The 111,168-nt window shown below is 68.8% G+C and carries 116 protein-coding genes, 1 tRNA gene and 2 pseudogenes (1 of these 119 running past the window's edge); 67 read left to right on the plus strand and 52 right to left on the minus strand.

Features of this window, described 5'->3' with window-relative positions:
* Positions 1-68 precede the first annotated feature (68 nt).
* Together C8D87_RS29595 and C8D87_RS29600 are read left to right on the plus strand one after the other, a co-directional pair.
* Complete coding sequence (locus C8D87_RS29595; protein WP_109640630.1) at positions 69-533, plus strand: peroxiredoxin; 465 nt, start codon at positions 69-71, stop codon at positions 531-533.
* A gap of 38 nt (positions 534-571) precedes the next feature.
* Positions 572-643, plus strand: a tRNA-Val gene (locus tag C8D87_RS29600).
* 221 nt (positions 644-864) lie between these two features.
* Here C8D87_RS29600 and C8D87_RS46235 read toward each other — a convergent pair.
* On the minus strand, positions 865-1,305 hold the full coding sequence (locus tag C8D87_RS46235) for a hypothetical protein (protein ID WP_170155240.1): 441 nt from the start codon (positions 1,303-1,305) through the stop codon (positions 865-867).
* 202 nt (positions 1,306-1,507) lie between these two features.
* Between C8D87_RS46235 and C8D87_RS29615 the strand changes: the two genes are divergently transcribed.
* The 5 genes from C8D87_RS29615 (at position 1,508) to C8D87_RS29635 (ending at position 5,084) form a co-directional block, all read left to right on the plus strand.
* A complete protein-coding gene (locus C8D87_RS29615; RefSeq protein WP_112229152.1) occupies positions 1,508-1,879 on the plus strand; it encodes a hypothetical protein in 372 nt (123 codons plus the stop codon).
* A gap of 79 nt (positions 1,880-1,958) precedes the next feature.
* The gene (locus tag C8D87_RS29620) at positions 1,959-3,158 is read left to right on the plus strand and encodes a cytochrome P450 (RefSeq protein WP_112229153.1); all 1,200 of its coding nucleotides are present in this window, start codon (positions 1,959-1,961) and stop codon (positions 3,156-3,158) included.
* Positions 3,159-3,173: 15 nt separating this feature from the next.
* Positions 3,174-3,668 carry a GNAT family N-acetyltransferase gene (locus C8D87_RS29625; protein ID WP_170166626.1) on the plus strand — a complete coding sequence of 165 codons (495 nt, stop codon included), beginning with the start codon at positions 3,174-3,176 and terminating at the stop codon, positions 3,666-3,668.
* An 87-nt stretch (positions 3,669-3,755) separates the two neighbouring features.
* Entirely contained in the window at positions 3,756-4,049 is a 294-nt protein-coding gene (locus C8D87_RS29630) for a hypothetical protein (RefSeq protein WP_112229155.1), read from the plus strand.
* Between the two features lie 9 nt (positions 4,050-4,058).
* A complete protein-coding gene (locus C8D87_RS29635; protein WP_112229156.1) occupies positions 4,059-5,084 on the plus strand; it encodes a saccharopine dehydrogenase family protein in 1,026 nt (341 codons plus the stop codon).
* Positions 5,085-5,230: 146 nt separating this feature from the next.
* Here the strand turns inward: C8D87_RS29635 and lipA are convergent, their stop codons facing one another.
* The 3 genes from lipA to C8D87_RS29650 all read right to left on the minus strand — a co-directional run bounded on the left by lipA (position 5,231) and on the right by C8D87_RS29650 (position 7,518).
* Positions 5,231-6,232: a lipoyl synthase gene (gene lipA / locus C8D87_RS29640; RefSeq protein ID WP_112229334.1), complete on the minus strand. Its 1,002-nt coding sequence runs from the start codon at positions 6,230-6,232 to the stop codon at positions 5,231-5,233.
* A gap of 90 nt (positions 6,233-6,322) precedes the next feature.
* The gene (locus C8D87_RS29645) at positions 6,323-7,213 is read right to left on the minus strand and encodes an oxidoreductase (RefSeq protein ID WP_112229157.1); all 891 of its coding nucleotides are present in this window, start codon (positions 7,211-7,213) and stop codon (positions 6,323-6,325) included.
* Positions 7,210-7,518, minus strand: coding sequence for a hypothetical protein (locus C8D87_RS29650; protein WP_109640622.1), 309 nt, complete (start codon positions 7,516-7,518; stop codon positions 7,210-7,212). Before C8D87_RS29650 ends, C8D87_RS29645 begins: the two co-directional genes overlap by 4 nt.
* Before the next feature lie 89 nt (positions 7,519-7,607).
* On the opposite strand from C8D87_RS29650, the gene C8D87_RS29655 reads away from it, so the two are divergent.
* The 3 genes from C8D87_RS29655 (at position 7,608) to C8D87_RS29665 (ending at position 9,810) form a co-directional block, all read left to right on the plus strand.
* A complete protein-coding gene (locus C8D87_RS29655) occupies positions 7,608-8,198 on the plus strand; it encodes a TetR/AcrR family transcriptional regulator (protein ID WP_109640621.1) in 591 nt (196 codons plus the stop codon).
* Between the two features lie 66 nt (positions 8,199-8,264).
* Positions 8,265-8,945 carry an SDR family NAD(P)-dependent oxidoreductase gene (locus tag C8D87_RS29660; protein WP_146771904.1) on the plus strand — a complete coding sequence of 227 codons (681 nt, stop codon included), beginning with the start codon at positions 8,265-8,267 and terminating at the stop codon, positions 8,943-8,945.
* A gap of 259 nt (positions 8,946-9,204) precedes the next feature.
* Complete coding sequence (locus tag C8D87_RS29665; RefSeq protein WP_109640619.1) at positions 9,205-9,810, plus strand: response regulator transcription factor; 606 nt, start codon at positions 9,205-9,207, stop codon at positions 9,808-9,810.
* 167 nt (positions 9,811-9,977) lie between these two features.
* On the opposite strand, the gene C8D87_RS29670 is transcribed toward C8D87_RS29665, so the two are convergent.
* Complete coding sequence (locus C8D87_RS29670) at positions 9,978-11,072, minus strand: sensor histidine kinase (RefSeq protein ID WP_112229159.1); 1,095 nt, start codon at positions 11,070-11,072, stop codon at positions 9,978-9,980.
* Positions 11,073-11,475: 403 nt separating this feature from the next.
* On the opposite strand from C8D87_RS29670, the gene C8D87_RS29675 reads away from it, so the two are divergent.
* The 3 genes and pseudogenes from C8D87_RS29675 (at position 11,476) to C8D87_RS29685 (ending at position 14,280) form a co-directional block, all read left to right on the plus strand.
* On the plus strand, positions 11,476-12,291 hold the full coding sequence (locus tag C8D87_RS29675) for an AfsR/SARP family transcriptional regulator (RefSeq protein ID WP_109640617.1): 816 nt from the start codon (positions 11,476-11,478) through the stop codon (positions 12,289-12,291).
* Positions 12,292-12,310: 19 nt separating this feature from the next.
* Positions 12,311-14,026 (plus strand): annotated as a pseudogene (locus tag C8D87_RS29680) (acetolactate synthase large subunit); the annotation flags it as partial.
* Positions 14,026-14,280: an ACT domain-containing protein gene (locus C8D87_RS29685; protein WP_112229161.1), complete on the plus strand. Its 255-nt coding sequence runs from the start codon at positions 14,026-14,028 to the stop codon at positions 14,278-14,280. The pseudogene C8D87_RS29680 and the gene C8D87_RS29685, both read left to right, overlap by 1 nt.
* Before the next feature lie 53 nt (positions 14,281-14,333).
* On the opposite strand, the gene C8D87_RS29690 is transcribed toward C8D87_RS29685, so the two are convergent.
* Positions 14,334-14,816: an SRPBCC domain-containing protein gene (locus C8D87_RS29690; protein WP_109640614.1), complete on the minus strand. Its 483-nt coding sequence runs from the start codon at positions 14,814-14,816 to the stop codon at positions 14,334-14,336.
* A 159-nt stretch (positions 14,817-14,975) separates the two neighbouring features.
* On the opposite strand from C8D87_RS29690, the gene C8D87_RS29695 reads away from it, so the two are divergent.
* From C8D87_RS29695 to C8D87_RS29710, 4 genes are all read left to right on the plus strand, one after another.
* Complete coding sequence (locus C8D87_RS29695; RefSeq protein WP_215732525.1) at positions 14,976-15,413, plus strand: nuclear transport factor 2 family protein; 438 nt, start codon at positions 14,976-14,978, stop codon at positions 15,411-15,413.
* Positions 15,414-15,499: 86 nt separating this feature from the next.
* On the plus strand, positions 15,500-16,522 hold the full coding sequence (locus tag C8D87_RS29700; protein WP_112229163.1) for an MDR family NADP-dependent oxidoreductase: 1,023 nt from the start codon (positions 15,500-15,502) through the stop codon (positions 16,520-16,522).
* Positions 16,523-16,542: 20 nt separating this feature from the next.
* Positions 16,543-17,961, plus strand: coding sequence for an alpha/beta fold hydrolase (locus C8D87_RS29705; protein WP_215732526.1), 1,419 nt, complete (start codon positions 16,543-16,545; stop codon positions 17,959-17,961).
* An 88-nt stretch (positions 17,962-18,049) separates the two neighbouring features.
* Complete coding sequence (locus tag C8D87_RS29710) at positions 18,050-19,192, plus strand: winged helix DNA-binding domain-containing protein (RefSeq protein WP_112229336.1); 1,143 nt, start codon at positions 18,050-18,052, stop codon at positions 19,190-19,192.
* A 59-nt stretch (positions 19,193-19,251) separates the two neighbouring features.
* On the opposite strand, the gene C8D87_RS29715 is transcribed toward C8D87_RS29710, so the two are convergent.
* On the minus strand, positions 19,252-19,713 hold the full coding sequence (locus C8D87_RS29715; RefSeq protein WP_170166627.1) for a hypothetical protein: 462 nt from the start codon (positions 19,711-19,713) through the stop codon (positions 19,252-19,254).
* A gap of 291 nt (positions 19,714-20,004) precedes the next feature.
* Here C8D87_RS29715 and C8D87_RS29720 point away from each other — a divergent pair, with 291 nt between their 5' ends.
* Positions 20,005-21,387, plus strand: a complete 1,383-nt coding sequence (locus C8D87_RS29720) for an MFS transporter (RefSeq protein ID WP_170155237.1) — start codon at positions 20,005-20,007, stop codon at positions 21,385-21,387.
* A gap of 55 nt (positions 21,388-21,442) precedes the next feature.
* Here the strand turns inward: C8D87_RS29720 and C8D87_RS29725 are convergent, their stop codons facing one another.
* Positions 21,443-22,564 carry an epoxide hydrolase family protein gene (locus C8D87_RS29725; RefSeq protein ID WP_112229166.1) on the minus strand — a complete coding sequence of 374 codons (1,122 nt, stop codon included), beginning with the start codon at positions 22,562-22,564 and terminating at the stop codon, positions 21,443-21,445.
* Between the two features lie 143 nt (positions 22,565-22,707).
* Here C8D87_RS29725 and C8D87_RS29730 point away from each other — a divergent pair, with 143 nt between their 5' ends.
* The 4 genes from C8D87_RS29730 (at position 22,708) to C8D87_RS29745 (ending at position 26,398) form a co-directional block, all read left to right on the plus strand.
* Positions 22,708-23,940: a cytochrome P450 gene (locus C8D87_RS29730; RefSeq protein ID WP_109640608.1), complete on the plus strand. Its 1,233-nt coding sequence runs from the start codon at positions 22,708-22,710 to the stop codon at positions 23,938-23,940.
* Between the two features lie 122 nt (positions 23,941-24,062).
* Positions 24,063-24,386, plus strand: a complete 324-nt coding sequence (locus tag C8D87_RS29735) for a 2Fe-2S iron-sulfur cluster-binding protein (protein WP_109640607.1) — start codon at positions 24,063-24,065, stop codon at positions 24,384-24,386.
* 13 nt (positions 24,387-24,399) lie between these two features.
* Positions 24,400-25,179 (plus strand): SDR family NAD(P)-dependent oxidoreductase, encoded by a 780-nt coding sequence (locus C8D87_RS29740; RefSeq protein WP_112229167.1) that lies wholly within the window; start codon positions 24,400-24,402, stop codon positions 25,177-25,179.
* A 1-nt stretch (position 25,180) separates the two neighbouring features.
* Positions 25,181-26,398: an NAD(P)/FAD-dependent oxidoreductase gene (locus tag C8D87_RS29745; RefSeq protein ID WP_112229168.1), complete on the plus strand. Its 1,218-nt coding sequence runs from the start codon at positions 25,181-25,183 to the stop codon at positions 26,396-26,398.
* Between the two features lie 28 nt (positions 26,399-26,426).
* Here C8D87_RS29745 and C8D87_RS29750 read toward each other — a convergent pair whose 3' ends face one another.
* A complete protein-coding gene (locus C8D87_RS29750) occupies positions 26,427-27,032 on the minus strand; it encodes a response regulator transcription factor (protein ID WP_112229169.1) in 606 nt (201 codons plus the stop codon).
* 127 nt (positions 27,033-27,159) lie between these two features.
* Between C8D87_RS29750 and C8D87_RS29755 the strand changes: the two genes are divergently transcribed.
* Positions 27,160-28,167 (plus strand): ketoacyl-ACP synthase III family protein, encoded by a 1,008-nt coding sequence (locus C8D87_RS29755; RefSeq protein ID WP_215732527.1) that lies wholly within the window; start codon positions 27,160-27,162, stop codon positions 28,165-28,167.
* 50 nt (positions 28,168-28,217) lie between these two features.
* Here the strand turns inward: C8D87_RS29755 and C8D87_RS29760 are convergent, their stop codons facing one another.
* From C8D87_RS29760 to C8D87_RS46240, 4 genes are all read right to left on the minus strand, one after another.
* Positions 28,218-30,476, minus strand: a complete 2,259-nt coding sequence (locus C8D87_RS29760) for a sensor histidine kinase (protein WP_146771906.1) — start codon at positions 30,474-30,476, stop codon at positions 28,218-28,220.
* 99 nt (positions 30,477-30,575) lie between these two features.
* The gene (locus tag C8D87_RS29765; RefSeq protein ID WP_112229171.1) at positions 30,576-31,241 is read right to left on the minus strand and encodes a hypothetical protein; all 666 of its coding nucleotides are present in this window, start codon (positions 31,239-31,241) and stop codon (positions 30,576-30,578) included.
* Entirely contained in the window at positions 31,238-33,499 is a 2,262-nt protein-coding gene (locus tag C8D87_RS29770; protein WP_112229172.1) for a TOMM precursor leader peptide-binding protein, read from the minus strand. Before C8D87_RS29770 ends, C8D87_RS29765 begins: the two co-directional genes overlap by 4 nt.
* Positions 33,496-33,636, minus strand: coding sequence for a hypothetical protein (locus C8D87_RS46240; protein WP_170166628.1), 141 nt, complete (start codon positions 33,634-33,636; stop codon positions 33,496-33,498). The genes C8D87_RS29770 and C8D87_RS46240 overlap by 4 nt, the downstream gene beginning before the upstream one ends.
* A 256-nt stretch (positions 33,637-33,892) precedes the next feature.
* Here C8D87_RS46240 and C8D87_RS29780 point away from each other — a divergent pair, with 256 nt between their 5' ends.
* The 8 genes from C8D87_RS29780 (at position 33,893) to C8D87_RS29815 (ending at position 40,454) form a co-directional block, all read left to right on the plus strand.
* A complete protein-coding gene (locus tag C8D87_RS29780) occupies positions 33,893-34,702 on the plus strand; it encodes an AfsR/SARP family transcriptional regulator (protein ID WP_112229174.1) in 810 nt (269 codons plus the stop codon).
* A 157-nt stretch (positions 34,703-34,859) separates the two neighbouring features.
* Complete coding sequence (locus tag C8D87_RS29785) at positions 34,860-35,111, plus strand: acyl carrier protein (protein ID WP_109640597.1); 252 nt, start codon at positions 34,860-34,862, stop codon at positions 35,109-35,111.
* Positions 35,112-35,138: 27 nt separating this feature from the next.
* The gene (locus tag C8D87_RS29790; RefSeq protein ID WP_112229175.1) at positions 35,139-36,074 is read left to right on the plus strand and encodes an aromatase/cyclase; all 936 of its coding nucleotides are present in this window, start codon (positions 35,139-35,141) and stop codon (positions 36,072-36,074) included.
* A gap of 11 nt (positions 36,075-36,085) precedes the next feature.
* Positions 36,086-36,271 (plus strand): hypothetical protein, encoded by a 186-nt coding sequence (locus C8D87_RS29795; protein WP_109640595.1) that lies wholly within the window; start codon positions 36,086-36,088, stop codon positions 36,269-36,271.
* Positions 36,272-36,994, plus strand: coding sequence for a beta/alpha barrel domain-containing protein (locus C8D87_RS29800; protein ID WP_112229176.1), 723 nt, complete (start codon positions 36,272-36,274; stop codon positions 36,992-36,994).
* Positions 36,991-38,259: a beta-ketoacyl-[acyl-carrier-protein] synthase family protein gene (locus C8D87_RS29805; RefSeq protein WP_109640593.1), complete on the plus strand. Its 1,269-nt coding sequence runs from the start codon at positions 36,991-36,993 to the stop codon at positions 38,257-38,259. Before C8D87_RS29800 ends, C8D87_RS29805 begins: the two co-directional genes overlap by 4 nt.
* The gene (locus tag C8D87_RS29810) at positions 38,256-39,470 is read left to right on the plus strand and encodes a ketosynthase chain-length factor (protein WP_112229177.1); all 1,215 of its coding nucleotides are present in this window, start codon (positions 38,256-38,258) and stop codon (positions 39,468-39,470) included. Before C8D87_RS29805 ends, C8D87_RS29810 begins: the two co-directional genes overlap by 4 nt.
* A 66-nt stretch (positions 39,471-39,536) precedes the next feature.
* On the plus strand, positions 39,537-40,454 hold the full coding sequence (locus tag C8D87_RS29815) for an acyltransferase domain-containing protein (RefSeq protein ID WP_146771907.1): 918 nt from the start codon (positions 39,537-39,539) through the stop codon (positions 40,452-40,454).
* Between the two features lie 136 nt (positions 40,455-40,590).
* Here C8D87_RS29815 and C8D87_RS29820 read toward each other — a convergent pair whose 3' ends face one another.
* Positions 40,591-41,385, minus strand: a complete 795-nt coding sequence (locus C8D87_RS29820; RefSeq protein WP_112229179.1) for a cyclase family protein — start codon at positions 41,383-41,385, stop codon at positions 40,591-40,593.
* A 90-nt stretch (positions 41,386-41,475) separates the two neighbouring features.
* Here C8D87_RS29820 and C8D87_RS29825 point away from each other — a divergent pair, with 90 nt between their 5' ends.
* From C8D87_RS29825 to C8D87_RS29835, 3 genes and pseudogenes are all read left to right on the plus strand, one after another.
* Positions 41,476-41,766: an antibiotic biosynthesis monooxygenase family protein gene (locus C8D87_RS29825; RefSeq protein WP_112229180.1), complete on the plus strand. Its 291-nt coding sequence runs from the start codon at positions 41,476-41,478 to the stop codon at positions 41,764-41,766.
* The gene (locus tag C8D87_RS29830) at positions 41,763-42,755 is read left to right on the plus strand and encodes a CaiB/BaiF CoA transferase family protein (protein ID WP_112229181.1); all 993 of its coding nucleotides are present in this window, start codon (positions 41,763-41,765) and stop codon (positions 42,753-42,755) included. The genes C8D87_RS29825 and C8D87_RS29830 overlap by 4 nt, the downstream gene beginning before the upstream one ends.
* A 56-nt stretch (positions 42,756-42,811) precedes the next feature.
* Positions 42,812-43,659: pseudogene (locus C8D87_RS29835) on the plus strand (LLM class F420-dependent oxidoreductase).
* Between the two features lie 81 nt (positions 43,660-43,740).
* On the opposite strand, the gene C8D87_RS29840 reads toward C8D87_RS29835, so the two are convergent.
* The 6 genes from C8D87_RS29840 to lpdA form a co-directional block, all read right to left on the minus strand.
* Positions 43,741-44,238: a hypothetical protein gene (locus C8D87_RS29840; protein WP_146771908.1), complete on the minus strand. Its 498-nt coding sequence runs from the start codon at positions 44,236-44,238 to the stop codon at positions 43,741-43,743.
* Between the two features lie 55 nt (positions 44,239-44,293).
* Positions 44,294-45,022: a lipoyl(octanoyl) transferase LipB gene (lipB, locus tag C8D87_RS29845; RefSeq protein WP_109640585.1), complete on the minus strand. Its 729-nt coding sequence runs from the start codon at positions 45,020-45,022 to the stop codon at positions 44,294-44,296.
* Positions 44,979-45,557 (minus strand): phosphatase PAP2 family protein, encoded by a 579-nt coding sequence (locus C8D87_RS29850; RefSeq protein WP_112229183.1) that lies wholly within the window; start codon positions 45,555-45,557, stop codon positions 44,979-44,981. The genes lipB and C8D87_RS29850 overlap by 44 nt, the downstream gene beginning before the upstream one ends.
* Positions 45,554-46,444, minus strand: a complete 891-nt coding sequence (locus tag C8D87_RS29855) for a TIGR01777 family oxidoreductase (protein WP_112229184.1) — start codon at positions 46,442-46,444, stop codon at positions 45,554-45,556. Before C8D87_RS29855 ends, C8D87_RS29850 begins: the two co-directional genes overlap by 4 nt.
* A gap of 167 nt (positions 46,445-46,611) precedes the next feature.
* Positions 46,612-48,339, minus strand: a complete 1,728-nt coding sequence (sucB, locus tag C8D87_RS29860; RefSeq protein WP_112229185.1) for a 2-oxoglutarate dehydrogenase, E2 component, dihydrolipoamide succinyltransferase — start codon at positions 48,337-48,339, stop codon at positions 46,612-46,614.
* A gap of 50 nt (positions 48,340-48,389) precedes the next feature.
* Positions 48,390-49,778, minus strand: coding sequence for a dihydrolipoyl dehydrogenase (gene lpdA, locus C8D87_RS29865; protein ID WP_233440115.1), 1,389 nt, complete (start codon positions 49,776-49,778; stop codon positions 48,390-48,392).
* 179 nt (positions 49,779-49,957) lie between these two features.
* Between lpdA and C8D87_RS29870 the strand changes: the two genes are divergently transcribed.
* Positions 49,958-50,284: an oxidoreductase gene (locus tag C8D87_RS29870; RefSeq protein WP_109640581.1), complete on the plus strand. Its 327-nt coding sequence runs from the start codon at positions 49,958-49,960 to the stop codon at positions 50,282-50,284.
* Here the strand turns inward: C8D87_RS29870 and C8D87_RS29875 are convergent.
* On the minus strand, positions 50,281-50,745 hold the full coding sequence (locus C8D87_RS29875) for an OsmC family protein (RefSeq protein WP_109640580.1): 465 nt from the start codon (positions 50,743-50,745) through the stop codon (positions 50,281-50,283). The genes C8D87_RS29870 and C8D87_RS29875 overlap by 4 nt on opposite strands.
* A gap of 386 nt (positions 50,746-51,131) precedes the next feature.
* Positions 51,132-52,604, minus strand: coding sequence for a leucyl aminopeptidase (locus tag C8D87_RS29880; protein WP_112229186.1), 1,473 nt, complete (start codon positions 52,602-52,604; stop codon positions 51,132-51,134).
* Between the two features lie 202 nt (positions 52,605-52,806).
* On the opposite strand from C8D87_RS29880, the gene C8D87_RS29885 reads away from it, so the two are divergent.
* Positions 52,807-54,057, plus strand: coding sequence for an APC family permease (locus C8D87_RS29885; protein ID WP_170166629.1), 1,251 nt, complete (start codon positions 52,807-52,809; stop codon positions 54,055-54,057).
* Here the strand turns inward: C8D87_RS29885 and C8D87_RS45340 are convergent.
* A complete protein-coding gene (locus tag C8D87_RS45340; protein WP_146231792.1) occupies positions 53,972-54,250 on the minus strand; it encodes a hypothetical protein in 279 nt (92 codons plus the stop codon). The genes C8D87_RS29885 and C8D87_RS45340 overlap by 86 nt on opposite strands.
* A 92-nt stretch (positions 54,251-54,342) precedes the next feature.
* Between C8D87_RS45340 and C8D87_RS29890 the strand changes: the two genes are divergently transcribed.
* Positions 54,343-55,431: a branched-chain amino acid aminotransferase gene (locus C8D87_RS29890; protein WP_109640577.1), complete on the plus strand. Its 1,089-nt coding sequence runs from the start codon at positions 54,343-54,345 to the stop codon at positions 55,429-55,431.
* Here C8D87_RS29890 and cobS read toward each other — a convergent pair.
* Genes cobS through cobU form a run of 3 tightly spaced genes read right to left on the minus strand, consistent with a single transcriptional unit; the run spans position 55,428 to position 57,738 of the window.
* On the minus strand, positions 55,428-56,129 hold the full coding sequence (gene cobS / locus C8D87_RS29895; RefSeq protein WP_109640576.1) for an adenosylcobinamide-GDP ribazoletransferase: 702 nt from the start codon (positions 56,127-56,129) through the stop codon (positions 55,428-55,430). The genes C8D87_RS29890 and cobS overlap by 4 nt on opposite strands.
* Positions 56,126-57,169, minus strand: coding sequence for a nicotinate-nucleotide--dimethylbenzimidazole phosphoribosyltransferase (gene cobT / locus C8D87_RS29900; protein WP_112229188.1), 1,044 nt, complete (start codon positions 57,167-57,169; stop codon positions 56,126-56,128). The genes cobS and cobT overlap by 4 nt, the downstream gene beginning before the upstream one ends.
* A gap of 29 nt (positions 57,170-57,198) precedes the next feature.
* On the minus strand, positions 57,199-57,738 hold the full coding sequence (gene cobU / locus C8D87_RS29905; RefSeq protein ID WP_112229189.1) for a bifunctional adenosylcobinamide kinase/adenosylcobinamide-phosphate guanylyltransferase: 540 nt from the start codon (positions 57,736-57,738) through the stop codon (positions 57,199-57,201).
* A gap of 17 nt (positions 57,739-57,755) precedes the next feature.
* Between cobU and C8D87_RS29910 the strand changes: the two genes are divergently transcribed.
* A complete protein-coding gene (locus tag C8D87_RS29910; RefSeq protein ID WP_112229190.1) occupies positions 57,756-57,956 on the plus strand; it encodes a hypothetical protein in 201 nt (66 codons plus the stop codon).
* Positions 57,957-57,958: 2 nt separating this feature from the next.
* Here C8D87_RS29910 and C8D87_RS29915 read toward each other — a convergent pair whose 3' ends face one another.
* The 3 genes from C8D87_RS29915 to C8D87_RS29925 are packed head-to-tail and all read right to left on the minus strand — an operon-like array spanning position 57,959 to position 60,247.
* Complete coding sequence (locus C8D87_RS29915) at positions 57,959-58,945, minus strand: aldo/keto reductase family protein (protein ID WP_112229191.1); 987 nt, start codon at positions 58,943-58,945, stop codon at positions 57,959-57,961.
* A gap of 33 nt (positions 58,946-58,978) precedes the next feature.
* Positions 58,979-59,611 (minus strand): class I SAM-dependent methyltransferase, encoded by a 633-nt coding sequence (locus tag C8D87_RS29920; RefSeq protein ID WP_112229192.1) that lies wholly within the window; start codon positions 59,609-59,611, stop codon positions 58,979-58,981.
* Complete coding sequence (locus tag C8D87_RS29925; protein ID WP_112229193.1) at positions 59,612-60,247, minus strand: DUF3043 domain-containing protein; 636 nt, start codon at positions 60,245-60,247, stop codon at positions 59,612-59,614. It abuts the gene before it with no gap.
* A 42-nt stretch (positions 60,248-60,289) separates the two neighbouring features.
* On the opposite strand from C8D87_RS29925, the gene C8D87_RS29930 reads away from it, so the two are divergent.
* Both C8D87_RS29930 and C8D87_RS29935 read left to right on the plus strand, forming a co-directional pair.
* A complete protein-coding gene (locus C8D87_RS29930) occupies positions 60,290-61,333 on the plus strand; it encodes a glycerate kinase family protein (RefSeq protein WP_112229194.1) in 1,044 nt (347 codons plus the stop codon).
* A 173-nt stretch (positions 61,334-61,506) separates the two neighbouring features.
* Positions 61,507-61,875, plus strand: coding sequence for a HesB/IscA family protein (locus C8D87_RS29935; RefSeq protein ID WP_109640568.1), 369 nt, complete (start codon positions 61,507-61,509; stop codon positions 61,873-61,875).
* Between the two features lie 100 nt (positions 61,876-61,975).
* On the opposite strand, the gene C8D87_RS46245 is transcribed toward C8D87_RS29935, so the two are convergent.
* The gene (locus C8D87_RS46245) at positions 61,976-62,149 is read right to left on the minus strand and encodes a hypothetical protein (RefSeq protein WP_170166621.1); all 174 of its coding nucleotides are present in this window, start codon (positions 62,147-62,149) and stop codon (positions 61,976-61,978) included.
* 159 nt (positions 62,150-62,308) lie between these two features.
* Here C8D87_RS46245 and C8D87_RS29940 point away from each other — a divergent pair, with 159 nt between their 5' ends.
* On the plus strand, positions 62,309-63,241 hold the full coding sequence (locus C8D87_RS29940; RefSeq protein WP_109640670.1) for a carbohydrate kinase family protein: 933 nt from the start codon (positions 62,309-62,311) through the stop codon (positions 63,239-63,241).
* Positions 63,242-63,248: 7 nt separating this feature from the next.
* Positions 63,249-64,013, plus strand: coding sequence for a class I SAM-dependent methyltransferase (locus tag C8D87_RS29945; protein WP_112229195.1), 765 nt, complete (start codon positions 63,249-63,251; stop codon positions 64,011-64,013).
* A 32-nt stretch (positions 64,014-64,045) separates the two neighbouring features.
* Here the strand turns inward: C8D87_RS29945 and asnB are convergent, their stop codons facing one another.
* On the minus strand, positions 64,046-65,974 hold the full coding sequence (gene asnB / locus C8D87_RS29950; protein WP_112229196.1) for an asparagine synthase (glutamine-hydrolyzing): 1,929 nt from the start codon (positions 65,972-65,974) through the stop codon (positions 64,046-64,048).
* Positions 65,975-66,142: 168 nt separating this feature from the next.
* Here asnB and ctaC point away from each other — a divergent pair, with 168 nt between their 5' ends.
* A complete protein-coding gene (gene ctaC / locus C8D87_RS29955) occupies positions 66,143-67,075 on the plus strand; it encodes an aa3-type cytochrome oxidase subunit II (RefSeq protein WP_233440114.1) in 933 nt (310 codons plus the stop codon).
* A gap of 14 nt (positions 67,076-67,089) precedes the next feature.
* A complete protein-coding gene (locus C8D87_RS29960) occupies positions 67,090-67,506 on the plus strand; it encodes a cytochrome c oxidase subunit 4 (RefSeq protein WP_109640565.1) in 417 nt (138 codons plus the stop codon).
* A gap of 291 nt (positions 67,507-67,797) precedes the next feature.
* Here C8D87_RS29960 and C8D87_RS29965 read toward each other — a convergent pair whose 3' ends face one another.
* The 4 genes from C8D87_RS29965 to C8D87_RS29980 all read right to left on the minus strand — a co-directional run bounded on the left by C8D87_RS29965 (position 67,798) and on the right by C8D87_RS29980 (position 70,542).
* Positions 67,798-68,481: a lysophospholipid acyltransferase family protein gene (locus C8D87_RS29965; RefSeq protein ID WP_112229197.1), complete on the minus strand. Its 684-nt coding sequence runs from the start codon at positions 68,479-68,481 to the stop codon at positions 67,798-67,800.
* Positions 68,482-68,616: 135 nt separating this feature from the next.
* Positions 68,617-69,657 (minus strand): anthranilate phosphoribosyltransferase, encoded by a 1,041-nt coding sequence (gene trpD / locus C8D87_RS29970; RefSeq protein WP_112229198.1) that lies wholly within the window; start codon positions 69,655-69,657, stop codon positions 68,617-68,619.
* 7 nt (positions 69,658-69,664) lie between these two features.
* Complete coding sequence (locus C8D87_RS29975; RefSeq protein WP_109640562.1) at positions 69,665-70,075, minus strand: hypothetical protein; 411 nt, start codon at positions 70,073-70,075, stop codon at positions 69,665-69,667.
* A 77-nt stretch (positions 70,076-70,152) separates the two neighbouring features.
* A complete protein-coding gene (locus C8D87_RS29980) occupies positions 70,153-70,542 on the minus strand; it encodes a hypothetical protein (RefSeq protein WP_112229199.1) in 390 nt (129 codons plus the stop codon).
* 93 nt (positions 70,543-70,635) lie between these two features.
* Here C8D87_RS29980 and ctaE point away from each other — a divergent pair, with 93 nt between their 5' ends.
* The 4 genes from ctaE to qcrB are packed head-to-tail and all read left to right on the plus strand — an operon-like array spanning position 70,636 to position 74,894.
* Positions 70,636-71,244 carry an aa3-type cytochrome oxidase subunit III gene (gene ctaE, locus C8D87_RS29985; protein ID WP_109640560.1) on the plus strand — a complete coding sequence of 203 codons (609 nt, stop codon included), beginning with the start codon at positions 70,636-70,638 and terminating at the stop codon, positions 71,242-71,244.
* Positions 71,245-71,296: 52 nt separating this feature from the next.
* Entirely contained in the window at positions 71,297-72,109 is an 813-nt protein-coding gene (gene qcrC / locus C8D87_RS29990; RefSeq protein WP_112229200.1) for a cytochrome bc1 complex diheme cytochrome c subunit, read from the plus strand.
* Positions 72,106-73,233, plus strand: coding sequence for a cytochrome bc1 complex Rieske iron-sulfur subunit (gene qcrA, locus C8D87_RS29995; RefSeq protein WP_112229201.1), 1,128 nt, complete (start codon positions 72,106-72,108; stop codon positions 73,231-73,233). Before qcrC ends, qcrA begins: the two co-directional genes overlap by 4 nt.
* Positions 73,230-74,894, plus strand: coding sequence for a cytochrome bc1 complex cytochrome b subunit (qcrB, locus tag C8D87_RS30000; RefSeq protein WP_109640557.1), 1,665 nt, complete (start codon positions 73,230-73,232; stop codon positions 74,892-74,894). The genes qcrA and qcrB overlap by 4 nt, the downstream gene beginning before the upstream one ends.
* Before the next feature lie 75 nt (positions 74,895-74,969).
* On the opposite strand, the gene C8D87_RS30005 is transcribed toward qcrB, so the two are convergent.
* The 3 genes from C8D87_RS30005 to C8D87_RS30015 form a co-directional block, all read right to left on the minus strand.
* Entirely contained in the window at positions 74,970-75,257 is a 288-nt protein-coding gene (locus C8D87_RS30005) for an Lrp/AsnC family transcriptional regulator (RefSeq protein WP_045309335.1), read from the minus strand.
* 65 nt (positions 75,258-75,322) lie between these two features.
* Complete coding sequence (locus C8D87_RS30010) at positions 75,323-75,691, minus strand: VOC family protein (RefSeq protein ID WP_112229202.1); 369 nt, start codon at positions 75,689-75,691, stop codon at positions 75,323-75,325.
* Between the two features lie 140 nt (positions 75,692-75,831).
* Positions 75,832-77,532: a DEDD exonuclease domain-containing protein gene (locus C8D87_RS30015; RefSeq protein ID WP_233442356.1), complete on the minus strand. Its 1,701-nt coding sequence runs from the start codon at positions 77,530-77,532 to the stop codon at positions 75,832-75,834.
* Between the two features lie 186 nt (positions 77,533-77,718).
* Here C8D87_RS30015 and C8D87_RS30020 point away from each other — a divergent pair, with 186 nt between their 5' ends.
* From C8D87_RS30020 to C8D87_RS30035, 4 genes are all read left to right on the plus strand, one after another.
* Complete coding sequence (locus C8D87_RS30020; RefSeq protein ID WP_112229204.1) at positions 77,719-79,062, plus strand: NYN domain-containing protein; 1,344 nt, start codon at positions 77,719-77,721, stop codon at positions 79,060-79,062.
* Between the two features lie 65 nt (positions 79,063-79,127).
* On the plus strand, positions 79,128-80,132 hold the full coding sequence (locus C8D87_RS48720) for a C40 family peptidase (protein ID WP_109640554.1): 1,005 nt from the start codon (positions 79,128-79,130) through the stop codon (positions 80,130-80,132).
* A gap of 10 nt (positions 80,133-80,142) precedes the next feature.
* Complete coding sequence (locus C8D87_RS30030) at positions 80,143-80,910, plus strand: hypothetical protein (RefSeq protein ID WP_112229205.1); 768 nt, start codon at positions 80,143-80,145, stop codon at positions 80,908-80,910.
* Between the two features lie 10 nt (positions 80,911-80,920).
* Positions 80,921-82,024: a glycosyltransferase family 4 protein gene (locus tag C8D87_RS30035; RefSeq protein ID WP_109640668.1), complete on the plus strand. Its 1,104-nt coding sequence runs from the start codon at positions 80,921-80,923 to the stop codon at positions 82,022-82,024.
* Here the strand turns inward: C8D87_RS30035 and C8D87_RS30040 are convergent.
* Together C8D87_RS30040 and C8D87_RS30045 are read right to left on the minus strand one after the other, a co-directional pair.
* Complete coding sequence (locus C8D87_RS30040) at positions 82,014-84,878, minus strand: AfsR/SARP family transcriptional regulator (protein ID WP_112229206.1); 2,865 nt, start codon at positions 84,876-84,878, stop codon at positions 82,014-82,016. The two genes, C8D87_RS30035 and C8D87_RS30040, sit on opposite strands and share 11 nt — an antisense overlap.
* A 245-nt stretch (positions 84,879-85,123) precedes the next feature.
* The gene (locus C8D87_RS30045; RefSeq protein WP_109640551.1) at positions 85,124-86,920 is read right to left on the minus strand and encodes an AMP-dependent synthetase/ligase; all 1,797 of its coding nucleotides are present in this window, start codon (positions 86,918-86,920) and stop codon (positions 85,124-85,126) included.
* 98 nt (positions 86,921-87,018) lie between these two features.
* Between C8D87_RS30045 and C8D87_RS30050 the strand changes: the two genes are divergently transcribed.
* Genes C8D87_RS30050 through C8D87_RS30075 form a run of 6 tightly spaced genes read left to right on the plus strand, consistent with a single transcriptional unit; the run spans position 87,019 to position 91,237 of the window.
* The gene (locus C8D87_RS30050; RefSeq protein ID WP_109640550.1) at positions 87,019-87,399 is read left to right on the plus strand and encodes a polyketide cyclase / dehydrase and lipid transport; all 381 of its coding nucleotides are present in this window, start codon (positions 87,019-87,021) and stop codon (positions 87,397-87,399) included.
* A 39-nt stretch (positions 87,400-87,438) separates the two neighbouring features.
* The gene (locus tag C8D87_RS30055; protein WP_215732528.1) at positions 87,439-88,227 is read left to right on the plus strand and encodes a metallophosphoesterase family protein; all 789 of its coding nucleotides are present in this window, start codon (positions 87,439-87,441) and stop codon (positions 88,225-88,227) included.
* A gap of 23 nt (positions 88,228-88,250) precedes the next feature.
* Positions 88,251-88,691: an SRPBCC family protein gene (locus C8D87_RS30060; RefSeq protein ID WP_109640549.1), complete on the plus strand. Its 441-nt coding sequence runs from the start codon at positions 88,251-88,253 to the stop codon at positions 88,689-88,691.
* Positions 88,688-89,896 carry an ArsA family ATPase gene (locus C8D87_RS30065; RefSeq protein WP_109640548.1) on the plus strand — a complete coding sequence of 403 codons (1,209 nt, stop codon included), beginning with the start codon at positions 88,688-88,690 and terminating at the stop codon, positions 89,894-89,896. Before C8D87_RS30060 ends, C8D87_RS30065 begins: the two co-directional genes overlap by 4 nt.
* Positions 89,897-89,909: 13 nt before the next feature.
* The gene (locus tag C8D87_RS30070) at positions 89,910-90,266 is read left to right on the plus strand and encodes a hypothetical protein (RefSeq protein ID WP_112229208.1); all 357 of its coding nucleotides are present in this window, start codon (positions 89,910-89,912) and stop codon (positions 90,264-90,266) included.
* A gap of 14 nt (positions 90,267-90,280) precedes the next feature.
* Entirely contained in the window at positions 90,281-91,237 is a 957-nt protein-coding gene (locus tag C8D87_RS30075) for an ROK family glucokinase (RefSeq protein WP_112229338.1), read from the plus strand.
* Positions 91,238-91,598: 361 nt separating this feature from the next.
* Here the strand turns inward: C8D87_RS30075 and C8D87_RS48725 are convergent, their stop codons facing one another.
* Both C8D87_RS48725 and C8D87_RS30080 read right to left on the minus strand, forming a co-directional pair.
* Entirely contained in the window at positions 91,599-91,730 is a 132-nt protein-coding gene (locus C8D87_RS48725; protein ID WP_267899893.1) for a hypothetical protein, read from the minus strand.
* A 66-nt stretch (positions 91,731-91,796) separates the two neighbouring features.
* Complete coding sequence (locus C8D87_RS30080; RefSeq protein ID WP_112229339.1) at positions 91,797-92,252, minus strand: hypothetical protein; 456 nt, start codon at positions 92,250-92,252, stop codon at positions 91,797-91,799.
* Positions 92,253-92,444: 192 nt separating this feature from the next.
* Here C8D87_RS30080 and C8D87_RS30085 point away from each other — a divergent pair, with 192 nt between their 5' ends.
* The 3 genes from C8D87_RS30085 (at position 92,445) to C8D87_RS30095 (ending at position 94,819) form a co-directional block, all read left to right on the plus strand.
* Positions 92,445-93,179, plus strand: coding sequence for a lysophospholipid acyltransferase family protein (locus C8D87_RS30085; RefSeq protein WP_112229209.1), 735 nt, complete (start codon positions 92,445-92,447; stop codon positions 93,177-93,179).
* A gap of 22 nt (positions 93,180-93,201) precedes the next feature.
* Complete coding sequence (locus C8D87_RS30090; protein ID WP_109640545.1) at positions 93,202-93,714, plus strand: polyadenylate-specific 3'-exoribonuclease AS; 513 nt, start codon at positions 93,202-93,204, stop codon at positions 93,712-93,714.
* A 76-nt stretch (positions 93,715-93,790) separates the two neighbouring features.
* Complete coding sequence (locus C8D87_RS30095; protein WP_109640664.1) at positions 93,791-94,819, plus strand: 6-phosphofructokinase; 1,029 nt, start codon at positions 93,791-93,793, stop codon at positions 94,817-94,819.
* 117 nt (positions 94,820-94,936) lie between these two features.
* On the opposite strand, the gene C8D87_RS30100 is transcribed toward C8D87_RS30095, so the two are convergent.
* A complete protein-coding gene (locus C8D87_RS30100) occupies positions 94,937-95,944 on the minus strand; it encodes a DUF2891 domain-containing protein (RefSeq protein ID WP_112229210.1) in 1,008 nt (335 codons plus the stop codon).
* 164 nt (positions 95,945-96,108) lie between these two features.
* Between C8D87_RS30100 and C8D87_RS30105 the strand changes: the two genes are divergently transcribed.
* Positions 96,109-97,497 (plus strand): class II 3-deoxy-7-phosphoheptulonate synthase, encoded by a 1,389-nt coding sequence (locus C8D87_RS30105; protein ID WP_109640543.1) that lies wholly within the window; start codon positions 96,109-96,111, stop codon positions 97,495-97,497.
* Positions 97,498-97,569: 72 nt separating this feature from the next.
* On the opposite strand, the gene pknB is transcribed toward C8D87_RS30105, so the two are convergent.
* Positions 97,570-99,579 carry a Stk1 family PASTA domain-containing Ser/Thr kinase gene (gene pknB / locus C8D87_RS30110; protein ID WP_112229211.1) on the minus strand — a complete coding sequence of 670 codons (2,010 nt, stop codon included), beginning with the start codon at positions 99,577-99,579 and terminating at the stop codon, positions 97,570-97,572.
* 77 nt (positions 99,580-99,656) lie between these two features.
* Here pknB and C8D87_RS30115 point away from each other — a divergent pair, with 77 nt between their 5' ends.
* Entirely contained in the window at positions 99,657-100,022 is a 366-nt protein-coding gene (locus C8D87_RS30115) for an Rv2175c family DNA-binding protein (protein ID WP_233442358.1), read from the plus strand.
* A 69-nt stretch (positions 100,023-100,091) separates the two neighbouring features.
* Positions 100,092-100,490: a hypothetical protein gene (locus tag C8D87_RS30120; RefSeq protein WP_109640541.1), complete on the plus strand. Its 399-nt coding sequence runs from the start codon at positions 100,092-100,094 to the stop codon at positions 100,488-100,490.
* A gap of 8 nt (positions 100,491-100,498) precedes the next feature.
* On the opposite strand, the gene C8D87_RS30125 is transcribed toward C8D87_RS30120, so the two are convergent.
* From C8D87_RS30125 to C8D87_RS30135, 3 genes are all read right to left on the minus strand, one after another.
* Positions 100,499-101,359 carry a phytoene/squalene synthase family protein gene (locus tag C8D87_RS30125; RefSeq protein ID WP_112229212.1) on the minus strand — a complete coding sequence of 287 codons (861 nt, stop codon included), beginning with the start codon at positions 101,357-101,359 and terminating at the stop codon, positions 100,499-100,501.
* On the minus strand, positions 101,356-102,870 hold the full coding sequence (mptB, locus tag C8D87_RS30130) for a polyprenol phosphomannose-dependent alpha 1,6 mannosyltransferase MptB (protein ID WP_170166630.1): 1,515 nt from the start codon (positions 102,868-102,870) through the stop codon (positions 101,356-101,358). Before mptB ends, C8D87_RS30125 begins: the two co-directional genes overlap by 4 nt.
* A 104-nt stretch (positions 102,871-102,974) precedes the next feature.
* Entirely contained in the window at positions 102,975-104,042 is a 1,068-nt protein-coding gene (locus tag C8D87_RS30135; RefSeq protein WP_411711470.1) for a polyprenyl synthetase family protein, read from the minus strand.
* Positions 104,043-104,146: 104 nt separating this feature from the next.
* On the opposite strand from C8D87_RS30135, the gene metF reads away from it, so the two are divergent.
* Positions 104,147-105,040 (plus strand): methylenetetrahydrofolate reductase [NAD(P)H], encoded by an 894-nt coding sequence (gene metF / locus C8D87_RS30140; RefSeq protein ID WP_112229213.1) that lies wholly within the window; start codon positions 104,147-104,149, stop codon positions 105,038-105,040.
* Here metF and C8D87_RS30145 read toward each other — a convergent pair.
* The gene (locus tag C8D87_RS30145; RefSeq protein ID WP_109640661.1) at positions 105,037-105,690 is read right to left on the minus strand and encodes a DUF3153 domain-containing protein; all 654 of its coding nucleotides are present in this window, start codon (positions 105,688-105,690) and stop codon (positions 105,037-105,039) included. The genes metF and C8D87_RS30145 overlap by 4 nt on opposite strands.
* 106 nt (positions 105,691-105,796) lie before the next feature.
* Here C8D87_RS30145 and C8D87_RS30150 point away from each other — a divergent pair, with 106 nt between their 5' ends.
* Positions 105,797-107,449, plus strand: a complete 1,653-nt coding sequence (locus tag C8D87_RS30150) for a DUF885 domain-containing protein (protein WP_112229214.1) — start codon at positions 105,797-105,799, stop codon at positions 107,447-107,449.
* Between the two features lie 118 nt (positions 107,450-107,567).
* Here C8D87_RS30150 and C8D87_RS30155 read toward each other — a convergent pair whose 3' ends face one another.
* Together C8D87_RS30155 and C8D87_RS30160 are read right to left on the minus strand one after the other, a co-directional pair.
* Positions 107,568-107,975, minus strand: coding sequence for a hypothetical protein (locus tag C8D87_RS30155; RefSeq protein ID WP_112229215.1), 408 nt, complete (start codon positions 107,973-107,975; stop codon positions 107,568-107,570).
* A 63-nt stretch (positions 107,976-108,038) separates the two neighbouring features.
* Positions 108,039-108,533, minus strand: coding sequence for a VOC family protein (locus C8D87_RS30160; RefSeq protein WP_112229216.1), 495 nt, complete (start codon positions 108,531-108,533; stop codon positions 108,039-108,041).
* Positions 108,534-108,557: 24 nt separating this feature from the next.
* On the opposite strand from C8D87_RS30160, the gene C8D87_RS30165 reads away from it, so the two are divergent.
* The gene (locus C8D87_RS30165; protein ID WP_112229217.1) at positions 108,558-110,123 is read left to right on the plus strand and encodes an alkaline phosphatase D family protein; all 1,566 of its coding nucleotides are present in this window, start codon (positions 108,558-108,560) and stop codon (positions 110,121-110,123) included.
* Here C8D87_RS30165 and C8D87_RS30170 read toward each other — a convergent pair.
* Together C8D87_RS30170 and C8D87_RS30175 are read right to left on the minus strand one after the other, a co-directional pair.
* On the minus strand, positions 110,100-110,846 hold the full coding sequence (locus tag C8D87_RS30170; protein WP_233440111.1) for a maleylpyruvate isomerase N-terminal domain-containing protein: 747 nt from the start codon (positions 110,844-110,846) through the stop codon (positions 110,100-110,102). The genes C8D87_RS30165 and C8D87_RS30170 overlap by 24 nt on opposite strands.
* Positions 110,843-111,168, minus strand: partial view of an SAV_6107 family HEPN domain-containing protein gene (locus tag C8D87_RS30175; RefSeq protein WP_109640533.1) — the 3' portion only. It continues 79 nt past the right edge of the window; 326 of the gene's 405 nt are visible here — the last part of the coding sequence; the start codon falls outside the window, past its right edge; it ends in the stop codon at positions 110,843-110,845. The genes C8D87_RS30170 and C8D87_RS30175 overlap by 4 nt, the downstream gene beginning before the upstream one ends.

A 111,168-nucleotide genomic window follows, 5' to 3' on the forward strand; every position in this document is an offset into this window, starting at 1 on the left:
GCTGACATAGGGTTGATCCACGGGCGCTGTGACGCCCGTGGTTCGTCTTCGTCAACCGGAGGGTTTTCATGGCGGTGGAGGTTGGTTCGGAAGCCCCGGACTTCACGCTCAACGACTACAACAAGCAGCCTGTGACGCTGTCGTCGTTCCGCGGCGCGAAGAACGTGCTCCTGGTCTTCTACCCGTTCGCGTTCAGCGGCATCTGCAACGGCGAGCTCTGCCAGCTGCGCGACGAACTGGCGACCTACGAGGACGAGAACGTCCAGGTGCTGGGCGTGTCCGTGGACTCCCCGTTCGCGCTGAAGGCGTGGGCGAACCAGGAGGGCTACCAGTTCCCCCTGCTGTCCGACTTCTGGCCGCACGGTGCCGTCGCCCAGTCCTACGGTGTGTTCAACGACACCGTGGGCATGGCGCTGCGGGGGACGTTCCTGATCGACGTGGATGGCGTCGTGCGCTTCGCCGAGGTCAACGCGCCTGGTGAAGCCCGGGATCAGGACGCCTGGAAGAAGGCCGTAGCCTCCCTCAAGGCATGATGTAGCTGTACCCCCAGTACTCTCGAGTGCTGGGGTTGGGGCGTGTAGCTCAGCGGAAGAGCACTCGGTTTACACCCGAGCGGTCGCAGGTTCGATCCCTGTCGCGCCCACGGCCGAAGGCTGACCCTGCTCGCGCTGCGCGCTTCGCCGGGTCGGCCGTGGCTTGTCTTCTGGGGGACGACCTCCGGACCCCCGCGTGTTCGGGCGCTGGGCGCCCGAACGATGTGCATGCGGTCCCGTCAGGCCCATTCCGCTCTGAGCGAGGTGGTCGGCGGAAAGCGCCGACCACCTCGCTCCATTGTGTTTTCGGGGGTGCAACCCCCGTGCGTGGTCAGTAGCCGCGAGCCGTGAGGAACCACAGGACGCCCGCGCCCAGCAACAGCACCAGCACGATCGAGCCCCAGATCCACCGCGTTCGCACGGTCTCTCGATGCAGTTGCTCGTACCACTGCCGCTGTGCCTCGCGGCCTTCTTCCGTGTTCCTGAGCCACTCGGGCCGCAGCACGGCCGTGTCGTCGGCGATCGCGTCGGCGACCCGCTGCACGTCGTCGGCGTGGTACTCGATCCAGGTGTTGGTGCCGTAGGTGCCCGTCGCAGATGCTTGCAGGGTACGGACGTCGTTCGCCTCGACGACCGCGCCGATGTGGCCGACGACCGGCCAGGCGGCCGCGACCTCGCCGTAGCTGAGGTAGCCGTCACGAGCGTAGTAGCGGCCACGGCGCCGTTGTGTGATCAACTCCGCCACCGGCACGGGAGCAGGGATGTCCGTCACGGCGAGGCACCTCCAACCACGCTGGAAGAAACCACCTTTCCGTGCGGCCGCCGCTGCCGCAAGGTCCGTGACGTTCATCGGCGATCACGACGAGTGGTCGTCCGGACACCGGTCACGATCTGGAACGGGACGCGGTGGTGCCGTATTTTGTACGGGTTGTCGGGGACGTTTGGGCCCGCCTCCCTCCTAAGGACGACTACCTGTGAAGCGCAAGGGCAAGGTCGCGAAGCCCGTCCCGGCCACCGTCACGCAGGAGCAGATCAAGCTGCTCGCGTTGGTGGAGCAAGGTGGTGTGCATCGCGGTGCCACCAGCTGGTACCTCGAGCACCGGCCGGCCAAGCACTGGGACGCCGAGGATCTGGAGATCCTGCAGCTGCGTCACTGGATCACGTGGGAGAGGCCGGACCGGGCCATGGACCACGGGATGGCGGCGCCCGTCGACATCACGCAGGAAGGCCGGGCGGCGCTGCAGCACCACCTGCCCGGATGGGTGCTGGGGCGCAAGGCCATCGCCGCGCCGCCGCCCCGCCTGCCCGCGGTGGAGACGATCAAGGTGCTCGACGCGCTCCGGTGATCGGAACGGGCGGTGGACATCTCGCTCCGGCACGGTAGAAACGGTGGCGAGACACTCTTCCGGGGGAGCGAAGCCGATCATGCCGAACCTGTTGACCGGTGGCGATTTGCGCGCACGCGAGCACCATCGGATCGAGGACGACGCACGGGCAGCAGGGCCGCTGCACGACGCGACACGGCCCGACGGCGTGCGGGTGAAGGTGGTGACGGTCGGGCTCGAGCTGACCCGCAAGCTGCTCGCCGACAAGCGGCTGTCCAAGGACAGTGAGGCTCTTCAGAAAGAGATCAGGCGCCAGCTGGCCGCGCTCGGCAGCACCCAGACCGAGCTCGCCGGCCTCTTCGGGCCGAGCATGCTCAACAGTGACAACCCGAAGCACGCCCGGCTGCGCGGGCTCGCGGTCAAGGCGTTCAACGCAGAGGCGGTGCAGCAGCTGGCACCCCGCATCGGCGAGATCACCGCGGAGCTGATCGACAGGTTGCCCGTCGGTGAGGAGATCGACCTCGTCGCCGCGCTGGCCGTGCCGATGCCGTTGCACATCATCGGCGAAGTGCTCGGCGTTCCGGAGAACGACCGCGCCCACGTCCGCACGTTGATCCAGACGATGATGTCGATGGACCCAGACGTCTCGCAGCCCGCGAGCGACGCGCTGGGCGGCTACTTCCACGGCCTGCTCACCGGCGACGAGCTCGACGCGAGCTCGCTGTTCGGAGCGTTGGTAGCAGCCGAAGACGAAGGTGATCGCCTCACCCACGACGAGCTCATGGCGATGGCGTTCCTTCTCGTCGTGGCGGGCCACGAGACCACGGCTGGTCTCATCACGAACGTCGTGCACGACGCGCTGGACAACGGCCTGTGGGAGAAGATCGCCGCCGACCCCGGCCTGGTGCCGGTGCTCGTCGAGGAGACGCTGCGGCACAACTCCCCGGTCCGCAACGCCACGCACCGCATCACGACAGAGCCTGTCGAGATCGGCGGTGCCGAGGTGCCGGAGAACACCCTGCTGCTGATCAACCTCGGCTCCGCGGGACGCTGTCCTGCGGCGCACGAGGACGCCGCGCGGTACCGCGTCGACCGCTCCACGACGGGACACGTGGCGTTCGGCCACGGACCGCACTTCTGCCTCGGCTCGGGGCTTGCCCGCCTGGAGACCGAGATCGTCGTGCGTGAGCTCGCCAGCCGGTTCCCGCGCACCACCTACTCGGGCGACGAGCAGCCCGCGGTGACGGACAACGACATCATGGCCAGCTCGAAAACCCTTCCCGTCGTGCTGCGGCCCTGACCTACGCTGGCCCGCGTGGAGATCATCCAAGGGGGCCCTGAACACGTCGACACGGCCGCGCTCATCTGGGCGCACGCGGTGACCGTCCGGGACGACTACGACGAGGTTCCGTCCCTCGAGGAGGCGCGTCCCGGCATCGAGAACGCCCTGGCGAACGAGCCGTCGCTGTTGCTGCTGGCGTTCGAAGGCGGTGAGGCGGTGGGCTTTCTGGCCGGCGGTCCACAGCAGACAGGCACACAAGGGACCGCGTACATCAACTACGTCGGCGTGCACCCCGACGCGTGGGGGAAGGGTGTCGGCGAGAGGTTGTTGCGCGCACTGCCCGATGCGTTGATCGAGCGCGGGTACACCGACGCGGAGCTGTTGGTCTACGTCGACAACCTGCGTGGCGTACGCCTCTACGAACGCCTCGGATGGACCAAGATCGGCGACCCGGCGCCGCATCCGCGCAACGGCCGGGTGGAGCAGCGGTACTCGTTCTCCGTCGCATCGCGCCCGACCGGGGTGTGAGAGCACTCAGCCGGGGATTAGGGGATCAACCCCAATGCGTCTGACCAGGGCTATCCATGAGTCCATTTGAGACGTAACTTTTGTTTCATGTCAGTGCGCACGTTCGCCGTCGTGGTCGGTCTCGCCTTCTTGCTCGGCGGGGGTGCGATCCTGTTCGTGATGCTGGCCGTCGAGGCGCCCAGCGGGTCGCTCATCCCGTGCGGCAACGGCCTCGGCCTCGGTTTCGACGAGAACGCGGCCGCCGCGGTCAGTCCGGCCTATGTGGACATCTGCGCCGATTTGAGGCAACGCAGGCTGCTCTGGGCGTTGCCGGTGATCGGGGTGGGCGCACTACTGCTGATCGGCTCTTTGGTCGCTTCACGCAACGCTACTCGCCGGTAAGGTCGCGGCATGACGTGGATGGTCTACGGCGCCAACGGCTACACCGGACGTCTCATCGCGGAACTCGCGGTCAAGCGAGGGGAACGGCCGATCCTCGCGGGCCGCTCGAGCGAGAAGGTCGAGCCGATCGCCGGCGCGCTGGGACTCGAGCACCGCGCGTTCGACCTCAGCCAGGCGAGGGCTCATCTGGAGGACGTCGACGCCGTCGTGCACTGTGCGGGCCCGTTCGCCCACACCTCGGCCGCGATGGTCGAAGCCTGCCTGAAGACCGGCACGCACTACCTCGACATCACCGGCGAGATCGACGTCTTCGAGTCCATCGGGCGGAGGGACGTCGACGCGCGCAGGGCCGGCATCGTGCTGCTCCCCGGCGCCGGTTTCGACGTGGTCCCCACGGACTGCCTCGCCGCGATCCTGAAGAACGCCCTGCCGACCGCCACCCACCTCGATCTGGCGTTCGTCGTCGGGGGAGGAGCGAGCGCGGGCACGACCAAGACCTCCGTCGAGGCCGCCGCCGTCGGCGGGCGCGTCCGCGAGAACGGCGAGCTGACGAGCGTGCGCATCGGACACCGCCGCCGTACCGCCTACTTCCGCTCCGGACCGCGCGAGGTCGGCAGCATCCCGTGGGGCGACGTCAGCACGGCCTACCGCTCGACCGGCATCCCGAACATCACGACGTTCACCACCGTGCCCGGCCTGCTCGGACGGCTTCAGCAGGTCTTCGCCCCCGTGCTGCGGACGTCGCTCGTGCAGAGCGTCGCGAAGACCGTCGCCGGCAAGGTCAAGGGCCCCGACGAGCGCAAGCGCGCCAACACCAGGGCCGAGGTGTTCGGCGAGGCGTGGGACGCCAAGACCAAGGTCGAGTGCGCCATCACCACCCCCAACGCCTACAGCCTCACCGCCGACTCCGTGCTCCGCGCCATCGGCAAGATCAACGGCGTCGCGCCCGGCTCGCACACTCCGTCGAGCGCGTTCGGCGCCGACTTCATCCGCGAGCTGGACGGCGTCGTCGTCGGCGAGGTCCGCTCCAGCTAGCCTCGCCGTTCCCGCAGGTCAGGCACACTAATATATTGGTTGTGCAAAAGACGTTTGCGGACGTCCGCAAACGTCTTTTGCATGAGCACGAAAAACAGCAGCTCACCCGAGGTGGGTGAGCTGCTGATATATCGGTTGGCTCGCCGTCAGCGCGGGGCGAGCAGGCTGGTGATCTCCTGCGACGCGGAGACCGTCAGCAGGTGCTGGAGGTTCTCCGGCAGGGCCTCGCCGCGCTTCTGCTTCGCCTCGGCGTAGAGGCGGCCGGCGCGGTAGGAGGAGCGGACCAGGGGGCCCGCCATGACGCCGAGGAAGCCGATCTTCTCGGCCATCTCCTTGTGCTCGACGAACTCCTCGGGCTTCACCCAGCGCTCGACCGGGTGGTGCCGCGGCGACGGGCGCAGGTACTGGGTGATCGTGATGATGTCGCAGCCCGCGTCGTAGAGGTCGTTGAGCGCCTCGGTGACCTCCTCGGGGGTCTCGCCCATGCCGAGGATCAGGTTCGACTTGGTGACCAGGCCGAACTCGCGTGCCTTGGTGATCACCTCGAGGGAGCGCTCGTAGCGGAACGCCGGGCGGATGCGCTTGAAGATCCGCGGCACCGTCTCCAGGTTGTGCGCGAGCACCTCCGGGCGGGACCCGAAGACCTCGGCCAGCTGCTCGGGGACCGCGTTGAAGTCCGGGATCAGCAGCTCGACGCCGGTGCCCGGGTTCATCTCGTGGATCTGGCGGACGGTCTCGGCGTAGAGCCACGCGCCGCCGTCGGCCAGGTCGTCGCGGGCGACGCCGGTGACCGTGGAGTAGCGCAGACCCATCGCCTGGACCGACTCGGCGACGCGGCGGGGTTCGTCGCGGTCGAGGTCGGCGGGCTTGCCCGTGTCGATCTGGCAGAAGTCGCAGCGCCTGGTGCACTGCTCGCCGCCGATCAGGAACGTGGCCTCGCGGTCTTCCCAGCACTCGTAGATGTTGGGACAGCCGGCCTCTTCGCAGACCGTGTGCAGGCCCTCGCGCTTGACCAGACCCTTGAGCTCCCGGTACTCGGGGCCCATCTTCGCCCGCGTCTTGATCCACGAGGGCTTCTTCTCGATCGGCGTCTGGCTGTTGCGGACCTCGAGCCGCAGCAGCTTCCGACCCTCTGGTACCACAGTCACCACCTCACCCTACGCTGCGGCCCCGCGTGTCCGGCGTCACGCACGGCCCACCAGAGGGCAGATGCCAGAACCTGGGTTTCCGGTCGAGCGCTACGGCAGATCCGGGGTGATGCCGGTCAGCTTGGTGGTGAGTTCCCACAGGCGGTTCGCGGCCAGGTCGTCACGGGCGGCGGCGGTCATCCGCGCGACGGTGGGGTGGCCGCGCATGCCGTTGAAGCCGTCCGGGCCGTAGTACTGGCCGCCGCGCGCCTCTGGTGACGTTGCCGCGTAGAGCTGCGGCAGCGCGCCCATCTCGACCGACTGCGAGAACAGGTGGCTGATCTTGCCGCCGATCCGCATGACCAACGACTTGTGCGCGTCAGCCATGTTGTTGGTCAGCTCGGTGGCCGTCATGCCGGGGTGCGCCGCAATCGACGTCACGTCCGGAGAGCGGCGGTCCAGCTCCCGTGCGAAGAGGATGTTGGCCAGCTTGGACTGGCTGTAGGAGCCGCGAAGGCTGTACGAGCGGCGTTCCCAGTTCGGGTCGTCGAAGTCCATGTGGCCGTACTGGTGCATGAGCGATGACACGGTGACGACGCGCGCGCCTGCACGTTGCTTCAACGCCGGCAGCAGCAGCCACGTCAGGGCGGCGTGGCCCAGGTGGTTCGTGCCGAACTGGCGCTCGAAGCCGTCCGCGGTCTGGCCGTACGGCACGGCCATGATGCCCGCGTTGTTGATCAGAACGTCGAGCGACTCGACCTTCTCGGCGGCCGAACGAACGGAGCCGAGGTGGGCCAGGTCGAGCTCGAGGACCTGTGCGGAACCGCGCACCGTTCGCCGTGCCGCCTCACCTCGCTGGACGGAGCGACAGCCCATGATCACGTGGGCACCCTTGGTCGCGAGCACCTGTGCGGTGCGCAGGCCGAGACCGGAGTTCGCACCCGTCACCAGGACGGTGCGGCCGGTCTGGTCGGGGATGTCGGCTTCGGTCCAACGACTCATGGAGTCATTCCTACCGCCCGGTAACTGCCGAGCGAAAGGTGTGCGTCGAGGACCGCTCGCAACACCGGCTCGTCCGCGGCCAGTTCGGCGGTGACGCGGTGCTCGTCGACCGGGCCGTCCAGTGCGGCCGCCTCCATGCGGGCGGTCAGCTTGTTCTGCCAGCGGTGGTCGAGCGCCAGCAGCAGTTCGTGCAGTGAGGAGAAGACGTCCGGATCCACGATCAGCGGTGCGGACGGGTCGCGCCGGGCGTCGCGCAGCACGGCGTCGAGTGCGTCACGGCGGCGGTAGTGGTCTGCCCAGCCCATGTCTCGTACCCCCGGTCTCTCGCATACTCCTGGTATGACACGACCATACCACCGGTACGTACCGTCGGTATGTGAGATACGTTTCGCCCGTGCGAACACGACGGGCCGAGTACTCGGAGTCGACCAGGCAGGCGCTCGTCGACAGCGCGGTCGACCTGTTCACCAAGCGCGGGTACGCCGGTACGTCCCTCGACGAGGTCGTCAAACGCGCCCGCGTGACGAAAGGCGCGCTGTATCACCACTTCAGCGGCAAGCAGGCGTTGTTCGAGGCGGCTTTCGCGCAGGTCGAGACGCAGGCGATCGAATCGCTCACCGCGGTGGTCACGGCTGACGGTGACGCGTGGGAGACCGCGGTCGCCGGTCTGCGCGCGTACGTTCGCAAGTGCCTGGATCCCGAGTACCAGCGGATCATCATCCACGAGGCGCCGGTGGTGATGGGCTGGGAACGCTGGCGTGAGGCGGAAGAGCACTTCAGCTTCGGTTTGCTCCGCACGGCCGTGCAGTTGCTCGTCGACGCGGGGGAGATCGAGGAAGCACCCGTGGAGATCATGGCCCGGCTGCTGTTCGGCGCGTTGTCCGCGGGTGCCAGCACGATCGCGAGCTCGTCCGATCCCAAGCGCACCGGGCGCGAGGTCGAACGCGCGATCCTCCGCGTTCTCGAGGGTTTGCGCAAGAAGTAGTCGAGTTCGGCCCTAGTGGCCGGGCGCAACGTCGATCACCACGCGGACAACGAGGTGGTCAGCATCATGATCGAACCGGTCAACACGCGCCTGGGACTCGACGGAAAGATCGCTCTGGTCACGTCGGGAACGCACGGGCTCGGTCTCGCCATCGCGAGCAAGCTCTGCGACAACGGCGCGCACGTCATCCTCACGACAACAGACGACGACGTCGACATCGAGCGCGCCAAGATCGTGCTCGCGGGCAAACCCGGCTCGGTGACGGTCACCCAGCTGAACATCCACGACGAGCATTCGGTGCGTCTCCTCTTCGACAGGGTCAAGGAGGAGCGCGGGCGGCTGGACATATTCGTGCACCACGCCGTGTCGCCGGACCTCACGCCGTTGCTCAACATCGTCGAGCCGCTCGCCAAAGTGTTCGTCGACGGTGGCCGTGTGGTCATCGCCGGCTACACCGTGACCCCGGTGCACGGCGTGATCCGCACGCTGGCGCTCGAGATGGCCTGGTACCGAGTGGCGGTCAACGCCGTTGTCACCACAGTCGTCGACAACGGCCCCATGAACATCGACCCGGACCTGGTCGACCGGCTCGCGATCAAGAGCCCGTCCGGGCGCGTCACCCTGCCCGGGGACATCGCCAACGCCGTCGCCCTGCTCTGCACCGACGAGGCCGCGTGGGTCCAGGGTCAGGTGATCACCGTCGACGGCGGGCTCGAACTGCTGGAGCGGTGGGGCGAGACCCGTTGAACCGCTATTCGGACCGAATCGCCGTCGGGCTCTGAAGTCGGGTCGCACTCGCATTTCGCTCGAGCCGTACCGGTTTTCGGTTCGGTTGCTGATGCAACTTGTGAGCATGCGGTCACTCGGCGTTACCTGCCGATTACCTTCATTAATTGGTCATAGCGCATTCGGAGTAACGCTCGGCGCGGTCGGCCTCAATGCTTGTCCTGACTGGTCACGAGTGTAAAACTCAAAATGGTGACCTGGGGGCAAGCAAGGGGGTCGGATGATCAGAGTGCTACTCGCCGAGGACGTGCAAATGGTCCGCGGTGCTTTGGTCGCCTTGTTGAATCTTGAACCTGATATTGAGGTCGTCGCCTCCGTGGCGTCGGGTGACGAAATCATCTCCGCGGTCGAGAAGAACAAGCCGGACGTAGCCGTCCTCGACATCGACCTGCCCGGGATGGATGGTCTTTCCGCCGCAACCGTGATCCACGGCACCGTCCCCGATACCCGGACGCTCATTCTCACCAGCCTGGGACGGCCGGGCACTCTCCGGCGCGCGTTGAACGCCCGCGTCAACGGCTTCATCCTCAAGGACGCCCCGGTCGGTGAGCTCGCCGACGCCATTCGTGGCGTTTCGGTCGGGCGGCGGGTGATCGACTCCCAGCTCGCCCTCTCGGCGTGGGACACCGACGAGTGCCCGCTGACGCCGCGTGAGCTGGAGGTGCTGCGGCTCGCCTCCGACGGTGCGGACGCGATGGAGATCGCCACAACGCTCTTCCTGTCGGTCGGCACCGTCCGCAACTACCTGACGGCGGCGACGGCCAAGCTCGACGCCCGCAACCGCGTCGACGCGGTCCGCATCGCCCGCAAGTCCGGCTGGTTCTAGGGCGGCGCCGGCACCTGCTTCACCGCCGCGCTCCAGATCTTTGCAATGGGACTTTTGACGACGCCGTCAAAAGTCCCATTGCTAAGGCGCTGGTGAGCGGGTTGCGGAGAGATCGTTTTGCGTGATGGCGGGCAATATATTGGTTGGCAAGGTCCGGGATGGGCGCGTCAGGCGGATGCTTGGTCGTCCTGCTGCGGGGAGTTGGCAGAGGTCACGGCCGGGATCGCGGCGTGGACGTGGAACGAGCCGTCGCCGATGTGCCTGGCGCTGAAGGTGCCACCCGCGGCTCTGACGCGTTCGGCCTGGTTGCGGACGCCGTTGCAGTCGGCGGAGGCGGCGCGGTCGGCGGCGCCGTCGTTGATCACGTCGAGGAGCACGGTGCTGCCGCGCTGGCGGACGCCGATGGTGCAGGTCTGGGCGTCACTGTGGCGCAGGACGTTGGTGACGGCCTCGCAGAGGACGGCGGCGAGGACGGTTTCCACCGGCTCGGGGAGCGGATCGTGGTCCAGTTCGACGCGGACGTCGATGTTGGAGGCGGTCAGCATCGTCTTCGCCGAGGCGGACGTGTCGGCCAGCGAGACGGGTCGGTAGGCGCGGGCCATGGAGCGCACGTCGGCGAGGGCGTGGTGAGTGATATCCAATATATCGCTTAGGTGCTCCCGCATGTGTTCCCAGCCGTTGCCGGAGCGGTCGGCGACGATCCGGTGGGCGAGCTCGCTCTTGAGCTTGATGGCGCTGAGGCTGTAGCCGAGCAGGTCGTGCAGGTCGCGGGCGACACGGACGCGTTCGGCGGCCACCGCCGTGTCCACGCCGGCCACGTCGGCCGCGGGGCGAGGTTCGGCTTTGGCGGGTGCGAGCAGCGGGGTGGCGAAACCGGAGGCCAGACCGGCCAGGAGCAGCGCCATGGCGGCGGTGGCCGTCATGGCCTCGCCGTGCGTGGTCTGAGCCAGGGCGGTCGCCACCACGGTCGTCACGAAGACCGCCCAGCCGAGCAGCGGGGGCAGGACCATCAGGGCGTTGCCCGCTACGAGGCCTGCGACGCCCGCCCAGGAATGGCCGAAGAGGACGTAGGGCAGCACCAGGAGGGCCGCCTGGGCGGCCAGGACGAGGTGGCGCGTGGCGGTCGACAGCTGGCGAAAATAGGTCACTTGCAGCAGGGCAAGTAGAGCGAAATCAATCGCCGACACCGCCAATTCAGTGATCCCGTCGACGAGTAGTAGCGCGCGGGTCAGGTCGGTCAGGCAGACCGCGACGATGATCACGCGGTATCTCGGTATCGCAGCCGATGCATTCACCTTGTCCCCCCAACAGTCTGGGGGCAAACCGCTGGCCCCCTTGTACTTGCGGCGCGCGCCCGATCCGAATACTAAACAGGCGAAGGCTGTTCGACTTGCTGATCTGTATCGGTTCAGAACGGTCGACCACATTGATCGGCGACTCAATTTCGTGCGAAGAGTCGAACATCTTTCGCGCAAGTAACCGTGTGTGGTTGATTGATTACTCAATGGATATGTTTGGGTTCGTTTGAACCTATGAATTTCTCACCTCCGGCGCAGTAGACCGCCATCTCGGAGTCATGCCTGGATACGTGGCGTTCGATAGCCCGGCTCAGGTGAACTTGATGGCACAAGCAAGTCAACCGCCGCCAATCAGGGGGAGGCTCCAATGGAGATCAAGGTTCTCGGACCGCTGGAGGCACGGGAGAACGGCATCTCGATCGCGCCGAGCGCGGTGAAGCCACGTCAGGTGCTGTCGCTGCTGGGCCTGCAGGCCGGGCACGTCGTCACGGTCCCGACGCTGATCGAAGAACTGTGGGGGATGACACCGCCACGCAGCGCGCTCACCACCCTGCAGACCTACGTGCTGCAAGTGCGTCGCCGCATCGAGGCGGCCATGCCCGGCGATGGCCCGGGCATCGCCAAGAGCGTGCTGGTGACCCGCTACGGCGGCTACATGCTGGACGTGCCGCCGGAGAGCGTGGACGTGCGCAGTTACGAGAGGCTCGCGAGCGCGGGACAGCGCGCGTTCGAGGTCGGTGACCTCGAGTCCGCCTCACGCCTGCTCCGCAGTGCCGCCGAGGTGTGGCGCGGGCCGGCGCTGGTGGACGTGCAGATCGGTGTCCGGCTCGGCATGGAGGTCACCCGGCTGCAGGAGAGCAGGCTCGGCGTGCTGGAGACCCGCATCGAAGCCGACCTGCAGCTCGGCAAGCACCAGTCGCTGCTGAGCGAGCTTTCCGTGCTGACCGCGCAGCACCCGATGCACGAGAACCTGTGCGCCCAGTACATGCTCGCGCTCTACCGGGCGGGCCGGCAGTGGAAGTCGCTGGAGGCGTACAAGTCGCTGCGGGACACCTTGATCGAGGAGCTGGGGCTTGAGCCGTCCGAAAGGCTGCGTCAGTTGCAGCGGGCGATCCTGAGCTCCGAGCCGTCGCTCGACGAGCCGCTGTCCCCTCGCCAGCTGGAGCGCCAGCTCGCAGGCTGAACCCCTTCCGGGAGCTCACATCGTGGATACCACAGGCGCAGGTGCGTTGATCAGGGCGCTCGAGGACGTCGGCTGCGAGGTGATCTTCGGGATGCCCGGCGGGGCGATCCTGCCCGCCTACGACCCGCTGCTCGACTCGGTGAAGATCCGGCACGTGCTGGTGCGTCACGAGCAGGGTGCCGGGCACGCCGCGCAGGGGTACGCGCAGGCGACGGGCCGGGTGGGCGTCTGCATGGCGACGTCGGGACCGGGGGCGACGAACCTCGTCACGCCGCTCGCGGACGCCTACATGGACTCGGTGCCGATCGTGGCGGTGACCGGCCAGGTCGCCCGCTCGGTGATCGGTACCGATGCCTTCCAGGAAGCGGACATCCGCAGCATCACGCTGCCGATCACGAAGCACAGCTTCCAGGTGACGGACCCCGCGGACATTCCCGCGGTGATCGCCGAGGCGTTCGCGATCGCGGCCTCCGGCAGGCCGGGGCCGGTGCTGGTCGACCTGCCCAAGGACGTGCAGTCGGCACCGGCGACCTACGTGCCGGCACCCCCTGCGACCCGCGGCCGTCCCGCCGTGTCACCGGTGCAGGTGCGCAAGGCCGCTCAGCTCATCGCGACCTCGCACCGGCCGGTGTTCTACGTCGGCGGCGGCGTGATCCGCTCCGGTGCGGCTCAGGCCTTGTTCCGGCTGGCCACCCGCACCGGGATTCCGGTGGTGACCACGCTCATGGCCCGCGGCGCCTTTCCCGACTCGCATCCGCAGCACCTGGGGATGCCCGGCATGCACGGCACCGTGCCCGCCGTCGCCGCGTTGCAGCGGGCCGACCTGCTGATCGCGCTGGGAACCCGGTTCGACGACCGCGTCACGGGGTCGCTGCCCCACTTCGCGCCGAGCGCCGCGGTGGTGCACGCCGACATCGACCCGGCGGAGATCTCCAAGAACCGCCGCGCCGACGTGCCGATCGTCGGCGACTGTCAGGACGTGATCGCCGCGTTGAACGCCGTGGTGAGCAGAACCCCCGATCTCACCTCGTGGTGGGACTACCTCAATGGGCTGCGGTCGACCTACCCGATCGGTTACGACTGGCCCGCGGACGGCGCGCTCGCCCCGCAGTACGTGATCGAACGGCTGAGCACGCTCGCCGGCCCGGAGGCGATCTACACGTCGGGCGTCGGCCAGCACCAGATGTGGGCAGCGCAGTACGTGAAGTACGAACGCCCCGCCTCGTTCATCAACTCCGGTGGCCTGGGCACCATGGGTTTCGCGGTCCCGGCGGCGATGGGTGCGCAGGTCGGCGCACCGGACCGCACGGTGTGGGCGATCGACGGCGACGGTTGCTTCCAGATGACCAACCAGGAGCTCGCGACCTGTGCCATCGAGGGCATCCCGATCAAGGTCGCGATCATCAACAACGGCAACCTCGGCATGGTCCGGCAGTGGCAGACCCTGTTCTACGGCGGGCGCTACTCCAACACGCGGCTCAACACCCACAACCGCGTGCCTGACTTCGTGAAGCTCGCGGACGCGCTGGGCTGCGCCGGACTGAGGTGCTCGGAGAAGTCCGAAGTGGACGGCGTGATCACCGAGGCGATGGCGGTGCGCGACCGCCCGGTGGTGGTCGACTTCGTGGTGGGGCAGGACGCCCAGGTGTGGCCGATGGTGGCCGCGGGAACCGGCAACGACGAGATCATGGCCGCGAGGGGCATCAGGCCCCTGTTCGACGAGGAAGCTGAGTGATGACAAGACATTCGCTCTCCATGTTGCTGCGCAACGAGCAGGGCGTCCTCGCACGCGTCGTGGTGCTGTTCTCGAGCCGTGGTGTCGACGTCGAACGGCTGAGCCTGCGCCCCGCCGGTGAGCTCTTCCGCCTCGACGTCGAGGTCGCGCTCCTGCCGGGGCGTTCGCTCGCCCAGCTGGTCGAACAGCTGCGCAGGCTCGTCGACGTCCGCGAGATCCGGCACGTGGACGAGGAACTCGAACTCGGTGCCTGACCAGACGAAAAGGGCCGCCCCGGCGTGCCGGGGCGGCCCTTTTCGCGGCGTGATCAGGCTGCTTTGGGGACGTGCTTGGCCACAACGGCCGCGTACTGCTCCAGCGTCTCGCCCGGCGAAGGACCGTCGAGCGCGGCGTGGATGCTCTCCGCGATGTCACCGTGGCGGTGCAGGTCGGCGTGCGTCAGAGTCATGGTCGTCGTGGTCGGACCGCTGGCCACGAAGTCCACCTTGATGAACGAGGCCTTCTCGTCGTCGAAGATCGGCCGCCACTGGGGGCCGACCCGCCACGTCATCACGAGCCGGTTCGGCGGGTCCCACTCGGTGATGGTGCCCCAGGCGATCTCCTCGCCGTCCGCACCGCGCTCGAAGTAGCGGCCGCCGACGAACGGCTCGATCGTGATCGCCTGCCGCTGCTTGACGAACACGTGCGATTCCGGCCACCACTCCAACGGCCGTTCCACGAAGATCGCGAACGCCTGCTCGATGGTCGCCTCGACCGTCACCGACTTGGCGACGTCGGGAACTGAGGCCATAGTGGCCCTCCTCGCGAGTTGGTAAGGATGCTGTCACCTCACCCTGGCGAGCACTTCTCGACGCCGGATGGAAGCGGGGTCGAACCAGGGCGGCTCAACCGGATGTCCAGCGGGGCGACGCATATTCGCCGTAGCGAAGCCGGCAGACGAGGAGTTGTCGTGTCCAGTGTCAGTGTTGAGGTCCACATCGAGGTCCAGACGTTCTACGCACAGCAGATGCGGCTGCTCGACGCGTTGGACATCGAGGGCTACGTCCAGACGTTCACCGAGGACGGCATCACCGACCACGCCCACCGCGGCGAGAAGGTCGAGGGCCGTGCCGCCATGATCGCCGGCGCCAACGCCGCCCTGCCCCGCTACCAGGGCGTGGCCGTGCGGCACTGGAACGACCACTACCTGATCGAAGAAGCCGGCGAGAACACGCTGAACGTCACCTACTGCTCGCTCGTGACGCGGACCGATGCCGAGGGCAAGGTCACGTTCGAGCCGACGTTCTTCATCGAGGACGTCCTGGTGCGCGTCGACGGCCGGCTCTACACCAAGTCGCGGACCGTTCATCGCGACGGACAGGCGAAGCCGGTCGCACGGGCTTCCTGACCTCGCGGAGCGCCTGGCTCCACCGCGGCTCTAGGGCGGTGTCCGAGGCTGTTCTCAAATCGATTCCGAGTACGGAGGTCCCCCTCATGGCTACCACGGCGATTCCCGCCAAGGCACGGGAAGTGCGTCTCGCCTCCCACGTGACGGACGTCGTGTCCGAGGCCAACTTCGACGTCGTCGAGGTCGATGTCCGCCAGCCCGGTGAGGGCGAGGTCGTCGTCCGCTACGACTACCTGCAGGTCACTGCGGTGATGCAGGATCTGATGCGCGAGGACGCGGACCTGCCGATGCCCACCTACAAGGTCGGCGAGACGCTGTGGGGCTTCGCCGTCGGCAAGGTCGTCGCGTCGAACAGCCCGGACCTCGCGGTCGGAGACAGCGTCGAGGGCATGAACGGCTGGCAGGAGTACGCGGTCGGCCCCGCCCAGTCGTTCTGGAAGCTCGACCCCAACCTGTACCCGACGCCCGAGCACTACCTGACGCAGGGCCCGACCGCCTACCACGGCATCGTGGACATCGCCCAGGTGCGCGAAGGAGACACGGTGTTCGTCTCCGGTGCGGCCGGTGGTGTCGGCTCGCTCGCCGGGCAGATCGCGAAGTGCCTCGGCGCCAAGCGCGTCATCGGGTCCGCGGGAAGCCAGAAGAAGATCGACTACCTGGTGAACGAGCTCGGCTTCGACGCCGCCTTCAACTACAAGAAGGGCAAGGTCGTCGACAACCTGCGCAAGCTGGCACCGGACGGCATCGACGTCTTCTTCGACGTCGTCGGTGGCGAGCAGTTCGAGGCGGCGGTCCAGGCGGCGGCGCAGGACGCGCGGTTCGCCCTGTGCGGTGCGCTGTCCGGCCAGGTCGGCGACAGCGACGGCGCGTTCCCGCGCCTGGACATCATGACCGCGATCGTGCGGCAGATCCAGATCCGGCCGTTCGCGACCTACCACACCCCCGAGCAGATCTGGGCGTGGCAGCAGAACTTCAGCACGTGGCTGAAGGAGGGCAAGTTCGTCTTCCCGCACACGATTGTCGACGGTGGCCTGAAGAAGGCACCGAAAGCACTGCTCGATCTGTTGCGGGGCAAGCACTTCGGCAATGTTCTCGTGAAGCTCACCTGACAGGTCAAGGGGAACTCATCGTGACGACGTCCTTACCCGGATGGTCGGCGGCGGATGCGGACGGCGTGCAGCACGCCGTCGTCGAGGTGCCGCTCGACTACTCCGATCCGGCGGGTGAGCGGATCTCGTTGAAGCTCACCCGCATTCCGGCGACCGATCCGGCGCGGCGGCGCGGCGTGCTGCTGGCCATCAACGGCGGACCGGGGGGAGACGACGGTCTCGGTGCCCGGATGCCGGTCGAGCTGAAGCGCACCACCTCGTTGAACGAGGTGTACGACCTCGTCGGGTTCGACCCGCGCGGTACGGGCGACTCCACGTTCCTCGGCGCAGAGGCGAGCCCGACGACCGCGGTCTTCGACTCGAGGCCACCGGACGAGCAGTTCCCGTTGATCGCAGCCGACATGAAGGAACGGGAGGAGGGCTGCAGCCGTGCGGGCGGCACCCTCCGCCCGCACGTCAGCACCCGCAATCTCGCGCGTGACATCGAGTTCATCCGCCGGCTGCTGGGTGAGGAGAAGATCAACTACCTGGGGTACGCGTACGGCACGATGGTCGGCGCGGTGTACGGCACGATGTTCCCGGATCATCTGGACCGCAGTGTGCTGGACTCGTGCAAGCACCCCGTGTGGGACTGGCGCACGCAGTTCAAGTCGCAGGGGGCCGCGATCCGGTACAGCGTCGACGCGTGGGCGCGGTGGGCCGGCGAACGCGAGAGCCGGTACGGACTCGGCGCCGGCGCGAGCGACGTGGTCGGCTCGGTCGAGGACGTCGCGGCAGGACTCGCCGCGCTTGCGCCGAGCCCGCTGTTGCGCACCCTTTTCGACCAGCGGATCGGCGTGCTGGCACCGCGGCGGCCGGAGTGGGACCAGCTCGCCCGCCTGGTGGTCGATCTGCGCAAGGCGGTGTCGCACGGAGATTCGGCGGCGGCCGAGGCACTGCTCTCAGGCCAGAGCGTGTGGCGCCCCGGTTCCACGATGGGAGGTCTGCGCGAGGCGGTGCTCGAGGCGGTGACGCTGGAGACCGAGTGGCCGACGGACCTCGAGGTCTACTACGCGGACATGCGCGAGTTCCGGGAGAAGTACCCCTACGGGTTCGGCGTGATGCGCGCGCAGCCGTGGGTCGGGACGTTCGCGACGTTCAAGCACGCCGAGCCGCCTACGACGGTGGCCCGCACCGGATACCCGATGGGCCTTGTCGTGCAGACTGACAGCGACCCGTGGAGCTGTTACGAGGGCGGTGTCGCGATGGCGAAGCGCCTGGGACACCGCCTGATCACCGTGACGGACTCGGGCGGCCACGAGACGTTCGCCTTCGCCGGGAACACCGTGGTCGACCATCTCGTGACCCGCTATCTGGTCGATGGCGTGCTTCCGGAAGAGGACGTGACGTGCGCGGGTGACCCGCGTCCCGAGGTACCCGCAGACGATGCGGTGCGGTGAAGTCTTCCTTCCCCTGCGGGCGGGCCGTCGAGTGGACGGTCCGCCCGCAGACGTGTCCAGCTGAGAGCGAGGAACCGAAGTGGAGCGGATGTCGTGGCACGAGGCGTGCGCGCGCAGACTCGTCCGGCACTCGCTGACGAAGCCGAGCTCCGAGGGTGGCATCGCTGCCGTCGTGAGCGACGTGTGCGGGATTCACGCACAGGTGATGTCCGCGGCCGAGGTGTCGATCGGGCTGCGCGTTGCCAAGGTGTCCCGTGTGGACGTCCGCAACGCCTTGTGGGAAAGCCGTGAGCTGGTCAAGACGTTCGGTCCACGGGGGACGGTGCACCTGCTCGCGACCGCGGACCTGCCGATGTGGATCGGGGCGGTCAACGCGATTCCGCCGCAACCGCCGCGGCTCGCGGTGTCCGCCAGGATGACGCCGGACCAGCTGGACGAGGTGGTCGGCGTGATCGGCCACGCGGTGCGTGACGCCGAGCTGACCGTCGACGAGTTCGACGAGCGGGTGATCGCGGAAACCGGGCCGTGGGCTGGTGATCTCGTCGTGCCGGGGTTCACCGGGATGTGGCCGCGCTGGCGGACGGCACTGCAGGTGGCGGCGAACCGCGGTGTGTTGTGCTTCGGTCCGGACAACGCACGCAGGACGACGTACACCTCACCGGCGCGCTGGTTGCCGGGCTTCACGCCGATGCCGGCCGAGGACGCCGTGGCGCGACTGGTGCTGAAGTACCTGCGCGCTTACGGACCCGCTACACCGCAGCAGTTCGCGCAGTGGCTGACGGCACCGAAGAAGTGGGCGAGCGAGGTGTTCGCGGCGCTGGGTGATCGGCTGCGTCCGGTCGAGCTCGACGGTGTGCGGGCCTGGCTGGCCGCGGACGACGACCTGGAGGTCGGGAAACGGCCACGCGGACTGCGGTTGTTGCCCTACTTCGACGTGTACGTCATCGGCAGTTACCCGCGCGAGGCGGTGTTTCCCGGCCGTGCCTTCGAACGGGCGTTGTCCCGGGGACAGGCCGGTCCGGTGCCGGTGGTGCTGATCGACGGCGTGGTGGCCGGCGTGTGGCATCAGAAGCGGTCCGGTAAGCGCATCGACGTGAAGGTGGAACCGTTCCGCGCGTTGAGCGTGAAGCACCGCACGGAACTCGACCGTCAGGTCACGCGCGCCGCGGACGTCCAGGAAGGCGTGGCGTCGCTGGAAATCGGGACGGTGGACGCTGGAAAGCACCTGTGAGAGACCCTGTTCCACATGTTGTGCCCCGCCGCCGCGGAACAGGGTCCCCCTTGGTCACATCAGATGCGAGCCGCGGTGATCTTCGCCTGGGCGGTGGTGATGAAGTTGCCGTTGACGTCGTAGATCGTCGACACGCCCGAGCTGGACAGGGTCTTGCCCGAGATGGAGCCGGACTGGTTCACGTCGACCGAACCGGTCGGCGTGCCGGCGCTGTCGTAGAGGTACTCCCGCACGGTGAACTTGAAGGTGTTGGTGCCCGTGGACTTCCACGTGCCGGTGCCCTCGCCGTGGCCGCCACTGCCGCCACCGGAACGCAGGCACACGGAGCCGGAGGACGAGAAGTTGAGGCTGATGGGACCGCTGCCGCCCTGGTGCTGCACGGTTCCATGCCAGGAACCGACCACGGGGTGGGCTTTGATGAACACCTGGCTGTCGGTCACCGTTTCCGCTCCGGCCGCTGTTGTGCTCGCCAGTGCGGCACCGCTCAACGCGAGAGCCGTCGCCGAGGCGAACACGGCCAAGTTCCTGACAATACGGGGCATCTGAATCAGTCCTTTGCAGATCGATGGCGATCGAAGGCAGCGTGGCCGCCACACCTTCAAACGCAGTCGAGAACGACTACAGGGCGCGATCGCCTGCAGGCGTGGACTCAAGCGCGGTCCGATCGCGGGTGTACCGCGTGGCGGGACGCTGGGTCCCTTGGGCAGTGCGCACATCCACCCACGCGCGCACTCGGCGTTAACCAGCGAAGGAGCCAACCCATGTCGAATGCCAACCACGGGCGAACAGGCCTCGTGCTACTCGCCTGTTGCGTGGGGCAGCTGTTGGTGGTGCTCGACGGCACCATCATGAACGTCGCCCTGCCGTCCATCGAGTCCGCGCTGAGCTTTGACGCCAACAGCCTGCAGTGGGTCATCAACGCGTACCTGATTCCAACTGCCGGTCTGCTGCTCCTCGCCGGGCGGATGGCGGACCTGTTCTCCCGCCGCGGCTTCTTCCTCGCCGGCATCGCGCTGTTCACCGTCGCGAGCCTCGCCGGTGGTTTCGCCCAGGACGCGACACAGCTCATCATCGCCCGCGCGGGCCAAGGTGTCGGGGTGGCACTGATGTCACCTGCGACGCTGACGGTGCTGGGCACCACGTTCACCGAACCCGCCCAGCGCGCCAAGGCGTTCGGACTGTGGGGTGCCGCGGGCGGCAGCGGTGGCGCGATCGGCGTGCTGGCCGGCGGCGTCGTCACCGAATGGTTGTCGTGGCGCTGGGTGATGCTGCTGAACGTGCCGGTCGGCATCGCGCTGTTCATCGTCGCCGCGATCTCCATCACCCCGTCCGCCGTGCAGGCCGGGCCGCGCAAGCTCGACATCCTCGGTGCCGTGTCGGTGACGATCGGCATCGCCGCGTTGGTGTTCGGCATCGCGCAGGGTGAGCGCGAAGGCTGGGGTTCCCCGGTGAGCCTCATCTCGTTCGCGGTCGCCGTGGTGGGCATCGCCGTCTTCCTGTACGACCAGGCGAAGATCGCGAGTGCGCCACTCGTCCCGTTGAACGTGTTCCGCAACCGGTCGATCGTCGCCGCGAACATCTCGATGTTCTGCGTGGGTGCTGCGATGGCGTCGACGTTCTACTTCCTGACGCTGCTGATGCAGTTCGTTCTCGGGTACAGCCCGCTGGTCACCGGCCTGTCGTACCTGCCGCTGTCGGTCGCGATCTTCCTTGGCGCCGGCATGGTCGCACCGCAGACGAGCAAGCTGGGCGGCCGGTTCACGTTGCTGAGCGGCCTCGTCGCCGGTGTGATCGGCCTCGGCTGGCTGTCCTTCGTCGACAGCCGCGCGACGTTCGTCGCCGACCTGCTCGGTCCGAGCCTGCTGTTCGGTGTAGGCGTCGGCATGGTGCTCGGCACAGTGGCGAACCTCGCCACCGCAGCGCTGCCGTCGAGCCAGCAGGGACTCGCGTCCGGGCTGCTCACGACCGGCCAGGCCCTCGGTGGTGCGGCTGGTCTCGCCGTGCTCGTGGCGGTTGCCAACTTCAGCGGTGGCGAGTCGCGCGTCCCTGAGCAGATGGCATCCGGGTACGCGAACGCGTTCCTCGGCACCGCCGTCCTGCTCGTGATCGCGGCGCTCGCCGCGGCCGCGATGCCGAAGGTGTCGCGAGACGCGTCGGACGAGTCGGCGCCGGAGCCTGTCGTGGCGCACATCTGAGACACAGCTACGAGAGGGGGAGCTTCCACAGCGGAAGCTCCCCCTCTCCCGCGGTTCAGCCGAGCACGCGCAGAAACGCACGGAGCTCGGCGGCGAGTTCCACCGGGCGTTCCAGAGCGGGGAAGTGGCCCCCCTCCGGCAGGTCGCGCCAGTACCGCAGATCGGTGAAGCGGGTGCGGGCCCACGCCCTCGGCAGCCATGCGTCGTTCGGGAACACCGACGCCCCGGTCGGCACGTTCGTGGGGTTCATCGGCTCGGTGTCGAAGCTCTCCCAGAACAACCGGGCCGACGAGACGCCGGTGCCGGTGAACCAGTAGGTGGACACGATGTCGAGCAGCTTGTCCCTCGGCACCGCCTGTTCGAGGTCGTTGTCGTGTCCCGCCCATTCCCAGAAGCGGTCGACGATCCAGGCCAGCAACGCCGCCGGGGAGTCGGTGAGGCCGTAGCCGAGTGCCTGGGGGCGGCTGGACTGGATCGCGGCGTAGCCGGAGCGGTTCTTGCCGAAGCCCCGCATCCGCGCCATGGCTCGCTGGTCGCGTTCGTCGAGCTCCACCTGTTCCTGCGGCGGCCGGGCGAGCGGCATCGTGAGGTGAATGCCCGCGAGGTGTTCGGGATCGACGGTGCCGAGCGCGGCCGACACCCAGGACCCCCAGTCGCCGCCGTGTGCGACGTAGCGCTCGTAGCCCAGCCGCGACATGAGCTCGGCCCACGCTTCGGCGATGTGCTGCACCGTCCACCCGGTCGTCGCGGGCTTGTCGCTGAAACCGTGTCCTGGCAGCGAAGGACACACGACGTCGAACGCGTCGGCGGGGTCTTCCGGATCCGTCAGGAGATCGATGATGTCGAGGAACTCCACCGGCGCACTGGGCCAGCCGTGCGTCAGCAGCAGCGGTGTCGCCGACGGGTGCGGCGAACGCACGTGCAGGAAGTGGATGCCGACGTCGTCGATCGTGGTGCGGAACTGCGGCAGCGAGTTCAGTTTTCGTTCCACCACGCGCCAGTCGTACGTCTTCGCCCAGTGGCCGGCGAGTTCGGTGAGGTACGCCACCGGTGGTCCCTGGGACCAGTCGCCGACGGTCTCGGCGTCCGGCCAGCGCGTGCGCGCCAACCGTTCTCTCAGGTCGTCCAACGCGGACGGTGGGACGTCGATCGTGTAGGGCTCGATCTTCCGGCTCACCTGCTCACCTCCAGGTGCAGTGACTGGGTCGCGGGCCACGCTAGGGCGTCACGCTCGACACATCCTTGAGTCCACAATGGACCTTTGAGTGACGCTCCAGCCGACGGTGACACCCTCACGGCAGTCGACCAGGAGGACTCGTCATGACCACAAGTGCCGTCGAACCCGGCAGCGCCCAAACTGAGGAGACGTTCCCGTACCAGAGGCAGTGCCCGTTCACGCCTCCGAAACAGTACGACGACATGATCGACGAAGACGTCGTCCAGGTCACGCTGACGGGCTCAGGGCTGCGGATCTGGACGATCAGCGGCTACCACACGATCAAGAAGATCCTGACCGACCCGAGGATCAGCGCTTCGCGCAAGCACGACAACTTCCCGTTCTACTTCGTCGCGCCGCCGGAGTTCCGCACCGAGACGTCGTTCATCGGCTACGACAACCCGGAGCACACCCGGACCCGGCGCAAGGCGGCCGTGACGTTCACCAACCGTCAGGTGAAGCGCCTTCGCCCGCGGATCCAGGAGATCGTCGACGAGTACATCGACAAGATCCTGACGATGACGCCGCCGATCGACTTCCACCGCGAGTTCTCGCTCGCCGTGCCGATGACGGTGATCTGCGAGCTGCTCGGCATCCCGCAGGACGAGCACGACTTCTTCATCAACCACGGCACGTGTCTGCTCGGCGGCCACTCGACGCCCGAGCAGCGTCAGGCCGCCATCGTCGAGGTGAACGCCTACGTCGACAAGCTGATCACGTTGAAGGAGAAGGAACCCGGCGACGATCTGCTCAGCCGCGCGATGGCCGAGTACGCCGCGTCCGGCGAGGAGTACACCCGCCGCGACCTGTTCAACATGATCCGCCTGCTGATGAACGGCGGCCACGAGACGACCGCCTCGATGCTCTCGCTCGGCACCGCCTGCCTGCTGGAGAACCCCGACCAGCTGCAGCTGCTGCTCGACGACCCGCAGGGCATGATCGAGCCGGCGGTCGAGGAGCTCGTCCGCATCGCCACCATCGGCGACACCGCGATTCCGCGCGTCGCCCTGGAGGACATCGAGATCGGCGGCAAGACGATCAAGGCGGGCGACGGCATCCTCTGCCTGGCGCTGGCAGGCAACCGCGATCCGGAGATCTTCCCGGAGCCGGAGAAGGTGATCCTCGCCCGCGGGACCCGCAAGCACCTCGGGTTCGGGCACGGGCTGCACCACTGCATCGGCGCCGACCTCGCGCGCCTTGAGATGGAACTGGTGTGGACGACGCTGTTCCAGCGGATCCCCTCGTTGCGGCTGGCCAAGCCGTTCCTGGAGATCCCGCGCAAGGAAGGCGCCGTGATCTACGGCCTGTGGGAGCTTCCGGTCACCTGGGACGCGTGACGTTCGGGCGAAGGGCCTCGATCCGGGGCCCTTTCCGCTCAAGGTGGCCTCCACCACACGAAAAGCACACCAGGGCAAGGTGGACAACGTCCGGCGAGCCGCAGATCCGTGGGAGAACTGCCATGCCAAAGATCACCTATGTAACGCACGACGGCATCGAGACCGTTGTCGACGTCGCCGTCAACGAGACCGTGATGCGCGGCGGAGTTCTCAACGGCATCAAGGGAATCGTGGCGCAGTGCGGCGGTGGCGCCTCCTGCGGCACGTGCCACGTGTACGTCGATCCCGAGAACACGAAGCCGCTCGCCGAGATGCACCAGGTCGAGGACGAGCTGTTGTACTTCACGGCCTGCGAGCGCAAGGAGAACAGCAGGCTGAGCTGCCAGCTGCCCGTGACCGAGGAGCTCGACGGACTCGTCGTGCACCTTCCTGAGAAGCAACTCTGAGGAGAGAAGACGCATGAGCAAGCGACGGGTAGCCCTGGTCACGGGCGCCACGAGTGGTATCGGTCTCGAGGTCGCCCGCAGTCTCGGCAAGCAGGGGCACGCGGTGTTCGTCGTGGCCCGCACGGCCGAGAACGTGAACACCACGGTGAAGCAGCTGCGCGAAGAAGGGCACGAGGCGGACGGCGCTGCCGCCGACGTGACGTCCACCGAGGACATCCGCTCCGCCGTCCAGAAGGCGGTCGACACGTTCGGTCCCGTCGAGATCCTCGTGAACAACGCGGGTCGCGGTGGCGGTGGCATCACCGCCGAGCTGGACGAGAACCTCTGGCTGGACGTCATCGACACCAACCTCAACGGTGTCTTCCGCTTCACCAAAGAGGTTCTGAGCACCGGCAGGATGGTCGAGCAGTCCTGGGGCCGGATCATCAACATCGCCTCCACCGGCGGCAAGCAGGGCGTGGTGTTCGCCGCGCCCTACTCGGCGTCCAAGCACGGCGTCGTCGGCTTCACCAAGGCCGTCGGCATCGAGCTCGCGAAGTCCGGCATCACCGTCAACGCGGTGTGCCCCGGCTACGTCGAGACGCCCATGGCCGGCCGCGTCCGCCAGGGCTACGCGAACCACTGGGGCATCAGCGAGGAAGAGGTCCTCGAGAAGTTCAACGCCAAGATCCCGCTGGGTCGGTACAGCACGCCGGAAGAGGTCGCCGGTCTCGTGACGTACCTGACCACGGACACCGCGTCCTCGATCACCGCGCAGGCGCTCAACGTCTGCGGCGGGCTGGGCAACTACTGACATGCGCGGCGAGTCGGTAGTCGTCGTCGGGGCCGGGCAGGCGGGCTGCCAGGTCGCGGTGTCCCTGCGAGAACAGGGACACCGCGGCTCCATCACCCTCGTGGGTGACGAGCAGGCCGCGCCGTACCAGCGGCCACCGCTCACGAAGGCCTACCTGGCGGGGGAGACCGACCTCGCCGGGCTGGTGCTGCGGCAGGACTCCTACTACGCGGACCACGGCATCCAGGTCGTGACCGGTGAACGGGTCATCGGTGTCGACCGGTCGGCGCGGGTCGTGGTGCTGGGCTGTGCCCGCACCATCGGCTACGACCACCTCGTGTTCGCGACCGGCGCACGGCCCAGGCCACTGCCCGTTCCCGGTGCCGAGCACGTGCTGAACCTGCGCACGGTGGCCGACGCGGACGTGATCAGGCAGAAGCTCGAAGGCAGGACCGGACTGGACGTCGTCGTCATCGGCGGCGGGTTCATCGGCCTCGAGTTCGCCGCCGTGGTCCGGAAACTGCGCCACGAGGTGACCGTCGTCGAGACCCAGCCGCGGGTGATGCAGCGGGCCGTCTCCGAGGCGACCGCGCGGCACCTGACCAACCGCCACCGCCGTGAGGGCGTCCAGGTGCTGACCGGCACCGGCGTCGCCGCCGTCCGGGAGGGCTTCGTCGAGCTGACCGACGGCACGGTGCTGGTGGCGGACCTGGTGGTCGCGGGCATCGGCGTCATCCCGAACGCGGAGATCGCGCAACGGTCGGGACTCGCGTGCGACGACGGCATCGTGGTCGACGCCCACCTGCGCACGGTCGACCCGCGGGTGCACGCGATCGGTGACTGCGCGCGGTTCGCCCGCCCGCTCTCCGGTGGCCTGGTCCGCCTGGAGTCGGTGCAGAACGCCGTGGACCAGGCCGGTTGCGTGGCCGCGGCCATCCTGGGAAGTGCCGAGCCCTACACCGCGCTGCCGTGGTTCTGGAGCGACCAGTACGACGTGAAGCTGCAGATCGCCGGCCTCACCGACGGCCACGACCGCACGGTCACCGTCGGTGACCCCGCGCAGGGCAAGTTCTCGGTGTTCTGCTTCCGCGGTGACCGGCTGCTCGGTGTCGAGGCGTACAACCGCCCGGTCGACTTCCTCATGGCACGCCGCCTGATGGACTCCGGCGCCACGCTCACCCCGGAGATCGTCGGGAGGCCCGGCTTCGACCTCCGCCTGAGCCTGCAGCAAGCGGCCTAGCCCGATGCGCGCGCCAGCCGCGGAGCGGTCAGATCCAGCCCGCTTCCTCCGCGATGCGGATGGCGTCCACCTTGTTGCGCCCGTTGAGCTTGGTCATGATCGTCGTCAGGTAGTTGCGCACCGTGCCCGCCGACAGCGACAGCGCCGTCGCGATGTCGGCCGGGTCCGCGCCGTCGGCCGCCAGCCGGAGCACCTCGAGCTCGCGGTCGGTGAGCGGGCACTCGCCCCGGTCCCATGCGGCCAGGGCGAGCTGGCTGTCCACGACCCGTTCGCCGGCGGCGACCCGGCGGATCGCGTCGGCGAGCTCGGTCGGCGGCGCGTCCTTCAGCAGGAACCCGTCCACGCGCGCGGCAAGCGCCTTCCGCAGCGTTCCCGGCCTGCCGAGCGACGTCAGCATCAACGTCCTGACGTTTGGCATCGTTTCGCGAATCGTCATGGCGGCGGTCAAACCGTCGAGGATCGGCAGATCGATGTCGATCACGCAGACATCGGGCTTGTGCTGACGGGCGCCCGGCACGATCTTGTCCCCGGTGCTGACCTCGGCGACCACCTCGATGTCCGGTTCGAGGTTGAGCAGCGCGATGAGAGCACCGCGCACCATGTGCATGTCCTCAGCCAGCAGAACCCTGATCATCGCGCTCCTCCGCGCGCCACCTTATCTCTCGCAGTTCATGTCGCGCTCCACGCCACATCGAGGCGTGCCCACAACGGTGATTTGCGTCGTGCGCGTCGACACGCGCGCTGAAGGAGGTTGGACCGCGGTGCGAGTTGAGGATGTTTTCGTCAGGGGCAACGGTGTGCGCCTGCCCGCGACACTGACGGTCGCGGACGCGATCTCGTCGGGGGAGTGCGAGCCGAAACTGGTGGCACGAACGGACGTCGTGTCGGTCGCCGTGTCCCCGGACGAGTCGGCCGCGGAGATGGCGGTGGCCGCGGCCAGGATCGCATTGGAACACGCGGGGTCCGCCTCGGACGACGTCGAGCTGATCCTGCACGCCACCACCTACCACCAGGGCCAGGACCTGTGGCCGGTCGGTTCGTACATCCAGCGCGAGACCGTGCGGAACTCCTGTCTGGCGCTGGAGATCCGGCAGATGTCCAACGGCGGCATGGCCGCGCTGGACCTCGCGGTGGCCTATCTGGCCTCCAGGCCCGGCAAGGACGCGTTGCTGACCACGGCCGACCGCTTCTGCCTGCCCGGCATCGACCGGTGGCGCACCGATCCCGGCACGCCCTACGGCGACGGGGCTTCCGCCATCGTGCTGTCCCGCCGCGGCGGGTACGCGAAACTGCTTTCATTGGCCATCAACGCGGATTCCGATCTGGAACCGCTGCACCGCGGTGACGTGCCGATGGGTCTTGCGCCGTTCTCGCACCGCATGCCCGTGGACTTCGAGGACGCCAAGCAGGCGTTCAGCCGCCAGTTCGGGCTGTCCTACGGCATCAACAAGGCCAACGCCGGTCAGGCCGCCGCCGTCGAGGAGGCACTCGCCGACGCGGACATGAAGATCGGTGACGCCGACTGGGTGATCCTGCCGCACTTCGGCCGGCGTCGCCTGGACGTGAACTACCTGCGGCCGTACGACATCGAGCCGCGGCGCACCACGTGGGAGTGGAGCCGCACCGTCGGCCACCTCGGCGCGGGGGACCAGTTCGCGAGCCTCGGCCACCTGGTCGACGAGGGTCTGGCCCTCCCGGGGCAGCGGATCGTGATGTTCGGCGTCGGCGCCGGGTACAGCTGGGGCTGCGCCGTGCTGGAGATGGTCTGACAGAGCCACGAAGGCCGTGTGGGGGACTTCCCTCACACGGCCTTTTTCGTTCAGCTCAACGGGATCTCGGCACGCAGGCGGAACGTGTGCTCCGGCGTGAGACCGGCGTGCAGGTCGCCGCCGAGCGCGCGGACGCGCGTGGTGAGGTTGCCGATTCCGCTGCCGTCCCTGGACTTTCGCTCCGACGTGGAAATCCCGTCGTTGACGATGTCCATCGTGACCCGTTCCGGCGAGCTGCACAGCACGATCTCGCAGCGCTCGGCCTTGCTGTGCCGCAACAGGTTCGTCACGCCCTCGCGCAGCACGGTCGCGAGCGTCACCGTCACGTCCTTGGGCAGCTCGTCGCACGGGTCGATCCGCACGGTGACGTCGATGTCGGCCGCGGACAGCAGCGCCTGCGCCGACTGGGTCTCCTCGTCGAACGACAGCTCCCGGTAGCTCAACGCGACCGACCGCACGTCCGCCAGCGCCTGCCGGGAGATCTCCAGCACCTCGGTGAGCTCCTGCCGCGCCCGATCGGGGTCGATCGTGACCAGCCGGTGCGTGAGCTCGCTCTTCAGCGTGATCGCCGACAGGCTGTAGCCGAGCAGGTCGTGCAGATCGCGCGCGAACCGCAGCCGCTCCTGCGTCACCGCCGCCGTCGCCAGCTCCTCGCGGGCCTCGTGCAGCTCGTTGACCATCGACTGCAACCGGGTCAACGCGTAGAGCACGAGGCCGTGGTTCATCGTGGCCATGAGGCCGTACGCGATGTCCACCGGTCCGTGGCCGAACACGTGGTAGAGAACGCCCTGTGCGGCCACCACGGTGAAGAAGCCGATCCAGCCGCCGACGCGGGGCACCAGCAGCGCCACCGACCCGGCGAGGAAACCGGGCACGGCGAGGTACGGATCGCTGTACAGCAGCTGGGGCGCGTACACGCAGACGGCCATGGCCGCGAGCACCCCGGCCGCACGCGGCGGCGGCAGCGAGACGTGCTGACGGCTCACCAGGCCCAGCACCAGCGCCGCGGTGCCGACGATGCCGGCCAGCGCGACCGCGACCCCGGTCGCGCCGACGCGGGTGTACTCGTATCCGGCGACCAGCATCGACATCGCGACGTAGCCGATCACCACGACCGTGAGCAGCACCTGCGCGAACCGTGTCGCCATCGCGGGACCGGCCGGGCGTTCCCGCGCCGCCGGCTCCTCCTCCGCCGGTTCGGCCGGCACCTCCGCGTGCAACCGGAAGGTGCCGTCGGGAGACGTCTGGGCCAGCAGTGAGCCACCGATGGCCGTGGTCCGGATGTCGAGGTTGCTCAGGCCGCTGCCGCGGTCGGCGCCGGCTTCGACCGGCCCGCCGTCGTTGACCACGTCGAGCGACACGAGGCGGTCCATGCCCGAGATGCTGATCGTGCACCGGGTGGCCTGGCTGTGGCGCAGCAGGTTCGTGACGCCCTCGCGCAGCACTGTCGCGAGCACCGTGCGGGACCGCGGGGAGAGGTCGGCGTGGTCGCCCGCCTCGATCGTGGTCTCGACGCCCGCCGCGGTCAGCACGGACCGCGCCGACTCGATCTCGTCGGTCAGCGACAGCTCCCGGTAGCTCGACGCCACCGCACGAACGTCGGTCAACGCCTCGCGCGCGATGCTGAGGATCTCGGCCAGCTCCTTCAGCGCGCGCTCGGTGTGCTCACCGACCAGCCTGCGGGCCAGCTCGACCTTCAGCGTGATCGCGGACAGGCTGAAGCCGAGCAGGTCGTGCAGGTCGCGGGCGAACCGCAGGCGTTCCTGCGACACCGCCAGCCCGGCGAGCTCGGAGCGGACCGTCTCCAGCTGCTTCACCAGCGGCGGCAACCGCGAGAGGCCGTACACGACCAGGCCGGAGGCCAGCGGCGACACCGTGTAGTAGACCAGTTGGGGGAGTGCGTCGACGTACGCGGACTTGATCACGCTGTTGCTCAGCGCCACCGCACCGAAGACCACCCATCTCACCCGGCCGGACAGCACCAGCAGCGCACTGCCGGCGAGGAAACCGGGCATCCCGGACCACGCGTTCGCGAAGAACGGGTACGGCACGTAGATCAACGCCGCCATCGCGCCCAGCGCCAGGTACGCCTTGGCCGATCGGAGGTTCGCGCTCGGTCTCGAGAAGACTCGCAGCTGCAGGTACCCGATGGCGAGCAGACAGGCGAGAGACGCGGCGATCCGCGCGGGCGTCGCCCCGGCCTGCAGCACGTAGAAGAAGGCGTTGCCGAGGTAGTTGGCGAACACCACGCTGATCACGACGTACGCCAGACGACGGGATACGGACGAGCGTTCCAGTCGTGACGTCACAGCAGCTCCCACGCGAGGATCCGGACGCGGCCATGATACGGGCGCTGCCCGTTTTCTCCCGTGCTTCGCGCTTCGCGATCGGGGCAACATGACGGCGGCTCAGCGCCTCGCCGGTACCACGAGCTGGGCGCCCGCGAGATAGGCGACGACGTCGGCGACGAGGGACTGCTCGACCTGCAGCGCTTCGGCCACCTGCGCGATCGTGGTCTCGGCCGCCAGCAGCGTCTTCGCGATCTCCGTCGCGGGCGCGCTGTGCAGGATCACCTGGTACTGCGAGCCGGGGCTCGCCAGCGCCTGGTCACCGTTGAGCCGCTCGATCTCGGTGCCCCCGCGCATCGTGACGGTCTCGTCGTCGCCGATGTGTGGCAGCGTGAACACCGCGTCACCGGTCACCGCCACGACCGACAGGATCGGGCCGGCGCCGTCGTTCAGCCCGAGCGACGGCACGACACAGCCGCCGAGCTGGTCGAGCGTGTTCTTGAGCTTGCGCCAGACCAGGCACGGCCCGCCGCCGTTCTTCCACCGCACGAAGTTCTCGTGGAGCACGGAGATGTTCTCCAGCGCGACGGGCCCGAGGGACATCCGGTGCAGAGCCTCGCGCACCAGCGGGCTGGTGTCGGCGAGCTCGATCGCACCCCAGCGCCCGTGCACGGTGAGGTGCTCGGCTCCCTCGTCGACGAAGGCGTCCTCGATCAACGACCACAGCGGGCGACCCGCGGGGACGTGCGACTGGGTGGGCACCACGGGCGCCTCCGCTCGGGTCACATGAACAGTGGGATCGGGTTGAGCTCGTCGTAGTGGCGGGGTCGTGGCAGTCGTCCCAGTTGTACGGGCACGTCGTAGAGGCGTCCTTGAGCGAACCTCGACCAGAAGTGCCGCAGTCCCGGCACCACGACCCGCACGACCGCAAGCCCGATGTCGGGACGGGTCTGGTCGAGCACGAGCAGCTCCATTCCCCGTTCCTCCAGGGTGGCCTCGATGACGCGGATGTCGTCGGCGAGGTCGGGATGGTGCGTGTAGCCGTGGTGCGACGCGTCGCGCACCGGCTCGGCCGGGTCGGGTGCCAGCCACGGCTGCTCGGAGAGCCGCGTGCGTTCGAACCACGTCCGCGTGTCGATGTCGAACGCGCCGAGATCGACGGGCTCGCACACCATCGGCATGCACTGGTTCAGCTCGGTGAGCGCGCGACGGGCGGCCAGCCGCGGGTCCAGGTGGGCACCACAGCCGAGCATGATGTCCTCGCGCGGGCCGTCGACCCGGCGGGACACCGCGACCATCACGGGTACGCCCAGGTCCGCCGTGACGTCGAGCAGCCACACCTCGCGGCCGAGGCTCGCGTGCACCTCGCGGCAGTCGTCGATCCAGCGGTCGTGGAACGAGTCCAGGTTCACGCCGGGCACGGGAGTGCGGTTGTACCACCAGATGGCGACCGCGTCGCGTTCGACGAGTTCCAGAAGCCCTTGCAGCACCGCGTCTTCCAGGCTGCTGCCGGCGGCGCAGCCGTTGGAGTTCGACGTGACACTCGGCGGACAGGGGGCGCCGAAGTAGAGCATGCCGGTGGGCAGGAACTTGTGGCGTCGTTCGGTGAGGGACCACAACGGGGTCCAGTCCATCACCTCGTCGTCGTCGAACGGGGTGGTGACGTGCTGGAACCTGGAGTGACTCGCGTTCCACACGTCGCGGTTCTCGTACTGCCGCGGGTGGTAGTGCTGCACGGTGTCGGGGTGGATGGCCAGGTCGCCGAGCGACCGGTAGCTGCCGCTCACCCGTGCCTCGTCGCCGCAGAACGCGCCACTGCGCCGTTCCACGGCTTCGCAGAGCGCACCGACCTCGGCGTCGAGCGGCGTCACGCCCTTGCCGCCGGTGTCCGCGCGCAGCGACGAGCGAAGTGCCTCGATCCCGTCGCCCGCGGCCGCGATGTTCGCGCCGGACCAGAAGGAGTTGAAGAACGCGGGACCGGTGTTGTTGCGGCGGATCTCCCGCACGATCCCGGTGACCGGGCCGACGAGGTGCCGATAGGTGTCGAGCACCTCCTGCGGCGATGACGACCGGTGGCCACCGCCGTCGCAGGAACGCTTGAGCCTGCTCGTCAGGTCAACCCGCTCGAACGCCCTGCTCGCGACGATCCCGGGGTCGCCGCAGCCGGGACATTGCGGTCGCGCCCGGACGTCGTGGTGCGCGACCCGCATGGTCAGGCTGTCGTAGCTCCAGATCGCCCGCTGCGTGTTGTGCCGGAGACCGGCGAGCCACTTGGCGGCCTCGACCGACGCGATCTCCAGCGCGGTCGCGGTGAGCGACGGCAGCCCGATCGCGGCCCGAGGTGCCGGACCGCGCTGTCCGCAACGCGCGCGGACGTGGGCTTCCGCCGACCGGTTCGCCGACAGCCGGGTGGCGAGGCACCGCCAGCAAGGCCCGTCGCCCGGCGTGAAGAAGGGACCCACGCACACCTGTGCCCCGATCGGCTTGACCAGCAGCCACGGGGTGCCGGTCGAGCGGTGTGCGGCGTCGATGTCGCGGAGCTCGGGCGCCAGGTAGTCCGCACACGCCACGATCGTGAGGTCACCACTCCCCGAGGTGACCGTCAGTCCGTTGCGCCGCAAGGCTTCCGCGAGCGGGTCGCGATCGGTGCCGCCGATCGCGACGATGGAGACGGGCGACGCCGTTGTCGCCGCCACCGCTTCCGCTGGGTCTAGACCCGCCGCGTCCCAGTACGCGAGTGAGGCCTCGGTGCCGGCCGAACCGTCCTCCTCACCCCGCCTGCCGATCAGTCCCGCGGCGGTGAGCCGTGCCAGCATGCGGCCGACCTCGTCCGCGGTCAGCCCGGCGGGGGCGTCGCGCAGCAGCCCGGCGAGGTCGCGGGTGCCGTCGAGCAGCAACGCCAGCGATTCGACGTGGCTGCCCTGGATCGCCGTGACACCGGCTTCCGCGAAGAGGTAGACGGCCTCGCCCTGCACGACCTGCGGCCGGAGGTGACGTTTGAACCCGATGCGTTGCTCGCCAGGTTCAGCCAGCTCGCTTCTCATGCCGCGAGAACCTCGTCGAACGCCACGAGCGGCCTGCCCGGCGCGGTGTGCGTCCAGGCGATGAAGAGGTCCATCGAGGCCTCACGGTCGAATTCGTAGATCTTCATGTCGTCAATGGCGCCGTCGGCGTTGCTCATGGCGGTGACGGAAGCCAGGTGATCCAGAGGGAAGGTGGGGTGCATGTTTGCGACTCCGATGCATGGGACCAATGTGGTGCGTCAATCGTGCCTACCGGCCGTAATGGGCCGGTAGTTACGCGTTAATGCGCCCTGGTATGAAGTTTTCACACCCGCGCACAGGGAGAACTCATCCGAGATCGAGGACCGGTGCACTAACGCGACGCCGTTGGGCCGAGCAGACTAATCAGGTGCTCGGAGAAGGAGGAGGGGCGCGATGCAGATCCAGGTCCTGGGGCCGGTCGAGGCCAAGGTGAACGGTCGCTCGGTGACGCCCACGGCGGCCAAGCCGCGTCAGATACTGGCGCTGCTTGCACTGCACTCCGGATCGGTGGTGTCCGTACCGACGCTGATCGAGGAGCTGTGGGGCGACCGCCCGCCCCGGAGCGCGCGCACCACGTTGCAGACCTACATCTTGCAGCTGCGCAAACTGATCGGGGACGCGCTGGCGGTGTCCGGCGAGAGCGGCGCGAAGGAAGTGCTCGTCACCCGCTACGGCGGCTATTTGCTCGACGTGCCACCGGAGTCCGTCGACGTGCACGAGTTCGACCGGCTCGCCCGCGCCGGTCATCAGGCCCACGACGTCGAGGACCACGCGTCGGCCGCGCGGTTGCTGCGGCAGGCGCTGGAGATGTGGCGCGGTCCCGCCGTCGTGGACGTGCGGCCGGGAATGCCGCTGGGCATCGAGGTCGTGCGGCTGGAGGAGGCACGGCTCGGCGCGCTCGAAGCCCGCATCGACGCGGAGCTGCGGATGGGCAGGCACAAGGCGTTGCTCAGCGAGCTCTCCGTGCTGACGGTGCAGAACCCGTTGAACGAGAACCTGTGTGCGCAGTACATGATCGCGCTGTTCCGCGCCGGCAGGCAGTGGCAGGCGCTGGACGCCTTCAAGGCGTTGCGCAACACACTGGTCGAGGAGCTCGGCGTGGAGCCGTCGGCGAGGTTGCAGGCGCTGCAGCACGCGATCCTCACTTCCGATCCGCGCCTCGACAGCGCCGAAACCCGGCAGCTGCAGAGGCTGCTCGCCTGAGTCCGGCTCCAGCGGCCCCCGTCACACTGTGGCGGGGGCCGTTTTCGTTGTCCTGCAACGCTTTCTTCCAGGACGTCTCCAGTGGCACCCCACCGCGCGCTGGCAACCTCACTGAAGGGCGCGCGGAAATCGCCCGGTGGAGGAAAGGAAAATAGCCGTGAGCGCACTGACCATCGAGGGCCTCAAGGAGATCCTCAACGAGGCCGCGGGCGAGGACGACTCGTTCAAGCCGGGCCAGGACATTCTCGACGTGCCGTTCCTCGAGCTGGGCTTCGACTCGCTCGCCCTGCTGGAGACGGTCGCGCTGATCAAGCGGAAGCACGGGGTCGCGATCGCCGACGACGAGATGGCGTACCTGGAGACGCCGCGTCAGTTGCTGGACAAGGTCAACGGACAGATCGCGGCCTGACGCCGGCGAATCGGAACGGAGACGAACATGACGCACACCACCACGCACACGGTCATGATCGGTGCTCCCGCCAAGGTGGTCTACGACCTGGTCGCGGACGTGACGACCTGGCCGTACACCTTCGGACCCACGGTGCACGCCGAGGTGTTCGAACGGGACGGATCCACCGAACGGCTGCGGCTGCACGCGTTCGCCAACGGTGACGTGCGCACGTGGACGTCCCGTCGCGAGCTCGATCCGGCGAACCTGCACGTCAAGTTCGAGCAGGAGCGTTCGGCCGCGCCCGTCAAGACGATGGGTGGGGAGTGGCGGATCGTCCCGATCGCCGACTCGGCGACTCGGGTCGATCTGCTGCACCACTTCACCGCCGCCCAGCCGGAGGCGGTCGACCTCATCCTGAACGCGGTCAACAACAACAGCGACGCCGAGCTCGCGGCGCTCAAGCGCGCCGCCGAGTACGGCGACGACTACGACAAGCTGGTGCTGTCGTTCTCCGACAGCATCACGATCCACGCGGGCCGCAAGGACGTCTTCGACTTCCTGTACCGGTCGGACCTGTGGCCGCAGCGGCTGCCGCACGTCGCCCGGCTGGACCTGAAGGAAGCTGTCACCGGCGTGCAGTCCATGGAGATGGACACGCGCAGCCCGGACGGGTCGATCCACACCACGCACTCGGTGCGGGTCTGCTTCCCGTACGACAGCATCGTCTACAAGCAGACGGCCACGCCGCCGATCATGGCGGCGCACGTCGGCCGGTGGACGCTCAGGGCCATCGGCGACGGTATCGAGGCCGGCATCGAGGCGACCTCGCACCACACGGTCGTCATCCGGCCGGAGGTCGTGACGGAGGTGCTGGGGCCGGACGGCACGCTCGAGCGCGCTCGCGAGCTCATCCGTCACGCGCTGGGAACCAACAGCCTCACGACGCTCCGGCACGCGAAGGAATTCGCCGAGAACGGATGAGGTGACGCGCGATGGGGTTGGGTGGCGCGGAACTGCTCACCGCCGCGGCACGTGCCGCGAGCCGCAACGGGCTCTACGTCGTGTCGATGTACCTGGAGAAGGCGGCGATCGAACATCAGCGCAAGGGATGTCCGTCCGAAGTGGCGCCCTGTGCTTACGAGATCGAGGCTTCCCGCGTACTGCTGTCGGGGTTCTAGATGGAGCACTACGACATCTCGCTGCGTCGCACCGGACTGTCCATCTCGGACAGACTGGTCGCGGCGCGGCGCCTCGACACGCCGGGACTCACGTTCGTCGACGGAGGCCGGCCGGGGCGGTTCTACCGCCGTGCCGCGGTCGAGCTCCGGTTGCGGGCCACCACCCTCGTCGTGTCCGGTGGTGCGGAAGACCTCACCGCACTGCTCGCCGCGGAAACCGCCGCGGTGGCAATGGTTGTGCAAGGGCACGGCTTCTTCCCGGATTCGGTTTCCGGGTTGCGAGAGGCCGTGCGTCAACTCGTGCGCGCCCAACGGCGAGTGATCGTCGAGGCGCGGGACTTCTTCGACGGCTGGCTGGCCGATCCCGAGCACGCGCTCGAGGTCGTGCTGACGGCCGCGGAGGCTGGGGCGGAAACCGTGTTGCTGCACGACACAGCGGGCAGGCTGTGGCCGGACCAGATCGGCGAGATCGTCGAGACGGTCGCGGAAACCGGTGTGCCCCTAGGTTTTGGTTGCCATGGCGGCGACTTCGTGGCGAAGCAGCAGTTCGCCGCGGAGGCGGGGGCGGGCCTCTTGCAGCGGTCCTACGCCGTTGTTCGAGGTGGCCTCGATCGGGCCGTTTCACCATCGGTTCATTCGGCAGAAACAGGTATCGCTCCTGTGCCCTGTCCGAGATTGGAGCAGACCGTGTCCGCACAGAAGGCGATTGGAGGTGTCCGATGAGTCGTCGCGCCGTCATCACCGGGGTGGGCGTGGTAGCACCTGGTGGCATCGGAACGAAGGCGTATTGGAAACTGCTGTCCGAAGGGCGTACGGCGACTCGCATCATCACGCACTTCGACGCGTCTCCGTACCGCTCCCGCATGGCGGGTGAAGCAGATTTCGACCCCGTGCGCGAAGGCCTGTCGCCGCAGGAGATCCGCAGGCTCGACCGCGCCGCGCAGTTCGCGGTCGTCGCGGGCCGCGAGGCGATGGCCGACTCGGGCATCGAGTTCGACCAGCTCGACCCCGGCCGCATCGGTGTCTCGCTCGGCACCGCGGTCGGCTGCACGACCTCGCTGGAGCGCGAGTTCATCGTCGGCTCCGACCGGGGCAAGTACTGGGAGGTCGACCAGTCCTACGCCGTGCCGCACCTCTACGACTACTTCACGCCGTCCTCGATGGCGACGGAGCTGGCGTGGACGGTCGGCGCGGAGGGACCGGTCTCCGTGGTCTCCACGGGCTGCACGTCCGGTCTGGACTCGGTCGGCTACGCGGCCGAGCTGATCATGGAGGGCTCCGCGGACGTCGTCGTCACCGGCGGCACCGAGGCTCCGCTCTCCCCGATCACCGTGGTGTGCTTCGACGTCATCCGCGCGTCGAGCACCCGCAACGACGATCCCACCACGGCGTGCCGCCCGTTCGACAAGACACGTGACGGCCTGGTGCTGGGCGAGGGTTCCGCGATCATCGTGCTCGAGGAGCTGGAGCACGCCCGCGCTCGCGGTGCCCACATCTACGGAGAGGTCGCCGGGTTCGCCTCGCGGTGCAACGCCTACCACATGACGGGCCTGCACCCCGAGGGCATCGAGATGTCCGACGCCATCAACATCGCGTTGAAGCAGGCGCGTTCGGACGCCACCGACGTCGGCTACATCAACGCGCACGGCTCGGGCACCAAGCAGAACGACCTGCACGAGACGGCGGCGTTCAAGCGTTCGTTGGGCGCGCATGCGTACAAGACGCCGGTGTCGGGCTTCAAGTCGATGATCGGGCACTCGCTGGGCGCGATCGGTTCGCTGGAGATCGTCGGCTCGCTGCTGGCGTTCGAGGAGAACCTCATCCCGCCGACGGCGAACCTGCACGAGCCGGACCCAGAGTGCGACCTGGACTACGTGCCGCTGGTCGCGCGCGAGGCGAAGGTCAACACGGTCCTGACCGTGGGCAGTGGTTTCGGTGGATTCCAGAGCGCCATGGTGCTCAAGAAGGTGGAAGGGGCAGGCCGGTGACTCGGGCGGTGGTGACGGGAATCGGCATCGCGTCGCCGAACGGGCTGGGGCCGACCGCGTACTGGCGGGCGACCCTGCACGGGGAGGCGGCGATCAAGCCGATCACCCGGTTCGACAGTGCCAACTACTGGGCGAAGATCGCCGGCGAGGTGCCGGGCTTCGAGGCAGGCCGGCACCTGCAGGGCCGGTTGCTGCCGCAGACGGACCACATGACGCGGTTGACGCTGGTGGGCACTGACTGGGCGTTGCGCGGCGCGGGCGTGCAGCCCAACGACATCCCTGACACCGACATCGCGGTGATCACCGCGGCGACGGCGGGCGGGTACGAGTTCGGTCAGCGGGAGCTGCAGAAGCTGTGGCACCAGGGCCCGGAGTACGTCTCGGCGTACCAGTCGTTCGCGTGGTTCTACGCGGTCAACACGGGCCAGATCTCCATCCGCCACGGCACACGCGGTCCCGGCGCGGTGGTGGTGTCCGAGCAGGCCGGTGGCATCGACTCCATCGGGCACGCCCGTCGCCAGCTGCGCAAGGGAGTGAAGCTGGCGCTCACGGGTGGCATGGACTCGTCCCTGTGCCCGTGGGCGTGGGTGGCGCACCAGGCGTCGGGTTGCCTGTCGCGCAACAACAACCCTCGCCGCGCCTATCTGCCGTTCGACCGCGACGCCTCCGGGTACGTCGCCGGTGAGGGCGGCGCGATCATGGTGGTCGAGACGCCGGAGTCGGCGGCCGAACGTCCCGGCACCCGGATCTACGGTGAGATCGTCGGGTATGCCGCGACGTTCGACTCGCGGATGCCGTCGCGGGAGCCGGGGCTGAAGCGGGCCGCCGAGCTGGCGTTGCGCGACGCCGGCATGGACGCCTCCGAGATCGACGTGGTGTTCGCCGACGCGGCGGGCATTCCCGAGCTCGACAAGGCCGAGGCCGAGGCGATCAAGGGGATCTTCGGGCCGTTCGGTGTGCCGGTGACGGCGCCGAAGACCATGACCGGCCGGCTGTTCGCCGGCGGCGGGTCGCTGGACGTGGCGTCGGCGATCCTCTCCATCTACTGGAGCGCGATCCCACCGACCGTCAACGTCGAGAACCCCGTGCCGGAGTACGAGCTGGACCTCGTGATGAACGAGGCGCGGCACGGCAAGGTGAAGGCCGCGCTGGTGCTCGGGCGTGGCAAGGGCGGGTTCAACTCCGCCATGGTGGTTCGCGAGTACAGGTGATGTCACTCGTTGCTCAGGGGTCGCGAGATTTCCTTCGCGGCCCCTGAGCCGTTTCTGGAGGCTTTCGTGGATGTAGCACTGATGTTTCCCGGGCAGGGGTCGCAGTACCCGCGGATGGCGGCGTCCCTGTACGGCACGGATACCGTGTTCACCTCGGTCATCGACGAGGTGTTCGAGCTCTTCGGCGAGGTTGGTGCGGTTGCTTGTGAGGACTGGCTTTCCGGTGCTGACATCGACCACGTGTCGCGTGCTCAGCCGTTGTTGTTCGCGGTCGACTACGCGTTGGGGCGCACCGTCTTGTCATGGGGTGTTCAGCCTGTCGCGTTGATCGGGCACTCGGCGGGGGAGGTCGTCGCGGCGACTCTCGCCGGGGTCTTCTCGTTGGAGGAGGCCGTTTCCCTGGTGCGGGACCGGGTGTTGTCGGCCGTGCCGATTCCGTCCGGTGGCATGCTGGCCGTCGCGGGTTCCGAAGCCGACCTGGTGCCCTACCTGGAAGGCGATGTCGCGATCGCGGCGGTGAACTCGGCTCGGCAGACGATGCTGGCCGGGTCGGACGAGCCACTCGCTCGGGTGCGGCTGCGGCTGGAGGCGGACGAGTACATCGTCGTGACGGTGCCGGCGTCGACACCGTTCCACAGCCCGGCCATGCAGCCCGCAGTGGATGAGGCCCTGGCTTCGTGGAGCGCGTCGCCCTCCGCGCCCTCCCTGCCGGTGTACTCCGGCTACACGGGCAAGCTGATGACCGCCGAGGACGCGTTGTCGGCGCGGTTCTGGACTCGGCAGCTGACCGATGCCGTCTACTTCGGACCAGCGTTGAACGAGCTGCTGGCGATGTACGACGTCCTGCTGGTGGAAGCCGGACCCGGCCAGACGCTGACGTCGTTCGCGCGCCGCACGAAAGCCGTGCGGACGGGTGTTTCCCAGGTGTTGCCGTTGCTGGACGCCTCGGATTCCGTCGAGGCTGCTCGTTCGCGTCTGGTGTGAGACGTATAAAAGGGCCGCCCTCTGCTGGAGGGCGGCCCTTTGGCTGGCAACTAGTCGATGCCGCGGATGATGTGGTCTTCGGTTTCAGGTGGCCGCATTTCGTTGTTCTCCATGCTTTTACGGTAATTCTGGTGATTCAGCTCTCACTCGAGAGATGGTCGTCGAGCAGTGCGACCGCACGCGTCCAGCCCGCGCCGGCGCCCTTGATCTTGACCGGGAACGCGACGACCGTGAACCCGAAGTCCGGCAACGCTTCCAGGTTCGAGAGGCGTTCGATCTGGCAGTACTCGCGGTCGCGGCCGGCGAAGTGCGCTGGCCACAGCACGCTCTCGTCCTTGGTCGCGAGGTAGCGCTTGACGATGTCCGGGAAAGGCGCGTCGAGACTGAACGCGTCGGTCGCGATCACCTTGACCCCCAGGTCCAGCAACAGGTTCGTGGCGGGACCGTCGAGCCCGGTGTAGTCGGTGAAGTACGTCTGGGTGCCCGCGTGCTGGGCGGCGCCGGTGTCGAGGATGACGATGTCCATCGGCTTCGGCGTGTAGCCGATGCGGGCGAACTCCTTCTCCAGCACGTCTGGGCCGATGACGCCGGTGCCGTGGCCGCGGACGTCGAGCTTCACGCCGGGGTTGTGGAACCACTCCAGCGGCATCTCGTCGATGTGGCGGGGGATTCCGTTGCCGTACGTGGTCTTCGAGCCGTAGTGGGAGGGCGCGTCGACGTGCGTGCCGGTGTGGGAGGTGAGGCTGATCCGGTCCAGCGTCAGGAACTCCGAGTCCCGCAGCACGGACACGTCGAACTCGATGCCCAGCCGCGCCTTGAGCTGCTCGGCCATGTGCTGGGCACCCTGGGCGGCCGTGAGCACCTCGTGCGTCACCGGGTCCGCTTCGTACGCGGATGCGTCAATGTGGGAAGACAGATCGATGATGCGCATGCTCAGCAGCGTGGCGGGTGTTCCTTGAGCACGTCTCAAGACGCGGTGTGCATGGTTCTCCTGGAGCTGACACCGGTTTTGGGGAGAGTCATGATCACCTTCGTCAACCGTTTCACGCTGACCGGCGACCCCGAGGAGTTCGAGAAGGCCTTCGACGAGACGGCGGCGTTCCTGCGGGAGCAGCCGGGCCTGATCAAGTACACGCTGTCGCGCCAGCTGGACGACCCGGCGTCGTACGTGAACATCGCGTTGTGGGAGAGCGCTGACGCGCTGCGTGCCGCGCTGGGGCACCCGGACTTCGGCGGCCACGCCAAGGCGATGCGCGGCCTGGCCGAGTCGCAGGGGGCGGTCTTCACCCCGCGCCTGTCCTTCGAAGCCTGATGGGACCTTTGCGGGGCTTGAAGGTCGTCGAGTTCGGAGGCATCGGTCCGGGCCCGCACGGCGCGATGCTGCTCGCGGACCTCGGCGCGGAGGTCGTGCGCGTCGAGCGTCCGTCCGGCGGCCTGTCCGTGGTGCCGGACGCCTCCCGCGACTTCCTGTTGCGCGGCAGGCGTTCGGTGTCCGCGGACCTGAAGTCCGCCGAGGGCCGTGCCTCGGTGCTGTCGCTGATCTCGGCCGCCGACGTGGTGATCGAGGGGTTCCGGCCCGGCGTGCTGGAACGGCTCGGGCTGGGCCCGTCCGACTGCCTGGCGGTCAATCCTGGTCTGGTCTACGCGCGGATGACCGGCTGGGGCCAGTCCGGCCCGCTGGCCGACCGGGCCGGCCACGACATCAACTACCTGTCGCTGACCGGTGTCCTGCACGCGATCGGCAAACCGCCGCTGAACCTCGTCGGTGACTTCGGCGGTGGGTCGCTGTACCTGGTGGTGGGCGTGCTGGCGGCGTTGTGGGAACGGCAGCGCACCGGCCGAGGCCAGGTCGTCGACGCGGCGATCGTCGACGGCGTGGCCTCGCTCGCCCAGATGATCTGGTCGATGAAGGCGCAGTCGGTGTGGGAGGACGCGCCCGACTCGAACCTGCTCGACGGCGGCTGCCCGTTCTACGCGCTGTACGAGTGCGCTGACGGACGTTCCGTCGCCGTGGGTTCGCTGGAACCGCAGTTCTACGGGTTGCTGCTGGCCGGTCTGGGCTTGTCCTCCGACGACCTTCCGCCGCAGCTGGACCGCGACGGCTGGCCGTTGCTGCGCAAGACGTTCGCCGAGGCGTTCCTGACCAGGACCCGCGACGAGTGGGCAGAGGTGTTCGGTGACACCGACGCCTGCGTGACCCCGGTGCTGACACTGGAAGAAGCCGCTGCGCACCCGCACCTGGTGGCGCGCGGAGTGTTCACTTCGGACGGTGCCGCCGCGCCCGCACCCAGGTTCGCCTGACCGTCGTCTCAACTGGCAGCGTGCGGGACATCGTTCGCACGACCGAGTTGTTTGTCGTGGAACCGCGCATCTTCACCGAGCCCCAGCAGGAGGCGAGCTACGACGACCTGCTCCGCGCGGCCAGGACGGCGGAGGACGCCGGCTACGGCGCCTTCTTCCGCTCCGACCACTACCTCAAGATGGGCTCGGTCGACGGGCTGCCCGGCCCGACGGACCCGTGGATCACGTTCGCGGGTCTGGCCCGCGACACCAGCACGATCCGCCTGGGCACGCTGATGACCGCCGCGACGTTCCGCTACCCCGGCCCGCTCGCCATCAGCGTTGCCCAGGTCGACCAGATGTCCGGCGGCCGCGTGGAGTTCGGCATCGGCGCCGGCTGGTACGAGGCGGAACACATCGCCTACGGCATCCCGTTCCCGACGCTCGGCGCCCGCTTCGAACGCTACGAGGAACAGCTCGCCATCATCACCGGCCTCTGGGAAACCCCGGTCGATGGCACCTTCTCCTTCGAGGGCAAGCACTACAACCTCACCGACGCCCCGGCTCTCTCCAAGCCCGCGCAGGACCGCATCCCGGTCGTCATCGGTGGCATGGGCGCGCGCCGCACCCCGGCACTGGCCGCGAGCTACGCCACCGAGTTCAACCTCCGTTCGTGGGCATCGACGCCGCCCTCGAGCAGTACGCCCGTGTCGACGCCGCGTGCGCCGAAATCGGCCGCGACCCCCGCGAGGTGTCCGAGCTCAAGGAGAACGGCCTCTGCGGAACCCCGGCCGAGGTTGTCGACCGCATCGGCACGTGGCGCGAGCAGACCGGCATCCAGCGCGTCTACCTGCAGATGCTGGACCTGTCCGACCTCGACCACATCATCGAGGTCGCTGCCGACGTGGCTCCGCAGTTGTCCTGATATCCCGTATATCAGCAAGGCTCATATCTCATATCCGATATATCGCACATCGGATATGGGATATGTCCCCGTGACCCTCGCTCAGGCGAGCGCGCGGCGAACCTCGTCCGGCATCGGCATGGCATACCGTCCGAACCGCCGCCGATATCCGATGTACCGCAGCTGCAGCGCGGGGTCGTCGAGATAGCGGCGTTCCAGCCCGTTCTTCCCGAGCACCAGCCTCAGCCCGCGACCGAGCATCGACGGCGAGTCCAGCCCGAAGCGGTCGCGCAGCACGTCGGCGGCAGCGTGGTCGCCGAACTCCAGCGCGGCCCGTCGCACGGACTCGACCGGCACCATCAGGTACGGCTCGTCGGCGCGAACGCCGTCGCGATGTGCGATGCCCAACGCACTGAGCGCCTTCTGATGCGCGCCGCCGTCGAGCCCGAGGTAGTACTGCTCCCAGTCGCCGACCTGGATCTCGCCGCTCCACGTGCGCGCCGGTGCGGCCACCGCCGCCGCACCGCCGTACGGGAGACCTGATGACGCGAGCGCCGTGACACCGGCAGCCGTGAACAACTGGCGTCGAGAAAGTCTCACGACGCACCCTCCTCCGGAAAACCCCCTGGGAAACCCGCGGTTCCCCGCCGCGGGGCTACGGAATGCTAGCGAAGGTGATCCCCGGCGCGACGGGGCCAGAGCGGGTCAAAGTGCGGTCCGTCAGGGGGAGGGTTCCGTCCAGTGCCGCGAGCACAGCGTCACGTGCCATCGGCAGCACCTCGGCCACAGTGACGTCTCGGTCCAGCTCGTGCGAGAGCGAAGCGACGCCCGCGTCCTTGATGCCGCACGGGATGATGTCGCCGAACGCGTCGAGGCTCGCGTTGCAGTTGATCTCGAAGCCGTGCATGGTCACGCCGCGCTGCACGCGGATGCCGATCGCGGCGACCTTGCGCTCCGGGCCGCGGTCGTCGGCCGGGATCCACACGCCGCTGCGGCCCTCGACCCGGCCGGTGTGCACGCCGAGCTGGTCGCACACGTCGATCAGGCCCTGCTCGATGCGCCGCACGTACTCCACGACGTCCATCGGCTCGATCAGCCTGACGATCGGATAGCCGACCAGCTGACCAGGACCGTGCCAGGTGATCTTGCCGCCGCGGTCGACGTCGATGACCGGGGTGTCGCCGCCGCGCGGGCGCTCCTCGTCCAGAGTGCGTCGGCCGCACGTGTAGACGGGCGGGTGCTCGAGCAGGAGCAGCGTGTCCTCAGCGGTGCCGCCTGCGCGCTTCTCCGCGATCTCCTTCTGGAGGTCCCACGCCGCCATGTAGTCGATGAGGCCCAGCTCACGGACGACGACGGGGTCTGACGAGGTGCGGCACGAGTTCACGACCCGACGTTACCAACCCCAGAGCCAGCGCTGCCACGAGTCCAACACCCGTCACACCCAGCACCGCGCCGATGACATCGGTGACCCAGTGCATCTCCAGCACGACCCTGGCGAACCCGGCCACGAGCACCGCCAGAACGGCCCACAACACGCCACGGTGCAGCAGCACGATCATCGTGAACGCCACCGAGGCGACTGCCACGGTGTGCCCGCTCGGATAGCTCGGCAGGTGGTACTCCACAGGCCGCACCCGGTCGAACAGCCACCGCACCAACACCGTCGCGCAACACAGCCCGTGCAACGCCAACGCCTTCCACAACCGCAGATCACGCCGCCGCCACGCCAGCACGAACAACACCGCCGCGAACGACCACCCGATCGTCGGCCCGAGCACCAGGCTCACGACGTACGCCGTCGCCCGCAGCCAATCCGGGCGCGGCAGCGCGTCGTGCACCCACACGTCGAGCCCGGTGACCTCCGGCATGCCGAGCAGGATCCAGGAGATCAGCAGGACGGCGGCGACCACACGAGTCATGCGACCGCCGCGTTCAAGGCGGACGGCAGCGCGGGATGCATGAAGCGGAACCCGCGGCTCTCCAGCACCTTCGGCGTGAGCCCCGGCCCGCTCAGCAGCAGTTCCTGCGCCATCTCCGCACCGAGCAACGTCTTCAACGCGAACGCCGGCACCACCCACGGCGTCGGCCGGTGCAACGCCGCCCCGACCGCCTTGGTGAACTCGGCGTTCGTCACCGGCGTCGGACCGGCGACGTTCACCGGCCCGCGAATCTCGTCGTGCTCGACGACGAACCGGTACGCGGACACCACGTCGTCCAGCGACACCCACGGGAAGAACTGCTCCCCGGTCCCGAGCTTGCCGCCCAGGAAGAACTGGAACACAGGCTTCAGCCGGCCGAACACCCCGCCCGACGGCGAGATCACGACGGCGGTGCGCATCAGCACCACCCGCACGCCACCCTCCTGCGCCACGGACGTCGCCGCCTCCCAGTCCTGGGTCAGCCGCGACATGAACGTGTGCCCGCCCGGCGCGTCCTCGTCCGCCAGCCGCGAACCGGTGTCGCCGTAGAAGTGGGCGCCCGACGAGTTCACCAGCGCCGGCACCCCGTGCTCGACGACCGCCGCCGACAACACCTCGGCCGGCACGACGCGGCTGTCGTGCAACACCTGCTTGCGCGCGTCGTCCCACCGCTTGTCGCCGATGCCCGCACCGCACAGGTTCACGACGGCGTCGACGCCGTCGAACGTCCCTGAGTCGATGCGCCCGGCATACGGGTCCCACCCGCGTTCGTCAGGCGCGGCGGTCTTGCGGCGCACCAGCCGCAGCACCTCGTGCCCGGCGGCGCGCATCGACGCGACCAGACTCGTCCCGATCAAGCCCGACGATCCCGCGATGACAACTCGCATGAGTAGATCGTTCCGCACTGTGTCATTACCTGCACAGCAATACGTCGCATGCAGAAGCCCAGATGTGCCGAAGGCCACCCCGGGCAGAACCGGGGTGGCCTTCGACCAGTATCCGATATATCAGGGACTGATACCCAATATATTGGATATCAGCGCTGATCAGGCGCTCAGAGACCGAGGTCGGCCTCGAACGCGCCCTCCTCCAGACGGTTCTTGACCGTCGTGAGGAAGCGGCCCGCGTCGGCACCGTCGACCAGGCGGTGGTCGTAGGTGAGCGCGAGGTACATCATCGAGCGGATCGCGATGGTGTCGTCGCCGTTCTCGTCGGTGATGACGACCGGACGCTTCTTCACCACGCCGACGCCCAGGATGCCGACCTGCGGCTGCTGGATGATCGGGGTGTCGAAGAGCGCGCCGTTGCTGCCCAGGTTGGTCAGCGAGAACGTGCCACCGGTGAGCTCGTCCGGCGTGAGCTTGTTCGAACGGGCGCGCGCGGCCAGGTCACCGATCTTGTGGGCGATGCCCGACAGGTTCAGGTCACCGGCGTTGTGGATCACGGCGTTGAGCAGGCCGCGCTCCGTGTCGATCGCCAGACCGAGGTGCTCGGCACCGTGGTAGGTGACCTCCTTGCGCTCCTCGTCGATCGACGCGTTGAGCACCGGGTGGGCCTTGAGCGCCTCGATGGCTGCCTTCGCGAAGAACGGCAGGAACGTGAGCTTCGCGCCCTCACGCGCCTCGAACGCCTTCTTCGCCTGGTTGCGCAGGCGGGCGATCTTGGTGACGTCGACCTCGAACACCTGGGTGAGCTGGGCCGACATCTGCAGTGACTCGCGGGTGCGCTGCGCGACGATCTGACGCAGGCGCGGGAGCTTCTGCACGGTGCCGCGCTTGCCGGAGTTGTCGACCGCGACCGGAGCGGCGGTGCGAGTGGCGGGGGCAGCGGCCGGAGCAGCGGCGGCGGGAGCCGGAGCCGGGGCCTTCTTGGCCTCGACGGCGGCGAGCACGTCCTGCTTGCGGATGCGGCCACCGACGCCGGTGCCCTTCAGCGAGCTCAGGTCGATGCCGTTCTCCGACGCGAGCTTGCGCACCAGCGGCGTGACGTACGGCGTGCCGTTCGCGTCGTCAGAAGAAGGCGCGGCGGGCGCGGCCTGCGGAGCCGGAGCGGCCGGAGCCGGGGCGGCCTGCGGGGCCGGAGCCGGAGCAGCGGCGGGAGCAGGAGCCGGAGCAGCCGGGGCGGGCGCGGGAGCCGGGGCGGGCGCGGCGGCCGGAGCCGGGCTGCCCGAACCGATGACGGCGAGCTTGCCACCGACCTCGACGGTCTCGTCCTCACCCGCGGTGATCTCGAGCAGCGTGCCCGCGACCGGCGACGGGATCTCGGTGTCGACCTTGTCGGTCGAGACCTCGAGCAGCGGCTCGTCGACCTCGACGCTGTCGCCGACCTGCTTCAGCCACCGGGTGACGGTGCCCTCGGTGACGGACTCGCCGAGCGCGGGCATCGTGACGTCGGTGCCCTGAGCCGAACCACCGGACTGGGCGGGCGCGGCCGGAGCCTCCTGCGCGGCCTCGGCGGGCTGCGCCGACGGCTGGGTCTGCTGCGGCTCGGGCTCGGGCGCGGACTCCTGGGCGGGAGCCGGTGCGGGAGCGGCGGAACCGCTGTCACCGTCACCGATGATCGCGAGCTCGCCGCCGACCTCGACGGTGTCGTCCTCCTGCGCGACGATCTTCTGCAGGACGCCGGCCGCCGGGGACGGGATCTCGGTGTCGACCTTGTCGGTGGACACCTCGAGCAACGGCTCGTCCACCTCCACCCGGTCGCCTTCCTGCTTCAACCACCGGGTGACCGTGCCCTCGGTGACGCTCTCACCGAGTGCGGGCATCTGGACGGAGAAGGCCATTGTTCGCTGACTCCTCGTGCTCTCGTGTGGCTGACTTGGATGGGGAACGGTCAGCCGTGCACGTGCAGCGGCTTGCCGGCCAGGGCGAGGAAGGCCTCGCCGAGGGCTTCAGTCTGGGTCGGGTGGGCGTGGATCAGCGGAGCCACGTCCTCCGGGTAAGCCTCCCAGCTGTAGATCAGCTGGGCCTCACCGATGAGCTCGCCGACGCGCTCGCCGACCATGGTGACGCCGACAACGGGACCGTCCGGGGCCTTGATCAGCTTCACGCCGCCGGCGGTCTTGAGGATCTGGCTCTTGCCGTTGCCCGCGAGGTCGTAGATGAACACCTCGGCGGAACCGTACTTCTCCTTGGCCGCGGCCTCGGAGAGACCGACGGAGGCGACCTCGGGCTTGCAGTAGGTGACGCGCGGGATGCCCGCCTCGTCGATCACCTTCGGGTTCTGGCCCGCGATCTCCTCGGCCACGAAGATGCCCTGCTGGAAACCGCGGTGCGCGAGCTGCAGGCCGGGCACGATGTCGCCGACGGCGTACACGTTCGGCAGGTTCGTGCGCAGGCGCTCGTCGGTGATGACGAACCCGCGGTCGATCTTGATGCCGGCGTCCTCGTAACCGTGGCCCGCGGTGTTCGGGCCGCGGCCGACCGCGACGAGCAGCAGGTCGGCGTCGAGGACGTCGCCGTTCTCCAGCGTGACGGACACGCCGGAGTCGGTCTGGGTGGCGCCGGTGAACTTCACACCGGTCTTGAACTTGATGCCGCGCTTGCGGAAGGCGCGCTCGAGCTGCTTGGAGGCGTACTCGTCCTCGGCGGGCACCAGGCGGGGCAGCGCCTCGACGATGGTCACCTCGGCGCCGAACGACTGCCACACGCTCGCGAACTCCACGCCGATGACGCCGCCGCCCAGGACGACGACCTTCTCCGGGATGAAGTCCAGGTTGAGCGCCTGGTCGCTGGTGATGACGCGGCCGCCGATCTCCAGACCGGGCAGGCTCCTCGCGTACGAGCCGGTCGCTAGCACCACGTTCTTGCCGACGTAGCGCTGACCGTTCACGACAACGGTGTTCGGGCCGACGAACGTGCCAGCGCCCTCGACCAGGGTGACCTTGTTGGCCTTCGCGAGACCCTGCAGACCCTTGTAGAGCCGCGAGATCACGCCGTCCTTGTACGAGTTGACGCCGGCGATGTCGATGCCCTCGAGCGAGCTCTTGACGCCGAACTGGTCGCCTTCGCGCGCGTTGTCCGCGACCTCGGCCGCGTGCAGCAGCGCCTTGGTCGGGATGCAGCCGCGGTGCAGGCACGTGCCACCCAGCTTGTCCTTCTCGACCAGGACGACGGACAGGCCGAGCTCGGCCGCGCGGAACGCGCAGGCGTAGCCGCCCGAACCGCCGCCGAGGATCACGAGGTCGGCGTTGGTGGCCGAATCCAGTTCCGGCGAAGTCACTTCGGATCTCCTCGGGATTACTTACTACGCGCGGGTGCGCGCGAGGTACGCGGCCATCTTGTCACTAGTTGCCAGAGCGTGGTGATCCGGCATAGGAGACCACGCCCTCTTCTGATCATTCACCTACTCATAACACGCACACCTGGCACCATGGTGGAGGGAAGCGCAGGAGGTGCTCGATGGGGCTGTTCGATCGTTTTCGCAGGAAGCCGCGCCCTGGTGTGCTGCGAACCGCCTCGAGTCAGGACACGAGTCACCTCGAGCAGTGGGCCGCGAGCCGTCAGGGCGTGGAGGCCTATGTGGAGCCCAAGACCACGGTGACCGAAACCACTGTGGTCCTGGTCGCTCACGACGGCGAGTGGACCAGGCGCCGGGTCGCCTCTCCCGACGCCGCCCGCACCTTCGCCCGCAAGCTCGGCATGCCGATCTACGACGCCGGCATCGTCGGCTACCCGAAGCGCATGCGCGACTACACCGCGCGCAAGAAGGCCGCGGGCGAGTCCTAGACCTTCACCTGCGGCTCGTGCCGCACCGGGAAGTTGACGCTCGCCGCGATGAAGCACATCGAGTGCGCCTTCTCGTGCAACGCCTGCGCCTTCTCGCGGGTCTCGGGGTCGGCGACGGTCACGACGGGGTTGAGGGTCACCTCGGTGAACCGCCCCGACCCGTCGGGGTGCTCGGCCATCGTGCCGGTGGCGTGGTCGCGGTAGTCGGTGACGACGACCCCGTTCGCCGACGCCAGGTGCAGGTACCAGAGCATGTGGCACTGCGACAGCGACGCGACGAGCAACTCCTCGGGGTTGTAGCGGCTGCGGTCACCCCGGAACGACGGATCCGACGACCCAAGAATCGTCTCTTTGCCTTCAGCGCGCACCTCGTGCGCCCGCTCATAGGCCTTGTACCCGGAAGTCCCGCTCCCGGTGTTTCCGGTCCACACGACATCGATCTCGTACTGATGCGTCCCCATGTGGAAATCCTTCTCTCACCGGCTCCGGCCGCCTAGCCCGGTGAGACGCGTGTCTCCGTTCAGCCGCACCCGTTCGCGCCCGACGAACGCCACCCCAACCGATATATCAGTTCCCTCCACCCCTCCAACCTGCTGCTTAGCAATGACTCTTTGGGCGTCGTCCGCAAAACACTCATTGCAAAGGTGTCGGGGCGACGGCGTGCAGCGGCGTCGACGGCGCACGGCCTGCCGCTCGGCGAACGTCCAACCCGGACGATTCGCCAGGCGCGCGACGACGAGTCGCATGTGGACGCCGCAGAGATATCGGTTGCAGAAATGCGATTTCTCGTACGAAACAAAACGGGCGGAGTCCCGAAGGAACTCCGCCCGTTTGGAAACGAGTGAACTCAGCCGTTCGCGGCGATGTCCGCCAGCACTGCCGCGATGGTCCGCACCGGAACGCCGGTGCCGCCCTTCGCGGTGTACCCGTACGGGCCACCCGTGTGGTACGCCGGGCCGGCGATGTCGATGTGCGCCCACTGCACGCCCTCGGCCACGAACTCGCGCAGGAACAGACCGGCCGCGAGCATGCCGCCCCACCGGTGCCCGGTGATGTTGGCCAGGTCCGCCAGGCGCGAGTCGAGGTCCGACCGCAGCTCCTCCGGCAGCGGCATCGGCCACGCCGACTCGCCGACCGCGGTGCCGATGGCCGCCACGCGGTCGCGGAAGTCGTCGGAGCCCATGACACCCGAGGTGCGCTTGCCCAGCGCCACGACCTGCGCGCCGGTCAGGGTCGCGGTCTCGATCAGGTAGTCAGGGCCGTCCTCGCACGCGCGCACGATGGCGTCGGACAGGATCAGGCGGCCCTCGGCGTCGGTGTTGAGCACCTCGACGGTCTTGCCGCCGTACATGGTGAGCACGTCGCCGGGGCGGTAGGCGTCGCCGGACGGCATGTTCTCCGCCATCGGGATCGACGCGATGATCTCCAGCGGGTACTTGAGCTTCGCGGCGAGCACCATCGTGGCGACGATCGCGGCGGCACCGGCCATGTCGGACGTCATCTCGTCCATGCCCGCGGCGGGCTTGATCGAGATGCCGCCGGTGTCGAACGTGATGCCCTTGCCGACGAGCGCGACCTTCTTGGTGGCCTTGGTGCCCTTGTACGAGATGCGCACGAGCCGCGGCTGGCGCGACGAACCGCCGCCGACGCCCAGGATGCCGCCGAAGCCCTGCTTCTTCAGCGCCTTCTCGTCGAGCACCTCGACATCGAGGCCGGCGGCGGTGGCCAGCTTGGCGGCGCGGTCGGCGAACGAGCCGGGGTAGAGGTCGTTCGGCGGCGTGTTCACGAAGTCACGCGCGATGGCGACGGCCTCGGAGATCGCGACGGCGGCCTTCAGCGCGGCCTTGTTCTCCTTCGAACCGGCGGCGACCAGGTCGACCTTCGCGACCGCGGGCTCGCCCTTCTCCGACTTGTACTCGGTGAACGCGTAGGCGCCGAGCAGCGTGCCCTCGGCGGCCGCGGCCAGATGCAGCGAAGCCAGCGTGTTGATCGCGCGCTTCTTGCCGGCCAGCGCGCGGGCGGCGACACCGGACGCACGGCGCACCTGCTCCTCGCCGGTGGTCTTGCCGAGGCCGACGGCCAGCACGAGCGGAGCCGCGAGCTTGCCGAACGTCGGTACCTTCACGAGCTCGTCGGCCTTGCCCGACGCGCGCAGGGTGCCCAGCACGTCGAGCAGCGCGCCGTCGAACGCGGCGTTGACAGCTTCGGCACCGGGGGCGAGCTCCAGACCGTCCGCACCCTGCAGGGTGCCCACGACGACTGCGTCCGCGGCGGTGGTGCTCAGGTCACCTTCGGTGAGGGCCAGCTTCGGGGCTGTCACGTGCTGCTCCAGGGTTGTACGTGGTGGGGAAGGCCGGAATCGTGACCTATGCTAAAGGTCGGACTGTCCCACCAATGCCGAGCCCCGCCACGTTCGCCGCAATCCGTGACGTTGACAGTTGCTCACGGTGGCGATTCGCCCATTTCGCGCATCAGTCGACCGGGTGGTTACGGCCGGATGCTGCATCTGCGAATGTGTACCGGTGACCTACACGCCTCGCGAGATCGTCGCAACGGTCGCGCTCGGTCTTCCCGCGGTGCTCGGTGCGGGGGTCTTCGCCGGATTCGCCCCAGCCGCAGGACTTGCGGGCTGGTGGGTGCTCCCGGCGCTGGCCATCTCCGCGTTCGCCGCGCTGTGCTCGGCTTTCTCGACCGCTGACCAGTCGCACGCCTACCCGGACGTCGGCGGCGGTTACGGATACGTGCGCGCGCAGCTCGGCGTGTGGCCCGCGCGGTTGACGGCGAGCGCCCACCTGCTCGGCCGGTGCGCCATGGCGGCGGCGGTGGCGTTGATGTTCGGCGCGTACGTGGTGCCGGACCAGCCGTTGATCGGTGCACTCGCCCTCGTCGCGGGCACGGCGTTGCTCGGCGCGGTGGGCTTCCGCTTCACCGTCGGGGTCAGCGTGCTCGTGTCGCTGGTCGTCCTCGGTGTGCTCGCGCTCGTCGTCGCGTCGAGCTTCTCGATCGCACCGGTGCCGTCGGCGGGTGAAACGGGCACCGCCAACGAGCTCGTCGGTGTTGCGGGACTGATGTTCATGGCGTTCGCGGGATTCGAACGCATCACCGCGCCCCATCGCGGTGAGCGGCCGCACTCGGCGTCGGTGCTGAAGATCGCGATTCCAGTCCTGATCGGACTGTCCTTCGTGGTCTATCTGGTCGTGGGCGCCGGTGTGCTCCGCCAACTCGGCAGCGCGCGCCTCGCGTTGTCGCCCGCACCGCTGCGAGACGCGCTCGTCGCAGCAGACGCGTCGGCGTTGGTGCCGCTCGTGCAGATCGCCGCGGCGGTGGCCGGCGTGGCCGCACTGCACTTCGTGCTGTTGTCGGCACACCGCACGCTCACCGGACTCGTCGAGGACGGCGACCTGCCGACGCGCCTCAAGCCGGGAGTGCTCACTTTCGCGGTGGTCGTCGGTTCCGCTCTCGCGATCACCCTCATGCCGATCGCGATCGCACTGGGCGTGGCCGCATGCTCGACGTTGTTCTACTACGCCTTCACGAACGCGTCGGCGCGCGTGTTGCTGCAGAACGACCGCACGTGGCCGATGCGCACGGCGTGCCTCGGACTCGGACTCTCGGTGCTGCTCGCGATGAGCACCCCGGTGCCCGCGCTGCTCATCTCCGTCGCGGGGCTGGGCGCGGGCACGGGCCTCATCGGCTTGACAGCGACACTGAGAGAAAAACGAGCAGCGTCACGCCAACACACACCGCAAGCCCGTACACCCGGCCGTTCGTAGCCGGTTTGTCCTTGCTGATGCTGTAGTAGCCGACGAGGAAGAAGACGGCGAGGAACACCGCGCCGATCACTCCTCCGACACCACCGAGCACCCAGCCGTCGAACAGCGTGACACCGGTGCCCAGCACGAGCAGCGCGGCCTGCAGCACGGTGCGGGCGTCAGCGCCCGCTGAAGATCGTTCCCCCTCGGTCATGGACGGGGACTCTAGCGAGTGCCAGTTAGTAGGACGTCCGAGTTTTGAGAAGACGATTTTCCGTATCCCCACCAGCGGGTTACCGTGCTCACATGACGAGCGAGTTGCCTTTCACCCGGACTCCCCACCCGCACCCGGCGACCCCGGAGCGCGTAGCGGAGGTACTTGCCAAGCCGGGCTTCGGGCAGCACTTCACCGACCACATGGTGACGATCCGCTGGAACCGCGAGAAGGGCTGGCACGACGCTGAAGTCGGCCCCTACAGCTCCCTCTCACTCGACCCCGCGGCAATGGTGCTGCACTACGGCCAAGCGATCTTCGAAGGGCTCAAGGCCTACCGCCAGCCCGACGGTTCGATCGCGTCCTTCCGCCCTGAGGCCAACGCCGAGCGCTTCCGCGCCTCGGCCCGCCGCATGGCGATGCCCGAACTTCCCGACGAGCTCTTCCTCGAGTCGGTGCGCCAGCTCCTCGCGGTCGACAGCCGCTGGGTGCCCACGGCCGAGGAGGAGTCGCTCTACCTGCGGCCGTTCATGTTCTCCACGGAAGCCGGCCTCGGCGTGCGACCCGCGTCCGAGTACATCTACGTGTTGATCGCCTCGCCCGCCGGCTCCTACTTCTCGGGCGGGATCCGCCCGGTGAGCGTGTGGCTCTCGACCGAGTACGTCCGCGCGGCTCCCGGTGGCACCGGCGCCGCCAAGTTCGCCGGCAACTACGCCGCGTCCCTCGTGGCGCAGGCGCAGGCCGCCGAGAAGGGCTGCGACCAGGTCGTCTGGCTCGACGCGGTGGAACGCCGCTGGGTCGAGGAGATGGGCGGCATGAACCTGTTCTTCGTCTTCGGAGACAAGGTCGTCACCCCCGAGCTGACCGGCACGCTGTTGCCCGGCATCACCCGCAGCTCGCTGCTCCAGCTGGCCTCCGACCTCGGACTGTCCGTCGAGGAGCGTCGCATCTCCACGGACGAGTGGGAGAAGGCCAACGCCTCCGGTGAGCTCACCGAGGTCTTCGCCTGTGGCACGGCCGCGGTCATCACGCCGGTCGGCCACGTCAAGCACGCGGGCGGCGAGTTCACCATCGGCGACGGTGGCTCCGGCTCGGTGACGATGAAGCTGCGCGAGCGCCTGACCGGCCTCCAGCACGGCCACGTCGCCGACACCCACGGCTGGATGACGACCCTGGGTTAGGCGATCACCAGCACGGCCAGAAGCGCGATTTCGGCGGCAGCACCGAGCACATCACCGGTGATGCCGCCGAAGCGCTTTCCGGTGTGCTTCACGAGCAACCACACCAGCGAGGCCGCGACGGCGACGGCGACGACCGCTCGCCACCCGAGCGGAACCGCCACGGCGGCAAGCAGTACCCACGTGCCGATGACCAGCATTGGATGCTGGGTACCGGCGACAAGCGCGCCGAGCCCTTCGGGGCGTGCGGCGGGCACGCCCCGCATGCAGCAGATTCCGAACGCGGCCCGGCTCGCCGCGAACGCGAGCACGACGACGCCCCAGTCAGCGTGGGGGAGTGCGGCAGCCTGCGCCCCCAGCACGACGATCAGCGTGACGACCCCGAACGGTCCCGCGCCGCCGTCCTTCATGACCTGAAGCGCGCGCTCCGGCGGTCCGTAGCAACCAAGACCATCTGCGGTGTCCGCGAGCCCGTCGAGGTGCATACCGCGCGTTGCCAGGGCGACGACGCCGACGACCAGAAACCCTGCTACCAGCGGCGATATATCGGATATCGCCAGCAGCTGGAGCACGCCGACGACGAACGCGCCGAGCAGCACGCCGACGAGCGGCGTGCAGGCGATCGCCCGCCTTGCCGCTTTGACGTCGACGTCGTCGACCCGCAACGGCAAGACGGTCAGCCAGGACAGCGCTAGTTTCATTCCTTGTTCGTGACGCCGGCGCTCTCGAACGTCGCCATCTCCGCGAGCACCTTCACCGCCGAGATCAGCAACGGCAGCGCCGCCACCGCACCGGACCCCTCGCCGAGCCGCATCTCGAACTCCAGCAGCGGCTTCAGGTTCAGGTGCCCGAGCGCGATCGCGTGGGCGGGCTCAGCCGACTGGTGCCCGGCCACCCACCACTCGCGCGCACCCGGCGCCAGCTCCTCGGCGACGACAGCGGCCGCACCGACGACGACGCCGTCGAGCACCACGGGGGTCCGTCGCACCGCGGCCTGCGCCAGGAACCCGGCCATCGCGGCCAGGTCGGCGCCACCGGCGGTGGCCAGCAAGGCGATCGGATCGCTGATCACCAGACGGGCGCGGCGCAGCGCGTCCCGGATCGCCGCCGTCTTGCGCATCCACGCCTGGTCGTCGATGCCCGTGCCGCGGCCGACGACCGCGACCGGCTCCGACCCTGTCAGCGACGCGATCAGCACGGCGGCGGGTGTCGTGTTGCCGATGCCCATGTCACCGGCGATGAGCACGTCGGCGCCCGCGTCGACCTCCTCGTCGGCGACGGCGCGCCCGGCCGCGATCGCCAGCTCGCACTGCTCACGGGTCAGCGCGTCCTCGCGGTCGATCGACCCGGACGAGCGCCGCACCTTGTGCGAGCTGACCGCCGCCGGGGTGTCGGAATCGACGGCCATGTCGACCACGCGCACCGTGGCGCCCGCGACCTGGGCGAGCACGTTCACCGCGGCGCCGCCCGTGAGGAAGTTCGCGACCATCTGGCCGGTCACCTCGCTCGGGTACGCCGACACGCCCTGCGCGGTGATGCCGTGGTCGCCCGCGAAGACGACGACGCGCGGCCGCACGAACGGCTTCGGCGGCACTACTCCCTGGCACGCCGCGATCCAGTTGCCCAGCTCCTCGAGCCGGCCGAGCGAGCCGACCGGCTTGGTCAGCACCGCGTGCCGGGCCTCGGCCTCGCGCAGAACTGTCTCGTCCGGCGGTTCAACCGGCGGGAACTCGGTGCTCACCTGGTCGCTCCTTCATCCCTGTTGTCAGGTCAACGCAATCTCAACGGAATGCCCGCGACGAGCAGCACGACCTCGTCGCACACCTCGGCCACGCGCGAGTTGAGCGCACCGAGGTGATCGCGGAAGAGTCTGCCTGAGCGTGTCGACGGGACGACGCCGAGGCCGACCTCAGCCGTCACCAGCACGAGCCGCGTCCGGCACCTGGCTGCTGAACGCACCAGTTCGTCCACGTTGCGTTCGACGAAATCGGCGCCGTGCCCTTCCCACGCGTCGGCGTCGTCCAGAACGCCGACCAGCCACGTCGACAGGTCGTCGACCAGGATCGGGGGGTCTTCGTACTGCGTCGCGGTGAGCAGTGCGGGCAGATCGGCGGGCGCGGGCGCCTCGACCGTGTGCCACGTGGACGGTCGACGGGCGACGTGCAACGCGATGCGCGCGTCCCAGTCCGGGTCACCGGGGTATCTGCGCGCGGTTGCGACGTAAGTCACCGCCGCGTCGGTGAGCAGGCCTTCCGCGTGCGCTGACTTGCCTGAACGCGCTCCGCCGAGCACGAGCGTCCGAGATGACAAGAGTTAGCCTTCGTCTCATGGAGTTCCGCTGGCGCTACCAGGATGCACAAGGCCGCGACGTCGCGGGCCCCGATGTGGCGTTCGCCGACCAGACGGAGGCGGAGGAGTGGTTCAGCGCCGGGTGGCGTGACCTGCTCGACGCCGGGGTCGAGCAGGTCACGCTGCTGCGCTCGGAATCCGAGGTGTACGGCCCGATGAGCCTCCACCCGGCCCAGTAGCTCTAGCCCTGAGCGGTGAGCCTCGGGTCGTCGGTGATGACGCCTTCGAGGACGCTGTCGATCCGCTTGAGCACGTCGTCGTCCAGCGTGATGTCGATGGCCTTGACGTTCTCGTAGACCTGCTCCGGACGCGACGCGCCGATGATCGCGGACGCGACGTTCGGGTTCCGCAGCACCCACGCCACCGCGAGCTGCGCCATGGTGACGCCGGCTTCCTCGGCGATCGGCCTGAGCTGCTGCACGGCGTTCAGCACGTCGTCGCGCATCCAGCGGGAGATCATCTGCGAACCACGCGCGTCGGCCAGCCGCGAGCCCTCCGGCACCTCGGCGCCCGGCAGGTACTTGCCGGTCAGGATGCCCTGTGCGACGGGGGAGAAGACGATCTGGCTGAGGCCCTCGCGCTCGCACGTCGGGATGACCTGCGGCTCGATGACGCGCCACAGCATCGAGTACTGCGGCTGGTGCGACACGAACGGCACCTGCAGCTCACGGGCCAGCGCGGCACCGCGGGTGATCTGCTCGGCGGTCCACTCGGAGACACCGACGTAGAGGACCTTGCCCTGGCGGACGAGGTCGGCGAACGCCAGCATCGTCTCCTCGAGCGGCACGGTGTAGTCGAACCGGTGGGCCTGGTACAGGTCGACGTAGTCGGTCTGCAGGCGCTTCAGCGACGCGTTGGCCGACTCCATGATGTGCTTGCGGCCGAGCCCGCGGTCGTTGGGGCCACCGGGACCGGTCGGCCAGTAGACCTTGGTCAGGATCTCCAGCGACTCGCGCCGCTCGCCCTTGAGCGCCCGGCCGAGCACCGACTCCGCGGCCGTGTTGGCGTAGACGTCCGCGGTGTCGAAGGTCGTGATGCCCGACTCGAGTGCCGCCTTCACGCAGGCGTGGGCCTGCTCTTCCTCGACCTGGGAACCGTGGGTGAGCCAGTTCCCGTACGAGATCTCACTGATGCTCAGGCCGCTGCGGCCGAGTCGACGGAACTTCATACATCGGAGCTTAAACCGAAATCGTTCGTGCTGCTAATGAAATTCCGGTGCTCGCCAGACCAGTGAGTACCGCCAGAACACGTGCCTGCGGATGCGCGCGCCCGGCGTGATCTCCGCAGCCGCCGCACGGATCTCCTGCAACGTCGGAGCTGTCATCACCACTGGCATCTCCGTGTCGTGCGGTTTGCCACCGGTGCCGTTGACGGCCTTCGCCAATCCGACGATCGCGTTCGCGGGCAACGTCACGAGCTCCATGGCCCAGTCTGCCGGTGTCGCCGTCATGTACAGCCCGATGACGACCAGCAGCCCGCCCGGCTTCGTCAGCTCGGAGAGCCTGGTGAGGCCTTCGCGCAACGGGAGGTGGTGCAGGCTCGCCTCGGCCGTGACGACGTCGTAGCGCCCGAGGTCGTGGGTGAGCACGTCACCGTGGATCCACCGGACGCGTTCGCTCGTCGCGCTCGCCCGCTCGATCATGCGCGCGCTGGCGTCGATCGCGGTGACCTCGTCTGCTCTCAGCGACCGCGCCAGGTCGCCCAGCCCGCAGCCCACGTCGAGCGCCGAACCGGCCCGAGACGGCAACTGCCGGAGCAGCCAGCGGCGATACCACGCGTTGTGGTCCCACCGCAGCCGCTCCGGCAGCTGAAGCTTGCGCTGCTTCTCGCGCACCTACTTGATGGACTCGCCCGGCTTCACCCGCGGCTTCGGGACGCGCAGGCGACGCAGCTGGCTCGCGCGGATGAACGAGTACCAGCCGATGGAGATGCCCTTGATCGGCTCGTTCGGGAACTTCGCCCGCACCCGCCGCGTGACGAGCCGGCCGAGGACGAGACCCTCGATGATCATCGCGATCAGCATGAACGTCGTGGCGAGCGTCGCGTACCGCTGCACGGCGAGCGACGGCGTCAGCAGCGCCACGAACACCAGGATCGCGAGCGGCATGAACAGGCCCATGAGGTTGCGGCGCGAGTCGACCAGGTCGCGGATGTACGCCTTCACCGGCCCGCGGTCGCGCGGCAACAGGTACTTGTCCTCGCCCGCCATCATGCGCTGACGACGCTCGGCCGCCGCGGCACGGCGCTCTTCCTTGCTCGCCTTGTTGCCGCGCATGCGCTTGAACGCCTCGCGCTGCGTGCGGGGAGGCGGCGGAACGGGACCGCTGCGCCGGCCCTGCGCCTCACGCCGCTTCGGCGTCGGCCTGCCCTTGCCCGAGCTGTGCGCCTTGTCGAGCGGCTCGGCGAGCTGGGCTCCCGACTCGGGAGCCTCGGCGGTGGTGTCGGCGGAGTTGCGGCGCAGGAACCTCACAGCACAAGGGTAGGACAGTGGCTCTTCTGTACCTTTCGCGAGGTGCGCGTACTCATCGCTCCGGACTGCTTCGGCGGCACCCTGACCGCCCGCGAGGCCGCCGACGCCATCGCCACCGGCTGGCGCGAGGCCAAACCCGACGACGTCATCGTCGAACGCCCGCTGGCCGACGGAGGCCCCGGATTCGTCGACGTTCTCCATGCCGCACTGGGCGGCGATATCCGATATATCAGCGTCACGGGCCCGCTCGGCAAACCCGTCGAAGCACGCTGGCTCACCGTGTCCGCGGCCGGTGTGCGTACCGCGTACATCGAGTCGGCCGAGGCGTGCGGCCTGCACCTCATCCCGGCTGAGCTCCGCCCGGAGTCCTGCGAGACGGCGACAACGCGAGGCGTCGGCGAGCTCATCGCGGCAGCTGTGGCCGACAACGATGTCATCACGGTCGGACTCGGCGGCTCCGGCACCACCGACGGCGGCGCCGGAATGCTGGCCGCGCTGTCCGACGCCGGCATCGACCTGACTGATATATCGCTCGTCGCCGCGTCCGACGTCGAGAACCCGCTCCTCGGCCCACACGGCGCCGCCCGCACGTTCGGTCCGCAGAAGGGCGCCTCGCCGGAGGCCGTGGAACGCCTCGAAGCCAAGCTCGCCGCGATGGACGCCCTCAAACCCGTATCCGATGTACCGGGTGCCGGTGCGGCAGGCGGCCTCGGCGCCGCCCTGCTTTCCCTCGGCGCGACGGTGAAGTCCGGCGCGGGCCTGGTACGCGAGCTCAGCGGCCTCGACGCCGCACTCGACGACGCCGACGTCGTCATCACCGGCGAAGGCAGCTTCGACTGGCAGTCGCTCCGCGGCAAGCTCATCACCGCCGTCGCCGGGGGCGCCGCCGAACGCGGTGTTCCGTGCATCGCCATCGCCGGCCAGGTGAGCGTCGGCCGCCGCGAGATGGGCGCCGCCGGCGTCCAGGAGGCCTACTCGGTGTCCGACCACGTCGGCTCTGTGCAAAAGTCGATTGCGGACGCCCGCAAAAGTGTCATTGCAACGGCCCAGCACGTGGCCCGGCAGTGGTCGCGTCAGGGGCGTTGAGAGGGTTTCGAGCGCGGATTCGGGGGCAACTGATATATCGGTTGGCCCGTCCGGGGGTGGCCCACGTGACGTTCGACAAGGGTGCGCGCTGTGGGACCATGGAAGTGGAACAAAGCGGGAGACGCCCGTGTTGTTGAGGGGCGAACCGCCCGCAAGGACCTCTTAGGAGTGCCATGACGACCGCTCAGGATGCCGCTTCGACCTCCGAGGCGCCCACCCACGGCGTGACGCTGACCGATGCCGCCTCCGTCAAGGCCAAGGCGCTGCTCGACCAGGAGGGCCGCGACGACATGCACCTGCGCATCGCCGTCCAGCCCGGTGGCTGCGCGGGTCTGCGGTACCAGCTGTTCTTCGACGAGCGCACGCTCGACGGTGACGCGTTCCGCGACTTCAACGGCATGAAGGTCGCCGTTGACCGCATGAGCGCCCCGTACGTCGAAGGCGCTGTCATCGACTTCGTGGACACGATCGAGAAGCAGGGCTTCACGATCGACAACCCGAACGCCGGCGGGTCGTGCGCCTGCGGCGACTCGTTCCACTAAGGCGAACAACGCGCGAGGCCGCGTTCCCGCACCGACGGGAACGCGGCCTCGCGTTGTGCTGAACGGAAGTTTCCGGCAGGAATCCGACCGGCTCTGGACGTCAGGCGCCGTACTCGGTCAGGCCTTCGACCTGGCGGGTGCACTGGTCGTCGACCTGCCAGGGCGCGGCCGCGCGCGGGGTGGGCAGGGGGTGCTCGGGGTGGGTCAGAGCGAAGGGGAGCTGCGCGCAGTCGTCGATCAGCTCACTCATCGTGGTCGCCTCGGGGATCGTCACGCTCCGACCGTATGTCGGCGGTCTGACCTGCGATAGCCCTACCAAACGGTAGTCTTCACAGCTGCACTCGTCCGGGTGAGTTGTCACCTAGCGCAACAAGGGAATGGGAGAGCCGACGTGCCGGTAGCCGTGTGCGGCAGCATCGCGACCGACCATCTGATGCACTTTCCGGGTCGATTCGCGGACCAGCTGGTCGCGGAGCGTCTCGACCGTGTGTCACTGAGCTTCCTGGTCGACGACCTCGTAGTCCGCCGCGGTGGCATCGGCGCGAACATCGCGTTCGGCCTCGGTGTCCTCGGGGTTCGCCCCGTGCTCGTCGGCGCCGTCGGCAAGGACTTCGAGGACTACCGCTCGTGGCTCGAGCGGCACGGCGTCGACACGTCCGGGGTGTACGTGTCCGAGGTCGCGCACACCGCGCGGTTCGTCTGCACGACGGACGACGACATGTGCCAGATCGCCTCCTTCTACGCCGGCGCGATGGCCGAGGCGCGCAACATCGAGCTGGCGCCGATCGCCAACCGCGTCGAGGACCTCCAGCTCGTCGTCATCAGCCCCGACGACCCCGCCGCCATGCTCCGGCACGCCGAGGAGTGCCGTCAGCGCGGCTTCCGGTTCGCCGTCGACCCGTCGCAGCAGCTCGCCCGCATGGACGGCGACCAGGCGCGTGCGTTCATCGAGGGTGCCGAGTACCTGTTCAGCAACGACTACGAGTGGGAACTGCTGCTGCAGAAGACCGGCTGGACGGAGGCCGACGTCCTCGCCCGTGTCGGCAAGCGCATCACCACGCTCGGTGCCAAGGGTGTCGAGATCGTCGACGCCCAGGGTTTCTCGCTGCACGTCCCCGCGGTTCCCGAGGTCGCGAAGACCGACCCGACCGGTGTCGGCGACGGCTTCCGCGCGGGCTTCCTCGCCGGCATGACCTCTGGCCTGAGCATCGAGCGCGCGGCTCAGCTCGGTTCGCTGATCGCCGTCGAGGTGCTCGAAACCGTGGGCACGCAGGAGTGGGTGCTGGAGCGCGAGGCCGCGCTCGCCCGCATTCGTGGCGCATTTGGTGACGAAGCTGCTGAGGAGATCGCTCCGGTCCTGCCATGATCGGGCAATGGGGAAGTACCTGTTCGGCAACTCCGGTGAGTTGCTCGATCCGCAGTTCGACGCGCTGAGCTCCCTGCTCGACGCGGGCACGTTCGCCCGCGTCGAGCGGCTCGGCGTCACAGACGGCTGGCGCTGCCTGGAGGTCGGTGGCGGCGGGGGATCGGTGGCGAACTGGCTCGCCGACGTCGTCGCTCCGTCCGGGCACGTGACGGTCACCGACCTCGACGTCTCACGGCTCGAGGAACGCGACAACGTCACGGTCCTGGAGCACGACGTAGTATCCAATATATTACCTGGCAACGCGTTCGACCTGGTCCACGCCCGCCTGGTGCTCTTCCACCTCCCCGCCCGCGACGCCGTCCTGCGCAAGCTGCGCGACTCGCTGCGTCCCGGCGGCTGGCTCGTGCTCGACGAGTTCGACTGCCTCCCGCTCGAAGTGCTGAAGGCCGCCCCCGACGACGCGAAGCTGATCATGCGGGTGAAGAACGCCCTGCTGACGCTGCTCGAACAGGCAGGCGCGGAACTGGCGTGGGGTGCGCGCATCGAACGGGCGTTGCTCGACACCGGACTGCACGACGTCAGCGGCTCCCGCGAGGTGCAGGAGTGGGAGGGCGGCTCACCGGGCTGCCGCCTGCTCGCCACCTCCGCGCGTCAGGTGCGCGCGAAGCTGCCGCTGTCCGACGACGAGTTCGATCGCTACCTCGAACTGATGGCGTCGCCCGAGACGGTGGTCAGCTCGTACGCGATCTGCAGTGCGCAAGGCCGCAGGTGAACGAAAGGCCCCTCCGGAGAGGGGCCCCAACGTCAGAGCTTGACCGGGTAGTGCGGTTCCGGCACCTCGGGCTTGATGCGGCCCTCGACGAAGATGCCGTGCCAGATCATGAACACCAGCAGCGCCCAGATGCGGCGGCTGTGGTCGATGATCCCCGAGCGGTGCTCCTCGATCAGGCGCAGCACCGCGTGCTTGTCGAGGTACTGGTCGGTCTGCGACGAGCGCACGATGTCGACCGCCCAGTCGTGCATCTCGTCCTTGAGCCAGTGCCGGATCGGCACCGGGAAGCCGAGCTTGCGGCGGTTCAGCACGTGCGCCGGCACGATGTCGCGAATCGCCTTGCGCAGCGCGAACTTCGTGGTGTCCTTCGTGATCTTCAGCTCACTCGGGATCTGCGAGGCGATCTTGAAGACCTCGGGGTCCAGGAACGGGACCCGCAGCTCCAGCGAGTTCGCCATGGTCATCTTGTCGGCCTTGACCAGGATGTCGCCGCGCAGCCACGTGAACAGGTCGACGTGCTGCATGCGCGTGACCGGGTCCCAGTTGCGCGACTCGCGGTACGGCTGGGCCGTGACGTTCATGTGCGAGACGTTCGGGTCGTACGTGCGCAAGACCTCGCGCAGCTGCGGGTCGAGGAAGATGCGCGCGTTGCCGTAGTAGCGCTCCTCCAGCGAGAGCGCGCCACGACGCAGCAGGTCCTTGCCGCGCACACCATGCGGGATCTTCGTCGAGACCTTGCCCATCGCCTTGCGCAGCGCGCCCGGCACCTTCTCGAACGCCGCCAGCGACAGCGGCTCGCGGTAGATCGTGTACCCGCCGAAGAGCTCGTCCGCGCCCTCACCGGACAGGACGACCTTCACGTGCTGGCGCGCCTCGCGGGCGATGAACCACAGCGGCACGAGCGCCGGGTCGGCCACCGGGTCGTCCAGGTACCAGGTGATCAGCGGCAGGGAGTCCATCATCTCCTGCGGGCTGACCGTGCGGACGACGTGCTTCACGCCGATCAGCGCCGCCGACTCCGCGGCCACGTCGACCTCGGAGAAGCCCTGGCGCTCGAAGCCCGTGGTGAACGTGATCAGGTCCGGGTTGTGCTCCTTGGCCAGCGCCGCGACCACCGTCGAGCCGATGCCGCCGGACAGGAACGAGCCGACCGTCACGTCCGCGCGCATGTGCTTGGCGACCGAGTCGCGCAGCGCCGCCGTGATCTCGTTGTACAGCGCGTCCGCCTCCGCCTCGCTGCGGACCGTGCGCACCCGGAAGTTCGCGGGGAAGTAGCGCTCGAACACGGGCGCCTCGCCCGGCACCAGCGTGAACGAGTGGCCGGACTCGACGCGGAAGATCTGGTCGTGCAGCGAGGAGGGCTCGGGCACGTACTGCAGCGTGAGGTAGTGCTGCAGGCCCTTGACGTTCATCTTCGGCTCGATGCCGAGCGTGGGGGCGATCTCCAGCAGGATCTTCTTCTCGCTGGAGAACGCGACGCCGGTGCTGCCCTGCGCGTAGTACAGCGGCTTGATGCCGAACGGGTCGCGGCCACCGAACACGACCTTGCGCTCGGCGTCCCAGATCATGAAGGCGAACATGCCGCGCAGCTTCGTGATCGCCGCGGGGCCGAAGTAGTGGTACGCGGCGACGATCGTCTCGGTGTCGCCGTCGGTGTGGAAGACCGCGCCGTACTTCTCGGTGAGCTCGGCGCGCAGCTCGAGGTAGTTGTAGATCTCGCCGTTGAAGTTGATCGTGTACCGGCTCGGAGCCTCCGGAGGACCCCAGGTCAGGGGCTGGTGGGAGTGCTCGATGTCGATGATGGCGAGGCGGTTGAAGCCGAACACGACCTCGTCGACCCGCCGGGTGCCGCTCTCGTCCGGCCCGCGGTGGCGCATGCAGCGCAGCGCGGCCTCCACAGCCGGGCGGGCGGATTCGGCCTCGTTCTCGCTAGGGCATACCAGTCCTGCCAGGCCGCACAAGGCTCTCGCACCTCTCAGAAATACTACGGGGAAGGCTTCAGTATGCCGAAGCTGCTCTGTGTGACAGAAACTGCACCGCAGGGGCGGTGCCCCCAAGGGGTGAGCGCGGTTGCGCTGGGCTACGCTCCCGCTTGATCCGTTGGCATGGAACGAGGAGGCGGGCGAGCAGTGGGCCTGAAGGAGGGCACCAGGGCATCCCGGCTGGCGAAGACCGCCGGGCTGGTCGGCCTGGTCGGTATCGGGGCCACCGGTTGCTCCACGGACGAGGTGCTGCGCTTCGGCTGGCCAGTGGCCGTCACGCCGCAGGCCGAGAAGATGCGCGAGCTCTGGACCTGGTCCGTGATCGCCGCGCTCGTCGTCGGCGTCATCGTGTGGGGCCTGATCCTGTGGTCGGTGGTGTTCCACCGCAAGAAGTCGGAGGAACTGCCGCGTCAGACGGCGTACAACCTCCCGCTGGAGATCGTGCTCATCGTCGTGCCGACGGTGATCGTGGCGGTGTTGTTCTACTTCACCGCCGTCACGCAGAACTACGTCACGGACAAGTCGGGCAAGCCCGACGTGAACGTCGATGTGATCGCGTTCCAGTGGAACTGGGAGTTCCAGTACCCGGACCACAAGACCGAGGCGGGCAACGTCGTCAGCACGGTCGGCACGTCGGGTGAGATCCCGATCATGGTGCTGCCGGCTCACAAGCGCATCCAGTTCACGCTGCGCTCGACCGACGTCATCCACTCGTTCTTCGTGCCGGAGTTCCACTTCAAGCGGGACGTCTTCCCGAAGCCGGAGAAGAACAACCAGGACAACGTCTTCCAGATCGACCAGATCGACCGTCCCGGTGCGTTCGTCGGACGTTGCGCCGAGCTGTGCGGCTCCTACCACGCGGTGATGAACTTCGAGGTCCGTGCCCTGAACGAGGCCGACTTCGACAAGTACATCGAGCTCCGCAAGGAGATCAACACCAAGACGGGCAAGCCGTACACCACGGCCGAGGCGCTCGCTCAGGTGAACTGCGGTGAGCTGTGCGCGCCGCTGGCCACCACGACCACCCCGTTCAACACCGACCGGACGGCCCGTGAGGCCTCCGGCGCGGGTCAGAAGTAGGGACACGCCCCGCGATGAAGATCGAAGCTCGCGTATTCGACCTGGTGATGGCCTTCTCGTTCCTGATGGCCGTCGTCTACGGCTACTGGACGCACGCGGCGACCGGCCACGTCGAGCCCACCGGCACGGTGGCGCTCGCGCTGACCGGTGGCCTGGCCCTCATCACCGGCACCTACTTCCGGTTCGTGGCCCGTCGCATCGAGGTGCGGCCGGAGGACAACCCTGACGCCGAGGTCTCCGACGGTGCCGGTGAGCTGGGCTTCTTCAGCCCCGGCTCGTACTGGCCGGTCGGTCTCGCGGCCGCGGCGGCGACCGCCGGTGTCGCGGTGGCGTTCTGGCACGTGTGGCTGCTGGTGATCGCCATCGTCATGGTGCTGATCATGGTCGGCGGCCTGGTGTTCGAGTACCACACCGGTCCCAACCACGACTGATATCCGATATATCGGGTGTAGCTCGCGCTGAGGCCCTCTCCGTCACGGAGGGGGCCTCAGTCGTTTGCGCCGGAATTTCGCAGGCCCGTATCCGTCATGTGATACATCGCATACTGGATATCGGCCGGGCCGAGCGACGGCTCCGATATCCGATATGCGGTATATCCGACCTGTAGCCGACACCGAGCCGGTATCCGATATATCGCATGATGCGCAAAGGGCCCTCCCAGCCGTTGGTGGCAGGAAGGGCCCTTCTCGGGTCCTGAGGCGCTCCAGAACGAGCCGCGGCGCCTACGCGGCGGCGGTGACCTTCTCCGGGGTCTTCTGGTACGCGTCGACGTACTCCTGGCCGCTCAGGTCCAGGATGCGGTAGATGATCTCGTCGGTGACGCTGCGCAGCACCGGCAGCGACTCCTGCATGCCGTCGTAGCGGCTGAAGTCGAGCGGCTCACCGAAGCGGACGGTCACGGGGACGATCTTCGGGAACTTGCTGCCCACCGGCTGCACCTTGTCCGTGCCGATGATGCCGACCGGCACGACCGGGGCACCGGACTCGAGCGCCATGCGGGCCACCCCCGTGCGGCCGCGGTGCAGCTTGCCGTCGAGCGAGCGGGTGCCCTCCGGGTAGATCGCGAAGGCCTCGCCGCGCCCGAGGATCTCGGCGGCGGTGTCGAGCGCGGCGCGCGCGTCACGGCCCTTGCCGCGGTGCACCGGCACGTGCCCGAGCGACGAGAAGAACCAGCGGGACAGCGCACCCTTCACCCCGGTGCCGGTGAAGTACTCCGCCTTCGCGAGGAACGACACGCGCCGCGGCACCACCATGGGGATCACGACGCTGTCGATGAAGCTGAGGTGGTTCGCCGCCAGGATGACGGGGCCGTCGGTGGGGATGTTCTCCAGACCGTCCACCACCGGGCGGTAGACAAGACGGGCTGCGCGCGCGACGACATGCTTCATCACCGGGTAGAGGACCATGCCTCCAGCATTCCAGGTGGCGGTTGCCGCGGCGTTACCACGTGGTGCGCATCTCCGGGTCATCACTCGCTCGGACTACGCCTGTACAGCGGTCGTGCGAGCACGGTCACGCGCCGGCGACGACGCGTGACCGAGCTACCCCTTGAGGGACGTTGAAAGCTCCACCCAGCGGCTCAGGAGCGTCGCCGCCGCACCCGAGTCGATGGCGTCGGCCGCGCGGCCCAGCGAGGCCGTCAGGTCGGCGTGCAGGTCGTCGGAGAACCCGCCGTGCGCCGCGATGGCACCGGCGGCGTTCACGAGCACCGCGTCCCGCACCGAGCCGGTCTTGCCGGCCACCAGGTCGCGGACCACCTGGGCGTTGACGGACGCGTCGCCGCCCTTCAGATCCTCCTCGCGCGCAGGCTTCACCCCGAGCACGGCCGGGTCGATCGTCTCCGTGCGCACGACCCCGTCCTGGGCGAGCCAGGCCGACGTCGTCGTGGTCGTCGTGATCTCGTCGAGGCCGTCGTCGCCCCGCACCACCAGCGCGGTGTTGCGGCGGCGGGCGAAGACCCCCGCGATCAGCGGCGCCGCGGCGGCCCGCGCGCAACCGATGAGGCCGACGGTGGGCTGGGCCGGGTTCGTCAGCGGGCCGAGCAGGTTGAACGACGTCGGGATGCCGATCTCACGGCGCACCGGGCCCGCGTGCCGGAAGCCGGGGTGAAACACCGGCGCGAAGCAGAAACCGATGCCCAGCTCCCGCACCGTGGCCTGCACGCCCTCCGGCGGCAGGTCGATCGCGACGCCCAGAGCCTCCAGCACGTCCGCCGTGCCGCACTGGGACGACGCCGCCCGGTTGCCGTGCTTCACCACGGGCACGCCCGCGGCGGCCGTGACGATCGCGGCCATCGTCGAAATGTTCACCGAACCGGAATGATCGCCACCGGTGCCGACGATGTCCGCCGCCCGCACGTCCACGGTGAAGCGGCGCGCGTGGTTCAGCATCATGGTCGCGAGGCCGTCGATCTCCTCCGGCGTCTCGCCTTTGGCGCGCAACGCGACGACGAACGCCGCGATCTGCGCCGCGGTCGCCTCGCCGGACATCACCTGGTCCATTCCCCAGGCGGTGTCGTCGGCGGTCAGGTCGACGCCGTCGAGCAGTCTGTTGAGCAGCGAGGGCCAGGTGCGCTGGCTCATGGCCGGATCAGCCCTTGACGACGGGAACAGCCGAACCCCGCAGCACCTCGGCCACGGTCTCGGCGGCGGCCAGCGGGTCCAGCGGGTGCACGAGCACCGCGTCCGCCTGCGACCAGGTCGCGAGCCAGCGGTCGTCCTTGCGGCGCACCGCGACGACGATCGGCGGGCAGTTCGTGATCTCGTTCTTGAGCTGGCGCGACAGGCCCATGCCGCCGGTCGGCTGCGCCTCGCCGTCGAGGATCAGCAGGTCCACGGAGCCGTTGTCGACCTCGTAGAGGACGTCGGAGATCGCACTGGCCTCGATGTAGTCGACGCGCGACAGGTCGGGCGCGGGACGGCGGCCGACGGCAGTGATGATCGTCTCACGCACCTCGGGCCGGTGGCTGAACACCAGGATCTTCGTGGTCTGCGTGCTCATCTCACGATCCTCCGCTGCGACTGCTGACTGCGGTCCCCAGAAGTACCCGCAGAAACGTGACCAAGGTCGCCGCGATGCTATCGGGCGGGCTGCAGCGCGTCCCACCCCAGGGCTTCCCCGCCGAGCCGTTGCGCCAGCGACGCCATCCGCGATCGCTCCTGAGCGCAGTGCAGAGCGTCGAGCTTCTGCACCCGGCTGATATGCGATATATCACCTGCGACCAGTACCCAGCCGTCCGGCGTGAGCAGCTCGCGCGCACGTTTGACCTGGTCAGCGGGGATGCGGACGTGATGTCGCAGCACGGCGAGCTCGTCCGCGCGCCACTGCGGGGAACGGGCCAGAGCGGCCGAGTCGGCCTCCGCGATGTCGAACGCCTCGACGACCACGACGAGCGCCGGGTCGTCGATCGACAACGCCGGTTCGTCCTGTCGTCGCAGCCAGTCGCGCAATCGGCCCAGCAAGCCCATCCGTTGATCTCCTCGCGATCACCGGCTGTGTGACCCAGCCGACCCATGATCCGCCCAGGACCCGATGGGCGGACGGAAATAGCGCAAGCAATAATGCTGCCCGTGACCACGGCAGCGCCTTCAATCGGCCAGCGCGTGCACTCGCTGAACCGCCCGAACATGGTCAGCGTCGGCACGATCGTCTGGCTGTCCAGCGAGCTCATGTTCTTCGCTGGCCTCTTCGCCATGTTCTTCACGGTGAAGGCCCAGAACGAGGGACCTTGGCCTCCGCCCCCCACGCACCTCAACATCCCCTACGCGTCGGTCTTCACGATCATCCTGGTCGCGTCGTCCTTCACGTGCCAGTGGGGAGTGTTCGCGGCTGAGCGCGGTGACGTCTTCGGTCTGCGTCGCTGGTACATCGTGACGCTCATCATGGGCGCGATCTTCGTGGGCGGTCAGGCAGGTGAGTACGTCCAGCTGATCCACGAGGGCACGACCATCCCGTCGTCGGCCTACGGAACGGTCTTCTACCTGACGACCGGCTTCCACGGCCTGCACGTCATCGGTGGTCTGATCGCCTTCGTCTACCTGTTGATCCGGACGAAGCTCAGCAAGTTCACTCCGGCACAGGCCACCTCCGCGATCGTCGTGTCGTACTACTGGCACTTCGTCGACGTCGTGTGGATCGGGCTGTTCGCCATCATCTACATCGTGCCCTGACCTGATCCCCAGCCACGAGCTCCCGAACTGACAGCAAGGGTTGCCGCACACCATGACCACCACGACGAAACGCCCCCGCGGCGCCCGCACGAAGCTGCGTCGCCGGGTCGCCGGACTGCTCGCACTGGGCTTCGGCCTGCTGAGCGCCGGCATGCTGTTCGCCGCCTTCGCGCCCACGGCGCAGACCGCCCAGGCACAGCAGCAGGACGCCCTGGTCCGCCAGGGCGAGCAGATCTACCTGAACACCTGTCTGAGCTGCCACGGCCCGTCTCTCGAGGGTGTCAAGGACCGCGGGCCGAGCCTGATCGGCGTCGGCGACGCCGCGGTGTACTTCCAGACTTCCTCCGGCCGCATGCCCATGGCGCGGCAGGAGGCGCAGGCCATCCGCAAGCCCGCGAAGCTCTCCCCCGAGGAGATCAACGCGCTGATGGCCTACATCACCGCGAACGGCGGCGAGGGTCCGAAGAAGCCCTCCGAGTCCGGTGAGGCCCTGCGCGGCGACAACCCGGCGCGCGGCGGCGAGCTCTTCCGCCTCAACTGCGCCAGCTGCCACAACTTCACGGGTCGTGGTGGCGCGCTGTCGTCCGGCAAGTTCGCGCCGGCGCTCGACGGCGTCACCGAGGAACAGATCTACACGGCGATGCTGAGCGGCCCGCAGAACATGCCGAAGTTCGGCGAGCGCCAGCTCACGCCGGAAGAGAAGAAAGACATCATCGCGTACGTCAAGTCGGTCACCGACGGAAACAACAACTCCGGCGGTAACCCCCTGGGCGGGTTCGGGCCCGTGTCCGAGGGATTGATCGCGTTCATCGTGGGTATCGCCGCGCTCATCGGCGTGACCCTCTGGATCGGAGCCAAGGCATGAGCGGCGACAAGCCGACCGAGCTGCCCAGCGAGGCAGAGCTCGCGGAGATGAGCCGGGACGACCTCGTCAAGCTCGGCACCAGGATGGACGGCGTCGAGCTCGTCCACTACGAGGAGAAGTGGCCGGTCTCCGGCACCCGCGCCGAGCGCCGCGCTCAGCGTCAGGTCGCCCTGTGGTTCATGATCTCCGCGCTGTCGGGTCTCGCCTTCCTCGGCGTGTTCCTGTTCTGGCCGTGGGAGTACGAGGCCCCGCACACCGACGGCCACCTGCTGCACATGCTCTACAACCCGCTGATCGGCCTGTTCCTGGGCCTGTCGGTGGTGGGCCTGGGCGTCGGTGCGCTGCTCTACACCAAGAAGTTCATCCCCGATGAGCTCGCGGTGCAGCAGCGGCACGACGGCCCGTCGGCCGAGGTCGACCGCGCCACGCTGGTCGCCGAGCTCGCCGACGCCGGTGAGCGCAGCGGCATCGCCCGCCGCAGCCTGATCAAGCGCACGGCCGGCCTCGGCGCCGGCGTGCTTGGTCTCGGCATCACGGTCGTCCCGCTCGGTGCGCTGGTGAAGAACCCGCACTCGGACAGCGAGACCAAGAACTCGCTGTGGCACACCAGCTGGAAGCCGGAGAAGCCGGGCGAGAAGGTCTACCTCCGCCGCCACACCGGCAACTTCCACGAGGTCTCCCTCGTGCGTCCCGAGGACGTCGAGCCGGGCGGCTTCGAGACGGTGTTCCCGTTCCGCGAGTCGGAGCGCAACGACGAGCACGCGCTGGTCGCGGCCCTCAAGCGGGCCGACGCGCCGGTCATGCTCATCCGCATGCGCCCGAACCAGGCGATCACCAAGCGCGCGGGCCAGGAAGACTTCAACTACGGCGACCTGTACGCGTACTCGAAGATCTGCACGCACCTGGGTTGCCCGACGTCGCTGTTCGAGCAGCAGACCGGTCTGCTGCTCTGCCCGTGCCACCAGTCGCAGTTCGACGTGTTCGAGTACGCCAAGCCGCGGTTCGGTCCGGCCACCCGTCCTCTGCCGCAGCTTCCGATCACTGTGGACGAAGACGGATACTTGGTTGCCCGCAGCGACTTCATCGAGGCTGTGGGTCCGGCGTTCTGGGAGCGGAAGTCATGAGTGCCATCACCACGCCGACGAAGCCGGCCAACGCGGCCGCGCGCGTCGCCGGAGCGGCGGCCAACGCTGCCGACGAGCGCTACCACGCAGCCGCTGGCCTGCGCAAACAGCTGAACAAGGTCTTCCCGACGCACTGGTCGTTCCTGCTCGGCGAGATCGCGCTGTACAGCTTCATCGTGCTGCTGCTGTCGGGCACGTACCTGGCGTTGTTCTTCGACCCGTCGATGACCGAGGTCACCTACAACGGCGCGTTCGAGAACCTGCGCGGCATCGAGATGTCGCGCGCGTTCGCCTCGACGCTCGACATCTCGTTCGAGACGCGCGGTGGCCTGTTCGTCCGCCAGGTGCACCACTGGGCGGCGCTGCTGTTCATGGCCGCGATCGTCGTGCACATGTTCCGGATCTTCTTCACCGGCGCGTTCCGCAAGCCGCGCGAGATCAACTGGGTCATCGGCATCGTGCTGTTCATGCTCGGCGCGATCGAGGGCTTCCTCGGCTACTCGCTGCCGGACGACCTGCTCTCGGGCACCGGCCTCCGCGTCATGGCGGCGCTGCTGATCTCGTTCCCGGTCATCGGCACATGGCTGAACTGGCTGATGTTCGGTGGGGAGTTCCCCGGCACGGACATCATCCCGATGCTCTACACCGCGCACATCCTGATCATCCCGGCGATCATCCTGGGTCTGATCGCGGCGCACCTCGCGCTGGTCTGGTACCAGAAGCACACGCAGTTCCCCGGCGTGGGCCGCAAGGAGACCAACGTCGTCGGCGTCCGCATCATGCCGGTGTTCGCGGCCAAGGGCGGCGGTTTCTTCGCCATCGTCGTCGGTGTCATCGCGATCATGGGTGGTGTCTTCCAGATCAACCCGATCTGGAACTTCGGCCCGTACAACCCCGCGCAGGTCTCCGCCGGTTCGCAGCCGGACTGGTACATGGGCTGGACCGACGGCCTGGTCCGCATCTGGCCCGCGTGGGAGTTCTACCTGGGCAACTACACGATCCCGGCGCCGTTCCTGCCGTTCATCCTCGGTCTGCCGCTGCTGACCGGCATCGCGGCGGTCTACCCGTGGATCGAGCGCAAGATGACCAAGGACTACGCGCACCACAACCTGCTGCAGCGCCCGCGTGACGTGCCCGTCCGCACCGCGCTCGGCTGGATGGCGATCACGTACTTCATGGTCCTGCTGCTCATGGGCGGCAACGACATCTTCGCGTACAAGTTCGACATCTCGTTGAACCTGACGACGTGGATGGGCCGCATCGGCATGCTGGTCCTGCCGCCGATCGCGTACTTCGTGGCCTACCGCATCTGCATCGGCCTGCAGCGCGGCGACCGCGAGGTGCTCGAGCACGGTGTCGAGACCGGCATCATCAAGCGCCTGCCGCACGGCGAGTTCATCGAGATCCACCAGCCGCTCGGCCCGGTGGACGACCACGGCCACCCGATCCCGCTCGCCTACCAGGGCGCGTCGGTGCCGAAGAAGATGAACAAGCTCGGCTCGGCCGGTCACCCGGTCGTCGGCAGCACCTGGTCGCCGGACCCGGTCGAGGAGACCGTGGCCCTGGAGAACGCGCGCAAGAAGGCGCACGTCTCCGAGGAGATCAGCGCCGAGGACAAGGCCGGCGAGCTCGCGGGCAAGCCGTCCGACTCGAAGGACTGATCGTCCCGCCAGAAACCGCGAAAGCCCCCGTGATGGTTCACGGGGGCTTTCGTTGTTCTCAGGTGCTGGGGGCGACTACTGTGCGTCGTCCAAGCCGATGGCGAAGGCCGCCTCGTCGTCGCGCTTCGAGTAGCTGCGGAACGCGATGTGCGTGTCGGTGTTCAGCACGCCGGCGACCTTGCTGATCTTGCCGGGCACCAGGGCGGCCAGGTCCTCGTGCTTGCTCACCCGCACGAGCGCGATCAGGTCGACGTCACCGGCGCAGGAGTACACCTCCGTGACTCCGTCGATGTCGGCGATCTCCTGCGCCGCCTCGGGAATGCGTTCGGCGGCGGCCTGGATCAGCACGATGGCGGTGACCACGGCGTCCTCCTCTGGTCTCAGCACGGTGAGTAAAGCACTCGTAGTCTGCCCTACCAGCGTTCACGTCACGCAGGGGTCATGAACTCCAGCCGGTTGCCCACGTTGTCGAACGCGTGGAACCGGCGGTAGGCCGGGAAGTTCTCGTCCCACGCGACCTCGGTGCCCGCGGCGGCAAGCCGTTCGGCGAGCGCGTCCAGGTCGCCGACGAGGATGCCCGGATGCGCTTTGCGGGTCGGCCGGAACTCGGCCTCCACGCCGAGGTGGATCTCCAACGACCCCGATCGCACCCACAGCCCACCGCGGGCGGCGAGCGCCGGAGGCTTCGGCACCTCCTCCATACCGAGCACTCCGACGTAGAAGGCGCGGCAGTCGTTCTCAGCGCCCGCCGGGATCGCCAACTGGACGTGGTGCAGCGCGTAACCGAGATCGCTCATGATCGCGATTCTGCGTCCTGGACACCTCGCAACGCGCTGAAATCCGATATATCAGCTGCCCGATGTCCTGTTGACCTGGGTCTTAGCAACAGGTCTTTTGACGACGTCGTCAAAGACCTGTTGCAAAGGTGCGGTGCGGGTCAGGCCCAGCGGTCGTGCAGGGGGCGGGCGCCTGCGGCTTGTTCGGCCCACGGCACCCATGCCGCCGCGGCACCGGCGGGGGAGGACCAGGGCTCGTCCGCGTACACCAGGCGGGTGCCCGGCTGATCGAGCCAGCGCAGCACGACGCCGGTCTCCTCCGGTGGCGCACCACGGAGTGGACCGGCTGTCGGTATGACGGTCTCGGCTGAGGCGACGAGCGCGTCGACCACCGGCATCGGGCGGGTGCCGCGGCGGGCGACTCCGGCCGAGGCGAGCCGGCCGTAGCGGACGACCGAGAACTCCCAGCCGCCCTCGCGGTCCGGCCGTGCCGCCACGAGTTGCGGCAGCGCGGCGAGAGCGGCCAGGCGCTGGGCGCGGTCGAGCGACCGGACCAGGCCGGCCAGCCGGTCGCGGCGGGTCGCCGCTTCCTCGAAGCGCTCGGCCGAAGCCAGGTTGCCCAGTTGGTCGATGAGCGTGCGTAACGGGTCTGCGCTCCGGCCGACGACCAGATCGCGGACCGCCGTGACCGCGGGGGAGTACTCCTCCACGCTCTGACGGCCCGCGCACGGGGCCTGGCAGCGGCCCAGTTCGGCCAGGGCGCACGGGGAGGCCCGCTGGTTCGACGCCGGGATCTTGATCGTGCACGAGCGCAGCGGCACGGCGTCGAGGAGCGCGCTCGCCACCGACTCGGCTGCCTGACGCGTGCGGAACGGGCCCAGCGCGCCGTCACGTGGATTCCTGACCAGCGACAGCCTCGGGAACGGCTCGTCGGTCAGGACCAGCCACCACGCGTGGTGCGGGTTCTTCGATCTGCGGTTGTAGGCGGGGCGGTGAGCCCGCAGCAGCCGCAGCTCGCGCACCTCGGCTTCCAGGGGATGCGCGCACTCGACGGCGTCGACGCGCACCGCGAGCGCGACCATCTCGCGGAGCCTGCGTCTGCCCTCGCTGGCGGTGAAGTACTGCCGGACGCGGCGGCGCAGATCCGACGCCGTGCCGACGTAGAGCACCTCTTCCTTCGGGCCGCGGAAGAGGTACACGCCAGGCTTGGACGGCAGGTGCGCGGCCAGCGAGCGCTTGCGGCGCTGTTCCGGCGTGACCTCCGGCAGGTACGCCAGCAGTTCTTCCAGGGAGTGCACGCCCACGTTGCCGACGCGTTCCAGCAACGCGTGCAGCACCTCGACCGTGGCGCGGGCGTCGGCCAGCGCCCGGTGCGTCGGCCTGGTCGACGTGCGGAACAGGTCGGCCAGGGCGGACAGGCGGCACGACGGCGCCTCGTCGCGGCTCAGCACGCGCCGCGCCAGTTTCACCGTGCAGACCACCGGCGGTTTCGGCCACCGGTAGCCGTACCGCTCGCAGGCCGCCTTGAGGAAGCTGATGTCGAAGCCGGAGTTGTGCGCCACCAGCACCGCTCCCGCCGCGAACTCCAGGAACGCGGGCAGCACCGTCTGCAGCCTCGGCGCGCCCGTGACCATCAGCTGCGTGATGCCGGTCAGCTGCGCCACCTGGACGGGGATGCCGCGCTCAGGGTCGACCAGCGTGGCGAACTCGCCGAGCACCTCGCCGGCGCGCACCTTCACCGCGCCGATCTCGGTGACGGCGTCCTCCTCGGCGCTTCCGCCCGTCGTCTCCAGGTCGAAGACGACGAACGTCGTGTCGCGCAGAGGCGTCCCCAGCTCGTCGAAGGACAGTTGACCGGTCACGATGCGGACGTTAGCGGCGGGGTCTGACAATTTTCGGCGGTGATCATTCGCACGGGCGTTGACCTGCGGTTGTCAGGTCCACCGGAGGTCGCCGGTCAGCCTTTTCCAGATCGTTGTCCTGAAGGCGGGAGATGTCCGTGCGCTGCTCAGGCACCGGGGCTCTAGCCTGTTGGGGTGCCAGACCCGATGCCCGAGCCAGAGTTCGACCAGCCTGCCGAGGAGGTAGGCGAGTCCGCAGACGAATCCACTGTGGACTGGTCGGCCCTGCCGGAGCCGTTGCGGGTGAGGCTGGCGGAGCTGGGCGCCGACGCTCTGGGTGAGATGGCGAAGGTCGACGTGCCCCAGCACCTGCGGCCGGTGGCCAAGTTCGCGCCGACGAAACGCGCCCGGCTGGGCGGGCCGCAGGTCGTCGCCGCCCTGCGGAACTCGGCGAACTTCCGCACCGCCGTCGTGGAGTGGCTGCGCAAGAACCGGCCGTCGACGCTGGAGGTGACTTCGCCGGACCCGGTGACGGCTGCCGCGGCGGCGGTGCTGACCGGTGACGAGGTCGCACTGCACTACGTGGAGCTGGTGTCGCGACGAGTCGGCGACGCGACGTTGCGTGCCGAGCGGGATGCCGCTGTGACGCGGGCGGAACGGCTGGAGAGCGAGCTGGAGCGGCTGAAGGCCGAACGCAGCCTGCTCGACGGCGCCGCCGAACGTGTCCGCGCGGACGCCGAGATCGAGCTGGAACGCCTGCGCAAGCGGTTGCGCGAGCAGGGCGTGAAGCTGCGTGAGGCCAAGGACGCCGCGGAGGCGGCGGCCGCAGAGGTGGACAAGATCCGGGCGCGCACGGCGGACGAGGTCAAGCGTCTCACCGCCGAACGCGACCGCGAACGCGAACGGGCGGAGACCGAGCGGGGCAAGGCGCAACGGGCGATCGCCGACGCCGAGGTCGCGCGGCAGTCAGCGCGGGAAGCCCGCCAGGCGGACGAGGTGCGGCTCGCGCTGCTCGTCGACACGCTCGACGGTGCCGTGACGGGTTTGCGCCGCGAACTGGCGCTGGGTGGCACCGGGCCGCGTCCCGCCGATCTCGTGCGCGGCGCCAGCGCGTCGCAGGGAGCCGTTGGACGCGTGGAAGACCCTGCCGCCCTCGACCGGCTGCTGGCGTTGCCCGCCGTGCACCTGGTGGTGGACGGCTACAACGTCACGAAGACCGGTTATCCGGAGCTGTCGCTGTCGGACCAACGCGATCGGTTGGTGCACCAACTGGCCGTGCTGGCCGCGCGCACGGGTGCCGAGGTCACGTTGGTGTTCGACGGCGCGGGGGTGGTGGCCGTGCCCGCGGCGGCGCCTCGTGGCGTGCGCGTGCTCTTCAGCGACCCCGGTGTTCTGGCTGATGACGTGATTCGCGCGCTGGTCACCGCGGAGCCCGAGGGGCGTCCCGTGGTGGTGGTGACGTCGGATCGCGCGGTCGCCGACTCGGTGCGCCGGCGTGGTGCGCATCCGGTGCCGTCCGCCGTGTTGCTGGCCCGTCTCGGGCGCGTTTGATCACCCGGTAGCCTGACGCCGTCGATCTTGACGGTCTTGTTCTCGCGAAGGGGATCGGCGACGTGATGTCGCGCAAGCTCACCCGCGGTGTTCTGGTCACCGCCCTGCTCTTCTCCGCTCTCCCGGCCGTGTCGTTCGCCGCACAGCCGGCTGATCCGGCGCGCGTGTACGCCGATCTGACGGCGCAGGCGACGAAGCTCAACGAGGAAGTGCTGCGCGCACAGGAGGATCTGGTTCTGCGGCGGGCCGAGCTCGAACGCGCGACCGCGGACGTCGCGGCGGCGCAGCAGATCGAGCGGCAGGCGAAGTCGGACGAGAACGCCTTCCGCGACCAGGTGGACCTCATCACCCAGGCGTCGTTCGAGGGCGCGCGGTTCAACCAGCTGTCGGCGCTGCTCGTCGCGGACTCGCAGCAGGACTTCCTGAACCGCCTGGAGATGATGCGGGTGCTGGCCGCGGACAAGGCCGAGTCGCTGGCGCTGTTGTCCGGTGCGGTGGAGAAGGCGCGGCTGGCGCACCAGGTGGCGGAGAACGCGCGGACCCGTGCCGCTGAGGCAATGTCGGCGGCCGAGCGGCTGAAGAGCGACCTGGACGCACGGAGCCGCGCGTTGCAGGCGCAGACCGGCGAGGTGCGCGCGGCGTTGGCGCGGCTGCCCGCGCCGGTCGTGAACCAGCTGCGTGATCCGGGGGACCGGTCACCGGTCAGCGTGCCCCAGGGGGCGGCCGGGCTCGCACTGGCGTTCGCGCTGGAGCAACGCGGCGACGAGTACCGGTACGGCGCGACCGGGCTCCACGAGTGGGACTGCGCCGGTCTGACGATGAAGGCTTACGCGGCCGCCGGGTACGCGATTCCGCGCACGTCCGGTGGACAGGCCGGGGTCGGGCGCGTCGTGACGCGCGCTGACGTCCGTGCGGGCGACCTCATCATCTACTACTCGAGCCGGTCGCACGTCGCGATGGCCGTCGACAACACGAGGGCCGTGCACGCCTCCACCGAGGGGCAGCCGGTGAAGATCGCGCCCATCGACGCCATCGGGCCCATCGCGGTGATTCGGCGCATCGAGGGCTAGCGTTTCGCGGGTGAAGCACCTCAGGACGTTGCTGGCGATCACGGTCGCCATGACGTTCCTGCTGGGCCTCAGCGTTGCAATGCGGCCCGTTGAGTTGCAGCCGACTGCAACAACTCATTGCAAAGAAGTGGTGCTGACGGCGTCGTCGGGCACTGTGACCAGCAGTTCTTGTGATGGCGAGCTCGCGGCTCGGGTGTCCGGTCTCGTGGACGAGTCGGTGGCCGGTGTCGCCGATATATTGGATATCACCTGGGCGCGGCGGGCCGATGTCGTCATTCCGGCGACCGATGCCGAACTCGTTTCGCTCGTCGGGCCGGCCTTCGCGGACATGGCCGGCGTCGCGATTCGCGACGGTGCGACGCAACGTGTGGTGCTCAATCGGGTGCGTGCGGCGCCACTGACGACGTTGGAATTGCGTGTGCTGCTGCGGCACGAGATCACGCACGTGGCGACGCGGGACCTGACGTCGGACTCGGCACCGCTGTGGCTGGTGGAGGGCTTCGCGGACTGGGTGGCGTTCCACGGCCTCGGGGTACCGCTGCGTCAGGCCGCGCCGTTGCTCACCTCCGACGTCTCCGCCCTGCCCACCGACTTCGGTGGTCCCAGGCGTGATCTGGCTTACCAGCAGGCGTACTCGATCATGGTCTACCTGGAGTCGAAGCTGGGGGAGCGGGGCGTCGTCGACTTCTTCCTGCAGTACGCGTCGCTGTCCGCTGTGGACCCGCGGGCCGTGGACGTGGCGGGCTGGCGCGAGTTCCTGCGGTCGAACATCGGCTAGCGTGGGTTCCGTGCGCCGAACCTTGCTGGTGACCAACGACTTCCCGCCCCGCCCCGGTGGCATCCAGTCCTACCTGCACGCTCTGGCGACACGGCTGCCCGCGGAGTCCCTCGTCGTGTACGCGCCGAAGTGGAAGGGCGCGGCCGAGTTCGACGCCGAGCAGCCGTTCCCCGTCGTGCGGCATCCGACGTCGCTGATGCTGCCGACCCCCGACGTGCTCAGGCGCGCCCGCGACATCGCCCGCGCCGAGTCCTGCGACGCCGCGTGGTTCGGTGCGGCGGCTCCACTGGCGTTGCTGGCACCGTCACTCGGCCTGAGCCGTGCGGTGGCCTGCACCCACGGCCACGAGGTCGGCTGGTCGATGCTGCCGGTGGCACGGCAGGCGTTGCGTGCCATCGGGTCCGGTGTGGACGTTGTGACCTACGTCAGCCGCTACACCCGCTCAAGGTTCGCCGCGGCGTTCGGTCCGATGGCGGCACTGGAACACCTTCCGTCCGGTGTGGACACCGAGCTGTACCGCCCGGATCCGGCCGCGCGCACCGAGATCCGCCGCCGCCACGGGCTCGGCGACCGTCCGGTGATCGTGTGTGTCTCGCGGTTGGTGCCGCGCAAGGGCCAGGACATCCTGATCCGCGCGCTGCCGCTGATCCAGCGCACGGTGCCGGACGCGGCTCTGCTGATCGTCGGCGGCGGTCCGTACCGGGGAACGCTGGAGAAGATGGCCGCCGGCAACCGTGACGTCGTGCTGACCGGCTCGGTGCCGTGGGAGGAACTGCCCGCGCACTACAACGCCGGCGACGTCTTCGCGATGCCGTGCCGCACCCGCGGTCGCGGCCTCGACGTGGAAGGACTCGGGATCGTCTACCTGGAGGCCTCGGCGACAGGGCTGCCCGTGATCGCCGGACGGTCCGGCGGCGCGCCGGAGACCGTGCGCGACGGCATCACCGGCAACGTCGTCGACGGCCGTGACGTCGAGAACGTCGCCGAGAGGATCGCCAACCTGCTCGCCGACCCCGAGATGGCGGCCAAGATGGGCCGCGCGGGGCGGGAGTGGGTGAGCGACCACTGGCGGTGGGACCAGCTCGCACACCGCCTCGAAGGCCTCATCGGCTGAGTTCGCGGGCCCGGCTCTCCAGCGCGCGCAAACCCAGTTCGGCGCTGCGTCGTACGGCCCGGTCGGCGGCGGACAGGGAGTCGGCGTGGCGTTCGAGATCCCGCCACACCACGGCCAGGTTGATCAACGCGCGGACCTCGCCGGAGGCGTAGCCGATCCGCCTGGCCGCGGCGAGAGCCTGCTCGAACAGCTCGGCCGCGACGTCGAAGTCGGACAGCGCGCGGCGGATCTCGCCGAGCATGATCCGCACCGAGGTCGCCACCTGCGGATCACCGCCGTCCGAGACCAGTGTCAGCGCGCGTGAGGCCAGCGACAGCGCGACCTCCGCGTTGCCCTCGGCGAGTTCCAGGGCGGCGAGGTTCTCCAGTGCCTCGGCCTCGCCGGCGGGGACGTTGCCGATCTCCAGGGCGTGTTCGAGGTGGGCGCGCGCCTCGTCGAAGCGTCCCTGCAGGCGCAGGGCCATGCCGAGGTAGGTGTGGCTGTCGGCGTTCGGTGCGAGGGCCAGTGCCTGCGAGAAGTGCTCGACGGCGCCGTCGATCTCGCCGAGCTCCACGGAGAGCTGGCCGAGGTTGTACAGGCCGGTGCTGACGCTGTCGGCGGAGTGCAGCATCTCCAGGCAGCGGACGAGGGCCTGCTTCGCCTCGGTCAGCTGGCCGGAGCGGCGGTGGACGAGGCTCAGGTTGTTCAGCACGCTCGCCTCGGCGTCCTTGTCGCCCAGCGCCCGGTACAGCCCGACAGCCTGGTTGTGGTGCTCCACCGACAGCGCGTACTCGCCGAGCCGCAGGTAGAGGGTGCCGAGGTTCGCGTGCATCGCGGCCTCGGCCGGGCGGTGCGCGGACGCCTGGGCGGCCTGCAGGCCGTGGTGGGCGGTCGCGAGCCACTCGCCGACGTGCTGGCCGATCCACAGGTAGCCGCGCAAGGCGTCGGCGAGCTGCCACGCCATCTCAGCAGGGCCGTGCTCGGCGGCCTGCCGGATGGCCGCGGTCAGGTTCGGGCGTTCCGCGTCGAGCCACGCCAGCGCCTCCGCCGAACTGGAGATCCGCGACGCCGGGCCGGAAGCGGACGTCGGCAGCCGCACGATGCCGGGGTAGAGCAGCTCGGCGCAGCGCTCCACCCCGCGCAGGTAGTGGTTCAGCAGCGCCGTCCACGCGACTTCCTGCTCGGGCGGGCTGTCCGACTGCTCGCGCAACGTGGCCGCGTACCGCACGAGCTCGTCGTGGAACCGGTAGCGGCCGGGCACCGGGGACACCACGAGGTTCGCGATCGCCAGCACCGTCAGCAGGCCGTCGGCGTCCACATCGGCCAGTGCGGAGGCGGCCTCCGCGGTGAAGTCAGGGCCCGGCACGAGCGACAGCAGCCGGAACAACCGCTGCGGCGCGGGCGGGAGAGCCGCGTAGGCCAGCTCGATCGGAGAGCCCGAGATCGTCACGTCGTCGCGCCCCGCGAGGTAGGCCGCCGCGACCCGCAACGCGAGCGGCAGATGCCCGCACCGCCCGGCCAGCTCCGCGTGGTCACCCGGCCCCAGCAGCGTCGACAGCAACGACGCGGACTCCACGGGCGTGAAGACGTCGACCGGTACGGTCCGCGCGCCGTTCATCGCGATCAGCCCGCGCAGGTCGTCCCGCGACGTCACGATCACCCGGCACGACGCCGTCCCCGGCAGCAGCGGCCGCACCTGGTCGGGCGCGGAGGCGTTGTCCAGCACCAGCAGCATCCGCCGGCCCGACAGCAACGAGCGCAGCATCGTGCTCTGCTCGTCGGCGTCCGGCGGGATCTCGTCCGGCGGCACCCCGAGCGCCCGCAGGAACCGCGACAGCACGTCCATCCCGTCCGCCGGCGGCCCCAGCGCGTACCCGCGCAGGTCGACGTAGAGCTGACCGTCCGGGAAGTGGTCCCGCAGCAGGTGCGCCACGTGCACCGCCAGCGTCGTCTTGCCCACGCCCGGCTGGCCCGCCAGCGTCACGATCGGCACCGCACCGCGCGTGATCAGCCCGGAGACCCGCTCCACGTGCCACGCGCGCCCCGTGAAGTCGGAGATGTCGTCCGGCAGCCGCATCGGCGACGCGGGCGCGCGTTCCGGCTCACGCGGGGCCACGGGCGCTGCCAGTTCCGGCGCGCCCACGAGGATCGACTGGTGCAGCTCGCGCAGCTCTTCCGCCGGGTCGATGCCGAGCTGCTCGTCCAGCGTCCGGTCGAGCTGCCGGAACGCCTCCAGCGCCTCCGCCTGCCTGCTGCTGCGGTACAGCGCCAGCATGAGCTGCCCCCAGAACCGCTCCCGCAGCGGGTGGTCCCGCGTCAGCGCGAACAGCTCCGGCACCAGGTCGGCGTGGTTGCCCAGCGCGAGCTCCACGTCGATCCGCTGCTCATGCACGGTCATCAGCAGCTCGGTCAGCCGTGGTGCGTGCTCGGAGTACAGCGTCTCGGAAGGCACGTCCGACAGCACCGGGCCGCGCCACAGCTCCAACGCCTCGGCAAACGCTTTCCGCGCCGCCGCCAGATCGTTCGAAGCAGCCGCCGCACGTCCTCGGGCAGCCGTGTCGGCGAACCGGTGCACGTCCACCGCCAAAGGGTCGACGCGCATCCGATAGCCGTCGGGCGCGGTCTGGATCAGCGACGGGTCGCCCAGCGCCGCCCGCAGCCGCATCACGTACGTCTGCAACGTTCCACGCGTGCGCGCAGGCGGTGTGTCACCCCACACGTGCTCGACGAGTTCCGTCACGGGCACGACGCGGTTCGGCCGCAGCAGCAACGCCGCCAGCAACGCCCGGTGCTTGCCCGCGCGCAGGACGACAGCGGAGTCGTTCAGGCGCACTTCCAGCGGGCCGAGCAGCCGGAACTGCGGACCCGAAGCCATTGCCTACCCCTCGTACGCGCCGAATGATCCCCGTCTACCGGACAGCCTATTAGCGCGCTGTCGCCGAGTGACATCGGCGCGTCAGCGATACGTCAGCGTCGTACGGCAATCTTCTACACGTCCCGGTCGGGGGGCCGGGGCAACAAACTTCTCGGGTTCCGCGGAGATCCGCGGATCACGATCGCTGGGGGTCGAAAGGCCCAGGAGCTCTCTGGGGCTCCTGGGCCTTTCGCGCATTTCACCTGCTACTTCGCGTAGATGGCGTCGATGTCCGACGCGTAGGTCGTCGCCACGACAGAGCGCTTGAGCTTCAGCGACGGCGTCATCTCGCCACCGGCCTCGGTGAAGTCGATCGGCAGCACCCGGAACTTGCGGATCGCCTCGGCCTTCGACACCGACTTGTTCGCCTCGTCCACCACGGCCTGGATCTCGGCCAGCAGGTCGGAGTCCTCGATCAGGTCCGCGACCTCTGCCGACGCCGGCTTGCCGTGCGACTCCTTCCACGCAGGGAAGAACTCCGGGTCGATCGTGATCAGCGCGCCGATGAACGGCTGCTTGTCGCCGACGACCATGCACTGCGACACGAGGGGGTGCGCCCGGATGCGGTCCTCGAGCTGCGCGGGGGAGACGTTCTTGCCACCGGCGGTGACGATGATCTCCTTCTTACGGCCCGTGATCTTCAGGAAACCGTCGCTGTCGAGCTCACCGATGTCACCGGTGTGGAACCAGCCGTCCTCCAGGGCCTCCTTGGTGGCGGCCTCGTTGTTCCAATAGCCGGTGAAGACGATGTCGCCCTTGATGAGGATCTCGCCGTCCTCGCCGATCCGCACCGACGTGCCGGGCACCGGCAGGCCGACCGTGCCGACCTTCTCCTGGCCCTTGAACGTCACGCACGCCGCCGCCGACGTCTCGGTGAGGCCGTAGCCCTCGTACACCGGGATGCCCGCGCCGCGGAAGAAGTGCGACAGCCGGTCACCCAGCGGCGCGCCACCGGACACCGCCGCGATCGCCCGGCCGCCCAGAGCGGCCCGCAGCTTCGAGAACACCAGCTTGTCGAACACCGCGTGCTTGAGCCGCAGCACCAGGCCGGGGCCGCCGTTGTCCAGCACGCGCGAGTACTCGACGGCGGTCGCCTCGGCCGCGTCGAAGATCTTGCCCTTGCCGCCGGCGTGCGCCTTCTGCTTGGCGCCGTTGTAGACCTTCTCGAACACGCGCGGCACCGCGACCACGAACGTCGGCCGGAACTGGCCCAGGTCCGCGACGAGGTTCTTCACGTCGGCGGTGTGACCCACCGTCGCCCGCGAGTACACGCACGCCAGCGCCAGAGCACGCGCCAGGATGTGTGCGAGCGGCAGGAACAGCAACAGCGAGTTGCCCGCGGTGAGGATCTCCGGGAACCGCGACAGCGCCGACCGCACCTCGGACAACAGGTTGCGGTGCGTCAGCGTGCAGCCCTTTGGCCTGCCCGTGGTGCCGGACGTGTAGACCAGCGTCGCCGTGTGGTCCGCCTGGACCTGCCCGCGACGCTCGTGCACCTGCTCGTCGGTGATCTCGGCGCCCAGCGCCGTCAGCTCGTCGACGGCGGCGGCCGAGCCCTCGATCTGCCACACGTGGCGCAGCTCGGGCAGCTTGCCGACGACCTCGTCGACCAGCGCGCGGTGCGACGACGCCTCGACGAACACCGCCGTCGCGCCGGAGTCGGACAGGATCCACTCGATCTGGTCCGCCGACGATGTCTCGTAGATCGGCACCACGACGCCGCCCGCCGCCCAGATGGCGAAGTCGAGCAGCGACCACTCGTAGCGCGTCTTGGAGACCAATCCGATCCGGTCGCCGAGCTCGATGCCGGCGGCGATCAGACCCTTGGCGACCGCCATGACCTGCGCGGCGAAGTCACGGGCAGTGATGTCAACCCAGGTGCCGTCCACCTGCCTGCGGAAGCTGACGGCGTTGCCGAAGCGCTCCGCGTTGGCCCACACCATGTCGGTGAGGTTCTCCTCCGGAGCCACTGCGGCGGTGGCGGGGACGCTGAACTCGCGCACGTCAACCTCCGTACGGTGATTTGTTACTGGTGGGGAAACTTAGCGTGTGATTCCGGCGATACAAAGGTTGGTACGCCCTTCCGTTACCTTTTCACTCCATGGCCAGTGTGGACGTCGTCGACGAGACTTTCCTGGCGGTGCCGCCCAGCGTGGTCGCCGCAGCCTTCGCCTCGCCATCGTCGTGGCGGTCGTTCTGGCCGGATCTCGAGCTGGACGTCTACGCCAACCGGGGCGACGAGGGACTGCGCTGGACCGTCGGCGGCGCGCTCGTCGGCACGATGGAGGTCTGGCTCGAGCCGATGCTCGACGGCACCCTGCTGCACTACTTCCTCCGTGCCGATCCGCCCGCGGGCTCGCTCACCCCGCGCAACGCGCTCCGCGAGGTGCAACGCCGGCAGCTCGACGCGAAGTCCGTTGCTCTGGGTCTGAAGCTGACTCTGGAGGACGGTCGTCCACCTGGCTGCCCGCCAGGTGAGTGATCTTGGTTGACGCGCGTCTCGAGAACTAGGTTGGGGACTGTGCGGGTTCACGTGGTTTCGGACGTCCACGGCAACGCGGAGGCGCTGGCGCGCGCCGGTGACGGTGCCGACGCGCTCGTCGTGCTCGGCGATCTGATCGACTTCGTCGACTACCACGACCATTCCAAGGGGATCCTCGGGCGCGTTTTCGGTGCCGAGAAGGTGGGGATCTTCGCCGAGCTGAGACGCGGCACCAGGCGTGCGGACACGGCGAGCTACATCCGGTCCCTCTGGGACGGTCTCGCGGACGCCCGCTCCGTGGTGGAAGAGGCGGTGCTGGAGCAGTACCACGCGTTGTTTTCTGCGATGTCCGCGCCGACGTACGCGACACCGGGCAATGTGGACAGTCCGCAGCTGTGGCCGCAGTTCGCCGGTGACGGTGTGCACGTGCTCGACGGCGAGGCGGTGGAGATCGGCGGGCTGAAGTTCGGGTTCGCGGGCGGCGGGCTGATGCTGCCCGGACACGTGCGCAACCCCAACGCGCCGTGGTTCCCGTACCTCCGAACGGACGAGGACATGGCGGCCGCGCTGGATCGGATGGGTCCCGTCGACGTGCTGTGCACGCACATCCCGCCGGCTGTTCCGGATCTGACGTACGACGTCGTCGCGCGCCGTCCCGAGTGGGGTTCGCGGCCGGCGCTGGAGAAGATCGTGCGGGAACGTCCGCGCTGGTCGGTGTTCGGGCACGTGCACCAGCCGCTCGCCCGCCGGGTGCGGATCGGGTACACCGAGTGCGTCAACGTCGGGCACTTCCAGCGCAGCGGCAAGCCTCACGTCCTCAACTGGTAAAGACGCGAGTAACCTCCTCACACATGGCCGACGAGTCCACTCAGTCCATCGTCATCGACGCGCCGCCTGAGAAGATCATGGCGATCATCGCGGATTTCCCGTCGTACCCGGACTGGGCGAACGGGATGAAAGAGGTGGAGGTCCTCGACGCCCGCGACGACGGCCGCGCGGAGCAGGTGCGCTTCGCGATCGACCAGGGGCCCGTCAAGGATGAGTACGTCCTGAAGTACGACTGGGCCCCGGACGGCCTTTCGGTGCAGTGGGACCTCGTCAAGGGCACCATGCAGAAGTCGCAGCACGGCAGCTACGTGCTGGAGCCGTCCGGTTCCGGTACCAAGGTCACCTACACGCTGTCGGTGCAGCTGGTGATCCCGATGATCGGGCTGTTCCGCCGCAAGGCGGAGAAGCTGATCCTCGACACCGCGCTCAAGGAGCTCAAGAAGCGCGCGGAGAAGGCGGCTTGAGCCGGGTCCTGCTCTTCACCGGCAAGGGCGGGGTCGGCAAGACGACACTGGCCGCCGCGACGGCGGCCTCCCTGGCGGCGCACGGCCGCAAGGCGCTCGTGGTGTCGACCGATCCCGCTCACTCGCTGGGCGACGCCCTCGACGTCCGTCTGGGCGCCTCGCCGTCCGAAGTGGACACGGCGGACGGTCTTTACGCGTGCCAGATCGACCCGCGCGGCCTCGTCGACGAGGCGTGGGGCGAGCTGCGCGGCCATCTGCGGACCGTGCTGGCGGGCGCGGGCGTCGACGAGCTCGACGCCGAGGAGCTGACCGTGCTGCCGGGCGTCGAGGAGCTCCTCGCGCTCGCGGAGGTGCGGCGGCTGGCTTCCAGCGGACCGTGGGAGGTCGTTGTCGTCGACTGCGGGCCGACCGCGGAGACGTTGCGGCTGCTGTCGCTGCCCGAGGCGTTCGCCGGCTATCTGGAGAGGCTCTTCCCGACGCACCGGCGGGTGGTGCGCGGGCTGCTGGCCGGTGTCGCGGGCACCGGGACCGTCGAGAAGTGGGACGCGACGGCGGACGCGCTCAGCAGGCTCGCGGAGCGGCTGGACGCGTTGCGGAGCATGCTCGCCGATCCGTCCTCGTGCTCGGTCCGGCTGGTGCTGACGCCCGAACGCGTCGTGGCCGCCGAGACCCGGCGCACGCTGACCGCGTTGGCGCTGCAGGGAATCCGCGTCGACAGCGTGATCGCGAACCGGCTGGTGCCTTCGCCGGGTTCCGCGCGTGGTGCCGCCGCGACGTGGCTGCGGACGCGCCGGCACGAGCAGGACGCGGTGCTGGCCGAGCTGACCGGCATCGGCGAGATCCGCACGGTCGACCACCGCGCTTCGGAACCCGTCGGCGTGCCGGCTCTGCTGGAGGTCGCCGGGCAGCTCTACGGAGACTCGGACCCGTTGCCCGGTGGCGCGGTGCCGGAGTCGTTGCTGGAGGTGTCGGGCAGCGGACGCGGTCTCGACGCTCGATACTCGCTGCGTATCGCGTTGCCGCTGACCGATGACACGGAGCTCGACCTCGCGCGCGTGGGCGACGACCTCGCGTTGACCGTCGACGGCCGGCGTCGGCTCGTGGCGCTGCCCTCGTTGCTGAGGCGCTGCATCGTGACCGGCGCGGAGATGGACTCGGGTGGCGTGACAGTGGGGTTCCGCCCAGACCCGTCGCTGTGGCGCTGATCAGGAGTTTTCAATGACCCAGGACAACACCGGCAAGCTCGCCGAGGAGCTTCGGCTGCTCATCGACGCGGCCGCTGAGCGCATGCAGCCGTGGCTGCAGCGTGTGGCCGAGGCGGGCGACGGCTCGCACTCGCCCGAAACGTGCGGCTGGTGCCCTCTGTGCAACGGCGTGGCGCTGCTGCGCGGCGACCGTTCCGAACTGGCCGCGAAGGCCGCCGAGCACGCGGCGGGCCTCGTCGCGGTGCTGCGCGCTGCCCTGCGCGAGCCCGGTGCCCCGCCGCCACCGCCGGCCTCGGCTGGCGAGCCCGCCGAGGCAGGCGAGGCCGGCCAGCGGGTGCAACACATCAAGGTCGTCAGGAAGACCGACTAGTGCTCACGGTCGGAGTGGACATCGGTGGCACCAGCGTGCGCGCGGGCGTCGTGGACGCGCGTGGCTCGGTGCTGGACACCTCACGCGCCCCAACGCCCGCCGGCGAGCGCGCTCTCGAAGACGCGATCGTCGCCGCCGTGGAGGAGGTGGCGGACCGCCACGCGGTGAACGCCGTCGGTCTGGCCGTGGCGGGCTTCATCGCCTCAGACCGCCGCACGGTCCGTTTCGCGCCACACCTGGCGTGGCGACAGGCCGACGTGGCCGACCGCATGAGCGACCGCCTGGGCATGCCGGTCGTGCTGGAACACGACGCGAACGCCGCCGCCCTCGCCGAACACCGCTTCGGTGCGGCCCGTGGCGCGCACACGGCCGTGTTGGTGGCCATCGGCACGGGCATCGGTGCCGCGCTGCTGTTGAACGGCGAGGTCTTCCGCGGTGCCCACGGCGTGGCTCCCGAACTGGGTCACCTGCGCGTCGTCCCGGACGGCCGACCCTGCCCGTGCGGCAAGAACGGCTGCTGGGAGCGCTACTGCAGCGGCACGGCCCTGAGCGCCACCGCCGTGGAGCTGCTCGCCAAGCATCCCGGCATCTCGACCGTGCTGGCCCGCGAAGCCGCCGGTGACTCCCGCGCGGTGACCGGCCGCCGCGTCGCCGGGGCCGCCCGCGACGGCGATCCGCTGGCCAAGCGCGCGATGGCCGACCTGGCCCGCTGGCTGGGCGAGGGCCTGGCGCTGGTTGCCGACGTCTACGACCCCGAGGTGATCGTCATCGGAGGAGGGGTGTCGGAGTCGGCACCGCTGTTCCTCGACGACGCCCGCGAGCGCTACGCCTCCGTGGTGACCGGCGCGGGCCACCGCCCGCTCGCCCGGATCCGCACCGCGCAGCTCGGTGACGACGCGGGCATCGTGGGCGCGGCGACTCTGGCTCGCGAGATGTCCGCCTCGATGGCGCGGAACTCACGCCGCTCCTGACCGCTCGCCGGACGCGCCCCACAAGCCCGAGGTCCTGCGCCGCCCCTTGTCCTCCGACTGATCCCGGCTCGCTCGCCCCTTGCAATGACTCGTTTGCGGGCGAACTCCAAAGTCTCATTGCTAAGGCGCAGGTCAGAGACGCACGGAAACTGATATATCGGTTGGTATGTCATCCGCGACGGGCTGGTGCGTTCAACATCGCCAGGGCTGGGATCGACGGGCCGGCAGGTGCCCGAACACGCCGAAGCCCGCTGCGCCGGGCGGGATCGCCAAGTGCAGCGGGCTTCCGGGTTGAGGTGTCGCGGCAGGCGTGTCGGGGTCTGTTCGCCCGCCGCGAACACCCAGCTCGAACGGCCGGGATCTAGCGGCCGAGCATGCGCAGGATGCGCGGGCGGCGGCGCTTGGCGCGCTCCGCGTCCTTCTTGCCCAGGGTCGCCAAGGCGCGGGCCATCATCAGGTGCTGCATCTGGTCCATGCCCGACACCGTAGGCATGGCCGAATCGTTATCTGAAGGTTTGAGTGGCCGTTATCACGCCGTTACCAACCAAAAGGTGACGTGTCACACCTGGGCGCCGTCGTCCCATCCCGAGTCGGGTGGCGGGGTGTTGCGCATGCGCAGGATCAGCCAGCCGACGCCCGCGCACAGCGCGACGAGCGACAGCGGCGTGCCGATGCGCGGCTGGAGGCCGAAGATGCCGGGGGCGACCAGGAGGACGATGCCGAGCACGAAGAGGCCGAGCGCCGCGATCGTGGACGCGCGCAGCACCGGGAACGGCGGCGGCTCCGGCGGGACGTAGTGGTCCTCGTCGTCCCGATCTCGCCGATCAGGTTCTTCCACGGGCTCGGTCGCGATGTCGTCGGTCGCGTCGTCGCGTAGCTTGAGGTCCTCCGGACCCGCCTCGTCGAGGTCGAGCCAGTCCTTGCCGACCCCGTCCCGTTCGAGACCCGCGACGATCTCGGCAAAGAGCTCGTCGACGTTCTCGGGGCCGTCGGTCGAGTCGCGCCGGGCGTTCATCCAGAGCCTCTCCGTGTGCCGCAACCCTCTTGACCCCTCATCGTTGCACGGGCGGGATGTGTTGCGGGTTACGGCAGTCGGCTCAGTCATGGCCGTGACGCACTGACTCGGGATTCGTTGTGTGAGGTGCGGTCGGCTCCGTAGGCTGGTTGTCGGGATCAAGGTTCGGTGTCTAGGGAGGCGCTTCCCGCTGTGCTGTACTGGATCATGAAGCACGTCCTCCTGGGACCGATTCTGCGGCTGTTCTTCCAGCCGAAGATCATCGAGGGCGCCGAGAACATTCCCAAGGAGGGTGGCGCGATCCTGGCGAGCAATCACCTCGCCGTTTCCGACTCCTTCTTCCTGCCGCTGATGTTGTCGCGGCGCGTGACCTTTCCCGCCAAGATCGAGTACTTCACCGGTACCGGGCTCAAGGGCAAGCTGCAGAGGTGGTTCTTCTCCGGCGTCGGTCAGGTGCCGATCGACCGGTCCAGCGCCTCTGCCGCCCAGGGCGCGCTCGACACCGGCGTGCGGATCGTGCGCGAGGGCAAGCTGCTCGGCATCTACCCCGAGGGCACCCGTTCGCCCGATGGCCGCCTCTACAAGGGCAAGGTCGGTGTCGCGTGGATCGCGCTGGAGTCCGGCGCGCCGGTCATCCCGGTGGCGATGTTCGGCACGGACAAGGCGAACCCCATCGGCTCCCGGATGTGGAAGCCGTACCCGATCCGCATCAAGATCGGTAAGCCGCTCGACTTCTCCCGCTACGAGGGCCTGTCCGGCGACAGGTTCGTGCTGCGATCCATCACCGACGAGATCATGTACGCGCTGATGGAGCTTTCCGGCCAGGAGTACGTCGACGTCTACGCGGCGAAGGCGAAGGAACAGCCGGCGAACGTCCCGGAGCAGGGCAAGCCCGCCGACCGGGTGCCCGAGACGAAGGCGGGCTGACCGCACCCCCTAGGGTGTCGCGGTGCGGTTCTTCTACGACTGTGAGTTCATCGAGGACGGGGTGACGATCGACCTCGTGTCGATCGGTGTGGTCGACGAGGAAGGCCGCGAGTTCTACGCCGTGTCCACCGAGTTCGACCCCGAGCGCGCGGGGCCGTGGGTGCGGCAGAACGTCCTCAACCAGCTGCCCTCGCCCGCGGACAAGGCATGGCGCAGCCGCGAACGCATCCGCGAGGACCTGCTCGACTTCCTCGGCGCCCGCAACGCCGCGCGCGACGAGGTGGAACTGTGGGCGTGGTTCGCCGCCTACGACCACGTCGCGCTGGCGCAGCTGTGGGGCGCGATGCCGGCGTTGCCGCGCGCCCTGCCCCGCTTCACCCGCGACCTGCGGCAACGCTGGGAGGACGTCGGACGTCCCAAGCTGCCCGCCCCGCCCGCGGACGCGCACGACGCCCTCGCCGACGCCCGCCACAACCTCGCGCGGTGGAAGGTGATCGAGGAACAGCGGCGGAAACTCGGCTTTCCCGTCCGGTAAGTGAGACCCGCATTGCTGCACCGATACAGCTCGTGAAAGTCTGAGTGACACAGAACACGAGAGATTGGGCAAGCAGATGCGCATCGGTGTGCTCACTGGCGGTGGTGACTGCCCCGGTCTGAACGCCGTGATCCGGGCCGTGGTCCGCAAGGGAATCAAGGCTCACGGCTGGGAGGTCGTCGGGTTCCGCAACGGGTGGCAGGGCCCGATCGAGAACCTCACCAAGCCGATCGGTCTCACGGACGTCGAGGACATTCTCACGCGCGGTGGCACGATCCTGGGCTCGTCGCGCACCAACCCCTACAAGGTCGAGGGCGGTGTCGACCGCATCCGCGAAGTTCTCGCGGAGAACAAGGTCGACGCGCTGATCGCCATCGGCGGCGAGGACACCCTGGGTGTCGCCAAGAAGCTGACCGACGACGGCATCGGCGTCGTCGGTGTGCCGAAGACCATCGACAACGACCTCGGCGCCACGGACTACACGTTCGGCTTCGACACGGCCGTGCACATCGCGACCGAGGCCATCGACCGCCTCCGCACCACGGCCGAGTCGCACCACCGTGCGCTCGTCGTCGAGGTCATGGGCCGGCACGCGGGCTGGATCGCGCTGCACTCGGGTCTCGCGGGTGGCGCGAACGTCATCCTCGTCCCGGAGCGCCCGTTCAGCGTCGACAAGGTCGTCGAGTGGGTCGAGCGCCGTTTCGAGCGCGAGTTCGCGCCGATCATCGTCGTCGCCGAGGGCGCGATGCCCGAGGGCGGCGCCGAGGTGCTGCACTCCGGTGAGCGCGACGCCTTCGGTCACGTCCGCCTCGGTGGCGTCGGCCAGTGGCTCGCGGAGGAGATCGCGGACCGCACCGGCAAGGAGTCGCGCGCGGCGATCCTCGGCCACATCCAGCGCGGTGGCACGCCGACCGCGTACGACCGCGTCCTCGCGACCCGCTTCGGCCTCAACGCCGTCGACGCCGTCGCGGATGGCGACTTCGGTGTCATGGTCGCGCTGCGCGGCACCGACATCGTGCGCGTGAAGCTGTCGGAGGCGACGGCCGAGCTCAAGACCGTTCCGACGGAGCGCTACGAAGAGGCCGAGGTCTTCTTCGGGGCCTGATATCCGATATATCGCGTGCCGTCACAACGCCGTGCCGGCCCGCCGATATATCAGTTATGCAAAAGACGTTTGCGGTCGTCCGCAAACGTCTTTTGCATAAGGATGGGTTTGCGCAGGTCAGAAGGCTTTCACGTCGAGGTAGGCGGCGAACGTGCCGAGCCAGTGGTCGGCCATGTAGCCGTGCCCGCCGAACACGTAGGTCCACCCGGCCTCGCGATGCGATGCCGAAGCGGTCCGGGCCAGTTCGGCATACCGGTGCCCGTCCGGCAGCGACTCCGCGATCGCCTCCCAGTTCCACGCCCGCGACAACGCGAGCCCGGCCAGGTGCGAGCCGTAGGGGTCGCTGGGATCGTCGACCGGGAAGGGCTCGCGCAGCACGCGCCACCGTTCCGCGTCGAGGTCCGGCAGGTACGCGTCGAACCACGCGGCGAAATCCTCGGCGTTCAGAGCACGGCGCATCAGGTCGGCCGTCGTCAGCGCGGGCGACAGGAAGTCCGCGGCGTCCGGCTCGAACCCGCCGTACGCGACCTCGTCCCGGTGCCACCGCAAGGCGGCGTCCACGCACGCAGAAGCCAGCTCGGAGTCCCCGTTCACCTGAGCGGCGTCCAGCACCAGGCCGGTGGCGAACGCGGTGTTGCCGTGGGTCCCCGTCCGCACCGGCAGCCGCGCTGCCGAGATCCACTCCAGCCACCGGTCGCGCAGCACGTCCGCGATCGGCGCCACCGACCACGGCAGGCCGGAGGTTCGCAGCTCCGCGTCGAGCAGCAGCAGCCACGCCCACCCGTACGGCCGTTCCCAGTGCCGCCCCGCCGGCGAGGCGAAGAACGAGGCCTCGACGGCGCAGTTGTCGGGGGTGACCAGCTTGTCCAGCGCGTCACGGGCCAGGTCGGCGCCCGGCAGCGACGGGCGCAGCCGCAGCAGCCGCACGGCGAGCCACGTCTGGTGCACGCACGAGTGCCAGTCGAACGACCCGGCGAACACGGGGTGCAGGACCCGCTGCGGTATCAGCCGATCGTCGCCGTCGATGACGTGTGTCCAGTGCACCGGGTGATCGCGCTGGATGTTGTCGATCGCGATGGCCAGCAGCCGGGTCGCGGTGCTGTCATCCAGCCGGGTGGCGTTCATGGCCACATCATGCAGGGCGTTGTCTCAACAGGGCAGAGGTCGATAGTTGACAAGTAACAGACTTCACTCGCAATACACCATCGGGCGGCATCCGTGCCGGCACCCGTGCAACTGCTGACAGGCCCGGCCGGGTCTCTCAGTGTGGGACAACTAGGATGAGCAGCGTGAACTGGACCGTGGACGTGCCCATCGACACGCTTCCCGAGCTTCCGCCGCTGCCTCCGGAAATGCGCAAGCGCCTGGACGACGCCCTGTCGCGCCCGGCCGCCCAGCAGCCCGAATGGCCCGACGCCGAACAGGTGCGTCGCGTGCGGACCGTGCTCGAGAGCGTGCCGCCGATCACCGTGCCCGCCGAGATCGACCGGCTGCACACGCAACTGGCGCAGGTCGCGAACGGTGAGGCGTTTCTTCTGCAGGGCGGTGACTGCGCCGAGACGTTCGCGGACAACACCGAGCCGCACATCCGCGCGAACATCCGGACCCTGCTGCAGATGGCCGTGGTTTTGACCTACGGCGCGAGCCTGCCCGTGGTGAAGGTCGGCCGCATCGCCGGCCAGTACGCCAAGCCGCGTTCGTCGAACATCGACGCGCTCGGCCTGCCGTCCTACCGCGGCGACATCATCAACTCCCTGGTCGCGACGCCCGAGGCCAGGATCCCCGACCCCGGCCGCATGATCCGTGCCTACGCCAACGCCGGCGCGGCCATGAACCTGCTGCGTGCGCTCACCGGCGCGGGTCTCGCCGACCTGCACCGGGTGCACGACTGGAACAGGGACTTCGTGCGCACCTCGCCCGCCGGCGAGCGCTACGAGGCCCTGGCCAGCGAGATCGACCGCGGCCTGAAGTTCATGTCGGCCTGCGGCGTCAACGACCAGTCGCTGCACGGCACGGAGATCTTCGCCTCGCACGAGGCGCTGCTGCTCGACTACGAGCGTGCGCTGCTGCGCCTGGACACCACCGGTGACCAGCCGAAGCTGTACGACCTGTCCTCGCACTTCGTGTGGATCGGTGAGCGCACCCGTCAGCTCGACGGCGCGCACATCGCGTTCGCGGAGATGCTCGCGAACCCGATCGGCCTGAAGATCGGCCCGACGACGTCGCCGGAGATGGCCGTCGAGTACGTCGAGCGTCTCGACCCGCGCAACGAGCCGGGCCGCCTGACGCTCATCTCGCGCATGGGCAACCAGAAGGTGCGCGACGTGCTGCCGGCCATCATCGAGAAGGTCGAGGCGAGCGGCCACAAGGTCATCTGGCAGTGCGACCCGATGCACGGCAACACGCACGAGTCGAGCACCGGCTACAAGACCCGGCACTTCGACCGGATCGTCGACGAGGTCCAGGGCTTCTTCGAGGTGCACCGCCGGCTCGGCACGCACCCCGGTGGCATCCACATCGAGCTGACGGGTGAGGACGTCACCGAGTGCCTGGGTGGCGCGCAGGAGATCTCGGACGACGACCTCGCCGGCCGCTACGAGACGGCGTGCGACCCGCGCCTGAACACGCAGCAGTCGCTCGAGCTCGCGTTCCTCGTCGCCGAGATGCTGCGTTCGTAGAAGTTTCCTGAAGACGAGCTGAAGAACGAAGGGCCCCGCGTCGAGAACGCGGGGCCCTTCGCTTTGTCCTGATCAGAGACCGACGATCGTGATCTCCGTGCCGCGCCTCACCCGTGTGCGCGGCGGGATCGACTGGTTCACGACGGTCGCGTTGTTGCTCTTGTTGAACTCGACCTTCACCTTCAGACCGAGCTTTTCGAGCTCCTCCTTGGCCTCGCGCACCTTCAACCGCGTCACCTCGGGGACCTCGACCTCCTTGTTGCTCTGGAAGAACACGGTGACGCGCTTGTTTGCCGTGCCCTCCAGCACCGTGCCCGCCGGCGGATCCGTCCGCACTGCGCGCGCCTCGTCGCCGTCGGCGGCGTCCTCACCGCTCGCCTCGACCGGCTCCAGACCGGCGCGCTGCAGCTCGGCGAACGCCTCGTCCTTCGACCTGCCCGCGACGTTCGGCACCGGCCTGCGCGGCGCTGGGCCCTTGCTCAGCACCAGGGTCACCGGGTCGGTGGTCTTGATCGCCGTGCCGGGACGCGGATCCAGCGCGACGACCTTGCCGATCGGCACGGTGTCGTGGAACGCGTCCTTCGTGGCGTCCTTGATCGCCTTGAGCCCCGCCGCCTCGATCTCCTTGGTCGCGGCCTCGACGTCGACGCCGACGTTGACGAACGGCACCACGGGCTTGCCGCGCGACACGACGATCTTCACGGGCTGGTTCTTGCGCAGCTCGGTGTTCGGAGCGGGATCGGTGCTGATGACCTGGCCGTTCGGCACGTCGTCGGACGGCACCTTGTCGACCAAGGCGGTGAGGTCGGCGCTGCGGATGAGCTGCGTCGCGTTCTGTTCGGTCTGGCCGACCACCGGGGGCACCGTCGTCCAGCGGCCCGCGCCGACGTACCAGGTGAACAGGCCGCCGATCAGCACCAGCACGCCGGCCACGGAGCCCAGGATGATGAAGAGCCTCTTCTTGCGCTTGCGCGCTTCCTCGACCGGGTCGACCTTCGGTTTCCGGTTCTGCGGCGGGCGCCGCCGCGGCGGTTCCGGCCGCGCCATCGTGCGGGTGGCCGAGATGCCCGGCGGCGGCGTCGGCGGGCCCGTGTTGACGGTCGTCATCGCCGGCTGCACCGGCTGCACCGGCCGGGTCGCCTCGGCGATCGACGGGGGAGTGGCGCCGACCGCGACCGGAACCGGCCGCATGACGACCGTCCTGTCGTTCTCGGGCGCCGTGCCGGGTACGGGCACCGGCTGCGGCGTCAGGCCGACCTCCGACCCCACGCGCTCCAGCTCGGCGAGGAACACGTCCGCGTTCGCCGGCCGCAGCGACGGGTCGCGCCGCGTCGCCTTGCGCACCAGCGTGTCGAGCGCCAAGGGGACGTCCGGGATGGATGGGACGTCCGAGGTCACGTGCTGATAGGCCACTGAGATGGCCGTGTCGCCGCGATACGGCGCCTGCCCCGCCAGCATCTCGTAGAGCACGATTCCGGCCGAGTAGACGTCACTGCGCGCGTCCGCAGCACCCGTCTCAACCTGTTCGGGTGAGAGGTAGGCCACAGTGCCGAGGATCTCGCTGTCGCTCGTGACGCCGTTCTCGGCGATCGCGCGGGCCAGCCCGAAGTCCGCCACCTTGACCTGGCCGCCCGGCCCGATCAGCACGTTCTCCGGCTTCACGTCCCGATGCACCAGTCCGGCCCGGTGAGCGGCACCCAACGCGGACAGCACCGGGCCGAGAACGCTCAACGCGATCGCGGGCGGCAGCTTGCCGCGCTGATTCAGCAGGTCACGGAGGTTTCCGCCGTCGATCAGCTCCATCACCAGGTACACCTGGTCACCGTCGACGCCCTGGTCGTGCACGGACACCACCGCCGGGTGGTGCAACTGTGCCGCCGCGCGGGCCTCGCGCTCGAAACGCGCGACGAAGGCCGGGTCCGCCGTCAGGTGCGGATCCATCACCTTGATCGCCACATCACGATCGAGGCGGGTGTCGCGACCTCGATAGACGGTGGACATGCCACCGCGCGCGAGCACGGAGTCCACCCGGTAGCGCTGCTCGAGCAGTCCACCCATCACGTTCGAAACCGACCTCTCCACAGTGCGAGATGGTAAAGCTCAGGATGACCCGGTTGGCGGAAGGGCGTTCACAGTTCGGTTATGGCATCGTGACCCCCGTGAGTGCGATTCCTGCCGCTGCGGATGTACTGGCTGCCGATCTGGAGGTTCTTCCCCTCCCCGAGGTGGCCGACCGAATGGGACTTCCGGTCACCCGGGTCCACCAACTGCTGCGCGACGGGCAACTGCTCGCCGAGCGGCGCGACGGCGTTCTCGTCGTCCCCGAAGCATTCCTCGCTGCCGGAGGTGTGGTGAAGGGTCTGCCCGGCACCATCACGGTGCTGCGCGACCAGGGCTTCTCCACGGACGAGATTCTGCGCTGGCTCTTCACGGAGGACGAGAGCCTCCCTGGCACTCCGATCGAAGCATTGCGCGGAGACCGTGGGCGTGAGGTAAAGCGACGCGCGCAAGCCATGGGCTTCTAGTTCACACGATGTGGCGGTTCCGGGCTTCTCCGCAGGCGAGAGACGCCCGGAACCCCTGAACTGGTGCGCATGATCATCAAGACACTGCTCGCCGGCGTCACCGCCGTCGGGCTGCTCCTCTCGCCGGTCGCAGCCACCGCGGCTCCGGCCGTGCAGGCCAAGCCGACCACGCTCGAACTCGACGCGGGTGGCGCCACGGTCAAGCTGAAGAAGGGCAACCAGCTCCAGATCAAGGGCAAGCTCGGCGCGCAGGGCGAGCGTCAGCTCACCCTCGGTCTCGACGTGTTCGCCCAGGTCAGGGTCGGTGCGTCGACGTGGACCAACATCTACACCAGGTCCTGCGCGCCGAACTCGACGTTCACCGCGAAGCTCACCATCGACGCGTCCGCTGACCTGCGCCTCTACTTCGCGGGCACCAGCGTCTACGCCTCCGCGACGTCCAACATCGTCGGCGTCGTCGTCATCTAAAGCCGGGTTCATCTGGTCATCGCACGTGCGAGCAGTGCCCGGCCCGCGCCGGGCACTGCCACCGCGAGACGTCGTGAGTTCGGCACAGCGACCCTCCGCCACAGCACCTCGCAGCCGATGAGCCCGAGGATGTCGCGATACAGCGTGAAAGCCGTCTGCATGCAGGGCCGCGACGACGGCGACAGCATCGCGATCCCCGGTTCGGCCGACTGATATATCGCATACGAGTGCGCGACGAGTTCGCCGAGCGCCCGTTGCACGCGGCCGTCCGCGCGACGACTTCGTCGGCACCATTGCAAGAGGTCGCGGTCGACACCGTGCGCGACGAGGACGTCCTGCGGCAGGTACACGCGGCCGCGGTCGAGGTCCTCGCCGACGTCGCGCAGGAAGTTCGTCAGCTGGAACGCCACCCCGAGCCGGGCCGCGTACGGTTCGGCGTCCGCACGGGGCACGACGGTGCCGAGAACGGGCAGCATCTGCAGCCCGATGACCTCCGCCGAGCCGTGCATGTACACGCCGAGGGCGTCGAGGTCGGCGTACTCGGTGACGTGGAGATCCATCCGCATCGACGCGAGGAAGTCCGTGAAGAGCGAGCGGTTGATGTCGTAGCGGCGCATCGTGTCCGCCAGCGCGTGCAGGACCGGGTTCGACGGCTCCTTGTCGAGCATCCGCTCCAACCGGTCGAGCTCGCCCTGACGGTCGTCGACCCCGGCCGCGTCGACGATCTCGTCGGCCCACCGCGCGAACGCGTACAGCGCGTGCACCGCGGGTCGCTGTTCGGGCCGCAGCAGCGTCGTGGCCAGGAAGAAGGTCTTGCCGTACCGCGCGTTCACCCGGCGGCAGGCGGCATAGGCGGTGTCGAGACTCATTCGTAGCGGGTGGACAGGCCGAACGGGTCCGGCTTCACCAGCGACCGCGCCGCGAGCGCCGACACGAGCAGGGCGAAGAACAGGTAGCCCCACGAGTACAGCGCCGTGTCGCCGTTCGGGTACGTCACCAGCAAGAGGAACACCGAGGCGACCGTCACCGTCACGAGCGCGCCCGTGCTCCAGGCGAACCCGGCGGCGAGCGCCAGCGGCCAGCTGAAGTACCACGGCAGCGTCGCGGGGGACAGCAACGCGACGGCCAGCATCGTCAGCGTGCCGCGCCGGATGCTGTCGCGGACGTCGCCGTCACGCGCCGCCCACCACTGCGTGTAGGCGATCCAGATCAGCACCGCAGAGCCGAGCGCCCGCGCCACGCCGATGAAGATGCCGCCGTCGACGTAGACGAACCAGTTCACGACCATGCGCACGAAGTCGCCGACCGCGCTCGGGATCGACAGCCAGTTGATGATCATCGACGAGCTGCGCAGCGCCGGGATCCAGCCGAGGGTCACGCCGGCGACGAGCGTGCACGCGGCGAACGTCCCGAGGAACGCCACCAGGCCGGGCACCAGCGCCTTGCGGAACTGCGTGCGCTTGTCGCCGTCGAGCCGCGCGGCCCAGATCCAGACGAGGAACGGCACGATCACGATCGCCGTCGCCTTCACCGAGAACGCGAGGGCGAGCAGCACGAAGCCGACGATGTGCCGGCGGTCGAGCACCAGCAGCACACCCGCGGCCATCAGCCCGATCATCAGCAGGTCGTTGTGCGCGCCACCGACCAGGTGGATCAGCAGCAACGGGTTCGCGGCCACCAGCCACAGCGCGATCGCCGACTTGCCGCCCAGGTGACGGCTGAGGCCCGGCAGCGCCCAGCACAGCAGCACCAGCCCGCCCGCGAGCGCGAACCGCATCGCGACGACGCCGAGGATCACGCTCGCGTTCGTCGCCCACACGATCGCCTTGGCGACGAGGATGAACAGCGGCCCGTACGGCGCCGGCGTGTGCTGCCACACCCAGCTGACGTTCTCGCTGAGCGTGCTCTGCAGCACCGCGGGCCCGACCTCGTACGGGTCGTACCCGGTCAGCGCGAGCTGGCCCTGCGCCAGGTAGCTGTAGATGTCCTTGCTGAACAGCGGCGGCGCGAAGAGCAACGGCAACGTCCAGACCGTCACCGCGACCAGCACCGCGAAGTCGCCGATCTCACCCCACCGGACGAGGCGGCCGAGCCGGACCCACGCCCAGATCACGAGGCCCAGGCCCAGGTACAGCACCATGCTCGCGAGGTCGTGACCGTGGCCGTAGCGCAGCCAGCTGAGCCCGACCTGGGTGAGCAGCGGATCGCGCTCCAGAATCGCGCCCGCACCCATGCCGCCGAGCGCGATCAGCGCCACACCCAGCAGGCCGAGCATGGTCGTGCGGATGGGGATGGCGTAGGTGTTCGCGCGCACGACAGGTGAAGGCTCCAGCGGAGACACCTCGGAGCTCGTGCGGGGGAGAGACGGAGTTGCTGCCATCGCCCGAACATCGTTGCACAAGGCGTGGAAGCGTCAGCAAGCAACAGCCCGGACTGGTCACGAGGAGTTAATGAAGAAACCAGTCCGGTGACTCATGATCGACTTCAGAACGCCCGCTTCGTGGAACTGATCGCGAGGTCGGCGAGCTTGGTCGCCGCGGGCTCGGCCACGGGAGCCGCGTCGAGGGCGGCCAGCGCGCTTTTCGTGAGCTCCTCGATGCGCTCCTCGACGGCGTCGACGGCACCCACCTTCACGAGCGCGCGGCGGACCTCCTCGACGGTGTCGATGTCGAGGTCGGGTTTGCCCAGAGCGATATCCAACATATCGGCGCCGAACTGCATGCCGAGCGCCACGAGCAGCGTCCGCTTGCCCTCGGCGAGGTCGTCACCAGCGGGTTTGCCGGTCACCTCCGGGTCGCCGAAGACGCCGAGCAGGTCGTCGCGCAGCTGGAACGCGACGCCGATGTCGGCACCGAACGCCCGCAGCCCGTCGATCAGCTCCGGCGAGCCGCCCGCCATCGCCGCGCCCATGTGCAACGGCCGTTCGACGGTGTACGCGGCCGTCTTGAGCCGGTCGATCCGCAGCGCCGCGTCCGCGGACGAGTCGCCCCGCGCCTGCGTCAGCACGTCGAGGTACTGGCCCGCGAGCATCTCGGTGCGCATGTCCCGCCACGGCTCGCTCATCCGCCGCAGCACCTCGGAGGGCAGCCCGGCGGCGAAGAGCATGTCGTCCGCCCACGCCAGCGCGATGTCGCCGATCAGGACCGCGGCCGACATGCCGAACCGCTCCGACGAGCCGAGCCAGCCCTGCTCCCGGTGCCGCGCGCCGAACGCGATGTGCACGGTCGGCTTGCCCCGGCGCACCGACGAGGCGTCCATCAGGTCGTCGTGGATCAGCGCGCACGCCTGGATGAGCTCCAGCGAGCTGACCGCCGTGAGCACCTCGTCCGCGAGCTCACCATCCGGATCACCACCCGCCGCGCGCCACCCCCACCACGCGTAGGTCGGGCGGATGCGCTTGCCGCCGCCCAGCACGAAGTCCGAGAGCGCGTCCACCGCGCTCGCGAAGCTCGGGTCCATCGCCTCGCCCGACGCGCGCCGGGAGGCCAGGTACGTGGTCAACGCTGCTTCGACGTGCTGGGGCAGGGCAACATCGATCGGGTGGTGGGACACATGTCCATGGTCCGCTGTGTCCGGGACCACCCGCATGGCGGGGCCCGCGTACCACATGGTGAGCGGAAGTCTCACCTGGCGGAAATGCCATTAGGGTTGTACCCATGACGTCGGTGGTGGAGCGGCTACAGGGACAGTCCAGTGTCTCGGCCCCCAAGTTCTCGGTCGAGTTCCTGCCACCGCGGGACGCCGAGGACGAGAAGATCCTGTGGAAGGCCGTTCGCGAGCTGGAAGGCCTGGACCCGGCCTTCGTGTCGATCACCTATGGCGCCGGCGGGTCGCGAAGGGACCGCACGATCCGCGCCACCGGCCGGATCGCGCAGGAGACGACGCTGCTGCCGGTCGCGCACCTGACCGCCGTCGACCACTCGGTGGCCGAGCTGCGCAACGTGATCGGCTGGTACGCGGCGATCGGCGTGCGCAACATCCTGGCGCTGCGCGGCGACCCTCCCGGCGACCCGATGGGCGAGTGGGTCGCGCACCCCGAGGGCCTCAACTACGCCGACGAGCTGGTCCGGCTCGTGCGCGAGCTCGGCGACTTCTGCGTCGGCGTGGCGGCGTTCCCGTACGGGCATCCGCGGTCGAGCGACCTCGACACCGACCTGAAGTACCTGCTGCGCAAGCTCAACGCGGGCGCGGACTACGCGGTGGCGCAGCTGTTCCACGAGCCGGAGCCGTTCCTGCGGCTGCGCGACAGGGTGGCGGAGGCCGGCTGTCCGGCGGCGATCCTGCCGGGGATCATGCCGATGCTGTCCGCGCGCGGCCTGGCCAAGATCGTGGAGCTGTCCGGCGCTGACCTGCCGGTGGAGATCTCGCGGCGGCTGGAGCCGTACGCCGACGACCCCGCGGGATTCCGCGCCACGGGCATCGACATCGCGACCGAGATGTGCCAGCGGTTGCTGGAGGAAGGCGTGCCCGCGCTGCACTTCTACACGATGAACCGGTCGAAGGCGACGAAGGAAGTGCTGGGGCGCTTGGGTTTGGTGACCCGCGTCTAGGTCATCACGTTGCGCTTGTGCGCGATGAGAGCGAGCACGACGACGATCAGCGCGGCACCGCCGGTGAGCCCGGCGACGAGCAGCGCCCAGCCGAAGAACGAGCCGGACTCCTCGCCCGCGTACTGCACGGTCGCTTGGAGCATCGACGCCTGACCGGGTTTCGGAGACCACGCGATGGTGTTGTTCTCCTCCTCACGGCCGTTGGTGTTCACGATCTTGCCGGGGAAGCTGACCTTCACCTGGATGTCCGCGCGTTCCACGGGCACCTGGGTGAGGTCGACCGAGCCCGAGAGCGTGACAAGATCACCCGACCGGCGGAAGTTCATGCTGTACCGGCTGTTCGACGAGCTGGTGGCGGAGGAGAGCGTGCGCATCTCCTCGAACGACAGGCCGTTGAAGAACAACTGTGTGCCCGCGTACGCCTCCACCCGGTACGGCTTGGTGGTCACGCGGCTCGCGAGCTCCGGCGGCACCTTGAGCTGGGGACCGGGGTCGTTGTCCTGCGTGGGCGGCGTGGCCGCGACGATCTCACCCGAGACGCGGTCGTCGTCCGACACGGCCATGGCCGCGTACACACGAACGCAACCGCTCAACGAGAACAGGGTGAGCAGCAGGAAGACCGGCACCAGAAGTGCCCGGGATCGACGCACGGCGGACATCCTGCCAGCACGGTCCAAACGACGCAGTACCTCCATTGGTCGTGAGCTTGACTAACTACCTTTTGGTGCCGTGGGCCGCGAGGTAGCGTTTCGCGCCATGGCATCCGTGCACGAGATCAGCAACAAGTACGTCAGCGACTACGTGGCGCTCGACCCCATCACCGCCACCACCCTGGGCTTCGCGGGATCCGATGACCAGCTGACGGACTTCTCGCCGGAAGGGCACGCGGCGCGCGACGAACTCGCCGTCCGCGCTCTGGCGGACATCACCGCCGCAAAACCCGCGGATGCTTCCGAGGAAGCGGCACGCGCCGTCTTCCTCGAACGAACGGGCCTCGAGCACGAGCGTTACGAGCTCGGCCAGACCGAGTCGTCGTTGAACGTGATCGCCAGCCCGATCCAGTCGGTGCGCGACATCTTCGACCAGATGCCGACCGACACGCCGGAAGACTGGGCCACCATCGGGCGTCGTCTTTCCGCCGTGCCCACAGCTCTGGACGGTCTGCGCGCTTCTCTCTCACACGCCGCTTCCCGTGGCCACGTTTCCGCGCTGCGTCAGGTGACCAAGGTCGCCGCACAGTGCGACGTCTGGGCTTCGACGTTCTTCACCTCGTTCGTCGCCTCGTCCGGTGCCGACGGCGCGCTGCGTTCCTCTCTCGACGCCAGTGCCGCCGCCGCTGCTTCCGCGTACGCCGAGTTCGCCTCGTTCCTGCGGACGTCGCTGGCACCCCAGGCGCCGGAGAAGGACGCGGTCGGCGAGGAGCGGTACCGCCTCGGCTCGCGCTACTTCACCGGGTCGCGGCTCGACCTGGCCGAGGCGTACGCGTGGGGCTGGGAGGAGTTCCTCGGCATCGAGGCCGAGATGAAGAAGGTCGCGGCACGGTTGAAGCCGGGCGCTTCACTGGTCGAAACGGCCGCCTACCTCGACGAGCAGCCGCGCTACCAGGTCCACGGCAAGGACGGGCTGCAGGCGTGGATGCAGGAGCTGTCCGACAAGGCCCTGCTCGACCTGCGCGACGTGCACTTCGAACTGCCGGACGCGCTGATGAACCTCGAGTGCAAGATCGCGCCGCCCGGCGGTGGCGTCGGTGCCTACTACACGCCGCCGACCGCCGACTTCTCCCGCCCCGGCCGCATGTGGTGGTCGATCGCCGAGGACAAGACGGTGTTCCCGACATGGCGCGAGACCTCGACCGTCTACCACGAGGGCGTGCCGGGACATCACCTCCAGTGCGCGACGGCGGTGTACCAGGCGGAGACGCTCAACAACTTCCAGCGCCTGATGTGCTGGGTCTCCGGCCACGGCGAGGGCTGGGCGCTCTACGCGGAACGCCTCATGCGCGAGCTCGGTTACCTCGACGACGACGGCGACCTGCTCGGCATGCTCGACGCGCACCTGTTCCGCGCGGCCCGCGTGATCATCGACATCGGCATGCACCTGGAACTGGAGATCCCCGCCGGCACCGGTTTCCACCCCGGTGAGCGCTGGACCCCGGAGCTCGGTCTCGAGTTCCTGCTGACGAGGACGCTGCAGGAGCCCGCGGCGGCCCGCGACGAGATCGACCGCTACCTCGGCTGGCCGGGCCAGGCACCGGCGTACAAGATCGGCGAGCGCCTCTGGCTCGCCGCTCGCGAGGACGCACGGGCCCGCAAGGGCGCCGACTTCGATCTAAAGCGCTTCCACAAGGACGCCCTGGAGATGGGCTCGATGGGCCTCGACACCTTGCGTGAACGGTTGGCGGCCCTCTGACCCACCTCTCCGCCGCAGCACTCTGACCTGCGCAAACCCGCCCTTATGCAAAAGACGTTTGCGGACGTCCGCAAACGTCTTTTGCATAACTGATATATCGGATATCGCTGGCGGGGTGCTACCCGGCGGGGTGAGGGCGCCGGAGCCGGAACATCGAGATGTCGAAACCGGTGCCGGTGAGGCTGCTGTCGAACGGCTCGCCATCGGGGCCGGAGTAGGTCAGCCTGCGCACGTCGTCGTTGGACAGGAAGGCGCCTTCGATCTCGAAGTCGTCGCCACCGCTCTTGATGCGCTGCGACAGCTGGTGGGCCAGGTACTGCGCGAGGCTGTACCCCTTGCCGGTGCCTCCCACCTCGGCCTTGAGCTCCTTGGCGATCTCCGGGTGCGCCCGGTCGACCTTGATCGCGAGTTGGTACGCGGTCATGTAGGGACGGCCGAAGTGGTGGCCAGAGTCGTTGACGATGGTCACGGTCCCGAGCGCTTCACGGACCTTCTCCTGAACCGACAGCCTCTCCCAGATGCTCACGTGGCACGTCCTCCTGCGGCGGCGGATTCGACGGACGGCCTGTCGCGGGATCGCGGGAAGTCGTTACGACGCGGGCGCCCACCGAACGCGCACTCGGTTGGTGATCGGCTCCGAGTCGTCGGTCCGCACGAACTCCAGCCACGGGCCCGGTTCCGGCCGCACCGAGGCGAACCCGTCACCGCTGCGCACCACCGGATGCCCGGTCGCCTGAGCGGAAGCCAGCGGATCCGGGGAGTCGACGACGACGGCCGCGATCACGCCGGTGTACTCGGGCCGGGGTTCCAGGACGCAGAACTCGTTGCCCTGCGGATCGCGCAACACGACCCACGGCACGTCTCGCTGCCCGATGTCGGCGTGCTCGGCGCCGAGCTTCAGGGCCCGCGCCACGATGTCCGCCTGGTGCTCGGGCGACGTCGAGGCGAGATCGATGTGCACCCGGTTCTTCTCGATCTTCGGGGCGTCGCTCCACACGAACGTCAGCTTGAGCTCGTCACCGGCGAACTCGGACCAGAACGCGGCCAGGGCGGAGGGATCGGCTGCGTCGAACGTGATTTCCACGCGTGCGAGGGTACTGTCTCGCGGGTGGCGAAGCTGGTGCTCGGACCGCTCCTCAGACATGTCAACGAGACGTCCGCGACCGTGTGGGTCGAGACGGATGTCTCCTGCGACGTCACGATCGCGGGGCACACCGCGCGTACGTTCCAGGTCGGTGGCCAGCACTTCGCCCTCGTCCGACTGGAAAACCTGGGCCCGCGCACGGAGTACGAGGTCCAGCTCGACAAGCAGACCGTCTGGCCCGAACCCGGCAGCACGTTTCCCAAACCCGTGATCCGCACCGGCGACGTCCGCCGGATCGCCTTCGGGTCGTGCCGTGCCGCGCCGAACCAGCCGGTCGGCCCCGACGCCCTCGACGCCTTCGCGCAACGGCTCATGCACACACCCGAACAGGAGTGGCCGCAGGCGCTGATCCTGTTGGGAGACCAGGTCTACGCCGACGAACCCACCGAGGCCACCAAGCAGTGGCTGCGCGATCATCGCCACGGCACGCACGAACCCGACGGTGAGGTCGTCCACTTCTCCGAGTACGCCCGCCTCTACCACGAGACCTGGGGTGACCCGGAGATCCGGTGGCTGCTGTCGGTCGTCCCGACGTCGATGATCTTCGACGACCACGACGTGCGCGACGACTGGAACACCTCCGCCGCGTGGCGCGCGGAGATGAAGGACAAACCCTGGTGGCGCAACAGGATTCGTGGCGCCATCTCCTCGTACTGGGTGTACCAGCACCTCGGCAACCTCGGCCCGGAGGAGCTCGCCAGGGATCCCTTGTACGCCAAGGTGCGGGCCCAGGGTACGGACGTCCTGCCGCTGCTGGAGGAGTTCGCCGAGGAGGCGGACAAGGAAACGGAAGGCCGCAAGTCCACGTGGTGGAGCTTCCGCCGCGACTTCGGCCGCGCCAGGCTGCTGATGGTCGACACGCGCTGCGGCCGCATCCTCGAGAACGGCCGGCGGAAGATGGTCAGCGACGCGGAGTTCGAGTGGCTCGAACGCAACGCCGACGGCGAGTACGACCATCTGCTGATCGGCTCGTCGCTGCCGTGGCTGATGCCGCACGCGCTCAGCCACTTCCAGTCCCTCAACGAGATCGGCGCGCGCAAGAAGGGCTGGCAGGGACGAGCGGCCGAGAAGATCAGGCAGGCCGCCGACCTCGAACACTGGCCGGCGTTCCGCGAGTCGTTCGACCGGCTCACCCGCATGATCGAGAAGGTCGCGAACAACGGCGCCGCAACGGTGTGCGTGCTCTCCGGCGACGTCCACCACAGCTACGTCGCCGAAGCCGAGTTCCCCGCGCCGACCAAGGCGACCGTCACGCAGCTCGTGTGCTCCCCTGTGCACAACGAGCCGCCGGACGTGTTCCTGCCGATCTTCCGGCTGTCGTGGTCCCGCATCGCCGCGTGGGTGTTCCGGCGTCTCGCGAGCCTCGTCGGCGTGCCGAAGGACCTGGTGCGCTGGCGTAAGACCAGTGGCCCGCACTTCGGGAACTCCGTGGCACTGCTGGAGTTCGACGGCCGCCGCGCCTGCTACCGGCTGTTCTCGGCAACGGGAGCGGAAACCGCGTCGGTGTTACTTGGTCGCGAGCCGCAGTAGTGCCCACAGCTGTGCGATCGCGTCGTGGTCGCCGATCACCTCGACCATCCGGTCGGGCAGCCGGCCCCACAGCCAGCGGTACATCGTCATCGGGAGCGCCGACACCTGCGCGTCGGCCAGGTGGGCGTCCTCCGGATTGACGACACGCCATGCCGACGCACCGTGCGGACCACAACGCGTCAGCCACTCGTCGTCGCCGACCCGAATGGCGACCAGCCCGTCCCGTGACCCCCGCACGCCGAGCACGTCCAGCTTGTGCCCCAGCCACAACGTGAGCACCTCGTCGACACCGTCGATCGCGACCTCGTCGGCGACGGCGCCGACCTCCATCCCGGCGGCACCTTGGATGTCCATGCGGTGCAACGTCGTCTCGTGCGCGAGCCGTCGCCGCCAGAACCCGTAGTTCTGCTGCACCGGCCACCACGTCGCGCACGGCTCGTTCTCCTCGTGCGCGCTCAACTCCTCGATCACGGCCTCCGCGCCCGAACGCATGAAGTCCAACGGGTCTTCGCCGTCCGCGGGAAACTCCTGCCATTCCCCGGCTTCGGGCTTGCGGCCGAGCCTGATCCACGCCAGCGCGATGCGGTAACCGCTGCCGACGTGCCGGACGGTCTCCCCGAGATTGAGCCCAGGACACGCGGGCACACCCTTGTGCGGCGGCTGGCCGATCGCGGACATGGCGAGCAGTTCTGCCTCACGACGCAACACCTCCAGTGAGTTCACCGCCTCGCCTCGTTCATCACGCGGTCGACGAGAGTCACGAACTGATCGGTCTGACGCACCAGGTCGTCGGCCGTGCGCGCGTTGACGTGTCTGGTGATGCCTGCGAGCACAGCAGCACGCGTGGATGACCACGACGCGAAGAACGCGGCCCACTCCTGCATTTCCGGCGCGATCGCGGCGAGCAGCACCCACGCGCTGGTCGGCTTCGAACGCCCGCGATGGGGCCGTCCTCGCAACGCGAGCACCGCGGCGGCAGCACGCAACGCGGCGAGATAGGCGGTGGCGAACCGCTCCGGCGGCTCCGGCGTGCGCTCCGACTCGG

This window comes from Lentzea atacamensis (assembly GCF_003269295.1).
Lineage (GTDB): Bacteria > Actinomycetota > Actinomycetes > Mycobacteriales > Pseudonocardiaceae > Lentzea > Lentzea atacamensis.

Coding starts and splice junctions, on each gene's coding strand:
- C8D87_RS29595 (WP_109640630.1), top strand. CDS start 69: ATGGCGGTGGAGGTTGGTTCGGAAGCCCCGGACTTCACGCTCAACGAC.
- C8D87_RS29620 (WP_112229153.1), top strand. CDS start 1,959: ATGCCGAACCTGTTGACCGGTGGCGATTTGCGCGCACGCGAGCACCAT.
- C8D87_RS29630 (WP_112229155.1), top strand. CDS start 3,756: ATGTCAGTGCGCACGTTCGCCGTCGTGGTCGGTCTCGCCTTCTTGCTC.
- C8D87_RS29635 (WP_112229156.1), top strand. CDS start 4,059: ATGACGTGGATGGTCTACGGCGCCAACGGCTACACCGGACGTCTCATC.
- C8D87_RS29645 (WP_112229157.1), bottom strand. CDS start 7,213: ATGAGTCGTTGGACCGAAGCCGACATCCCCGACCAGACCGGCCGCACC.
- C8D87_RS29650 (WP_109640622.1), bottom strand. CDS start 7,518: ATGGGCTGGGCAGACCACTACCGCCGCCGTGACGCACTCGACGCCGTG.
- C8D87_RS29660 (WP_146771904.1), top strand. CDS start 8,265: ATGATCGAACCGGTCAACACGCGCCTGGGACTCGACGGAAAGATCGCT.
- C8D87_RS29665 (WP_109640619.1), top strand. CDS start 9,205: ATGATCAGAGTGCTACTCGCCGAGGACGTGCAAATGGTCCGCGGTGCT.
- C8D87_RS29675 (WP_109640617.1), top strand. CDS start 11,476: ATGGAGATCAAGGTTCTCGGACCGCTGGAGGCACGGGAGAACGGCATC.
- C8D87_RS29685 (WP_112229161.1), top strand. CDS start 14,026: ATGACAAGACATTCGCTCTCCATGTTGCTGCGCAACGAGCAGGGCGTC.
- C8D87_RS29690 (WP_109640614.1), bottom strand. CDS start 14,816: ATGGCCTCAGTTCCCGACGTCGCCAAGTCGGTGACGGTCGAGGCGACC.
- C8D87_RS29700 (WP_112229163.1), top strand. CDS start 15,500: ATGGCTACCACGGCGATTCCCGCCAAGGCACGGGAAGTGCGTCTCGCC.
- C8D87_RS29710 (WP_112229336.1), top strand. CDS start 18,050: ATGTCGTGGCACGAGGCGTGCGCGCGCAGACTCGTCCGGCACTCGCTG.
- C8D87_RS29730 (WP_109640608.1), top strand. CDS start 22,708: ATGACCACAAGTGCCGTCGAACCCGGCAGCGCCCAAACTGAGGAGACG.
- C8D87_RS29735 (WP_109640607.1), top strand. CDS start 24,063: ATGCCAAAGATCACCTATGTAACGCACGACGGCATCGAGACCGTTGTC.
- C8D87_RS29740 (WP_112229167.1), top strand. CDS start 24,400: ATGAGCAAGCGACGGGTAGCCCTGGTCACGGGCGCCACGAGTGGTATC.
- C8D87_RS29745 (WP_112229168.1), top strand. CDS start 25,181: ATGCGCGGCGAGTCGGTAGTCGTCGTCGGGGCCGGGCAGGCGGGCTGC.
- C8D87_RS29750 (WP_112229169.1), bottom strand. CDS start 27,032: ATGATCAGGGTTCTGCTGGCTGAGGACATGCACATGGTGCGCGGTGCT.
- C8D87_RS29770 (WP_112229172.1), bottom strand. CDS start 33,499: ATGAGAAGCGAGCTGGCTGAACCTGGCGAGCAACGCATCGGGTTCAAA.
- C8D87_RS46240 (WP_170166628.1), bottom strand. CDS start 33,636: ATGAGCAACGCCGACGGCGCCATTGACGACATGAAGATCTACGAATTC.
- C8D87_RS29780 (WP_112229174.1), top strand. CDS start 33,893: ATGCAGATCCAGGTCCTGGGGCCGGTCGAGGCCAAGGTGAACGGTCGC.
- C8D87_RS29790 (WP_112229175.1), top strand. CDS start 35,139: ATGACGCACACCACCACGCACACGGTCATGATCGGTGCTCCCGCCAAG.
- C8D87_RS29795 (WP_109640595.1), top strand. CDS start 36,086: ATGGGGTTGGGTGGCGCGGAACTGCTCACCGCCGCGGCACGTGCCGCG.
- C8D87_RS29800 (WP_112229176.1), top strand. CDS start 36,272: ATGGAGCACTACGACATCTCGCTGCGTCGCACCGGACTGTCCATCTCG.
- C8D87_RS29805 (WP_109640593.1), top strand. CDS start 36,991: ATGAGTCGTCGCGCCGTCATCACCGGGGTGGGCGTGGTAGCACCTGGT.
- C8D87_RS29820 (WP_112229179.1), bottom strand. CDS start 41,385: ATGCGCATCATCGATCTGTCTTCCCACATTGACGCATCCGCGTACGAA.
- C8D87_RS29825 (WP_112229180.1), top strand. CDS start 41,476: ATGATCACCTTCGTCAACCGTTTCACGCTGACCGGCGACCCCGAGGAG.
- C8D87_RS29850 (WP_112229183.1), bottom strand. CDS start 45,557: ATGACTCGTGTGGTCGCCGCCGTCCTGCTGATCTCCTGGATCCTGCTC.
- C8D87_RS29855 (WP_112229184.1), bottom strand. CDS start 46,444: ATGCGAGTTGTCATCGCGGGATCGTCGGGCTTGATCGGGACGAGTCTG.
- sucB (WP_112229185.1), bottom strand. CDS start 48,339: ATGGCCTTCTCCGTCCAGATGCCCGCACTCGGTGAGAGCGTCACCGAG.
- C8D87_RS29870 (WP_109640581.1), top strand. CDS start 49,958: ATGGGGCTGTTCGATCGTTTTCGCAGGAAGCCGCGCCCTGGTGTGCTG.
- C8D87_RS29875 (WP_109640580.1), bottom strand. CDS start 50,745: ATGGGGACGCATCAGTACGAGATCGATGTCGTGTGGACCGGAAACACC.
- C8D87_RS45340 (WP_146231792.1), bottom strand. CDS start 54,250: ATGACCGAGGGGGAACGATCTTCAGCGGGCGCTGACGCCCGCACCGTG.
- C8D87_RS29890 (WP_109640577.1), top strand. CDS start 54,343: ATGACGAGCGAGTTGCCTTTCACCCGGACTCCCCACCCGCACCCGGCG.
- cobS (WP_109640576.1), bottom strand. CDS start 56,129: ATGAAACTAGCGCTGTCCTGGCTGACCGTCTTGCCGTTGCGGGTCGAC.
- C8D87_RS29910 (WP_112229190.1), top strand. CDS start 57,756: ATGGAGTTCCGCTGGCGCTACCAGGATGCACAAGGCCGCGACGTCGCG.
- C8D87_RS29915 (WP_112229191.1), bottom strand. CDS start 58,945: ATGAAGTTCCGTCGACTCGGCCGCAGCGGCCTGAGCATCAGTGAGATC.
- C8D87_RS29935 (WP_109640568.1), top strand. CDS start 61,507: ATGACGACCGCTCAGGATGCCGCTTCGACCTCCGAGGCGCCCACCCAC.
- C8D87_RS29940 (WP_109640670.1), top strand. CDS start 62,309: ATGCACTTTCCGGGTCGATTCGCGGACCAGCTGGTCGCGGAGCGTCTC.
- C8D87_RS29945 (WP_112229195.1), top strand. CDS start 63,249: ATGGGGAAGTACCTGTTCGGCAACTCCGGTGAGTTGCTCGATCCGCAG.
- C8D87_RS29960 (WP_109640565.1), top strand. CDS start 67,090: ATGAAGATCGAAGCTCGCGTATTCGACCTGGTGATGGCCTTCTCGTTC.
- C8D87_RS29965 (WP_112229197.1), bottom strand. CDS start 68,481: ATGGTCCTCTACCCGGTGATGAAGCATGTCGTCGCGCGCGCAGCCCGT.
- trpD (WP_112229198.1), bottom strand. CDS start 69,657: ATGAGCCAGCGCACCTGGCCCTCGCTGCTCAACAGACTGCTCGACGGC.
- C8D87_RS29975 (WP_109640562.1), bottom strand. CDS start 70,075: ATGAGCACGCAGACCACGAAGATCCTGGTGTTCAGCCACCGGCCCGAG.
- C8D87_RS29980 (WP_112229199.1), bottom strand. CDS start 70,542: ATGGGCTTGCTGGGCCGATTGCGCGACTGGCTGCGACGACAGGACGAA.
- ctaE (WP_109640560.1), top strand. CDS start 70,636: ATGCTGCCCGTGACCACGGCAGCGCCTTCAATCGGCCAGCGCGTGCAC.
- qcrC (WP_112229200.1), top strand. CDS start 71,297: ATGACCACCACGACGAAACGCCCCCGCGGCGCCCGCACGAAGCTGCGT.
- qcrA (WP_112229201.1), top strand. CDS start 72,106: ATGAGCGGCGACAAGCCGACCGAGCTGCCCAGCGAGGCAGAGCTCGCG.
- qcrB (WP_109640557.1), top strand. CDS start 73,230: ATGAGTGCCATCACCACGCCGACGAAGCCGGCCAACGCGGCCGCGCGC.
- C8D87_RS30010 (WP_112229202.1), bottom strand. CDS start 75,691: ATGAGCGATCTCGGTTACGCGCTGCACCACGTCCAGTTGGCGATCCCG.
- C8D87_RS30020 (WP_112229204.1), top strand. CDS start 77,719: ATGCCCGAGCCAGAGTTCGACCAGCCTGCCGAGGAGGTAGGCGAGTCC.
- C8D87_RS48720 (WP_109640554.1), top strand. CDS start 79,128: ATGTCGCGCAAGCTCACCCGCGGTGTTCTGGTCACCGCCCTGCTCTTC.
- C8D87_RS30040 (WP_112229206.1), bottom strand. CDS start 84,878: ATGGCTTCGGGTCCGCAGTTCCGGCTGCTCGGCCCGCTGGAAGTGCGC.
- C8D87_RS30050 (WP_109640550.1), top strand. CDS start 87,019: ATGGCCAGTGTGGACGTCGTCGACGAGACTTTCCTGGCGGTGCCGCCC.
- C8D87_RS30060 (WP_109640549.1), top strand. CDS start 88,251: ATGGCCGACGAGTCCACTCAGTCCATCGTCATCGACGCGCCGCCTGAG.
- C8D87_RS30070 (WP_112229208.1), top strand. CDS start 89,910: ATGACCCAGGACAACACCGGCAAGCTCGCCGAGGAGCTTCGGCTGCTC.
- C8D87_RS48725 (WP_267899893.1), bottom strand. CDS start 91,730: ATGCCTACGGTGTCGGGCATGGACCAGATGCAGCACCTGATGATGGCC.
- C8D87_RS30080 (WP_112229339.1), bottom strand. CDS start 92,252: ATGAACGCCCGGCGCGACTCGACCGACGGCCCCGAGAACGTCGACGAG.
- C8D87_RS30095 (WP_109640664.1), top strand. CDS start 93,791: ATGCGCATCGGTGTGCTCACTGGCGGTGGTGACTGCCCCGGTCTGAAC.
- C8D87_RS30100 (WP_112229210.1), bottom strand. CDS start 95,944: ATGAACGCCACCCGGCTGGATGACAGCACCGCGACCCGGCTGCTGGCC.
- C8D87_RS30120 (WP_109640541.1), top strand. CDS start 100,092: ATGATCATCAAGACACTGCTCGCCGGCGTCACCGCCGTCGGGCTGCTC.
- C8D87_RS30125 (WP_112229212.1), bottom strand. CDS start 101,359: ATGAGTCTCGACACCGCCTATGCCGCCTGCCGCCGGGTGAACGCGCGG.
- mptB (WP_170166630.1), bottom strand. CDS start 102,870: ATGGCAGCAACTCCGTCTCTCCCCCGCACGAGCTCCGAGGTGTCTCCG.
- metF (WP_112229213.1), top strand. CDS start 104,147: ATGACGTCGGTGGTGGAGCGGCTACAGGGACAGTCCAGTGTCTCGGCC.
- C8D87_RS30150 (WP_112229214.1), top strand. CDS start 105,797: ATGGCATCCGTGCACGAGATCAGCAACAAGTACGTCAGCGACTACGTG.